The sequence below is a fragment of the Streptomyces sp. NPDC031474 genome (genome assembly GCF_055581185.1).
Map to the genome: position 1 here is coordinate 230687 of NZ_JBVIJX010000013.1, position 115343 is coordinate 346029.

Here is a 115343-nt window from a genome sequence, read left to right on the forward strand (position 1 = left end):
CCGACGGCACGGTCCGCGCGGTGCTCGACCGCGCCGACGGCACCCGCACGGAACTCGCCCGGCTCGGATACGGCGAGCTGCGCTACGTCGCCCTCGCACTGGTGCTGCTCACCGGGCCGGGAGTCCTCGATGTGGACCCGGCCGGCGAGGTGCCCGCCGCGATGCAGACCCTCACCCTCCTCGCCGACGGCCTCGACCGGGGCCTCGACGTGACGCAGCGCGCCGAACTGCTGCGGCTCGCGGTGCGGATGGCCGAACGCGGCCACATCCGCTGCGTCGGCGCGGTCAGCGACGGGTCCTGGGCCGCCCGGACGGAGGGAGTGACGGTGGTACACCTGGGTCCGTGACAGAACAACACCTGGACGTGGCGAAGCTGCAGCGCAGACTGGCCGAGTTCGCGGCCGCGCGGAACTGGCAGCCCTTCCACACCCCCAAGAACCTCGTCGCCGCGCTCAGCGTGGAGGCGTCCGAACTGGTCGAGATCTTCCAGTGGTTGACGCCGGAGGAGTCGGCACGCGTGATGGACGACCCGGACACCGCGCACCGCGTGACGGACGAGGTCGCCGACGTGCTCGCGTATCTGCTGCAACTGTGCGAAGTGCTGGGGATCGATCCGCTGACCGCCCTGGACGCGAAGATCGACCGCAACGAGCGCAGGTTCCCGGCGCCGTAACGGCCCCTCGCCGCCTCTCGCACGGGAGCCATCCGATCCGGTTTCACTCTCCGTGGTCATCGGGCGGACCGAAACCGATTTGTTGTCCACAGATTTCCCCCTTCCTCTGGCTTTTCGCCCCACAGACCCTCACTCTGGGTAGTGGGCACGGTATTCGGGCGGACGTGCGCAGAGCACGTCGGGGCAGACGGGGGCAGCGCATGGACGCGGTGCGGCTCATCCTCACGAGCAGGCGTGCGCTCGCGGGAAGCAGCGCAGGAGCGGAGATCCTCAGGGAGGTGTGGCAGGCGCAGGCCCTGGCGCAGGCGATCGGCAGCCGCCTCGCCGTCTCGGGCCCGCCCGAACTGCGCGGCGAGGCCCTGGGGCTGACGGAACTGGCCGGCCGAGGCTGCGGTGCGCTGGGGGCGCCGGACCTCGACACCGGGGACCTGCTCGCCGCCCGGCTCACCGCACTGGACGACGCCCGCCGGGCCCTGCTCGACCTGGGCGGCCTGCTCGGCGAGGTCGGCATCGCCCTGGTGGGCCTGGCGAGTTCGGCGGACGACCAGGGCACGTACTGGCAGTGCATGGAGGCCATCGACGCGGCGGACGAGTCCAGGGACCGGGTCCTGGAGATGCTGCGCAAGCTGGCGGCGAGAGAGGAACGCGAGGAGAGAGAGGGCGCCCTGCCGGAACGGTGAGCACGGTGACCGGGAAGGAAGAAGACCCGGCCGGCTGAGCGCGGGGAAGAAGACCCGGCGGGCTGGGCGCGGGACGGGAGGGGGGCTCAGTCCGCGCCGCCCTCCTCGCTCGCAGTCCGCCGCGCGCCCCCGGTCGACTGGAAGTCCGCGTCCAGTGCCGAAAGATCCGCGTTCAACGCCGCCATGAGCTCCTCCATCTGCTGCAACAACCCCTTCGGCCGGGCTGCGGCGGCGCCCCCGCCCTGCTGCGGCACGGTCTCTTCGGACATGACGGCCTCCTCGGCCCTGGCCCCCCTTGTGAGGAGGGCCGATGCGGGTGACGTCCCGGCGCTGACCAGCCGGGCGCGGGCGCCGGGCGGGCCGGCTCCGCCCACGCCAACGATCACTGTTGAGGCAGGTCACTGGGCCGGGCAACCCCCCACGCACGGCACGGGCGTTTTTCACCCGACAGGGGAGCGGCGGGGCCCGGGGGACCGGTGGGGTCGACGGGAAACCCTGCGTGCAGGATGGAGGCATGGATCTGCGTATCTTCACCGAGCCCCAGCAGGGCGCGACCTACGACACCCTCCTCACCGTGGCGAAGGCCACCGAAGACCTCGGGTTCGATGCCTTTTTCCGGTCTGACCACTATCTGAAGATGGGCGACGTGAGCGGCCTGCCGGGCCCCACGGACGCCTGGATCACCCTCGCCGGCCTCGCCCGCGAGACCAAGCGCATACGCCTCGGCACGCTGATGACCGCCGGCACCTTCCGGCTGCCCGGCGTCCTCGCCATCCAGGTCGCGCAGGTGGACCAGATGTCCGGCGGACGCGTCGAACTGGGCCTGGGCGCAGGCTGGTTCGAGGCGGAGCACACGGCGTACGGCATTCCCTTCCCGAAGGAGAAGATCGACCGCCTGGAGGAACAGCTGGAGATCGTCACGGGCCTGTGGGGCACGCAGCTGGGCAAGACCTTCGAATTCCACGGCACGTACTACGACCTCACCGACTCGCCCGCACTGCCCAAGCCCGCGCAGCCGAAGATCCCGGTGCTGATCGGCGGCACGGGAGCGACCCGCACCCCGCGGCTGGCCGCCCGGTTCGCCGACGAGTTCAACATGCCGTTCGGCACGATCGAGGACAGCGAGCGGCAGTTCGGCCGGGTACGGGCCGCCGCGGCGGAGATCGGCCGCGACGCCGACGCGATCACACTCTCCAACGCCCTCGTCGTCTGCGTCGGCAAGGACGAGGCGGAGCTCGCCCGGCGCGCCGCCGCGATCGGCCGAGAGGTCGACGAGCTGAAGACCAACGGTCTGGCCGGCTCCCCGGCCGAGGTCGTCGACAAGATCGGCCGCTACATGGAGGCCGGCTCCACGCGGATCTACCTCCAGGTCCTGGACCTGCACGACCTGGACCACCTGGAGCTGATCTCCGCCCAGGTGCAGGCCCAGCTCCCGTAAGCCGGCTCCCAAGACCGGGAGGTCAGCTGTGACACGGCTGTGACCGGAGGTGTGGCCTCCGTCACAGTCGGCCGGGCGCGACCCTGATGAGGTGGCCGGATGCGCAGACCCACCCCCCTCCTCCCGGCCACCCTCGCCGCCACACTGCTGCTCACGGCATGCGGATCGGAACGCGCCGGCACGCGGAACGGCGGTGCCGGCGCGGACGGATCAACACCGCGGACCCAGGTCACCCAGCCCGCCGTGGACGGGGTCCGGATCACCTCGGTGACCATCCCGTCCACCTCGGCCTCGGCCTCCCCCTCTCCCTCCGCGACCGCCACCTCACCCGACGGCATCGTCAGGGCCGAACGCCTCCCCACCGGACTCTCCGGCGACCGGGGTGTCTCCGCCGCCTACGAGGTCACCAATGACGGCAAGGAGTCGTACACGTACACCGTGCTCTTCTCCTTCACGGCGAGCGACGGCGGGGCCGTGAGCAACCGGCGCGAGACGGTGCGCGCGGTGGGAGCGGGCCGGACGGTGCGGGGAACCGTCCAGATGGACGCGCTGCCACCGGGCGCCCCCGGGGTGACGACGGTGAAGGTCGACCAGGTCACCAAGGTCCCCGCGAACGAGGCACCCGCCGAGGCGGGCGTCTGCCCGCCCTCCGGCATCCGGCTCACGGCCGACGACGGCGACGCCGCCATGGGGCTGCGGGTCGTCGGACTGCACCTGGAAAACTGCGGAAACAAGGACTACACCCTCAACGGCTACCCGGAACTGACCCTCCTGGACGAGGACCTCGAGCCGGTCGACGGAATCAGGATCCTGCACGGCGGCGACAGCATCTCCAGCGCAACCGGTTACGACGACCCGCCCCGCCCCCTCACCCTGAAACCCGGCGAAACCGCTCTCTCCGGTCTGATCTGGCGCAACACCACCGAAGCCGGTACCGCAGTGAACGTCCCGTACGTCCGCGTCCGAGCGAAGTCCGGTGCCGCACCCGTGACGGTGACCCCGCACCTCGACCTCGGGACCACCGGAAAACTGGGCGTCGGCGCCTGGAAACGGGCCGCACAGTAGCGCGGGGAAAATTTCGCGTGTTCCTCACCGGTTCTCTGTACGTTGGAGAGGCGCGTGAGCGCACGACCAGCGCTTTCGCTCCATCCGAACCCTTCCGAGGCACCCACCGTGTTCCTGACGATCAGCACCACCGGCACCCCCGAACGCCCCGCCACCGATCTGGGCTTCCTGCTGCACAAGCATCCCGACAAATCGCAGGCGTTCTCCACCTCCTACGGCAAGGCCCACGTCCTCTACCCCGAGGCGGACGCCGAGCGCTGCACGGCGGCGCTGCTGCTGGAGGTGGATGCCGTGGCGCTCGTGAGGCGCGGCAAGGGCAAGGGGCGCGGCGGCGCTCCCGACGCGGCCCTCGCCCAGTACGTCAACGACCGCCCGTACGCGGCCTCCTCGCTGCTCGCGGTGGCGCTGAGCGGGGTGTTCTCCAGCGCGATGCGCGGAGTGTGCGCCGCGAAGCCCGAACTGCCCGCGCAGGCACGGCCGTTGCGCGTGGAGGTACCCGCGCTGCCCGCCCGCGGCGGCCCCGGCCTCGTCCGTGGCCTCTTCGAGCCGCTCGGCTGGACGGTCGGCGTCGAACCGGTGGCCCTCGACCCGGAGTTCCCCGACTGGGGCGACTCGCGGTACGTGCGCCTCGTCCTGGAAGCGGAGACGCTCACGCTCGCCGAGGCCCTGCGCCACCTGTACGTCCTGCTGCCCGTCCTCGACGACGCCAAGCACTACTGGGTCGCCCCCGACGAGGTCGACAAGCTGCTGCGCGCCGGTGAGGGCTGGCTGGCCGACCACCCCCAGCAGAAACTGATCACCAGCCGTTACCTGTCCCGCCGCTGGTCGCTGACCCGGCAGGCGATGGAACGGCTGGAGCTGGTCAGGCTCGCCGAGGCCGACGACAGCGAGGTCGAGGAGATCGACAACGCCGTCGAGGCGGAGGCCGAGACGGAGGAGCGCCCGACGCCGCTGGCCGTGCTGCGCCGCGAGGCGATCATCACGGCGTTGACGGCGTCCGGGGCGGCCCGGGTCCTCGACCTCGGCTGCGGCCAGGGTCAGCTGGTGCAGGCGCTGCTGAAGGACCCGCGGTTCACCGAGATCGTCGGCGTCGACGTGTCGATGCGCGCGCTCACCATCGCCTCCCGCCGCCTGAAGCTGGAGCGCATGGGGGAGCGGCAGGCCGCGCGCGTCCGGCTCTTCCAGGGCTCGCTCGCCTATACCGACGCCCGTCTCAAGGGCTACGACGCGGCCGTGCTCAGCGAGGTGATCGAACACCTCGACCTGCCGAGGCTGCCCGCCCTGGAGTACGCCGTGTTCGGCTCGGCCCGCCCCAGGACCGTCCTCGTGACGACCCCGAACGTCGAGTACAACGTCCGCTGGGAGACCCTCCCGGCCGGCCATGTCCGGCACGGCGACCACCGCTTCGAGTGGACCCGCGAGGAGTTCCGCACCTGGGCGGCCACGGTCGCCGAACGGCACGGCTACGACGTCGAGTTCGTGCCCGTGGGCCCGGACGACCCGGAGGTCGGCCCGCCCACCCAGATGGCCGTCTTCGAACTGAGCACCGCAGGCGCCAAGAACGCGAACATGAACGAGAAGGAGGCGAAGGCAGCATGACCGAGACGCAGGTTTCCACGAAGCAGGGCCGAGTGCTGCCCGTCACCGACCTCTCCCTGGTCGTGCTGATCGGCGCGTCCGGGTCCGGCAAGTCCACCTTCGCCCGCCGCCACTTCAAGCCCACCGAGATCATCTCCTCCGACTTCTGCCGTGGCCTGGTCTCCGACGACGAGAACGACCAGAGCGCGACCCGCGACGCCTTCGACGTCCTGCACTACATCGCGGGCAAGCGGCTGGCGGCCGGCCGCCGCACGGTGGTCGACGCGACGAGCGTGCAGCAGGACGCCCGCCGTCAACTGATCGACCTGGCCAAGAGTTACGACGTGCTGCCCATCGCCATCGTCCTGGACGTCCCGGAAGAGGTGTGCGCCGAACGCAACGCGGCCCGCGTCGACCGCGCCGACATGCCCCGCCGGGTCATCCAGCGTCACACCCGCGAACTCCGCCGCTCCCTGCGCCACCTGGAGCGCGAGGGCTTCCGCAAGGTGCACGTCCTGCGGGGCGTCGAGGACGTCGAGAACGCCTCGGTCGTCACCGAAAAGCGTTTCAACGACCTGACCCACCTCACCGGGCCCTTCGACATCATCGGCGACATCCACGGCTGCGCCGCCGAACTGGAGTCGCTCCTGGGCAAGTTGGGCTACACCGACGGCGTCCACCCGGACGGACGTCAGGCCGTCTTCGTCGGCGACCTGGTCGACCGGGGCCCGGACAGCCCGGCGGTGCTGCGCCGCGTCATGTCGATGGTCACCTCGGGCAACGCCCTGTGTGTGCCCGGCAACCACGAGAACAAGTACGGCCGTTACCTGAAGGGCCGCAACGTCCAGCACACCCACGGACTCGCCGAGACCATCGAGCAGATGGAGACGGAGAGCGAGGAGTTCCGCGCCGAGGTACGGAAGTTCATCGACGCTCTGGTCAGCCACTACGTCCTCGACGGCGGCCGGCTGGTGGTCTGCCACGCCGGTCTGCCGGAGAAGTACCACGGCCGTACCTCCGGCCGTGTCCGCTCGCACGCCCTGTACGGCGACACCACCGGTGAGACCGACGAGTTCGGCCTGCCGGTGCGCTACCCGTGGGCGGAGGACTACCGGGGCCGGGCGGCCGTCGTCTACGGCCACACTCCCGTCCCGGAGGCCACCTGGCTGAACAACACCATCTGCCTGGACACCGGCGCCGTCTTCGGCGGCAAGCTCACCGCGCTGCGGTGGCCGGAGCGCGAGCTGGTCGACGTACCGGCGCAGCAGGTCTGGTACGAGCCGACGAAGCCGCTGCGGTCCCAGGCGCCCGGCGGACACGACGGCCGGCCCCTGGACCTGGCCGACGTCAACGGCCGGCGTATCGTCGAAACCCGTTACGACGGGCACAGCCGAGTCTCGATCCGTGAGGAGAACGCGGCCGCGGCCCTGGAGGTCATGAGCCGTTTCGCCGTCGACCCGCGCCTGTTGCCCTACCTTCCGCCGACGATGGCTCCCACGGCGACGTCGCACGTCGAGGGCTATCTGGAGCACCCGGCGGAGGCGTTCGCGCAGTATGCGCGGGACGGCGTCGCCCGGGTCGTGTGCGAGGAGAAGCACATGGGCTCCAGGGCGGTGGCCCTGGTGTGCCGCGACGCGGAGACAGCACGCAAGCGTTTCGGGGTGGACGGCCCCACCGGATCCCTCTACACCCGCACGGGCCGCCCGTTCTTCGACGACGGTGCGGTCACGGAGGAGATCCTCGGCCGGGTGCGCACCGCCGTGGACGAGGCGGGCCTGTGGTCGGAGCTGGCTGCACCCGATAGTGCCTCCGGCACGGTCGACTGGCTCCTGCTGGACGCCGAACTGATGCCGTGGTCGCTGAAGGCCACCGGCCTCCTGCGCTCGCAGTACGCGGCCGTGGGCGCCGCGTCCGGCGCCGTCTTCCCGGGTGCGCTGGCCGCCCTGGAAGGCGCGGCGACGCGAGGCGTCGACGTCACGGACCTCCTGTCCCGGCAGCGTGAACGCGCCTCGGACGCGGCCGCGTTCACGCAGGCGTACCGCCGCTACTGCTGGCCGACGGACGGCCTGGACGGCGTACGCCTCGCCCCGTTCCAGATCCTCGCGGTCCAGGGCCGCAGCCTCGCGGCCCTGGCTCACGACGAACAACTGTCGCTTCTCGACCGCCTGGTGGAACACGACACCACGGGTCTGCTCCAGACCACCCGCCGCCTGTACGTCGACCCGGCCGACCCCGAGTCGGTCCGGGCCGGCGTCGACTGGTGGCTGGAGATGACGGGCCGGGGCGGCGAGGGCATGGTCGTCAAGCCGCTCGCCGCGCTCACCCGCGACGAGGAGGGCCGGCTGGTCCAGCCGGGCATCAAGTGCCGTGGCCGCGAGTACCTCCGGATCATCTACGGCCCGGAGTACACCCGCCCCGACAACCTGACCCGGCTGCGCGGCCGGTTCCTCAACCACAAGCGGTCGCTGGCGATCCGTGAGTACGTCCTCGGCCTGGAGTCCCTCGACCGCCTGGCCGAGGGCGAGCCCCTGTGGCGCGTCCACGAGGCGGTGTTCGGGGTCCTGGCCCTGGAGTCGGAGCCGGTGGACCCCCGGTTGTGAGCGGGGCCCTCACCCCACCAACCGCAACCGCTCCCCGCCCACCCCGACCCGCACCTGCTGCCCCCACGTCAGCTCCACCGCGTCGCTCTCGATGCCGTCACCGAAGGCGATGAGGCGTTCTGATTCGACGGTGAGGATCAGCCGGCCGCCGGCCGCGAGTTCGCCGGCGACCAGGGAGGTGCCGGTCGCGGGGGACGGCCACGCCTCCCGTACGAACCACACCAGGCGGTCCTCCGCAGGGCCCGGCAGCCGTAGGCGACCGCCGCCGCCCCGTTCCTGCCACACCGACCGGATCCAGCCGGTCGCCCCCGTTCCCGTGCCCACCAGCACCCCGGAGGAGGCCTGGGCCTCGACGGCGCCGTCGTCGTCGAGGCCCAGGCGGTAGCGGGCGGTCTGGTGGCCTGCGGCGCCCAGGTAGATCTCGTTGAGGGCCAGCAGCCGTTGCGTGTCGTCGGCGACCGCCTCGACCATGGTCAGCTCGGCCGTGCCGGTGCCGGCCGCGAGCACGGAAGGCAGGAGCGTCCGGGAGTCCTCCGGGCGGTGACGGACCAGGACGCCCGGATTGCGGCCGGGGTCCGTGTCGATGCCCACCACCGGCTGCCCGGCGAGGTACTTGGCGACGTTCGCCACCAGACCGTCCTGTCCGACCACTACCACCACGTCCTCGGGGGCGAAGAGGAAGCGGTCCAAGTCGGCCCGCTCGACCCGTGTTTGACGCCACGTCAGAGGAATCGCGGCCGTCACCTCCGCCAGCGCGCGCCGGGTGCGGCGATGGCGTTCGGCGACCTCCTCGATCTCCCGGCCCCGCGAGGAGAGGAAGAAGGCGGCCTGGCCGTGCGTGCCATGGCGGGCCACCAACTCCTCGTACTCCGTGGTGCGGTGGACCAGCACGGCCCGCGGGGCGAGACTCATTCCCGTTCTCCCGCGCCGAGCCTCGACAGCAGCCCGGTCAGTACGTCCGGCGAGATCGTCACGCTGTCGATGTGCGGCAGGTTCTCCGCCAGCCGCGTCCCGGTGAGCGCGTGCAGGGTCGCCACATCGACGTCGCCGTGCACCCGCAGCCAGGCCGCCTGCGCCTGGGCCCGTGCCTCGCCGACCTCGCGCGCCGCCTCGGCCTCGGCGCGGGCCAACTGCACCGACCGGGCCGCCTCCGCCTCCGCGAGCCGCACCGTGCGCGTCGCCTCCGCCTGGCTCAGCCGCTCCGTGCGCTGCGCCTCCGCGTCCGCCAACCGCACCTGCTTCGCGGCCTCCGCGTCCGCCAGCTTCACCGACCGCGCGGCCTCCGCCTCCGCGAGCCGCACGGTGCGCGTCGCCTCCGCCTCCGCCCGTACCTTGTCCGCGGCCGCGTTCTCCTCCGCCTCCCGGCGGGTGTTCGTACCGCGCTGTTCGACCAACTGCTCCTCACGGCGGGCGAGTTCGATCCTGCTGGCCAGTTCGTTCTCGGCGATCGTCCGCTCCCGCTCGACGGCCACCGCCCGCCGCTCGTACGTCGCCCGGTCGGCCTCCTGCTGGATCAGCTCGCGCGCCGGGGTCCGCAGCGCCCGCTCCACCTCCGGCTCCGGACGCAGGGCGACGACCCGGACGGCCACGATCTCGATGCCCGTGGCCGGCAGCCGCGGCTCCGCCGCCAACCCCGCCGCGACCCGCTCCCGCACCGCCGTCACACCGTCCACCAGCGCCGACGACAGCGACGTACGCGCGAGGACGTCCAGCGCGTGCTGTTGCGCCGTCTCCGTCAGAAGCGTGCCGAGCTGCTCCAGGGGCGCGCCGCGCCACGCGCCGGTGTCCGGGTCGATGGAGAAGTCGAGACGGGCGGCGGCCACGGCCGGATCGCTTACCCGGTAGGTCACCGTCGCCTGCACCGCCACGTCCTGGAAGTCGACCGTACGTGCGTGGAAGGTCATGGCCAACTCCCGGTCGTCGACCGGCACTTCGGAGAGGGAGGCGCTCAGCGAGCGGAACCAGAAGCTGAGCCCCGGTCCGTCGTGCACCAGCTTGCCCGAGCGGTGGTGGCGGACGTGTGCCGTGGGGCCGCCGCGCAGATGCCGCCAGCCCAGCCGCCGGGTGATGTCGGCCATGGATGATCCCCCTCGCTCCCAATTTTCGTCACTGCGACGATAATCCGACGATAGTCGCGAGGGGAAGTTGTCGTCAAGGGGACGAAAACAAAGCGGATACGGAAACGGTCGGGCGGCGGGTGAAGACGGTCCCCGATGGTCAGGATGGAGACATGGGATTCCATGTCGACTCCGAGGCCGGGCGGCTGCGCCGCGTCATCCTGCACCGGCCGGATCTCGAGCTCAAAAGGCTCACCCCCAGCAACAAGGACACCCTGCTCTTCGACGACGTGCTCTGGGTGCGCCGGGCGCGCGCCGAACACGACGGCTTCGCCGATGTGCTGCGTGACCGCGGCGTCGCCGTGCACCTCTTCGGTGACCTGCTCACCGAGGCCCTGGGGATCCCGGCGGCCAGAGCGCTCGTCCTGGACCGCGTCTTCGACGAGAAGGAGTACGGGGTGCTCGCCACCGATCACCTCCGCGCCGCCTTCGACACCCTGCCCGCTCCGGAGTTGGCGGAGGCCCTCGTCGGCGGCATGACCAAGCGGGAGTTCCTGGAAGCGCATTCCGAACCGACGTCCGTGCGCTTCCATGTGATGGACCTCGACGACTTCCTCCTCGACCCCCTCCCCAACCACCTCTTCACCCGCGACACCTCCGCCTGGATCTACGACGGCGTCGCCATCAACGCCATGCGCTGGCCGGCCCGGCAACGCGAGACCGTCCACTTCGAGGCGATCTACCGGCACCATCCCCTCTTCCGTGGCGAAACGTTCCGCGTCTGGTCCGAGGGGCAGTCCGACTACCCGTCCACCATCGAGGGCGGCGACGTCCTCGTCATCGGCAACGGCGCCGTGCTGATCGGCATGAGCGAGCGCACCACCCCGCAGGCCGTCGAGATGCTCGCCCACAAGCTGTTCGCCGCGGGCTCGGCCGAGACCATCGTGGCCCTGGACATGCCGAAGCGGCGCGCTTTCATGCACCTCGACACGGTGATGACGATGGTCGACGGCGACATCTTCACCCAGTACGCGGGCCTCGGCATGCTCCGCTCGTACACCATCGAACCGGGCGTCGGCGAGAAGGAGTTGAAGGTCACCGACCACCCCCCGGAGCACATGCACCGCGCGATCGCCGCCGCCCTCGGCCTCAGCGAGATCCGGGTGCTCACCGCCACCCAGGACGTCCACGCAGCCGAACGTGAGCAGTGGGACGACGGCTGCAACGTCCTCGCCGTGGAACCGGGCGTGGTCATCGCCTACGAGCGCAACGTCACCACCAACACCCATCTGCGCAAACAGGGCATCGAAGTGATAGAGATCCCGGGCAGTGAGCTGGGCCGGGGGAGGGGCGGGCCGCGCTGTATGAGCTGTCCGGTCGAACGGGCGGCCGTATAGGACCGGGAGGCTGTATGGCCATAGGAACGGGAGGCTGTATGGCCATAGGAACGGGAGGCTGTATAGAAATGCTAATCATCGTATAGACTTCCACGGTCCTGTTCTCGTACCTCTGGAGCGCCCCCATGGCGACTGTCCCGACCGCCCTCGCCGGCCGCCACTTCCTCAAGGAGCTGGACTTCACGGCGCAGGAGTTCCGCGGCCTGATCGAGCTGGCCGCCGAGCTGAAGGCCGCCAAGAAGGCCGGGACCGAGCCGCAGCACCTGCGCGGGAAGAACATCGCGCTGATTTTCGAGAAGACGTCGACGCGGACCCGTTGCGCGTTCGAGGTCGCCGCCGCCGACCAGGGCGCGTCGACCACGTACCTCGACCCCGTCGGCTCGCAGATCGGACACAAGGAGTCGGTGAAGGACACCGCGCGCGTCCTGGGCCGGATGTACGACGGCATCGAGTACCGCGGCGACAGCCAGCAGAAGGTCGAGGAGCTCGCCGCCCACGCGGGCGTCCCCGTCTACAACGGCCTCACCGACGACTGGCACCCCACTCAGATGCTTGCCGACGTGCTCACCATGACCGAGCACAGCAGCAAGCCGCTGAACGGGATCGCCTTCGCCTACCTCGGTGACGCCCGCTTCAACATGGGCAACTCCTACCTGGTCACCGGGGCGCTGCTCGGCATGGACGTCCGTATCGTCGCGCCCAAGGCGTACTGGCCCGGTGACGAGGTCGTCGGCCGGGCCCGCGAGCTCGCCGAGGCCTCGGGCGCCACGATCCTGCTCACCGAGGACCTCGCCGAGGGTGTGGCGGGCGCCGACTTCGTCGCCACCGACGTATGGGTCTCCATGGGTGAGCCCAAGGAGGTCTGGGGCGAGCGGATCACCGCCCTCGCCCCGTACGCCGTGACCATGGACGTCCTGCGTGCCACCGGCAACCCGGACGTCAGGTTCCTGCACTGCCTGCCCGCCTTCCATGACCTGGGCACCAAGGTCGGCCAGGACATATACGACAGTCACGGCCTCGACTCGCTGGAAGTCACCGACGAGGTCTTCGAGTCGGAGTACTCGGTCGTCTTCGACGAGGCGGAGAACCGGCTGCACACCATCAAGGCCGTACTCGTGGCAACCCTGGCCTGACCTGGCCCTACGTCGTCCGGGGCGCCGGCGTCACGCCGGACGCGGACGCCACTGCTGCGGGACCGCGGCCAGCCTGAACCACACAGCCTTGCCCTGGTCCGTGGGCCGGTGCCCGCAGGACGAGCTGAGGGCGCGGATCAGCAGCAGCCCCCGCCCGTGCTCCTGCCAGGGGTCGGGCTCCTCGCCGGACGGCCGGGTGAGATCGCCGGGCGGAACCGGGTCGGGGTCGTGCACCTCGACCTGGCAGCCGGTCGGCTGCAGCTCCACCACCAGCTCGATCGGGGCGTCCCCGGCGGTGTGCTCCACGGCGTTCGCCACCAGCTCGGCGGTGAGCAGCTCCGCGGTGTCGCTGTCCGCCCCGTGCTTCAGCTCGGCCAGCGCCGTACGGACCAGTGCGCGGGCCACCGGCACGGCCGCGGCGGAGTGCGGCAGTGCGATTCGCCAGGAGGCGGCGGAGTCGGCGGGGCGTTCGTGCAAGGCGAGTCCGTTCATGGCGCAGGTTCCCGTGATCGACATCAGGCGGTCCTGCTTTCAACTTTATGAATGGTAACGGCGGCCTCCGGCAGAGGCGCTCGGTGGGTGCCGTACGGGACCCTCGGCCCCGCTACCGGCGACTTACCCGGGTCAACGGTCCCCCTCGCGCAGCTGATCCCGTTGTTACCGCGTTATTGACGACCGGTGACGTGTGTGACGGGAACATGTCGTGCGGTGACACGGCGATTCTGCCCGGACGGTCTATCGCGTACTCATGACGACAGTCACGAGAGAGTGATAACTTCGAGGGTGACTGTCGAGGAGGCCGCCTCATGAGTCCCTTCACCGGCTCCGCCGCCCGCACCTCCGACTGGCGTCACCTGCGCGTCGAGCTCACCGACGGCATCGCCACCGTCACCCTGGCCCGTCCCGAGAAACTCAACGCCCTCACCTTCGGCGCCTACGCCGACCTGCGCGACCTGCTCGCCGAACTGTCCCGGGAGCGGTCGGTCCGCGCCCTGGTCCTGGCCGGCGAGGGACGCGGCTTCTGCTCCGGCGGGGACGTCGACGAGATCATCGGCGCCACCCTCGGCATGGACACCGCCCAGCTCCTCGACTTCAACCGGATGACCGGCCACGTCGTGCGGGCCGTACGGGAGTGCCCGTTCCCGGTGATCGCTGCCGTGCACGGAGTGGCGGCGGGCGCCGGCGCGGTCCTCGCCCTGGCCGCGGACTTCCGCGTCGCCGACCCCAGCGCCCGCTTCGCGTTCCTCTTCACCCGGGTCGGACTCTCCGGCGGCGACATGGGCGCCGCCTACCTCCTGCCCCGCGTCGTCGGCCTCGGCCACGCCACCCGCCTGCTCATGCTCGGCGAACCGGTCCGCGCCCCCGAGGCCGAACGGATCGGCCTGATCAGCGAACTGACGGAGGAGGGCCGGGCCGACGAGGCCGCACAGACCCTGGCCCGCCGCCTGGCCGACGGCCCGGCCCTGGCGTACGCGCAGACGAAAGCCCTGCTGACGGCCGAGCTGGACATGCCGCTGGCGACGGCGGTGGAACTGGACGCGGCCACCCAGGCCCTCCTGATGAACGGTGAGGACTACACGGAGTTCCACGCCGCGTTCAAGGAGAAGCGGCCTCCGAAGTGGAAGGGCCGGTAGACATGGCAGCCGACGCGCGGGCAACGTCCCCGGCGACGCCGGGCCGCGGTGGAGCCGCGGCCGCCACCGCGAGGCCGCGACCAGCCACGAACGACCGGCAGCCGCCGTCGACCACCCGCCGCCCGCGACGCATCGCGGTCATCGGCGGCGGCCCCGGCGGTCTCTACGCCGCAGCGCTGCTGAAACGCCTGGATCCCACCCGGGAAGTAACCCTCTGGGAACGCAACGCCCCCGACGACACCTTCGGCTTCGGAGTGGTCCTCTCCGACGAAACCCTGGGCGGCATCGAACACGCCGACCCGCAGGTCTACACGGCCCTCCAGCGGGACTTCATCCGCTGGGACGACATCGACATCGTCCACCGAGGCATCCGCCACACCTCCCGAGGACACGGTTTCGCCGCCCTCGGCAGAAAACGCCTTCTGCAGATCCTGCACGAGCGCTGCCGTTTCCTCGGCGTGGACCTGCGTTTCCGTACGGAGGCGCCGCACCCCGCCCGGCTGACGCAGGAGTACGACCTCGTCATCGCCGCCGACGGGGTGCACAGCACCACCCGCGAGGCGTACGCCCACGTCTTCCGGCCCCAGGTGGCAGGCCACCGCTGCCGCTACATCTGGCTCGCCGCCGACTTCGCCTTCGACGCCTTCCGCTTCGAGACCGCCGAGACCGAGCACGGCGTGATGCAGTTGCACGGTTACCCGTATGCGGCCGACGCCTCGACCGTGATCGTCGAGATGCGCGAGGAAGTCTGGCGAGCAACCGGTTTCGACGAACTCGACGAGCGGGAAACGGTCGAACGCTGCGCCAAGATCTTCGCGGACGCGCTCGGCGGACGCCCCCTGAAATCCAACAACTCCACCTGGACCACGTTCCGTACGGTGGTCAACGAGCGCTGGTCGCACGGCAACCTCGTCCTGCTGGGCGACGCCGCCCACACCGCCCACTTCTCCATCGGCTCCGGCACCAAGCTCGCCGTCGAGGACGCCCTGGCGCTGGCGGCCTGTCTGGCGGAACACCCCGATCCGCCCTCGGCGCTGACCGCGTACGAGGAGGAGCGCAGGCCCGTCGTGGCCTCCACCCAGCGGGCCGCCCGCGCCAGCCTGGAGTGGTTCGAGAACCTCGGCCGCTACCTCGACCAGCCGCCCCGAAGGTTCGCCTTCAACCTCCTCACCCGCAGCCGTCGCGTCACCCACGACAACCTGCGGCTGCGCGACCCCCACTTCACACAGGCCGTGGAGCGGGAGTTCGGCTGCCCGCCCGGGACGCCCCCGATGTTCACCCCGTTCCGGCTGCGCGGCCTGACCCTGCGCAACCGGGTCGTCGTCTCACCCATGGACATGTACTCCGCCACCGACGGCGTCCCCGGTGACTTCCACCTCGTCCACCTCGGCGCCCGCGCCCTCGGCGGGGCCGCTCTGGTGATGACCGAGATGGTGTGCGTGTCCCCGCAGGGGCGCATCACCCCCGGCTGCACCGGCCTCTACACCGGCCGGCAGGCCGACGCCTGGCGGCGGATCACCGACTTCGTGCACACGCACGCGCCGGGCGCCGCGATCGGCGTCCAGCTCGGCCACAGCGGGCGCAAGGGCTCCACGAAGCTGATGTGGGAGGGCATGGACGAACCCCTGCCCGACGGCAACTGGCCGCTCGTGGCCGCCTCCCCGCTGCCCTACAAGCCGGACAGCCAAACGCCCCGCGCGCTCGGCCGGGCCCAACTCACCGATCTGCGCGAACAGTTCGCCGCCGCCGCCGGACGGGCCGCCCGCTCCGGCTTCGACCTGCTCGAACTGCACTGCGCCCACGGCTACTTGCTGTCCGGCTTCCTCTCCCCGCTGACCAACCGCCGCACGGACGCCTACGGAGGCTCGCTCGCCAAGCGCCTGCGCTTCCCGCTGGAGGTCTTCGACGCGGTCCGCGAGGTCTGGCCGGCGGACCGCCCGATGACCGTACGCATCTCCGCCACCGACTGGGCCGAGGGCGGCACTTCGGCCGACGACGCCGTCGAGATCGCCCGCGCCTTCGCCGCGCACGGGGTCGACGCGATCGACGTGTCGACCGGGCAGGTGGTGGCCGAGGAGCGGCCCGAGTTCGGACGCTCGTACCAGACACCGTTCGCCGACCGGATCCGGCACGAGACGGGCGTCCCGGTGATCGCGGTCGGCGCCATCTCCTCCTGGGACGACGTCAACTCCCTGATCCTGGCTGGCCGTACGGACCTCTGCGCCCTCGCCCGGCCCCACCTCTACGACCCCAACTGGACCCTGCACGCGGCCGCCGAGCAGGGCTACACCGGCCCCGGCACGGACTGGCCCGCCCCCTACCGCGCGGGCAGCCGGCCCCCGCGCACCGGACGCACGGACGCGGCCAAACCCCGCCTGACGCTCACGAGTTGAGGTCGCCGGGGGATCCGGGAGCCTGATGGTCCGCGCCGGGGACCCCGGCGAACTCCGCCCCCGCGTCCCGCAGCCGCTCGTGCAGCGCCTGGAACACCGCCGCCGAGCGGGTGCCCGGCCAGCCCTGCGGCAGCAGGCGCGCGGGGAGACCGGGATCCGTGTAGGGCAGGTGCCGCCAGGAGTCCAGGGCCAGGAGGTAGTCGTGGTAGGCCTCCTGCGGCGGGGTGTCCGGCCGCTGCTGCCAGGCCTCCAGCACGCGCGCGTGGCGGTCGAGGAACGTCTCGTGCTCCTTGGCGATGGCCGCCAGGTCCCACCAGCGGGCCACGGCCTCGACGGTCGGCGCGAAGCCGAGGTGCTCGCCGCGGAAGAGGTCGACATACGGGTCCAGGCGCAGCCGCCGGAGGGTGTGCCGGGTCTCCTCGTGCAGTCGCGCCGGGGCGATCCACACCCCCGGAGCCGCCGTGCCGAAGCCCAGACCCGCGAGCCGCGACCGCAGCACATGCCGCTTCTGCCGCTCCGGCTCCGGCACCGAGAACACCGCCAGCACCCACCCCTCGTCCACGGGGGGCGCCGTGGCGTAGATGCGCCGGTCGCCGTCGTCGAGCAACTGCCGTGCCTCGTCGGAGAGTTCATACCCGGCCGCGCCCTGTGCGGTACGGGCCGGCAGCAGCAGCCCGCGCCGTTTCAGCCGGGACACCGAGGAGCGTACGGAGGGCGCGTCGACACCGACCGCGGCGAGCAGCCGGATCAGCTCGGCGACGGGCACCGGGCCCGGTGCGAAGCGGCCGTACGCGCCGTAGAGCGTGACGATGAGAGACCGGGGTGCTGGCTGGTCGGACACGTTGATCATCTTAGGTCTTCGGTATCACTGCTGGTCACCATCGGTGTCCTCACCGGTGTGAGGTACGCCGTCACCTTCGGTGCCGCCTTCGGTGCTGTGTTCGTTGCTGTCTTCGGCGCGCAGTCTGAATCTCTGCAGTTTCCCGGTCGCGGTGCGCGGCAGCGCGTCCAGGAACACGAACTCGCGCGGGCACTTGTACGGCGCCAGCTCCTGTTCCACAAAGGCGCGCAGCGCCTCCGTGTCGCGTCGGGCGCCCTCCCGCAGCACGGCGAACGCGACGACCACCTGCCCCCGGCGCTCGTCGGGCCGCCCCACGACCGCCGTCTCGGCCACGTCCGGATGGCGCAGCAGCGCCTCCTCGACCTCGGGTCCCGCGATGTTGTACCCGGCCGAGATGATCATGTCGTCGGCGCGGGCGACATACCGGAAGTAGCCGTCGGCCTCGCGGACATACGTGTCGCCGGTGATGTTCCAGCCGTCGCGCACGTACTGCTGCTGCCGCGGGTCGGCGAGATAGCGGCAGCCGACCGGGCCGCGCACGGCGAGCAGACCGGGCTCGCCGTCGGGCACGGGCGCCCCGTCCGCGTCCTGCACGCGCGCGTGCCAGCCCGGCACGGGGACGCCGGTCGTGCCGGGCCGGATGCGCTCGTCGGCCGCCGAGATGAAGATGTGCAGCAGCTCGGTGGCACCGATGCCGTTGATCAGCCGCAGCCCCGTCCGCTCGTGCCAGGTCCGCCAGGTGGCGGCGGGCAGGTTCTCGCCGGCGGACACACAGCGCCGCAGCGACGAGACATCGTGCCCGTCGAGGTCGTCGAGCATCGCGCGGTAGGCGGTGGGCGCCGTGAACAGCACGCTCACCCGGTGCTCGGCGATCGCCGGCAACAGGTGCCGTGGGCTTGCCTGCTCCAGCAGCAGCGCACTGGCGCCGACCCGCAACGGGAAGACGACCAGCCCGCCGAGTCCGAAGGTGAAGCCGAGTGGGGGACTGCCGGCGAAGACATCGTCGGGAAGCGGTTTCAGCACATGTCGCGAGAAGGTGTCGGCGATCGCCAGCACATCCCGGTGGAAGTGCAGACAGCCCTTCGGACGGCCGGTGGTGCCGGAGGTGAACGCGATCAGCGCGACATCGTCGGAAGCGGTTTCGACGGCCCGGTACGGCTCGGTCGGCGCCGGCCGGTTCAACAGGTCGTCGGGGGCGTCACCGCCGTAGGCCGTGATCCGCAGCCCGGGTATCTCCGCCTTGACGAGGTCGTCGACCGCCCTGATGTCGCACAGCGCGTGCCTCACCCGGGCGATGTCGCACATGATGCGCAACTCCTGCGGCCGCTGCTGGGCCAGGACGGTGACCGCGATCGCGCCCGCCTTGAGCACCGCCAGCCAGCACGCGGCGAGCCACGGCGTGGTGGGCCCGCGCAGCAGGACGCGGTTTCCGGGAACGACCCCGAGGTCGCCGGTGAGCAGATGCGCGATCCGGTCGACCCGGGCGCGCAGCTCGCCGTACGTCCAGGACGGCCCGGCCGGGGTGTGGAAGGCGGGCCGCTCCGGGGCGGCGTGGTCGAGCAGTTCGGCGGCGCAGTTCACCCGGTCGGGGTAGCCCAGCTCGGGCAGCTCGAAGCGGAGCTCGGGCCAGTGGCCTGGCGGCGGGAGATGGTCGCGGGCGAAGGTGTCGACATGGGCCGAGACGTGCATGGGCGTGCGCCCCCCTTGCCTGGATGGACGGTCTGTCCGGCTGGGCCGCCCGGGCGGGCGTCGTCTTGGGCTCGCACATCGAGCGTATCGCCTTGGTGACGACAGTCAACGGTACGCGATATCGTCGGACACTGTCAGAGGAGACGCACGCGGCCGGGGTCGACGGATCGGACAGCACTCGTACAGCAGAGACGGCACTCGTACAGCAGAGGGGACAGGAGATGTCCGCATTCTCGCTCGAACCGACGCAAGCCGCCTGGTGTGCCGAGCTGCGTGCGCTGGCCGCCGACCGACTGCGCCCCCTTGCCGAGACGGGCGAGCCGGGCCGCGTCAACCGCCCGCTCGTCGCCGAACTCGGCCGACTCGGGCTGCTCTCCCGTCTGTTCACCTCCGGCGCCGTCGATCTCTGCCTGATGCGCGAGTCCCTCGCCTACGCCTGCACCGAGGCCGAGACCGCCCTCGCGCTGCAAGGACTCGGCGCGCACCCGGTCCACGCCCACGGCACCCCCGCCCAACGAGAACGCTGGCTGCCCCGGGTCGCCGACGGCCGCGCGGTGGCCGCGTTCGCCCTGAGCGAGCCGGGCGCGGGCTCGGACGCGGCGGCACTCGCCCTGGCCGCCGAGCGGGACGGCGCGGGCGGCTGGCGGCTCACCGGTGAGAAGTGCTGGATCTCCAACGCTCCCGAGGCCGACTTCTACACCGTCTTCGCCCGCACGACCCCAGGCGCCGGGGCCCGTGGCGTCACCGCCTTCCTCGTTTCCGCCGACCGTCCCGGCCTCACCGGCTCCGCCCTCGACATGCTCTCCCCGCACCCCATCGGCGCCCTCCGCTTCGACGCCGTCCCGGTCACGGCGGACGACGTGCTCGGCGAGCCCGACCGCGGGTTCCGGGTCGCCATGGGCACCCTCAACCTGTTCCGCCCCAGCGTCGGCGCCTTCGCCGTCGGCATGGCCCAGGCCGCCCTCGACGCCACCCTTTCCCACACGTCCCAACGGGACGCTTTCGGCGGGAAGTTGATGGACCTTCAGACGGTCGCTCACCAGGTCGCCGAGATGGCGCTGCGCACGGAGGCCGCCCGCCTGATGGTCCACTCGGCGGCGACGGCGTACGACGACGCGGCCCCGGACGTCCCCAAGCGGGCAGCGATGGCCAAGCTGCTCGCCACCGAGACCGCGCAGTACGTCGTCGACGCGGCCGTCCAACTCCACGGCGCACGGGCGCTGCGCCGCGGCCATCTGCTCGAACACCTCTACCGGGAGGTGCGCGCACCGCGGATCTACGAGGGCGCCAGCGAGGTCCAACGCGGCATCATCGCCCGGGAGTTGTACACAGAGCAGGCCGAACGGGCCGAACGGGCCGGACGCGCAGACCTGGAGGCCCGGTGACCGTCGAGCGCGTCAATCCGCCCGAACTCTCCCCGCCCACCGGCTTCTCCCATGCCGTCGTCGCCGTCGGCGGTCGGATCGTGTTCCTGGCCGGCCAGACCGCGCTCGACGCCGACGGGAAGGTCATGGGGGAGTCGCTGTCGGAACAGTTCGCGCGGGCGCTGACGAATCTGCTGGCCGCGTTGGCGGCGGCGGGCGGCACGGCGTCGGACCTGGCGCGCGTCACGGTCTACGTCACGGACGTCGCCGCGTATCGCGAGTGCGCGCCCGAACTGGGCCGTATCTGGCGGGAGTTGGCGGGCAGCGACTATCCGGCGATGGCGGTCGTCGGAATCGTACGACTCTGGGACGAGCAGGCGCTCGTCGAACTGGACGGGTTCGCCGTACTGGACCGGTGACCGGCACCCGCGGACCGCGATCGACGGGCCGGGGCGCTGATCAGGGTCAGGCGGCGACGACCAGCCGCTCTGCGGCCGACGGCACGGTCACGGTCATCCGGTGCGGGTCCACGACCCGGCCGTCGGGCAGCAGCTCGCCGGAGTCGTCGAAGACGATCGTGCCGTCGCAGAGCAGGTTCCAGCCCTGCTCGGGGTGGGCGGCGACGACGTGCACGGAATGGGTGTCGGCAGAAGCGCTGGGAAACAGGTGGGAACACATGGCGCACCTCCACGTCGGTGGGGTCGGCCGTCCGGTCGGCCCGCATAAACAGACCATGCGCCCGGCGCGAAGTCATCGCCAGAGGGTGCCCGAGAACGTGACAGCACCAGGACAACTCCACGACCGTTCGTCGACGACCGGCGCGGACTCGCCACCGAAGGAGTGACGATCACCGTCGCGGGCGCGCCCGCCCGGTACCAGTGGAGGCTCCCACAACAGGAGGTTCTTCCATGTCGCTGCGCCCCGCCCTGTCCGCGGCCACCGGTGCCGCCCTGCTTCTGCTGGCCGTTCCGGCTCTCGCCGCCACCGCCACCGCCGCCGCTGACGCTGCGTCGGAGTCCGTCACCGTCGACCCGGTCGGCCGTATCGCCGCCGACGGCACCGTCACCCTCTCGGGCACCTACCGCTGCGTCGGCACCACGGGACCCGTCTTCGTCAGCTCCTCCGTCGCCCGGAAATCCGCCGACGTCCGGCACGGCATCGGCGGCAGCCGTGCCGTGTGCGACGGCGCCGAGCACACCTGGAAGAACACCGGCAAGGCCACCCCGAAAGACCTCGAACCCGGCGCGGCCCACGTAGAGGCCACGCTGATGGAACTCCGCCCCGCGGGCGGCCTGCCCCTGCCCCGCTTCCACGCGACACGGGAAGAGGACATCACCCTGACGGAGGGCTGAGCGACGCGGCCGCGCCGCTGGACCGTCCAGCTCATGCTCGTTCCTCCGGCCGGACGGTCCCGCCAGTGCCGTGGGTCCGGGTCTCCAGCGCGTGCAGCACGGCTGCCATGTCCTCGCCGCCGTGGCCTTGGTCGACGGTCTCGCCGTAGAGGGTGTGGCAGACGTCGAGGAGCGGGGAGGCCAGGTCGGCCTTGCGGGCAGCCTCCGCGATCAGACGGTTGTTCTTCAGGACGTCCGCGGCGGCCGCCTGGACGGTGAAGTCGCGGGCCAGCAACTTGGCCGCCTTCACGCGGGAGACGGGGCTGGCCATAGGGCCCGCGTCCAGGACGTCCCGCAGCAGGCGCCGGTCGAGCCCGTGCCCGTCGGCGAAGTGGAACGCCTCGGTCAGCCCGGTGACCAGCGTGATCAGGAACAGGTTCACCGAGAACTTCATCAGCAGCGCGCCCGGGACCGGACCGCAGCCGAACGTCTCGCGGCAGACGGGGGCGAGCAGGGGCCGTACGGCCGCCACGGCATCGTCGTCGCCTGCCAGCATCCCCACCAACTCGCCCTGCTCGGCCGGCACGCGGGACCCGGAGACCGGAGCCTCGACGTATCTCCCGCCCGCCGCCCGGATGTCGTCCTGGAGGCTGCCCGAGTACTCGGCCGAGGTCGTGCCCATGTGGACGACGGTGTGTCCGGCGACGCGTGCCGCGAAGCCGGGGGCGCCGCGCCCCAGCACCGCGTCGATCGCGTTCTCGTCGGCCAGCATGAGGAGCACCGTCCCGGCCCGGTCGAAGACCTCGGCCGGGCTCTCCGCGATCCCGGCTCCGGCCGCGCGCAGGGGCTCGCACCGGCTGGGGGTGCGGTTCCACACGACGAGGGGCGTCCCGGCGCGGGCGAGGTTGAGGGCCATCGGCTGCCCCATGACCCCGAGCCCGACGAAGCCGAGCGAACGGACGAAGCCGAGGGGACCACCGGTGACACCGGAACCACCGGGACCACGGGAACCACCGGAATCTACGTGCACGATGCACCACCGCCTTGTCCGGCTCATGCCCGAGGCCGGGCCGTCGCCCTCGTCGCCCCCGTCGCGCTCGTCGCACTCACCATCGGCCGACCGACTATGACAGCGGTCATAGTAGTCCTCCTTATGACGGCGGTCATAGGGTGAGAGCCGGAGCACTCGTGACGTGGTGACGGAGGTCGGCAATGGCGGTGACCGAACGAGGGCCGCGGGAGCGGATGGTCTTCAGCGCGGCGCAGCTCATCCGGCGCGACGGAGTCGCCTCCACCGGCATGCGCGAGGTGGCCGTCCATGCCGGGGCGCCGCGCGGTTCGCTTCAGCACTACTTTCCCGGCGGCAAGGAACAGCTGGTCAACGAGGCGGTGGGCTGGGCGGGCCGGTACGCGGGAAACCGGGTGGCGCGCTTTCTCGCCGCGCTGCCCGAGCCGACGCCCGGCGCACTGTTCACCGAGATGGTGCGGCAGTGGACCGACGAGTACGAGGCCGCCGGGTTCGCGGGCGGCTGCCCTGTGGCCGCCGCGACGGTGGACTGCGCCGAGTCCACCGTCTCCACCCGGGAGGCCGCAGCGGCCGCGTTCGCCACCTGGACCGGGCCGGTGGCCCAGGCCCTGGCCGGCATGGGCGTGCCCGAGGAGCGGGCCGGTGCGCTCGCCACCCTCATGATCAGTGCCCTGGAGGGAGCCATCCTGATGGCCCGCGCCGAACGCGACGTCCGAGCCCTGACGACCGTGGTCCGCGAACTGGCCCCCCTCCTCGACGCGGCGGTGCGCCCGGCCGGCTGACGCACGGTTCCTCCGCTGCGGGCGTTCCACGAGGAGCAAGCCGGCTCGCGGAGTCGGCGACGATCGAATATTCCCCGCATTCCCGACCTTCGGGGAATAATCTTCTTCATGGATGACCTGGATCGGAAGATTCTTACCGAGCTGCAGGTGGACGGCCGGCTGACGGTGACCGAACTGGCCGCCCGCGTGAAGCTCAGCGTCTCGCCGTGCCACCGGCGTCTGCGCGACCTCGAACGGACCGGTGCGATCCGTGGCTACCGCGCGGTCGTGGACCCGGCCGCCGTGGGCCTGGACTTCGAGGCGTTGGTGTTCGCCACCCTGCGCTGGGAGGACGCCGAGACGGTCGTAGCGTTCGAGGAGGCCGTGGCGGCGAACCCGCATGTGGTGCAGGCACAACGCCTGTTCGGCTTAGCCGGACTACCTCCTGCGCGTGGTCACCGCCGATCTGACGGCCTTCCAACGGCTCTACGACCAGCGCCTGGCCACCTTGCCGGGGGTCCAGCGCCTGACCTCCACCCTGGTCATGAAGCAGGTCGTCAACGACCGCCCGCTGCCCGAGTAGTCATCGGTCCCCGTGTTCCGTCGTCGTCCCCCGGCGGAAGGCCGGGCCGACGCGGCGCCTCACATTCCGACGGGCTGCGTCGTCGTACCGGTGAGGACGACGACAAGACGGAGAGGGGACCTTCGATGAACGACTTCCAGGCCATCGCGGACCGCGTCGAGATCGGAGCCGGCGAGACCCTCCGGCTGGCCGGCATCGGCGAGGACATCAACGCCGGCGGCCGGTACGACGCCGTCAGGCCGCGCGTCCCGGCCATCGACCGTGTCACCGGCGCCGACGAGATCCGAAGGCGGGTCGCCGGCCCCGAATTCGTCGTCAACAGCGTTGCCGCGGTCACCGAGACCGGCTCGCTCGTCCTTGCCTCGGGCAGCGGCAGTCAGCTCCCCGCCGACGCGGGCGGCGCCGCCCGCGCGGTCTGGGTCGTCGGCGCGCAGAAAGTGGTGCCCGACCTGAACACGGCGCTGCGCCGCGTCGAGGAGCACGCCCTCCCGTTGGAGAACGCGCTACTGAGCCGGCCCAGGGTCGTGCCAACGGACAGGCGCAAGCGGAGGCAACGGCTTCATTTGGAGCGTTTGTTGCACCTGAGTCAAGAGTTAGCGAAATGCTGTAGTAACTAGTGCGGAAACTTTCACACCCCATATAGATAGTGCGCGTAAGTGGCCAATAAGTGACGTTGGGGTGGGGGAAGTTGAGCCATAGACATCGCGTCAGACATACGGCTACGGGATCGGGGCGGGGGCTGCTGGCCGCCGTCGTCGCCACGGCGACGGCCGTACTGACCGCACTGCCGTCCTTGACCGCGCCGGCGGCCGCGGCGGAACCGGCCGCAGGCCGCTCCGCAGGGCAGCAGGCGCTGGCCGAGGCCAAGGAGTCCGGCCACCGGGTGGAGGTGGTCGGTGAGCGCACGGAGCGTACGACCGTCTTCGCCAACCCCGACGGATACACCTTCACCCTCGAGGAATCCACGATTCCGGTACGGGTGGAGAAGCCGGGCGGCGGCTGGCAGCAGCCCGACGCGACCCTGGTACGGCACGCGGACGGATCCGTGGGCCCGAAGGCCACCGCGGTGCGCATGAACTTCTCCGGCGGCGGCAGCAGCAGCGACCCGCTCGTCTCCATCAGCGAGCACGGCAGGTCGCTCTCCCTCGACTGGCCCGGGAAGCTCCCCCGGCCCCGGCTCGACGGGTCGAGTGCGCTGTACGCCGATGTGCTCCCCGACGTGGACCTCAAGGTGACCGCCACCGCTGAGGGGTTCCAGCACGTCCTGGTCGTCAAGACCCCCAAGGCGGCGGCGAACAAGGCACTCAAGCAGCTCGACTTCGGCCTGCACAGCACCGGGCTGACGGTCCGCAGGACCCCGACCGGCGCGCTGGCCGCCGTCGACGAGGCCGGCCAGACCGTCTTCCGCGCGCCCACCGCGCAGATGTGGAACTCGGCGGGCCGCGCCGTCGCCGCCCAGCACCGCGTGGCCCAGCGGCCCGCGGGCTCCGCGCAGGCGCAGGCGCAGGCGCAGACGCCGGCACGGCCGCAGGCCCCGGCCGACCCGGCGGAGGCGGCCCCCTCGGGCTCCGGCCTCGAACCCGGCCAGGGTGACAAGGTCGCCCTGATGCCGGTGCGGGTCTCCAAGAACGCCGTCTCGGTCGTGCCGGACGCCTCCCTGCTCTCCACCACCCGAGCGGCCGACTTCCCGCTCTTCATCGACCCGACCGTCACCTGGGGAGAGTCGGAGCGCACCCTGCTGCGCAGCGACGGCTACGAGGACTACGCCTGGGGCAACGGCGACGACAACCTCGGCAAGGGCGCCGGACACTGCTCCTCCTGGGGCGGCTACTACTGCGGACCCGGCTACACCCAGAAGCTGTACTTCGAGTTCTCGCCGAGCAGCCTGAAGGGCAAGCAGGTCCTGGACGCCACCTTCCGGGTCACCGAGCCCTGGGCGTTCCAGTGCGACCCGCGCTGGGTCGACCTCGTACGGACGAACAACATCTCCTCGTCCACCACCTGGTCCTCACGGCCCAAGGAACTGGACTGGATGGGGGACCGGAACGTCTCGGCGGGCCGCGGCTCGCTGTGCGACCCCGACTCCCCGGACGCCCCGATCGAGTTCAACGACAACCCGGCGGAGACGAACGAGAACCTGACGCCGACGGTGAAGGACTTCGCCGCGGGCAAGTTCTCCCGGCTGACCCTGGAGATCCGGGCCCACGACGAGTCCGACACCGCCGCCTGGAAGCGGTTCCGCAACGACGCTGTGCTGGCCGTGGACTTCGTCGGACTGCCCGACACCCCGACCTCGGTCGGTCTGGTGACCGGCACCGGCACCGTGTGCGCGCGCACCGAGTCCGACCCGGCGGTCGTCTCCGATCCGACGCCCCTGCTTTCGGCGACCCCGCAGACCAAGCCGGGCGGCGAGAGCGGCGCCCAGCTGCGCGTCGCCTTCGACGTCGACCAGAAGAACACCGACGGCACCTGGACCGACACCGTCGCGGGCGGCGACGAGCGGCCCTCCACCGGCTATGTCGGGGACGGGGTGAAGCAGTCGATGTCCTGGCCGACGCTGGCCGAGGGCAAGCTGTACCGCTACCGGGCCTGGGTGCGCTCGTACTACAACAGCGGCAAGAGTCATCTCTCCGGCTCCTCGAACGCCTCGACGACCGGCTGGTGCTACTTCAAGGTCGACCCGACCGCGCCCAAGGCGCCCACGATCACCTTCGGCACCCCGTACAGCAGCTGCACCCCCAACGCCTGTGCGGCCGCCGGCGGCCCCGGCGTCAAGGGGACCTGGACCTTCGCCCCGGCCACCGGTGACACCAACAACGTCTCCTACCAGTACACCCTGTCCTCGTGGACCACCTGGCCCACCGCCACCGGCGCGAAACCGTCGGTGTCCATCACCCCCAACGCGTCCGGCACCTACACGCTGTTCGTACGGGCGAAGGACAACGTCGGCCGCTACGGGGCATGGAGCGCGGTGGACTTCCTGGTCGCCGCCGGCTCCGGACCGGTGGCCCGCTACCACTTCGACGAGAGCGGCGGGGCGGCGGCCGACACCGCCACGGAGGGCTCGGCCCGGCACCCCGCCACGCTCTCCGCCGCCGGAGCGGTACGCGACGACCGCGGACGCCGCGGCCTGATCACCCATGACGCCACCGGGCAGCCGCTGGCCACCCCGGTCACCGACAAGGGGCTGGCGCTCGACGGCAGTGCCGGCTCCGCGTCCACGACGGGCCCGGTCCTGGAGACCAGGTCCTCGTACACGGTGTCGGCCTGGGCCTGGGTGGACCCGTCCTCGACGAAGACGGTGTCCCTCCTCAGCCAGACCCCGTCCACGGCCAGCCCGTGGAGCCAGAAGTACAGCCCGTTCGTCATCTCCTACAGCGGCAAGTGGAGCGTGCGGGTCTTCTCCACGGAAGGCGCCTTCTCGCGGGAGGCCGTGTCGCCGGTCGCCTCGCCGAAGGGCGTCTGGACCCATGTGGCGGGCGTGTACGACGCCACCGCGAAGAAGGTCTACCTGTACGTGAACGGCCAGCAGGTGGCCTCGGTGGACGCCGGCACACCCTGGTCGGCCGACGGCAGTATGGAGATCGGCCGGGTGATGTACGGGGACAACTACCTGGACAACTTCAAGGGCTCCGTCGACGAAGTCACCGTGTGGCAGCGCGCCCTGACGCCCAAGGAGGTGGGCGACGAGTCACGGCTGCTGACCTCCGAGAGCTACGCGGGCCTGGAGCTCGTCGGCGACTGGGAGGCCGCCCAGGGCAGCGGCACCACGATCCCCGACGCCACGTCCGGCTACGGCAGGAGCCTGACGCTTCAGGGCGGGGCCGCCCTGGCCGACGGCGACATGGTCCTCGACGGCGTCGACGGCGCCGCCACCGTCAACGGGCCGCTGGTCGACGGCAGCGGCGCGTACACGGTGACCACGACCGTGGCCCTGGACGGTGCGAAGCTCGCGGCGAAGGACGTCGGCTACACCGGCGGGGTGCTCAGCCAGCAGAACTCCGACGGGGTGTCCTGGGGCTTCTGGTACGAGCTGACCGGCAAGGACACCGTGCTCGACGACACCACGCTCGAGGAGCACACGGTCCCGGTCGGCAAGTGGCACTTCGGCACCCTCAACAAGGACGGCACCTTCAGCTCCGTCGTCTCCGACGAGGTGGCCGCCATCGACAGCCCGGTGCGCCTGACCGGCGCCTACGATCCGCTGTCCGGGACCATCAGCCTCTATCTGGGACACAACCAGAACGGTGACGCGAAGGCGTTCACCGCGGTCGTCGGATCGGGAACCTTCGCCGTCGGCAAGGGATACGCGGACTCCGTCTGGGGCCACTATCTGCCGGCCCGGATCGCAGAGGTGCGCCTGTTCGCCGGAGCGGTCGCGAGCTCGGACCAGATCGACACCGTCATCGGGGACTAGACGGACAGGGCGGGCCCCGGCGTTCGCCGCGGCCCGCCCCTTGGCTCACTCACAAGCACACGGCCGGCCCCGTCGGGTGATCCGGCCCCTCGACTACGCAGGTGGGGAAGGACAGCCATGTCCTGGCGCAGAGTCAGAGCAAGATCGATGAGTGTGATGCGTTCCGTCGGGGACGGGATACGAAGACACCGCCTACGGTCCACGGTCACCGTGGTGTCACTGGCCATGGCCGTACCCGTGGGGCTGGCCCCGGTCGCGCACGCGGCGGGCGGCGGCCTCGGCCGGCCCGAGCTGCCGAAGCCGCGGGTCAGCAAGGTCAAGCAGGTCGAGGGCCTGGGCGCGGCGAAGGCGCGGTCCCAGGTCGCCAAGGACCGGAAGGAGAACGCGGGGCAGGCCGCCCGAGCGCTGAAGGAACAGCGTTCCGCCTGGCCGAAGCAGGGCTCCGCGACCGTCCGGATGAACGGCTCGGCTCCCGTCGCGGCGGCGCCCGGCGGCCTGCCCCTCACGATCCGCACCACCGGCGGCAAGGCCGCCGCCCCTGCCGGGACCCGGATGCGGTTAACGGTCCTGGACACCGCCGCCGCGGACGCGGCCGGCGTCACCGGCGTCCTGCTCAAGGCCGAGGCCGATGCGGCCGGGCGCGCGGAAGTCTCCGTGAACTACCGGGACCTGGCCGGCGCGATCGGCGGCGGCTGGGCGCAGCGGCTGCGGCTGGTCCAGCTGCCCGGCTGCGCAACCACCACCCCCGCCAAGGCCGCGTGCCGCAAGCAGACCCCGTTGCCCTCCCGCAACAGCACCCGCGAGCAGACGGTCACCGCCCCGCTCGCCCTGGCCGCGAGCCGTACCCCCGCTGCGGCCGCGGCCGGCGCCACCACGGCGACCGTCCTCGCCCTCACCGCCACCACGACGGGCACGGGCCAGGCCCCCAACGGCCATGGCAACTATTCGGCCACCGCCCTGTCCCCGTCGGCGTCCTGGGAGGCGGGCGGCAGCTCCGGCTCCTTCACCTGGAAGTACGACTTCAGCGTGCCGCCCGCGGCCGCGGGGCCGGCCCCGCAGCTCTCCCTCGCGTACAGCTCAGGGAGCGTCGACGGCCAGAACGCGACCACCAACAACCAGGGGACCTCGGTCGGTGAGGGCTTCGCGCTCAGCGAGTCCTACATCGAACGCACCTACGGCAGTTGCGACCAGGACGGCCACGACGGCGTCCACGACGAGTGCTGGAAGTACGACAACGCCCGGCTGGTCCTCAACGGCGCATCGTCCCGGCTGGTCAAGGACGGCACGACCGGCAAGTGGCGGCTGGAGAACGACGACGCCTCCACGGTGACCCGCTCCACCGGCGCCGACAACGGGGACGACAACGGCGAGTACTGGACCGTCACCACCGGCGACGGCACCAAGTACGTCTTCGGCCTCGACAAGCTCGACGGCGCCACCACCGAGCGCACCAACTCCACCTGGACCGTCCCGGTCTTCGGCGACGACGAGGGCGAACCCGGCTACTCCGCGGGCACCGACTTCGCGGGCCGCTCGCTGACCCAGGCCTGGCGCTGGAACCTCGACTACGTCGAGGACACGTCCGGTAACGCGGCCACCTACTGGTACGCCAAGGAGGGCGACTACTACAAGAAGAACAAGGCGTCCTCCGCCAACGCCGCCTACACGCGCGGCGGTTACCTCAAGGAGATCAAGTACGGGCTGCGCAAGGGCGCCCTCTTCACGGACGACGCCGACGCCAAGGTCACCTTCGGATACGCCGAGCGGTGCACCGCCGCCGACTGCTCCTCGCTGACCAAGGACACCGCCGACAACTGGCCCGACGTGCCCTTCGACGCGATCTGCTCCAGCGGCGACACGGACTGTCTGGCCGTGGGCCCCTCGTTCTTCTCCCGCAAGCGGATGACCTCCATCGACACCTCCTCCTGGAACGCCTCGACGAGCACCTACGATCCCGTGGACTCCTGGGCGCTGGAGCAGCAGTACCTGGACGGCGGGGACATCGGCGACACCTCCGACCAGGTGCTCACCCTGAAGTCCATCAAGCGGACCGGCAAGGCCGGTACCGACATCACGATGAACCCGGTCACCTTCACCTACCAGATGCGTCCCAACCGGGTGGACGGCACCGACGACATCCTGCCGCTGACCCGCCCGCGCATCTCCACCGTCACCTCGGAGACCGGCGCGATCACCACGGTGACCCTGTCCTCCCCGGAATGCGCGCGCGGTGAGGTCCTCGGCGCGGCCGAGGACACCAACACCCGCTCCTGCTACCCCCTGTACTGGCACATCAACGGCGCCGCGGACGCATCCGTGGACTGGTTCCAGAAGTACCGGGTCCTCGCCGTCACGGTGTCCGACCCGGCGGGCCAGAACGAATCCGTCGAGCACGCCTACAGCTACAGCGGCGCCGCCTGGAACTACGGCGACGACCCCTTCGTACCGAAGGACGAGCGGACCTGGTCCGACTGGCGCGGCTACCGCGAGGTCACCGAGTACAAGGGCGCGCTGGACACCACCCGCTCCAAGACCGTCTCCGAGTACATGCAGGGCATGGACGGCGCCAGACTCAAGGACGGCACCGCCCGCTCGGTGAACCTCGCCCCGCTCCCCGCGCCCGACCTGGGCCTCGCCACCCTGAAGGACAGCGACCAGTACGCCGGCCATCTGCGGGAGAAGGTCACCTACAGCGGCTCCACCGCCGTCAGCGCCACCTCCAGCGAGCCCTGGTCGGCGGAGACCGCCCGGCAGACGGTGCCCGGAGCCGGGGACGCCGTCGCCTACTTCGTACAGCCCAAGAAGGAGATCACCCACACCTATCGCACGGTGCCCGGCACCTGGCGCTCCCGCACGGTCCAGAAGAGCTACGACAGCTACGGCATGGTCTACCAGGCCGACGACAGCGGAGACGACGCCAAGACCGGCGACGAGACCTGCACCCGCACCTGGTACGCCCGCGACGACAGCCTCGGCCTGATCAGCCAGGTCTCCCGCGAGCGCGTGGTCGCCAAACCCTGCTCGGTGGCCGACACCAGCCTGAACCTGCCCACCACCACGGCCACCCGCGGCGATGTGCTGTCCGACACCGCCACCGCCTACGACGGCGCCGCCTGGTCCACGACCATGAAGCCGACGAAGGGCCTGAAGACCTGGAAGGGCAGGGCCAAGAGCTACAGCTCCACCGTCCCGAGCTGGCAGAAGACCGAGAGCACCGGCTACGACACCCTCGGCCGCGTCACCTCCGTGACGGACGCGCTGGACAAGACCACCACCACCGCCTACACGCCCACCGCGGCCGGCCCGTTGACCAAGAAGGTCGTCACCAACCCCAAGACGCAGGCCACCACCTCCTTCATCGACCCGCGCCGCGGCCTCGACCTGCGCATCTACGATGCGAATCTGAAGAAGACCGAGCTCGCCTACGACGCCCTCGGCCGGCTCACCGACGTATGGCGGCCCAACCGCAACCGGGCCGGCGGCTACAGCCCGACCCAGAAGTTCGGCTACGACCTCAGCGCCGCCAAGCAGTCCTGGACGTCCTCCGCATCGCTCAAGGCGGACGGCGAAACGTACAACACCTCCTACACCCTCTACGACTCACTGCTGCGCCCCCTCCAGGAACAGTCACCCAGCCCCAAGGGCGGACGGGTCCTCACCGACACCCGCTACGACACCCGGGGCCTGGCCTACGAGAAGTACGAGCAGATCTTCGACACCACGTCCGCGCCGAACTCCACCTACACCAGGGCCGAGTACGGCGAGGCGCCCAAACAGACCGAGACGGTCTACGACGGCGCCGAGCGCGCCGTCTCCAGCGAACTCCTCGTCTACGGCGTGCACAAGTGGACCACCACCACCTCCTACACCGGTGATTCCACCGCGGTCACCGCTCAGCAGGGCGGCACCGCGACCCGGACCCTCACCGACGCCCGGGGACGGGACGTGGAAAAACGCGAGTACGCGGGCCCGGACCCGGCCGACAGCCAGTTCGGCGACGGCGTCGGCGCCGTCTACAGCGCCACGAAATACCAGTACACGCTGGACGACAAGCAGAGCGGCGTCACCGGACCCGACGGAGCCCAGTGGACCTACGGGTTCGACCTCCTCGGCCGGCAGACCAGCGTCAGCGACCCCGACAAGGGCACGTCCACGATGGGCTACGACGACCTCGACCGCGTCATCAAGAGCACGGACTCGCGGGGCAAGACCGTCCTGACCGCGTATGACGAGATCGGACGGACGACCGGCACCTGGGACGGCGTCCAGGACGACACCCACCAGCTCACCGAATACACCTACGACACCGTGCTCAAGGGGCAGCCGGCCTCCAACACCCGCTTCGTGGGCGGCCGGGCCGGAAAGGCGTACACCAAGACGGTCACCGGCTACGACACTCTCGACCGCCCGACGGCCACCACCCTCACCCTGCCCTCCAGCGATCCGCTGGTCGCCGCGGGCGCGCCGGCCACGATCTCCTTCTCCAGCGCGTACCGCCTCGACGGCACGCTCGGCAACAACCAGGAGCCCGCGCTGGGCGGGCTGACGGCCGAGAGCATCGACTACGGCTACACCCCGCTCGGCCAGGTCACCTCGATCACCGGCAGCACCGGCTATCTGCTGGCCGCCGACTACTCGGCGATCGGCCTCGCCCAGCAGTACACGCTGGGCACGCAGAACACCGAAGCCGCCAAGAAGGTCTATGTCACCAACACCTTCGAGGAGGGCACCGACCGGCTCACCGACACGCATGTCACGGACCAGACCCACCCGTACATGCTGATGGACCTCAACTACACCTTCGACCAGGCCGGCAACATCACGGCCATCTCCGACCCGACCACCCTCGGGGGCACGACCGCGGCCGAGACACAGTGCCTCAGCTACGACGGGAACCGCCGGCTGAAGAGCGCCTGGACGCCCTCCTCGCAGAAGTGCTCCGACGCGCCCAGCGCATCGAGCCTCTCCGGCCCCGCCCCCTACTGGACCGACTACCAGTACAGCCAGGGCGGGCAGCGCACCGCCGAGATCCAGCACAGGGCGACCGCCGACACGACGAAGACGTACTGCTACAAGGAGGGGAGGCCGCACGTCCTGTCGGGCACCAGCAAGACGGCGAACTGCACCGCACCCGACACCGCATACGGCTACGACACCTCGGGCAACACCACCTCCCGGCCCGGCCCCACGGCCAAGCAGGACCTTCTCTGGTCCCCGGAGGGGCGGCTCTCCCAGCTCACCGAGAACGGCAAGAAGACCGACTACGTCTACGACGCCGACGGCAAGCTCCTGATCCGCAGCGCGGAGGGCGGCGAACGCGTCCTGTACACGGGCAACACCGAACTCCACCTGAGGGCGAACGGCACCACCTGGGCCCAGCGCACCTACTCCTCGGGCAGCCTGACCATCGCGATCCGCAGCAACGAGTCCGGGACCAACAAGCTCAGCTATCTCGCCGGAGACCATCAGGGCACCCAGAGCGTCGCGGTGTCCGCGGACAGCGCCCAGACGGTCACCAAACGCCGGATGACCCCGTTCGGCGAGGACCGCGGCGCGACCACCGGCGGCGCCTGGCCGAACGACAAGGGCTTCCTGGGCAAGACCAACGACGCCACCACGGGCCTGACCCATGTCGATGCCCGGGAGTACGACCCCACCATCGGCCAGTTCATCAGCGTCGACCCGAAACTCAGCACCGATCAGGGCCAGTCCCTGAACGGCTACGCCTACTCCAACAACAATCCCGCCACGTTCGCCGACCCGACCGGCGAAGGCGTCCCCGAATGCCGGGACGGCAGCATCCCCTGCCGCAACGGCATCCCCATCAGCACCGGCGGGAACCAGCCGGCGCCCTGCCCCAGCCTGACCAATCCGCAGTGCCCGGAATACCCGGGCAACGGCGGCGGCGGCGGTGGCGGTGGCGGCGGTGGCGGCGGTGGCGGTGGCGGCAACGGGGGCGGCGGCACGGGCGGTGGCGGGGTCTACGGCCCGCCCACCTGCGGAGCGCCCCCGATGGCGGCCTGCAGCGGCCCCGTGTACGGGCCGCCGTCCCAGCCGCCGCTGCTCACCGGCCCCGACCCGGTTCCGCTCCTGTCCTTCTCGGCCAACTGCGGAATCGCCTCCAAGGTGCAGAACTACGTCTGCAACGCCGGCAACGGACTCATGACCTCGGGCTCCTACGTCCAGTCGGCCTTCACCCAGGCCGGAAGCCTGACCACCGACGCCAAGGCCGCGATGCGCTCCACCAGGCAGTCCTCCCAGATCCTGCAGGCGATGCGGGACAACCCCGGTCTTGCGCGTGTGGGAGCCATCGGGAGCAGCAAGTGGATGGGCATGGCCAGCAAGGGACTGCTGGTGGGCGGCGTCGCGTTCACCGCCTATTCCAACTACCAGTCCACCGGCGGTGACATCCCCCTCACGGCAGCAGAGACCGCGGTCGACACGGCCGTGGTCCTGGGTACGACCAAGGTGGGGGCCACGCTCGGGGCGGCGATCGGCACTGCTGTCGCGGGCCCCGTGGGCACGGTCATCGGCGGCGCCATCGGGGCCGGCGCGGGAGCCGTCACCGGCATCCTGGCGTCGGGCCCGATCAACAACGCCATGTCGAAGGGCTGGAAGGGCGTGAAGGGCTGGTTCAGCTGACCGCCCGATCTCAGTGAGCAGGCGTCGGACGGGCTCCGCAGGACGAGGACGTACCTCGGAGCCCGCCCGGCCGCTCCCTCCCGGCAGGGGAGCCGAGCATCAGCGACACATGGAAGGATCGCGCAATGCAGTACGTCATCGGACTCCTCTTCGTGGCCGGCTCCGCGTTCATGACCTGGAAGGTCACCCAACTGTGGCGCGACGCCGACCTGGTCGAGCCCTTCATGGCGACCTTCTCCTTCATGCCGTTCGGCAAGGAGGTCAAACGAGGAGAGATACGGTCCCTCGCCCTCACCGTCCTCTCCCTCTGGGGCGCCACGGTCCTTCTCCTCCTGGGCCTCTGGGACGTCGACATCACCGGCCCACTGACCGTCCTCTTCGCCGTGGCGCTGGTCACCGTGCTGCTCTGCCTGCTGTGCGAAGTGAGCGTCGTCCTGTTCAACGCCCCGAAGTTCGTCGTACCGCCGCACATGCGCGCCGACCTCGGAGTGCTGGCGGCCCGCCGGGCCAACCGAACAGGGGGCGCACGGCGCAGATGACGCGGGCGCCCGCCCGAACGCTGACCGGTGAGCGGCCAATGGATCTCCAGCATGCCGAAGACCCCCGACCGCTCACCGCCTTCCGCACGGAGCTCGCGTGATCAGATGTCCCGGAAGATCTCGATCTGCGCCCCGATGGAGTTCAGGCGCTCGGCCAGGTCCTCGTAGCCGCGGTTGATGACGTACACGTTGCGCAGCACCGATGTACCCTCCGCCGCCATCATCGCCAGCAGGACGACCACCGCCGGACGCAGGGCCGGCGGGCACATCATCTCCGCGGCCCGCCAGCGCGTCGGGCCCTCGACCAACACCCGGTGCGGGTCGAGGAGTTGGAGCCGGCCACCGAGCCGGTTCAGGTCCGTCAGGTAGATCGCGCGGTTGTCGTAGACCCAGTCGTGGATGAGGGTCTTGCCCTGCGCGACGGCCGCGATGGCCGCGAAGAACGGGACGTTGTCGATGTTCAGGCCGGGGAACGGCATCGGGTGGATCTTGTCGATCGGCGCCTCCAGCTTGGAGGGCCGGACCGTGAGGTCCACCAGCCGGGTGCGGCCGTTGTCGGCCGGGTACTCCGGCGTACGGTCGTGGTCGAGCCCCATCTCCTCCAGGACCGCCAGCTCGATCTCCAGGAACTCGATGGGCACCCGGCGCACCGTGAGCTCCGACTCCGTGACGACGGCGGCGGCCAGCAGGCTCATCGCCTCGACCGGGTCCTCGGACGGCGAGTAGTCCACGTCGACGTCGATGTCCGGCACGCCGTGCACGGTGAGCGTGGTGGTGCCGATGCCCTCGACCCGCACGCCGAGCGCCTCCAGGAAGAAACACAGATCCTGGACCATGTAGTTGGAAGACGCGTTGCGGATGACGGTCACCCCGTCGTACCGGGCGGCCGCGAGCAGCGCGTTCTCGGTCACCGTGTCCCCGCGCTCGGTCAGCACGATCGGCCGGTCCGGGCGGACCGCACGGTCGACCACGGCGTGGTACTGCCCCTCCGTCGCCGCCACCTCCAGCCCGAACCGGCGCAGCGCGATCATGTGCGGCTCGATGGTCCGCGTCCCGAGGTCGCAGCCGCCGGCGTACGGCAGCTTGAAGTGGTCCATGCGGTGCAGCAGCGGGCCGAGGAACATGATGATGGAACGGGTGCGTACGGCGGCCTCGGCGTCGATCGCCGCCATGTCCAGCCGGGCCGGCGGCACGATCTCCAGGTCCACGCCGTCGTTGATCCAACGCGTCCGCACCCCGATGGAGTTGAGGACCTCGAGCAGGCGGTAGACCTCCTCGATCCGGGCGACCCGGCGCAGCACCGTGCGCCCCTGGTTGAGCAGCGAGGCGCACAGCAACGCCACGCAAGCGTTCTTGCTGGTTTTCACGTCGATCGCGCCGGACAGTCGACGGCCGCCCACGACGCGCAGGTGCATCGGTCCCGCGTAGCCCAGAGAGACGATTTCGCTGTCCAGTGCTTCACCGATTCGAGCGATCATCTCAAGGCTGATGTTTTGGTTGCCTCGCTCGATGCGGTTGACCGCACTCTGGCTGGTTCCGAGCGCCTCGGCCAGCTGCGCCTGTGTCCAGCCCCGGTGCTGCCGGGCGTCACGGATGAGCTTGCCGATGCGTACGAGGTAGTCGTCTGCCATGAGGTTGAGGTTATCTCAGATATGAGATGGCGCCTCTTGAGGGGTCCATTCGGGTGACGTCCCGTCAACGGCGCTTGGCGGTCCGCGTGCGACGCCACCCGAAAGGTCCGGGCAAATCAATCGATGTCGTACGACGTCCCGTACTGCTGTGCGTATGCCGCGGACCGTGCCGCCCGCCGCCCGTGGTGAGAGACCACGACCGTCGGTTGAGGTTCAGACGCACGCCGGGAAGGATGCGGAAACTCTTGCGGAAAGTGAGGGCCATCGGACCTCCTCCGTCGGGAAGTGCCTGTCCGCTCCCGTCTACCCCGGCTCGGCGCACCCATGACGCCCGTTCAGCCGTCGCGGGACGGTGTCGACGCCCCCCGCCCTCCCGCTGCGGTCCCGTACTGCGAAGCTGGGCGGGTGAAAGAGGGGAAGTACGCGAGGGTCGAGCGGGAGAGACGGTTTCTGATGGCGGGGCCTCCGGCGCCTTCGACGGTCACCGTCACCCGGCTGATCCGGGACCGGTACCTGGAGGGCACGCGCCTGCGGCTCAGGCGGACCGATTACCCCGACCTCGGCTCTCGTGAGTTCAAGCTCACCCAGAAGGTGCCCGTGGACCGGCCGGGCGCCGTGCAGGGGCTGATCACCAACACCAGTCTGTCACGGGCCGAGTACGACCTCCTGGCCTCACTGCCGGCGGCGGTGCTGTCCAAGACCCGGTCGAGTGTGCCGCCGCTGGGCGTCGACGTCTTCGAGGGGCGCCTTGAGGGGCTGGTCCTGGCGGAGGCGGAGTTCGACGACGACGCGGAGGCGCTGGCCTTCGTGCCGCCCGCGGAGTGCCTGGCCGAGGTCACGGACGACGCGCGCTTCACGGGCGGGCGGCTCGTCCGGGCGTCCCGCCGGGAACTGTCGGAGTGGCTGGCCGAGTACGGACTCCGCCTTTGACGCCGAGTACGGACTCCGTCCTGCGCGGGGGCGGAATGCCGTCACCCCGCGCGACGCGGTTTCCGCCAGGTCATGATCTCGGTCGGCGGAAGATGCTCCGCGAAACGGTCGTCGGGTGCTGCCTGCCGGAGCAGGGCACGCAGGTCCCGGTCGAACCGCGCCAGCCTGTCGCCGAACAGATGAGGGGCGGAGTCGGACCGGGAGTACGCCCACGCCACGATGTCGTCGGCGGTGCGCACCACCACGTCCCCGGCCGGCACGACGAGTCGTTCGAAGTTCTCGAACCCGGCCCCCGCCAGGACGAGGTCCTCCCGGTTCGGCGTGCCGTGGACGAGCATTCCCTGCCCGGCGCGGCGGACCGGGCCCAGGTACTGCCGCACCAGGTCGCCGATCTGCGCGTAGGGCGGAGCGGGCAGCGGCAGCGGCGTCGACGGGGCCGGCGGGTCCTTGTGGTCGCTGATGTGGACGAACGCGCCTCCCGGCTCCAGCATCTCCAGCACGGTGGCGGCGACCCGGTCGCGATCCGTCCAGTGGAAGGACTGGGCGAACGCCACGACCCGGAACTCGCCCAGGCCCGCCGGCAGGTCCTCGGCGCGGGCGGCGACCCATCGCGCGTTGTTCACCCCGTGGCGCCCGGCTCGACGCTCCGCCTCGGCCAGCATGTCCTCGTCCGGGTCGACTCCGACCGCCTCGGCGAAGAACCCGGCCAGGGGGAGTGTCACGATGCCGGGCCCGCAGCCGACGTCGAGGAGGCGGCCGCGGCCGTCCAGTCCGAGAGCCGTCGCCAGCGCTCCGGCGAAGCCCGGCGCGTACGGCAGCCGGCCCTGCTCGTAGTGGGCCGCGCTTCCCTGGAACAGGGTCCTGTCCCACTGCCATCCCTCAGGCATCCCGACTCCCTCCCGAGCCCTCCAGCGCCCCTCCCCCGCCCCTCCCGAGAGGGGCGGCCGAGGGAGGTCCGAGGGAGAAGCGTAGGGGGTGTGGCGAGCCCGGGCATGACCATTCAGGCCCCATGTACTAGAGTTATCTCGACATCGAGATATCTGCCGAGGCGCACCGCAGCCGCCACCCTGGTAAGGGTTACCTAACTTAGCCTGACCTTAGCGGATAGGCCAAGCCCGCGTGACGGCAGGATGCGGTGGTACGCGCACATCAATGAAGGAGACTGTCGTGTCGGCGAACAGCTTCGACGCCCGCAGCACGCTGCAGGTGGGCGACGAGTCGTACGAGATCTTCCGGCTGGACAAGGTGGAAGGCTCGGCTCGCCTTCCGTACAGCCTGAAGGTGCTGCTGGAGAACCTGCTCCGTACCGAGGACGGCGCGAACATCACCGCCGACCACATCCGTGCCCTCGGCAACTGGGACTCGCAGGCCCAGCCCAGCCAGGAGATCCAGTTCACGCCGGCCCGCGTGATCATGCAGGACTTCACCGGCGTGCCCTGTGTCGTCGACCTCGCCACCATGCGTGAGGCCGTCAAGGAGCTCGGCGGCGACCCGGCGAAGGTCAACCCGCTCTCCCCGGCCGAGCTGGTCATCGACCACTCCGTCATCGCCGACAAGTTCGGCACGAACGAGGCCTTCGCGCAGAACGTCGAGCTGGAGTACGGCCGTAACAAGGAGCGCTACCAGTTCCTGCGCTGGGGCCAGACCGCGTTCGACGACTTCAAGGTCGTCCCGCCGGGCACCGGCATCGTCCACCAGGTGAACATCGAGCACCTCGCGCGCACGGTCATGGTCCGTAACGGGCAGGCCTACCCCGACACCCTCGTCGGCACCGACTCGCACACCACCATGGTCAACGGCCTCGGCGTCCTCGGCTGGGGCGTCGGCGGCATCGAGGCCGAGGCCGCGATGCTCGGCCAGCCGGTCTCCATGCTGATCCCGCGCGTCGTCGGCTTCAAGCTCACCGGCGAGCTGCCCGCCGGCACCACCGCCACGGACCTCGTCCTCACGATCACCGAGATGCTGCGCAAGCACGGCGTCGTCGGCAAGTTCGTCGAGTTCTACGGTGAGGGCGTCGCCGCCACCTCCCTCGCGAACCGCGCCACCATCGGCAACATGTCTCCGGAGTTCGGCTCCACCGCCGCGATCTTCCCGATCGACGACGAGACCCTGAAGTACCTCAAGCTGACCGGCCGCTCCGAGCAGCAGGTCGCGCTCGTCGAGGCGTACGCCAAGCAGCAGGGCCTGTGGCTGGACCCGAAGGCCGAGCCGGACTTCTCCGAGAAGCTCGAGCTGGACCTGTCCAGCGTCGTCCCCTCGATCGCCGGCCCGAAGCGCCCGCAGGACCGCATCGTCCTCGCGAACGCCGCCGAGCAGTTCAAGAGCGACGTCCTCAACTACGTCGACACGGCCGACGAGGCGGGCAAGGAGTCCTTCCCGGCCTCCGACTCCCCGGCCAACCACCCCAACGGCGCCCCGTCCAACCCGGTCACCGTGACCGCCCCCGACGGCTCGACGTACGAGATCGACCACGGTGCGGTGACGGTCGCGGCCATCACCTCCTGCACCAACACCTCCAACCCGTACGTCATGGTCGCCGCCGCGCTCGTCGCGAAGAAGGCCGTGGAGAAGGGTCTGACCCGCAAGCCGTGGGTCAAGACCACCCTCGCCCCGGGTTCGAAGGTCGTCACCGACTACTTCGACAAGGCGGGCCTCACCCCGTACCTCGACAAGGTCGGCTTCAACCTCGTCGGCTACGGCTGCACCACCTGCATCGGCAACTCCGGCCCGCTGCCGGAAGAGGTCTCCAAGGCCGTCAACGACCACGACCTCGCGGTCACCTCGGTCCTCTCCGGCAACCGGAACTTCGAGGGCCGGATCAACCCCGACGTCAAGATGAACTACCTGGCCTCCCCGCCGCTGGTCGTCGCGTACGCCATCGCCGGCTCCATGAAGGTGGACATCACGCGCGACGCCCTGGGCATCGACCAGGACGGCAACCCGGTCTTCCTCAAGGACATCTGGCCCTCCGAGGCCGAGGTCAACGACGTCGTGGCGAACGCCATCGGCGAGGACATGTTCAACAAGTCCTACCAGGACGTCTTCGCGGGCGACGCCCAGTGGCAGGCGCTCCCCATCCCGACCGGCAACACCTTCGAGTGGGACGCCGAGTCGACCTATGTCCGCAAGCCCCCGTACTTCGAGGGCATGACGATGGAGACCACCCCGGTCTCCGACATCACGGGCGCCCGCGTGCTCGCCAAGCTGGGCGACTCGGTGACGACGGACCACATCTCGCCCGCCGGCGCCATCAAGGCCGACACCCCGGCCGGCAAGTACCTCACCGAGCACGGTGTGGAGCGTCGTGACTTCAACTCCTACGGCTCCCGCCGAGGCAACCACGAGGTCATGATCCGCGGCACGTTCGCCAACATCCGCCTGCGCAACCAGATCGCGCCGGGCACCGAGGGCGGCTACACCCGCGACTTCACCCAGGCCGACGCGCCGGTGTCGTTCATCTACGACGCCTCCCGCAACTACATCGAGCAGGGCGTCCCGCTGGCCATCCTGGCCGGCAAGGAGTACGGCTCCGGCTCGTCCCGCGACTGGGCCGCCAAGGGCACCGCGCTCCTCGGCGTCAAGGCCGTCATCGCCGAGTCGTACGAGCGCATCCACCGCTCGAACCTCATCGGCATGGGCGTGCTCCCGCTGCAGTTCCCGGAGGGCGCCAACGCCGAGTCCCTCGGCCTGACCGGCGAGGAGACCTTCTCCTTCACCGGCGTCGAGGAGCTCAACAACGGCACCACTCCGCGCACGGTCAAGGTCACCACCGACACGGGCGTCGAGTTCGACGCGGTCGTCCGCATCGACACCCCCGGTGAGGCGGACTACTACCGCAACGGCGGCATCATGCAGTACGTGCTTCGCCAACTTGTCGGTTCTTGAGCTGATCGGCTCGGATACCAGAGGATCTGGTCGCTGACTCGCTGCTACCGGCGGTCACACTAGAGTCTCGCACAAGCGCCCCGTCAGGCTTCGGCCTGGCGGGGCGCTTGCTGTTTCATGCTGATCGAGTAGTGGCCGGTACGTGTCCCGCCGATGCTGATCCTCCCTTTGCCCTGAGATTGTGGGTGCCGATTGATCATCCGGGCTGGTCAAGCGGCATATTGGTACTCGTGTAGAGTTCCGCCGAGTCGGTCGCGTCGAGGGATCTGCAGGTTCGCGATCCCCCCTGGTTCGCTGATCGGTTGGGGCAGCGGGCGGAGCGGGGCGGCCTGATTCAGGGCCCGGTGGGGCCGATGCCCGTTGTAGAAGGATTCGAACTCGCGCAGCGCGTGGAGCAGGTGACGCTGGTCCCAGATGAGGGTGCGGTCCAGTAACTCGCGCCGGCAGGTTTGTATCCAGCGCTCCATGATGGAGTTCATCCGCGGCATCCGGATGCCGCTGGTGACAACCGTGATCCCGGCGTCGGCCAGGACCGCGTCGAAGGACTGGGTGAACTTCGAGTCACGGTCACGGATCAGGAACCTCGACCCGCTGCTCGTGTCCTCCAGGTCCATGACGAGATTGTGCCCGAGCTGCACCGCCCACTGCGCGGTGGGGTGCGCGGTGACACCCAGGATCCGGATACGGCGGGTTGCGTGCTCGATGACCGCGAAGACGTACAGGCGCGCACCGGTCAGCGTACGGGTCTCGAAGAAGTCGCAGGCCAGCAGTGCATCCGCCTGGCCGCGCAGGAAGGCGGCCCAGGTCGTGCCCTGGCGTTCGGGTGCGGGCGGGATGCCGTGCTCCTTGAGGATCTCCCAGACGGTAGAGGCAGCGACCTTGATGCCCAGCGCCGCAAGCTCGCCATGGATCCGGCGATACCCCCACGAGCTGTTCTCACGCGCCAGACGCAGCACCAGAGCGCGAATCGAACGGACGGTCGGCGGGCGCCCGCGACGCTTCGGCACACAGGTCGCGGCATGCCGCCGCCTCAGCAGATCGCGATGCCAGCGCAAGATCGTGTCCGGACGAACCAGCAGCAGGAGGCGCCGCAACCTCTTTCTCGGCAGATGGTGGAGCAGGCCGGCAAGGATCACGCGGTCAGTATCGGTGAACGCGGGCTTGCCGCCCTGGCGTTGCAGGACCAGCAACTGGTGCCGCAGCGCGAGAATCTCAACTTCCTTCTCGCGATCGCTCATCGGCAGCAGGCGCAGGAGCGCGAAGGTGTTCGTGACCGTGAGGTAGGTCAGACGCAGCAGCACGAGAGGTCATGATGCCGCCCGTGCCCTGCCCGGGTGAGGACCGGGGGACCAGCGGTCGGCACGTTCCAAGATCGATGATCAAGACCGTCACCTGGGCGGATGATTTATCGGCACCCGCAGTCTTGTACCCGTCACGTAGCGTCACGACGGTACTGGGCAGACCTGGGCTTTGTGGGCGGCCGGCCTTTGTTCAGGCGTCGTACGCGTAGAAGCCGCGGCCGTTCTTACGGCCGAGGTGGCCTGCGGCGACCATGCGGCGCAGTAGTGCCGGCGGGGCGTACAGCGGTTCCTTGAACTCCTCGTACATCGACTCGGCGACGGCTTGGGCGGTGTCCAGGCCGATCAGGTCGAGCAGGCGGAGCGGGCCCATGGGGTGGGCGCAGCCGAGTTCCATGCCTTGGTCGATGTCCTGGGGCCGGGCGCCGCCGGACTCCGCCATCCGGACCGCGCTGAGCAGGTAGGGCACGAGGAGGGCGTTGACGACGAAGCCGGAGCGGTCGGGTGCCTGGATGGGCTGCTTGCCGAGTTGCGTGGCCAGGTCGCGGGTGCGCTGCACGGTGTCCGGGCTGGTGGTGAGGGCGGGAACGAGCTCGACCAACTTCTGTACCGGAACGGGGTTGAAGAAGTGCATGCCGATGACCTGGCCGGGCCGCTCGGTGGCGACGGCGAGATCGACGACGGGGATGGAGGAGGTGTTGGTGGCCAGGATCGCCGCGGGGTCTTCGACCGCTTTGTCCAGGGAGCGCAGGACGTCGGTCTTGATCTCGCGGTTCTCGGCGACGGCCTCGACGACGAACTGACGGTCGGACAGGTCACTGAGGTCGTGGGTGAACGAGAGCCGGGCGAGGGCCTGGCCGCGCTGTTCCTCGGTGATCTTGCCGCGCTGCACGCCTCGGTCGAGGGAGGCGGTGACTCGACGGCGGCCTGCCTCGACGGCGTCGGGGGTGGCTTCGGCGACACGGACGTCGAGGCCGCCCAGGGCGGCGACTTCGGCGATGCCGGAGCCCATGAGGCCGCAGCCGACGACGCCGAGACGGGTGACGGGGTCCATGTGATGTCCTATCCGGTCAGTGGTGGTCAGACGTTGCGGCGGTATTGACCGCCGACCTCGAAGAAGGCGTCGGTGATCTGCTGGAGCGAGCAGACGCGGGCGGCGTCCATGAGGACGGCGAAGACGTTGTCGCCGCCCACCGCCGCGTCCTTGAGGGCAGCCAGGGCGGCGTGGGCCGGCTCCTGGTGTCGGGCCTGGAAGTCCTGTACGCGCGCCAGTTGGGAGTGCTTCTCCTCCTCGGTGGCGCGGGCGAGTTCGATGACGCCGGGCCCGGCGATGTCGGCGTGCGGGTTGCGGAAGGTGTTGACGCCGATGAGGGGCAGGGTGCCGTCGTGCTTGCGCTGTTCGTAGAGCATCGACTCGTCCTGGATACGGCCGCGCTGGTAGCCGGTCTCCATCGCGCCGAGCACACCGCCGCGTTCGCTGATCCGCTCGAACTCCTGCAGGACGGCCTCCTCGACCAGGTCGGTGAGTTCGTCGATGATGAACGACCCCTGCAGAGGGTTCTCGTTCATCGCCAGGCCCCACTCCCGGTTGATGATCAGCTGGATGGCCAGGGCGCGGCGGACGGACTCCTCGGTGGGGGTGGTGACGGCCTCGTCGTAGGCGTTGGTGTGCAGGCTGTTGCAGTTGTCGTAGATCGCGATGAGGGCCTGCAGGGTGGTGCGGATGTCGTTGAAGTCCATCTCCTGGGCGTGCAGCGAGCGGCCCGAGGTCTGGACGTGGTACTTCAGCTTCTGGCTGCGCTCGCCCGCGCCGTACTTCTCCTTCATCGCGACCGCCCAGATACGGCGGGCCACGCGGCCGAGCACGGAGTACTCGGGGTCCATGCCGTTGGAGAAGAAGAACGACAGGTTCGGGGCGAAGTCGTCGATGTGCATGCCCCGGGCGAGATAGGCCTCGACGTAGGTGAAGCCGTTGGTCAGGGTGAAGGCCAGCTGGCTGATGGGGTTCGCGCCGGCCTCGGCGATGTGGTAGCCGGAGATGGACACCGAGTAGAAGTTGCGGACCTTCTGCTCGATGAACCACTCCTGGATGTCGGCCATCATCCACAAGGAGAACTCGGTGGAGAACAGGCAGGTGTTCTGGCCCTGGTCCTCCTTGAGGATGTCGGCCTGCACCGTGCCGCGCACGTTCGCCAGCGCGTGCGCCCGCAGCTCGGCCGCCTCCTCGGGCGACGGGTCGCGGCCCTCGGCGGCCCGGAAGCGGTCGAGTTGCTGGTCGACGGCGGTGTTGAGGAAGAAGGCCAGGATGGTCGGCGCGGGCCCGTTGATCGTCATCGACACCGACGTCGTTGGCGCGACCAGGTCGAAGCCGTCGTAGAGCGCCTTCATGTCCTCCAGCGTGGCCACCGAGACGCCGGAGGTGCCGACCTTGCCGTAGATGTCGGGGCGTTCGTCGGGGTCGCGGCCGTAGAGGGTGACCGAGTCGAAGGCGGTGGACAGGCGGGTGGCGGGCTGGCCCTCGGAGAGCAGCTTGAAGCGCCGGTTGGTACGGAACGGGTCGCCCTCGCCGGCGAACATCCGCGCCGGGTCCTCACCGTCACGCTTGAAGGGGAACACCCCGGCGGTGAAGGGGAAGTGGCCGGGCAGGTTCTCCCCGCGCCAGAACCGCACCAGCTCCCCGTGGTCGGTGAAGCGGGGCAGGGCGACGCGGGGGATCTTGTTGCCGGAGAGTGACTCGCGGGTCAGCTTGGTGCGGATCTCCTTGTCACGGACCTTCACGACCTGCTCGTCGCCGGAGTACGACGCCACCACGGCGGGCCAGTTCTCGATCTGCTCGCTGATGTCGTGCGGCAGCTGCCTGCGCGCCTTGTCGAGCAGCGACTGCACGTTCTCGGCGTCGGAGCCGGCCTCGACGAGCTCGCCCCGGACCGTGTCGAGGCGCTGCACCCGCCGTGCCGCCTCAGCCAGTTGGGCGGTCTCGCCGTGGTAGGCGCGGACGGTGTCGGTGATCTCGGCGAGGTAGCGCACCCGGTCCGCGGGAACCACCTGCCGGATGCCGGAGGAGTGGCGAATGCCGACCGGCGCCAACGCGCCCTCCGACAGCGGCAGTCCCTTCTCGGCCAGGTTGGCCTTCAGGTGCTGATACAGCGCGGTGACGCCGTCGTCGTTGAAGGTCGCGGCCGAGGTGCCGTACACCGGCATGTCCTCGGGCCGCATGCCGAACGCCTCGCGGTTACGGACCAGTTGGCGGCCCACGTCGCGCAGCGCGTCCTTGGCGCCGCGCCGCTCGAACTTGTTGATCGCCACCACGTCGGCGAAGTCGAGCATGTCGATCTTCTCCAGCTGCGAGGCGGCGCCGAACTCCGGCGTCATCACGTACACCGAGGTGTCGACGAACGGCACGATCGCCGCGTCGCCCTGGCCGATGCCCGGCGTCTCCACGATCACCAGGTCGAAGCCGGCGGCCTTCACGACGTCGATCACGTCCGCGAGGTGCTCGGGCAGTTCACGGCTGCCGCGGGTGGCCAGGCTGCGGAAGAAGACCCGGCTGCCGTCCAGGGAGTTCATCCGGATCCGGTCACCGAGCAGGGCGCCACCGCCGCGGCGACGGGTCGGGTCGACCGCGATCACCGCGATCCGCAGCTTGTCCTGCTGGTCGACTCGGAACCGGCGCACCAACTCGTCGGTCAGCGACGACTTCCCCGAACCACCGGTGCCGGTGATGCCGAGCACCGGCACCGATCCGGCGGCAGCCGTGGCCCGCAGCTGTACGAGGAACTCCGGGGGCAGTTTGCCGAGTTCCGCACCGGTGACGGCACGGGCGATCGCGAACCGGTCACCGGCCAGTACGGCGGCCGCGTCGGTCGGCTTGCCGTCCCAGAGGTCGAAGTCGCAGTCGCGCACCACCGAGTTGACCATCCCGGCCAGGCCCATCCGCTGGCCGTCCTCCGGGGAGAAGATGGTCACCCCGCTGTTGCGCAGACGGGCTATCTCCTCGGGAACGATGACGCCCCCTCCGCCGCCCACCACGCGGATGTGGCCGGCGCCCTGCGCACGCAGCGACTCGACCAGGTACTCGAAGTACTCGACGTGCCCGCCCTGGTAGGACGAGACGGCCACGCCGTGCGCGTCCTCCTCCAGCGCCGCGTCCACGACCTCCCGCACCGAGCGGTTGTGGCCCAGGTGGATCACCTCGGCACCCTGGGACTGGAAGATCCGCCGCATGATGTTGATCGACGCGTCGTGCCCGTCGAACAGAGCTGAAGCGGTGACCAGGCGAACAGGGTGCACGGGCCGGTGCAGATCGCTCATGAGGGCCTTCCCGGACGGAGCGGGGGTATTGCTGACGTCAGAGATACTAGGACGTCCTAGTAAATTGCTGGAGGTGATCGCTGTCACAGGTCGAGGACCAGGCGAGGCCCGCACGAGCGGGAGACGCAGATGAGCATGGTGTCGCCGGCGGCCCGCTCGTCCTCGCTCAGCAGCGAGTCGCGATGGTCGGGTTTGCCGTCCAGTACGTCCGTCTCACAGGTGCCGCACGTGCCTTCCCGGCACGAGAAGTCCACCGCGACGCCTGCCTCCTCGACGGTTTCGAGTACCGAGCGGTCCGACGGGACGGTGAGGGTGAGCCCGGAACGAGCGAGCTCCAGCTCGAAGGCCTCGGCCGGGCCGGACCCGGTTGGCCGCGTCGCGGCGAACCGCTCGACGCCCAACGTGCCGGGGGGCCAGCTCGCGCACTGCTCCTGCACCGCCAGCAGCAGGGGTTCGGGCCCGCAGGCGTGCACCAGGGTGCCCTCCTCGGGTACGCCGAGGTGGGCGGCGAGGTCCAGCAGGCCGTACTCGTCCTGCGGACGGATGAGGACGCGGTCCCCGTGCGCGGCGAGGCGGTCGAGGAACGCCATGGAGCTGCGGGTGCGGCCGCCGTACAGCAGAAGCCAGTCGTCTCCCGCGGCCTCGGCGGCCTCGACCATGGGAAGTATGGGTGTGATGCCGACGCCGCCGGCGATGAACAGATGGCGTGCGGCGGGCCGCAACGGGAAGTTGTTGCGCGGCCCGCGGACCCGCACGGTGGTGCCTTCGCGCAGATGGTCGTGGACGTATGCGGAGCCGCCACGACCCCGCGGCTCGCGCAGCACGGCGATCTGCCAGGCCGCACGCTCGGCCGGGTGGCCGCACAGGGAGTACTGACGGATCAGGCCGCCCTCTTCACCGTCGTCGCCGTCCAGGAGTACGTCGATGTGGGCGCCCGGCGTCCAGGCGGGAAGCACACCGCCGTCGGGGCGGCGCAGGGTGAGGGAGACGACGCCGTCGGCGGCGGGGGTGCGGGTCGTCACGGTGAGGGGCGTCCAGGCGGGCAGTTGGTCGTTCATGGTGGGTCAGCTCCGGGGTTCAGGCCTGCGTCGGCACATGAAGCAGCAGCGCGTCGCCCTGGCCGCCGCCCCCGCACAGGGCCGCCGCTCCGCTGCCGCCTCCGCGCCGTCGCAGTTCGGTCGCGAGGGTCAGCACCAGCCGGGCTCCGGTCATGCCGACCGGGTGCCCGAGCGCGATCGCGCCGCCGTTGACGTTCACCTTGTCCAGGGGGATGTCCAGCTCCCGTACGGAAGCCAGGGCCACCGAGGCGAACGCCTCGTTGATCTCGAACAGATCCAGATCGGCGCACTTCAGCCGGCCGTCCCGGGACAGGGCGTCGCGGACCGCGCCGGCCGGCTGGACGAGCAGTGAGGGGTCGGGGCCCGCGACCGTGCCGTAGGCCCCGATCTCGGCGAGCGGGGTCAGGCCCTCCCGGCGGGCACGCTCCGCGCTCATCACGACGACGGCTGCGGCGCCGTCGGAAAGCTGCGACGAGTTGCCCGCGGTGATCGTGCCCGCCCCCGAGAAGGCCGGCTTGAGCCGCCCCAGGCTCTCTGCGGTGCTCCCCGGCCGCACGCCCTCGTCGGTGTCGACCACCGTCTCGCCTCGGCGTCCGGCCACGGTGACGGGGATGATCTCCTCGCGCAGCGCACCCGACTCCTGCGCCTGGGCGGCCCGTTGATGGGACAGCGCGCTGTACTCGTCCTGCGCCTCGCGCGTCAGGGCGTACGGCTGCTGATACCGCTCGGTGGCCGCTCCCATGGAGACGTCGTCGAAGGCGCAGACGAGGGCGTCACGGTCGAGGGCGTCCTCCACCGCGGTCGAGCCGTACTTCCAGCCGGTGCGTGATCCGCGCAGCAGGTGCGGGGCGCCCGACATGGACTCCATGCCACCGGCGACGACGACCTCGTGCCGGCCGGAGGCGATCATGAGGTCGGCCAGGGCGATGGCGTGCAGACCGGACAGACAGAGCTTGTTGACGGTGCTCGCGGGGACGGAGAACGGAATGCCGGCGCGGATCGCGGCCTGCCGTGCCGGGTTGGGGCCGGCCCCGGCCTGCACGACATGGCCCATGACGACGGCTTCCACGGCTGCCGGGTCCAGGTGCACGGCGGCCAGCGCCGCGCCGATGGCGTGGGCGCCGAGGTCGACGGCGGACACCGTGCTCAGGGCGCCCATGAGTCTGCCGATGGGCGTCCTTGCTCCGGCGACGATGACGGATCCTGGCATGGCCGGGACCTCCTGGGGAGTGGGACGGGGTCAGGCGGCCGCGTCTACGGCACGTCGGGCGATCATGTGGGCGGTTTCGTTCACCGAGTGCAGAACGATCCGGCCGCCGGGCATGCGCCGCACCCGGCTGACGGACGTGTAGCCGGGATGGAACCAGAACATCGTCGGCAGGCCGAGCACGGTCGCCAGGTAGGTGTTGGTGATCCCGCCGTGGCACACGACCGCGACCCGCCCGCCGGGATGGGCGTCGAGGATGGTGTCCATGGCCCGTACGGCTCGCGCACGGAAGGCGTCCCAGTCCAGATCCGGTACGAAGTCCTCGTAGCGTCCCTCGGCGAGCGCCGCCCCGCGGGGGTCCTCCGCGCCGATCTGCTCCGGTGGCATGTAGGGGTGGGAGACGTCGGTGTCCCACTCGCGCAGGTCGTCGAGGACGGTGGCGGTCATGCCGGTGACCCGTTCCAGGGGAGCCACCGTCTCGCGGGCACGCAGGAACGGGCTGGTGTACAGGGCGTCGACGTCCTCGTGCACGAGCCAGGCGGCGAGACGCTCTGCCTGGGCGCTGCCCTCCGGCGACAGCCCCGGGTCGAACACGCCCGCCAGGGGGAGGCCGTGCCGGACGAGGAGGAGTTCGGTCATGGGTGATCCTTCGTACGCGTGAGGGACGGGCGGGTCGGCTCAGCCGGCGATGGTCCGTTCCGAGCTCCAATAGGGACGGCGCATCGCACGCTTGTCGAGCTTGCCCATCGCGTTGCGCAGCAGCTCGGGGACGAACTCGTACGACTTCGGGCACTTGTAGGCGGCGAGGCGGTCGCGGCAGAACCGGTCCAGGTCCTCGGTCGGCGGCTCGTCGGCCGCGGCCACGACCAGCGCCCGCAGCGACTCGCCGAAGTCCGCATCGGGCACGCCGATGACCGCGACCTCGGCGATCGCCGGGTGCTGCCGCAGGACCGCCTCGCTCTCGGCCGGGTACAGGTTCACGCCGCCGGAGACCACGACGTCCGCGGCCCGGTCGGTGATGAAGATGTAGCCGTTCGCGTCGACGTAGCCGATGTCGCCGAGCGTGAAGACGCCGGGGGAGAGGTAGGCGGACCTGGTCTTGTCCGGGTCCGCGTGGTAGCGGACGCCCTGGTCCTCCGGGGCCCGGAAGGCCAGCAGTCCTTGTTCGCCGGGCGGCAGTTGCCGCCCGGCGTCGTCGGTGACCAGGACCTCGAACGGGGGCCGGACACGCCCGACCGAGCCCGGGTGCGCCAGCCACTCGGTGCTGTTGATGCGGGCGACGGTTCCCGCCTCGCTGGCGCCGTACGACTCGGTCAGCACCGGGCCGAACCACTCGATCATGGCTCGCTTCACGTCCGGCGGGCACGCGGAGCCGGTGTGCGAGACCTGCCGCAGGCTGGAGACGTCGTAGCGGCCGCGGACCTCTTCCGGGAGGGCGAGCAGCCGTTGGAAGTGGGTGGGCACCATCACCGTCGAGGAGACCTGCCACCTCTGCACACGGCTGAGGAACGTCTCCGCGTCGTACCTGCCGAGGACGATGACCGGCTGCCCGGCCGTCAGATGCCGCAGCGAGGTCAGCGGCGCGTTGTGCTGCAGCGGGCCGCACACCAGGTGCGGTCCCGGCGGGAATCCCGGCCGGGCGGCCATCGCGGCGAGGTAGGCGGAGCTGTCGGAGACCGGGTCGCTCACCCAGCGCACCTCGGTGCCGCGCGCCCGTCCGGTGGTTCCCGAGGTGTAGACGAGCGGAGGCCGGGCGGGCCGGTCCGTCGGGGCCGTGCGCCCGGCGGGCGCGGCCGCGAGCCATGCGTCCCAGGCAAAGGCGTGCCCCACTGCCGGGGTTCCGTGCATCACGACCGGAAGGCCCAGTTCCCGGGCCGCGTCGAGGGCGGCACCCGCGCCGACCGGTCCGGCGATGATTCCGGTCACACCCGCGTCGATGATCTGGTCGACGAGTTCGCCCGATGTGAGGTTCCGGGATGTGGCCACGGTCCCCACTCCGGCACGCAGGCCCGCCAGATGGGCCACCAGCGTCGGGATCGCGTTGTCGCCGAGGACGGCGACCCGGTCGTCGGGGCCGGGCGCGAGCTCCAGCAGCCGTGCCGTCGCCCGCGCCACCTGGTCGGTGAGGCCCGACCAGGACAGCACCCCCAGGTCGTCCGCCAGGGCGGGCTCGTCGGGTGTCTCCTGGGCGCGACGGTCGAGTGGCAGCAGCGACATGGCTCCTCCGGCGGCTCCTGGGCCTCTCCCGATTCGAAGGGAGAGGAGATGCGGAGACTGTAGCGTTTATCAAGAAAGTACGGAACACTCTGGTTCCGGGCAGAGTCATTTCCCCAAGTTTCAGAGGTTGGGGCGGTGTACTCCCGGTCACCGTTACTCAAGCTGCCGTCTGGTAAGTATCCGAGGAGGAGCCATGTCCCAGCCCGATCCGGACGCATGGCGCACACAGGTCCGGCAGTGGCTGGCCGGCGTGCTCGAACCGGCGCGGGCGCCGCAGTCCGCCACAGGGGCGGCCGACCTGGCCGTGTTCCATAACCTCCCGGAGGACGAGGAGCGCCTGCTGCTGGAGCGCTGCCGCGTCTACCAGCGCGCCCGCTTCGACGCCGGGTACCAGGCACTGACCCTCCCCGAGGACAAGGGCGGCGCGGGCCTGACCGCCGCCCATGTGGCGGCCTTCGCCGAGGAGGAGTCGGCCTTCGAGGTGCCGCCGTCGACCGAGCTGATCAGCGTCACGGTGCGCCTTGTCGGCATGGCGGTCTCCCTGTTCGGGACGGCCGAGCAGCGTGACACGTACGCGCGCGCGTTCCTGCGCACCGACCTGCTGGCCTGCCAGCTCTTCAGCGAACCCGGTGCCGGATCGGACCTCGCGGCCCTGCGCACCCGTGCCCGCCAAGAAGGCGACGAGTGGGTGATCGACGGTCAGAAGGTGTGGACCTCGGGCGCCCACTTCGCCGACTACGGTCTGCTGCTCGCCCGCACCGACCCGGACGTGGTCAAACAGGCCGGAATCACCGCCTTCCTGGTCCCGATGGACGCCACCGGCGTGGAGGTGCGCCCCATCCGTCAGATGAGCGGCGGCGCCTCCTTCAACGAGGTCTTCCTCAGTGGCGTCCGTGTTCCGGACCGGCTGCGGATCGGGCGACCGGGCCAGGGCTGGGAGGTCGCCACCACCACCCTCGCCTTCGAGCGGACCGCCTCCGGCGGCGGCAACCGCCGCAAGGGCGGCACGTTCGCGGACGTCCTCGCGCTCGCCCGCTCCCTCGGCCGCACCGAAGACGTGCTGGTCCGCCAGCGCCTCGCCGACCTGTACGTACGCGCCGCCCTGCGCGCGGCCACCGTGGACCGTGTCGCCAGGACGAGCGCCGCCGGCGGCCGGCCGGGCCCGGAGGCGTCGCTGACCAAACTCATGGCCTCCGACCTGCTCACCCGCACAGGACAGGTCGCCGCCGAGCTGATGGGCGCGCGGATCAGCGCCGACACCGGGGAGGCGGGCACCTTCGCCTGGGCGCAGCACCTGCTCGGCGCCCCCGGCTACCGGCTGGCCGGAGGCACCGACCAGATCCAGCGCAACCTGATCGGCGAACGGGTGCTGAAGCTGCCGCCGGAGCCGCGGGTGGACCGCCTGCCGTTCTCACAGCTTCCCGGCAACTGAGGCGCCGGGTCCTTTTCAGCAGCAGCATTCGGCAGTCACATTCGGCAGTCGCATTCGGCAATCACAAAGGAGTGACATCGATGGATCTGGGACTGACAGGCGCGAAGGCGCTGGTGACCGGCGCGAGCCGGGGCATCGGCCGGGCGATCGCCACCACCCTGGCGGCCGAGGGCTGCGCGCTGGCGCTGTGCGCCCGCGGCGAGGAAGGCCTGGCCAAGACCGCCGCCGAACTGCGCGGCGAGGGCGCCACGGTGTTCGCGGAACCGGTCGACGTCACCGACCCGGCCGCGCTCGTGGGCTTCGTGGAGCGGGCGGCCGGTGAACTCGGCGGCCTGGACCTGCTGGTGTCCAACGTGTCGGCGGGCAACGTGAAGGGCCCCGAGTCCTGGGAGGCCAGCCTGCGCGGCGACCTGATCCCGTTCGCGGGACTCGTCGAGGCGGCCCTGCCCCACCTGGAGGCCTCCGACCGGGCCGCCGTCGTCGCCATCGGCACCACCAACGCCTCCGACACCGCGCGCCCGGCCGGAGCGAACTCGTACTCCGCGCTCAAGGCAGCCGTGGTCCAGCACGCGTCGGCCCTCGCGCACGCCCTCGCGCCGAAGGGCATCCGCGTCAACACCGTCTCGCCCGGCCCGATCGACTTCCCCGGCGGCGCATGGGAGACCATCCGCGCCAGCCGCCCGGAGGTGTACGAGGAGGTGCTGGCCAAGCTTCCGATCGGCCGTTACGGCACCGCGGAGGATGTGGCAGCGGCGGTGGCGTTCCTGCTCGGGCGGACCGGCTCCTTCTGCGTCGGGGTCAACCTCGTGGTGGACGGCGGGCTGCTCACCCGCGTCCAGTACTGAGCCGTGGCGGGCCCGGCCGGCCGCCTGGACGCCGTGTTGGTCTGCGGCGGCCGCTGGCACGACTTCGACTACGCGCGGCTCCGGCTGCTGGAGCTGCTCGGTGAACATCCACGGGTGCGCACGAGCGTGTATCAGGACTACGACTGCGTGGCTGCGCTCGAGAAGGCCGACCTGGTGGTCACTTACACCTGTGACGTCCGGCCCCGCCCGGCACAGCGGGCCGCGCTGGCACGGTTCGTCGAGCGGGGCGGGCGCTGGCTCGCCCTGCACGGCACCAACTCGGTGATCGAGCCGTCGGCGAGTGACGGACCGCGGGTGTTCACGACCCCGCGGCTCCTGGGGGAACTGGCGCCGGTGCTCGGCAGCCAGTTCCTGGCCCATCCGCCGATCGAGCCGTACGAGGTGCGCGTCACCCGGCCCGACCATCCACTGGTCGCCGGGGTCGGCCCGTTCACGGTCACCGACGAGCTGTACGTGTGCGAGCTGCACGGGGAGTTGGAGGTGCTGCTGCACGCCGAGTACACGGGATCGTGCCGCGGTTTCGCCGAGGGTGACACGGCGGCCCTCGACGCCGCGCCCCGACCGGTGCTGTATCTCAAGCGGCACGGTCTCGGCGAGGTCTGCTACTTCACCCTCGGGCACTGCAGGGGCCGTTACGACGTACAGGACCTGGGCGTGGACGACACCGGTCGGGTGGATCGCGGGCCGTGGGAAACGCCGGAGTTCATGACGGTGCTGCGGCGGTGTGTGGCGCGGACGGTGAACGGGCGAAATCCGGCAGAGGAGCGGGCCGGCACCTGAGCGCGGCTCGGGCGCCGGCCCTGCACGGGTCGCGGCTCAACCGTGCGGCAGTACCACCGCGCGGCCGTTGATGTCGCCGGCGTGCAGACGCTCGTAGGCCGTCGGCGCCTCGTCGAGTGTGAAGGTCTCGACGTGGGAGGAGACCAGCCCCTGTCGCGCCAGCTCGACGACCTCCATGAGCTCCGGGCGGCTGCCCCAGTAGGGGAACGAGGCGGACACCTCGAACGGCAGCCCGCCGCCGAAGCCGACCGCCAGGGTGCCGCCGCCGAGCCCGACGATCGTCACGTCGCCTTCCACCGCCACCGACGCCGCGGCCACCGCGAGCGTCGCCTCTGTTCCCACGAAGTCCAGCACCACGTCCGCTCCCGTCCCGCCGGTGAGTTCCCGCACCCGTGCGGCCGCCGCGCCGTCGGAGAGGAGCGTCTCGTGAGCGCCGACGGTGTGTGCCAGCTCGAGTTTCTCCTTGCTCACGTCGAGGGCGACCACCCTGGCCGGTGTCAGGGCGCGGAGCAGCTGTACGGCGAGGTGGCCCAGGCCGCCGACCCCGATCACCACCGCCGTGCTGCCCGGGACCAGCTTGGGCAGTGACTTCCTGATCGCGTGATAGGGCGTCAGTCCCGCGTCGGTGAGCGGGGCGGCCTGCACCGGGTCCAGTCCGTTCAGCGGCACCAGGTGGCGGGGCGAGTCCACCACCATGTACTCGGCGAGCGCACCGGGGGAGCCGAGTCCCGGCGGCAGGATGCCGAGCCCGGCAGCACGCGGGCAGCAGTTCTCCTTGCCCTGGGCGCAGTTGTGGCAGTGCCCGCAGCCCCATGGGCCGTACACCGCCACGTCGTCGCCTTCCACCACCGCCGTGACACCGCTGCCCACGGCCGCGACTGTGCCGACACCCTCGTGGCCGAGCGTCATCGGCAGCGGGTAGGGGAACTGCTCCTCGGGCCAGCCCATGACCGCCAGGTCGGAGTGGCACAGCCCCGCCGCCGTCACCTTCAACAGCACCTGGCCCGGGCCCGGTTCGGGCACGGGAACCTCGACGACCTCGGGGGCGTGTCCCACCCTCCGGTACTGCACAGCCTTCATTGTCCTGTCTCCTTGCTGGTGGCAGGCAGGACGCCGCTCTCCGTGGGAGTCCCGGCGCCGGCGTTCGAGGGGATTCCCTTCCGGCGGCGCAGCACGGCAGGCAGGGTGATCCGGCCACCCGTGAGGACCAGTGCCACGATGAGGACCGAGCCGGTGAACAGGCTCGTGGCCCACTGCGCGCTGGTGGCGAGCCCCAGTCCCGTGATACCCGTGCCGAGCAGGAGGACCGCGAGCACCGTCCCCCAGGCGTTGAAGCGGCCCGCGCGCAACTGGGTCGCCCCGACGAAGGCGGCGGCGTAGGCCGACAGCAGATACGGGGTGCCCGCGGTCGGCGAGCCGGATCCGACCGAGGACGCGAAGACGATGCCGGCGAAACCGGAGAGCAGCGCGGAGGCCACCAGGGTCAGAAAGCGCAGCCGGTCGGTGCGCACGCCCTGCAGCCGGGCCGCGTCGGCGTTGAAGCCGGTCGCGTACAACCGGCGCCCGGTGGCGGTGTGTTCCAGCAGGAACCAGATGGTGACCGCGGCGAGCAGCAGATACAGCACCGGCAGGGTGATGCCGCCCATGTCCAGCTGGGCGATGCTCGCGAACGGTTTGGCGAGCAGCTGCACACCGGTGATGGAACTGTCGTTGGTGACCATGGTGATCAGTGACTGGATCAGCGCGCCGGTGGCCAGGGTGGCGATGAACGAGTCGACGCGCAGGACCACCACCACGATTCCGTTGACGACTCCGATCAGCAGCGCGGCGGCCATCGCCAGCGTGATCGCCGCGCCGGGACCGAGCCCGGCGGAGACCAGGAAGTGAGCGGTCAGCACGCTGGTGAGCGACATGGTGTAGGCGACCGAGAGGTCGAAGACGCGTGCGGCCAGTGGCGGTACGACGCTCAGGGCCACCAGGCCGGCCACGGCGTTGCCGTTCAACACCTGCTTGACCGTGATGATGGTCGGGAACGTGTCCGGCGCCCAGACGGAGAAGAGCACGACGATGACCAGCCACACGTATACGGCGCCGATGTTCCGGAAGGACAGGGCGGCCACCGCCCGTCGGCCGAGCGTCCCCGGGACGAACACCGCGGATCTTCGCGGCGTGGACGGCGGTAGTTCCGCCGCTCGGGTCGGTGTGGATGTCATGTCACTCGGTTCCTTCCAAGGCTCATGTCACTCGGTTCCTTCCATGGCGTGCACGAGCGCGGGCTCGGTGATGTCCCGGCCACTGATCTCCCGTGCGATCCGGCCGTCGCGCACCACCAGGACACGGGTGCACAGCGCGAGCAGGTCCTGCGTGTCGGAGGAGCACACGAGGACGCCCATGCCCTCGTCTGCCTGACGCTCTATCAGGTCGTACAGCTGCAGGCGGGTGGCGATGTCCACGCCCGCCGTGGGTTCGCACAGCGCCAGCACCGGCGGCTGCTGTGCCAGACAGCGGGCCATGACGACCTTCTGCTGGTTGCCGCCGCTCAGGGTGGTGATCCGCGCCCCGGGGCCGGCCGTGCGCACCCCTACCCGCCTGATCCAGTCCTCCGCCAGGGCGGACTCGCGGCGCCGGTGCAGCCGCCCCGCCCGGGCGCGCAGTCGGTGCAGGAGCGGGAGGGTGAGGTTCTCGCCGACCGAGAAGTCGCCGATCACTCCCTCGCCAGCCCGGTCCGCCGGGACCAGGGGTAGGCCCAGGGCGCCGGCGTCACGCGCCTCGGTCCACCGCTCGGAGCGCTCCGGCAGCCGCAGCCTGCCGCTCACCGGCCCGGTATGAGCCCCGCACACGACGTACGGCACGACCTCGTGGCCGGAACCGACCAGACCGGTGATGCCCAGACGCTCACCCCTGCCCAGGTCGAGGTCGACCCCCCGCAGGGGCCCGGCCCACAGGTCACGGACCTCCAGGGCGGGGTCGGCGGGACCGGCGGAGGGCGCCGGGTGGTGGTCGGTCTCCGTCTCCTCGCCCGCCATCAGTTCCGCCAGCGAGCGCGGAGTGAGCTCGGCGACCCGGCGCGTGGCGATCCGGCGTCCGCCGCGGATGACGGTGACCCGGTCGGCGAGCGCGAAGATCTCGTCCATCCGGTGCGAGACGTACAGGACGCCGGCGCCGGCGTCGCGGACCTCCCGCACGATGTCGAAGAGGCGGGCCACCTCGCCGGGCGGCAGTACGGCGGTGGGCTCGTCGAGCACCAGGACACCGCGGCCGCCGTCCCAGCCCTGCAGCGCGGCGGCGATGGCCACCACCGCGCGCTGCACGGGGGTCGCCGTCACCAGGGGACGGCGTACGTCGATGCCGAGACCGAACCGTTCGACGAGGGCGGTCGTGCGTCTCTCCATCTCGGGCCAGCGGATGTTGCCGAAGGCCGTGCGGGCGAAGCCGTGGCTGAGCGCCAGGTTGTCGATGGCGCTCAACTCTCCCACCAGCCCCAGCTCCTGGTGGACGAAGCGGAGCCGGTCGTGGCGGGAGGCCGTGACATGGCCGAGGTCGAAGGGCTCGCCGTCGAGTTCGGCCACCGCCCCCGGCTCCGCGTGGTGGAAGCCGGCGAGGATCTTGATGAGGGTGGACTTGCCGGAGCCGTTGGGCCCGATGAGGGCGTGGATCTCGCCGGGTGCGACCTCGAGGTCCACGTCCCTCAGTGCCTGGGTGCCGCCGAATCGCTTCGACAGGGCGGCCACCCGCAGTACCGGCCCGGTCAACTCAGGCCCCAGAGCGCCTTGAACTGCTTCTGGTAGCTCTCGACGATCGGGAAGTCACCGTCGGCGGAAGGCAGGTTGTCCTTGGTGACGAGCATGTTGGGCAGCGCCGCCTTCTGGTCCACGGCCATGGACTGACCGGTGAAGTGCCGGGCCAGCGCGTCGACCTGGAGCCAGGCCGTCTCATGGGAGTTCAGCGTCATCGCGCCGTCGGTGAGACCGCTCTGGATGTACTGGTAGTTCTGCGCGTCACCGACGTTGACCACGATGTGCTTGCCGGTGAGGCCGGCCGTCTTCAGAGCGGCGGGCACGCCCACGTTGAGCAGGCCCAGGGAGAAGACGACATGGGTCACCTTCGGGTGTGAGCGGAGATACGACACCACGCGGTCCGGCATGTCCTTGCCCACCGCGGTGATCGGGACGTCGACGTTGTCCAGCGCGCAACCGGCGCACCACTTCTTGTAGTTGGCCGCGAAGGAGTCCTTGACGGGCTTGAGGATCGTGTACGCCGGCAGATCGAAGTACACGGTGTTCGCCTGGGCGCCGCTGTTCGACACCACCCACGAGGCGAGCATCCGGCCCTGGATGCCGACGTCCTTCGGCCCGTTCTTCAGCAGGGAGATGCCGTCGCCCACCACGTCGTCGGCGTTGGACTGGATGACGGGGATACCGGCCGCCTTCAGCTGTGCCAGCTGCTTGGTGTAGACGGCACGCGGGAAACCGGAGGCGACGACGGCGTCCGGCTTGTCGCGTACGGCCTGTTCGTAGGCGGCCTGGACGGACTCCGGCGTGCCCTGGGTGGCGATCTGCTTCACCTTCCAGCCGAGTTGTCCCGCGGCGCCGGTGAAGAAGTCGGCGAGGTCCTTGCAGGACTGGACGCCGCACAGGATGAAGTCGATCTTCTTGCCCGTGGGGATCTGCTTGCCGACCGGCTGGGTGACGGAGATCGCGGCCGGGCGCTGCGCGTACGTCTTCAGAGCCGCGCGGGCCGCCGTCAGGCCGGGCGATCCGGGCGCCGCCGCCTGCGAGGAGTCGGCGGCCGGGGTCGTGCCGCCGGCGCACGCCGTCAGGGTGAGCAGGGCAGTGACGGGGACGATCGCGGTGAGGGCGCGGCGGACCGCGCGACCGGGTCTGGAACTCATCGTTGAGTACTCCCGTGGTGTGGCGCACGCAAGAGGTGCTGGGGAATGCAGGGCTGCGTCGATCGCCGACGTGGGGTACGGCGGGGCACCCAGGGTGAGAGCCCCGGGGCGCTGGGGGCCGGGACGGGCAAAGACCGTTCCGGAACGGAGAAACTTATGAGGCACTACAGCCTCAAGTGGGTCGGAGTGTGACATGCCCCGGCGTGCTTGGGGAGAGGGTCGCCGCAAGAAAATCCAGGATCTCAAGCTGATTACGCGATGACCTCGGCAGATGCGGGCGCGTTCACTGTCGCGAGTGTTGCTCTCGACCGCAGCCCGTAACTACACTCAATCTAAAGTTTCTGCCGGAGGAGAGATGATGGACGAAATATCGGAGCTGGGCACGGCGCGGTGCCCCGGGCCCAGCGTCCAGGACTACCTCGACCAGGACAGCCGCCCGGTTCCCCCCGCCCTGAGGTACGAGCGGAACGACCACCTCGGCAGCGAGGACATCGACACCGCCCGCTTCACCTCCCGCGAATGGGCCGAACGAGAGATGCGGCAGGTGTGGCGCCGTGTCTGGCAGTTCGCCTGCCTGGAGAGCGAGATTCCCGAGGTCGGCGACCACGAGGTCTACGAGATCGGCGACGACTCGCTCATCGTCGTGCGCACGGCCCCCGACGAGATCCGCGCCTTCGTCAACGTCTGCCTGCACCGCGGACGCAAACTGCGCACCGGCGGCGGCAACGTCAGCGAGTTCCGCTGCTCGTTCCACGGCTTCGCCTGGAACCTCGACGGCACGATGCAGACCCCGCCCTGTGCCTGGGACTTCCCGCACGTCACCCCGGAGAAGTTCGCCCTTCCCGAGGCCCAGGTGGCCACCTGGCGCGGCTTCGTCTTCATCAACATGGACCCGTACGCGGAGTCCTTCGACTCCTACCGCGGCACCTTCGACGACTACTACATCTGGCCACTGGAGAACCGCTACAAGTCGCTGCACATCGCCAAGGTGCTGCCCTGCAACTGGAAGATCGCACAGGACGCCTTCATCGAGTCCTTCCACGTGATCGCCACCCACCCGCAGATGCTGCCGTGGCTCGCCGACGCCAACTCCCAGTACGACGTCATGGCGGACCAGCCGAACTGGAACCGGATGATCAACATCCAGGGCGCGCCCAGCCCGCACGTGGCGGAGTCCGTCACGGAGGAGGACGTCCTCGAGACGTTCTACGACTCGCGCGCGTTCTACGCCGCGGCCCAGGGCCGTGACCTGGTGATGCAGGAGGGCGACGAACTGCCGGCGATCCCGCCGGGCGGCACCGCCCGCCAGGTCCTCGCCGAGCGGATGCGCGCGCAACTGGCGGCCACCTCGCAGCAGGACTTCTCGCAGACCGCCGACACCGAACTGCTGGACGCCATCAACTACTTGCTGTTCCCCAACTTCAACCCCTGGGGCGGCGCCAAGTCCAACATCATCTACCGGTTCCGGCCCAACGGCCTCGACCCGGACTCCTGCACCGCGGAGATCATCTTCATGTCGTCCCCGAAGCAGCCCGGCGAGATGCCGCCCCCGGTGAAGATCCGCTGGGTGCCGGAGGACATGCTGTTCGCCGACATCCCCGAACTCGGCGTGCTCGGCCCCGTCTTCGACCAGGACTGCGAAAACCTCCCCTACGTCCAGCAGGGCCTCAAGGCGATGCGCAAGCCGGGCATCACCCTGGCCAACTACCAGGAGAGCCGCATCCGCCACTTCAACCGGACGCTCGACCAGTGGATGGACAGGTGACCCACCGCGTGGCGGTCCGACCCCTGGGCGTCGAGCTCGAAGTCCTCGACGGCGAGGACCTGTTCACCGCCGCCGGACGGCTCGGCTACCGCTGGCCCACCGTCTGCGGCGGCAAGGGCACCTGCCGTACCTGCTTCGTCCAGGTGGAGGACGGAGCCGAGAACTGTTCCCCCGTGGGCCCGTTGGAGCGCGAGGGCATCGAGGCCCTGCGCAGGCCGGTGGACGGCCTGACCCGGCTCGCCTGCCGGCTCCGGGTCGAGGGCCCGGTGACCGTGACCAAGCGCGGAGTGCGCCGCCGAGTGCAGGAGTGAGGCCCCATGTCCAAGCAAGTGATCCACCCCCTGACCGGGCATGTGTACCGGCTCACCGAGGAAGGACTCGTCGAGGTGACCGACCCCAGGACCGGGGCACAGGGCGTCTTCGACTTCCAGGCCCGGTGGCAGTCGGGCGAACTGCGCCACGCCGACCTTCAGATGGCCGGCTGGGTCGGCCGCCTCGCACAGCGGCGCACCCCGCCTCGACCGGAGGGGTGACGCCGTGTCCCCGCGCACCACCCGGGTGGTCTGTCTGGTATGCCGCCCCGAAAACGAGCCGACCCCCGGTGACTTCGCCGTCCAGGTACGCCCCCTGCCACCCCTCGGTGAGGGCCAACTCCTCGTCCGCAACCTCTACATGAGCGTCGACCCGTCCATGCGCGGGCGGCTGGAGAGCACCGAGAAGCACTACACGCACAACTTCACCCCCGGATCACCGCTCGACGGCCGGGCCCTGGGTGTCGTGGAGGAGAGCCGCTGTCCCGGCGTGCCGCCCGGTGCCTACGTCCGCCACCAACTCGGCTGGCGGGAGCGGGCCGTGCTGGACGCGGCGGACACCGACGGAGCGGATCGCATCGACCCGCAACTCGCCCCGCTGCCCACCTGGTTGGGGCTGCTCGGCCAGACCGGATTCACCGCGTACGTGGGCCTGACCCGGGTCGCGGCGCTGCGCCCCGGCGACACCGTCTTCGTGTCGGCGGCGGCCGGGGCCGTCGGCACAGCCGCCGGCCAGTTCGCGCGCCTGCTGGGCGCGGACCGAGTCGTCGGCACCGCCGGCGGGCCGGACAAGTGCGCCCTGCTGGTCAAGGAGTTCGGCTACGACGCCGCCGCGGACTACCGTGCCGAGCCGGTGCGCGACGCCCTGGCCCGGATGGCACCCGACGGCATCGACGTGTATTTCGACAACGTCGGCGGAGAACAGCTCGCCGCCGCCCTGCACGCGCTGCGGACCGGTGGCCGGGTCGCCCTGTGCGGCATGATGTCGCAGTTCGGCGGCGCCCGACGGACCGTGGACATCAACCATTTGATGCAGGCGGTCCTCAAGCGGCTGACGCTGTGCGGTTTCATCGTCCGCGACCACGACGACCTGCGGCCGGAGTTCGAGCAGCGGGTCGCGGGCTGGCTCGCCGAGGGTCGGATCACCGCGCGCGAGACGGTGGTGGACGGCCTGGAGAACGCCCCGGGGGCGCTGCTGTCCCTGCTCGGCGGCGGAAACGTCGGCAAGATGCTGGTCAGCCTGGGCGATTCCGGCTGAAACGGCACCCTTTTCGGCAGGCTGAAACGGCGCCCCCGCCCGGGGGCGCCCTTTCAGCGCATGGGGTGTGACGCGGCGACGGTGTGGGCCGTCAGGGAGACCCCGACCCGGGTCAGCCCCGCCACGGCCGCCCGGAAGTCCTTGATGTGCGCGGTGGAGAAGTGCTCGTCCAGGGCCTGCCGGGAGGTCCAGTGCTCGTACACCCGGATACGCCGCTCGTCGGCGGGATCGGCGGTCATGGCGTAGTCCAGACAGCCGGGTTCCTGCTCGCGGGTATGCCGGCCCAGCTCGACGAGGGCCTTCAGCATGGCGTCGCGGTCGGCGGGCTCGTAGTCCATCCAGCCGGCGACGATGATTTCCTCGGCCACGGGATTCCTTTCGCGGTCGTGCCCGTGGGCCCGTCGCCCCGGTGCAGGGGAGCGACGGGCCCGCGGTGCTTCAGATGCCGAGCGGCGCCGGGACGCTGTCCACGGTGACCGTGCCCTGGTCACCGTCGACCGTGATCACCATCCCGTCCCGCAGGCGCTGTGTCCCGCCCTCGACGGAGATGACGGCCGGGATGCCCAGCTCGCGGCAGACCACCACGGCGTGGCTGTTGAGCGCGCCCACGTCCACCACCGCCGCTCCGGCGACCAGGAACAGCGGGGTCCAGGCCGCGTCCGTGATCGGTGCGACCAGCACCTCCCCGGGCTCCAGCGCCTCGCACGAGGCCGGGTCGGTGACCACCCGCACCCTGCCGGTGTACGTGCCGTGGCTGCCGCCGACACCGCCGAGGACATCACCCTCGACGGCCGCCTGCGTCCGCTCCTCGGCGCGCCGCGGCCAGGTGCCGATGTCGGTCTGCGCGTCGTCCGCGACGAAGAACGGCGGTTCCAGATCGTGCAGGGCGGCGTACTCCTCCAGCCGGCGCGCGATGACGGGACCGAAGGACTCCGGGGCGGCTACATAGTCGTCGAGCTCGGTGTCCAGCACCATCATCACGTCCTCGGGCCGGGCGAAGAGCCCCGCCTCGACACCGCGGCGACCGAGCTCCCGCACGGCCATGCGGATCTCGTTGACGACGGTGACGCAGTTCGCCTTGGTGCGTTCGCGGGCCGGGATCCACACCTGGGAGGCGTGCATGCCGGCGTCGAACATGGGCTGTGTCTCCTCGGGCAGCACGGCCCGGATCTCCTGCGCCGTCCGCTCGCGCCGTTCGGTCAGCCGTGTCCGGCGGGCGGCCGGGGAGTCGTCGTCGGGACTGTGACGGATCCGGTCGACCAGGGCCAGCGCCTGGACGGGCGCCGCCTCCCAGGACAGGGCGTGGATGTCCCACTCGTTGGGGCCGCGGTCGCCGGACTCGGCCAGGAACTCCTCGAAGGCGTCGCGGAACGTCTTCACGTCGCCGGTCGCCCCGTCGAGGGCCTGCTCCACGGCGGCCGGACCCCGGTCGAACAGCGCGCTCAGCTCGGCCGAGGCCGCCACCTGCCGTGACAGCGTCCACAGTCCGGTCGAGGGGGAGGCGGAGTCGACGTCGCCGAGACCGCCGATGAGGTCGAGCATGGCGCCGGGGCGGTCCACGCTCGCGCACAGCGGGCCGAGGATCGCCGGTCCGACGGACGCGGGCAGCGAGGACTCGACGTGCCGCTGGAAGGTCGTCTCCACCTCGTCCAGCAACGACCGTGCGTACGCCACCAGTTCGGCCTCCGACAGCCGCGTCAGGTCGGGCCGGGAGCGGCGCAGTGCGCGCAGACGCTGCCGGTCGGCGTCGGCCTCCGGGAAGCCGCTCTGGCCGAGCATCCGCTGAAGCGTTCCGCCCGCCTTTGCGGTCAGCTCCTCGTCCTGGTCGTCCGGGTGCGCCACGTACACCGGCGTGTCGGAGCGCTGTCCGACGAAGGCCGCGTCGATCTGGTCCGCCGTCTGGCCCATACGGATGCCGAACAGCCGCATGTGGGACAGGTTCAGGTAGAAGTGGCCGCCGAACATGCCGACGAACGGCGGTCGGGGGCCGGCCACCTCCTCCTCGCGGTAGATGCCGAAGCCGACGAAGCCGCGACGCCAGCCCTGCAGACCGCGCCCCCAGACAAGGGTCCAGCCCAGCGGGCTGGCGGGTTCCGGCAGGGTCTCGCCCGCGTTGGCGCGGGTGTAGTGCGGCAGCCGCTCACTGCGCTGCCAGTCCGTGATCCAGCTCTTCATGACCGAGGTCTCCCGCTGTCCGTACCCGCGCCTACCACTGCGCCGTTCCGCCGTCGACACTGATCAGTGCGCCGGTGATTCCCGCCCCCGCCTCGCTCGCGAGCAGCGAGGCGACCGCCGCGATCTGCTCCACCGTGGTGATCTTCTTGGTGGCGGCGTGCTCGGCGAAGCGGCTCAGCCACTCCTCGTAACTGATGCCCTCGGCCTCGGCAGCGGCGGGCCCCGCGGCGCGCATCAGGTCGGTGTCGACGGCGCCGGGACAGATGGCGTTGCAGGTGATGCCCTGGGTGCCGTACTCGAAGGCGGTCGCCTTGGTGAGGCCGTGGATCGCGTGCTTGTTGGTGATGTAGTGGCTGATCCCCGGCTTGTTGGCCTGCTTGCCCTCGACGGAGGAGATGTTGATGAGGCGGCCCCAGCCGTGCTCCAGCATCTTCGGCAGCGCCCGGCGGGTGCCGTAGAAGTAGCCGTTGACGTTCAGCTTGAGGGCGTCGTGCCACGCCTCGTCGCTGAGCTGGTGGATGGGGGCGAAGCCGGAGCTGCCGCCGACGTTGTTGACCCAGATGTCGAGCCGGCCGAAGCGTTCGGCGGCGAAGTCGGCGAGGCCCTCGATGTCCCCCTGGCTGTTGGCGTCGCAGGGGTGGAAGACGGCCCGGTCCCCGGCGCCCATCTCCTCCAGGGCCTGCTTGCCCTTGATCTCGGAACGGCCGCTGATGACGACCGTGGCGCCGTCGGCCACGAAGGCCTCGGCGATGGCGCGGCCGATGCTGCGCGTGCTGCCCGTGATCACCGCGACACGTCCGTCGAGGCTGCCCGTAGCCACCATGCTGTTCTCCCGCGAGTGTTGTTGGTTCGTCACCTGGTGGCTCTGGCGGCTTGGGCGCCGTCTTCCAGGTGTTGGTGGATGGTGCGGTGGAAGTGGTGGAGTCCGGGCTCGTTGCGTCCGAAGACGAAATCGGTTCCGTCGAGGGCCTTCAGACCCTGCTGCACTCCGTAGGTGGTCGCGTAGTCCTCGTCGCGGACCACCTCGTGGAACCACTCGCCGAATTGGTCGGCGGCCTGGCGCTCCTCCTCGGTGACCGCCGGCTCCCGCAGCAGGATGATCTGCTGGGTCACCGATTCGGTGGCCGTCCGGGGGAGCACCAGGGAGACGGCGATCTTCTGGCGCCAGCCGCCGGCGATGGCCAGCCCGGGGAAGAGCCAGTAGATGGGGCCTACACAGTCGCCCGGATCGCGCTGGTCCGGAGGCAGCTCGACCGCCTGCGCGATGGGGCGCAGGGCCGGTGCCAGGCGCTGGTGGGGGCCCCAGGTGTCGTGGGCCATCATGTTGGAGAGGTTCGTCTCGAACACCGTCTTCGGGTGCAGCGAGGCGAAGTGGTACGTCTCCAGGTATCCGTCGAGGGTGACCTTCCAGTTGGGACTGGTCAGCTCGCTGGTGGCGTAGTGGTGGCACTCCGCCAGCCGCATACCCTCGAGGAGCGGCTGCAGATCGCCCAGCCAGGCGTCCAGGTCGGGCTCGGCCGCCGGGTCCAGCGAGACGAAGACGATCCCCGCCCGCTCCCCGGCCGGAAGCCTGACCAGGCTGCGCCCCTCGCGTGGAACGTCGCCGAAGGTCTTCTCGGCGTAGACCCCCCGCAGTTCGCCGGACAGGTCGTACGACCACGAGTGGTACGGGCAGGTGAGCCGCCTCGACACCCCGCAGCCGGGCTCGAGGAGCTTGGCCCCCCGGTGCCGGCAGGCGTTGATCATCGCGTGCACGGCGCCCTGGCGGTCCCGGGTGATCAGCACGGGGATGCCGAGCACGTCGATCGCCTTGTAGGTGTTCGGACCGGGCAGCTCGCAGGACATGGCGAGCGGCAGCGGGACGCTCCGGTGGACGGCGTCCGTCTCGCGTTGCCAGCGGTCGGCGTCGAGGTAGTTGGCGACGGGTTCCGTCCACTGGCCGTCCGCCTCGTGCGTCGTGTTGGCGCGGTAGTGCGCCATCACGCGCTCGACGAGTTCGGCGGCCTCCCGCCGCATCGTCAGGGATGCGGCGTCGGTGGACCGGTCCTGGCTGATCCACGAGGAGTATGCGGGGGCCGAGGGCGGGTTGCGGTCGGCGTCTGTCTCCCGGATCTCCGGCGAACTGGTCTGGACCACGATGTCCTCACAATCCTCCCAGCCGCGAGCCGGTGACCGGCTTCGGAATGCGACAGCTGGGTTGTGTCCGAAACTGCAACAGGACTTAGTGTTGTCTGTCAATAGAAAGTGGCGAAGTTGCGGTTCGATCTCCCGTAGGGGTGGGTGCGATGGTCATGGTCCGACCGTTCGAGGTGGGCCTGGTGGTACGGGACTTGGGGCCGATGGAGCGCTTCTACTGTGACGTGATCGGTTGTCGCCCCGTGCGCCGCTCGCGCGTACTGGTGGCCGTCGGGGGCCCGGCCGGACTGGGCGGCGAGCTGGACGTCGTCTGGCTGCAGGTGCCCTCCGGAGGGTGCGTCAAGCTGATTCTTCCCTCGTCGCCCGCGGTGCCGGCCCTCGTGGCGCATCCGCTGGCCGGACGTGCGGGGCTGTCGTATCTCACCTTCTACGTCGACAACGTGGACCCCGTGGTGGCCGCACTGGGGGCCGCGGGCGCCAAGCCCCTGTCGGACCCGGTGGTCGTCCGTGCGCACGGTCGGCGGATCACCTTCTGGGCGGATCCGGAGGGCAATGCGGTGGAGGTGGTGGACGACCGGGGCGAGGAGTCGGGTCCGGGGCGTAGTAATTAGAGAACCTGTTCAGTAAGGTGCGTGGGGCTGGTTACTGTAGAGCGACACTAGAAAGTCCACTTCCGTGGCACACCTCCCTCGGGCGAAGGGGCGGACGATGGCTCAGAAGAAGTCGGCCGATGCGGCCACACACCAGGTATCCGCGCAGGTCATCAGGGATCTGCACGAGCGCATGGTGCGCATCCGGCTGTTCGAGACCGAGGCGGGCAAACTCATGGAGGCCGGCAAGCTGCCCGGCTTCCTGCATTTGTATGTCGGCCAGGAAGCCGTGGCCGCCGGCGTGATGGCGGCCCTGCGCGACGACGACCAGATCACCTCCACCCACCGGGGCCACGGGCACGCCGTGGCCAAGGGCGTCGGCCTCCGCGAGATGTACGCCGAGCTGTACGGACGCGTCACCGGCGCCTGCCTCGGCCGCGGCGGCAGCATGCACATCAACGACCTCACCCGCGGCATGCTCGGCGCCAACGGCATCGTCGGGGCGGGCGTCCCGATCGCCGTGGGTGCCGCCTTCGCCGCCCGGTACAAGGGCGAGGACAGCGTCGCCGTCACCTTCTTCGGCGACGGCGCCACCAACATCGGCGCCTTCCACGAGGGCGCCAACATGGCCGCGATCCTCGGCCTGCCCGTCGTCTTCGTGTGCGAGAACAACGGCTACGCCGAATTCACGCCACAGTCGAAGCACATGTTGATCAACGACGTGGCCGAGCGGGCCGCCGCCTACGGCATGCCCAGCGTGATCGTCGACGGCATGGACGCGCTCGCCGTCCATCGCGCCGCCGCCGACGCCGTCGAACGGGCCCGGGCCGGCGAGGGCCCGATGATGATCGAGGCCAAGACCTACCGCTTCTTCGACCACCAGGGGGTCAAGGGCCTGCGGCACCCCTACCGCTCGGACGAGGAGGTCGCCGAGTGGAAGGCCCGCGACCCCATCGACCTGCTGGAGACCCGGGCCGTCGCCGACGGCGCCGCGACCCGCGCGGAGCTGGACGACGTATGGCAGCGCACCCGCGAGGAGATCGCCGAGGCCATCGCGTACGCCGAGATCAGCCCGCTGCCCGACCCCGCCGACCTGCTGCTCAACGTCTACTCGGGATGACCGCCATGACCACCACCACCGAAGCGCCGGCCGTCGCCCCGAACGCCGCGGCCCGCAAACTGACCTACGTCAAGGCCTTCAACGAGGGACTCGCCCAGGCCATGCGCGAGGACGAGAACGTCTTCGTCGCCGGCGAGGACGTGGCCGGATACGGCGGCGTCTTCCGCATGTTCGACAACCTGCTCGACGAGTTCGGCCCCCGCCGCATGATCGACACCCCGATCTCCGAAGCCGCCCTCGTCGGCCTCGGCGTGGGCGCCGCCGCCCGCGGCCTGCGCCCCGTCGTCGACCTCATGTTCATGGACTTCATCGGCGTCTGCCTCGACCAGATCGTCAACCAGGCAGCGAAGATGAAGTACATGTTCGGCGGCGGGCTGTCCGTGCCGCTCACCATCACCACCGCTTCCGGCGCGGGCCTCGGCGCCGCGGCCCAGCACAGTCAGAGCCTCGAGGCCTGGCTGGCCCACGTGCCCGGCCTCAAGGTGGTGATGCCGTGCGACGCGTACACCGCCAAGGGCCTGACCGTCTCCGCCATCCGCGACGACAACCCGGTCGTCGTCATGCTCAACAAGGTCCTGCTCGGCAGCAAGAGCGAGGTGCCCGAGGAGATCTACGGCATCCCGCTGGGCCAGGCGCACACCGCGCGCCAGGGCTCCGACGTCACGGTGATAGCCCTCGGCCGCATGGTGGGCGAGGCCCTCGCGGCGGCCGACGAACTCGCCGCCGAGGGCGTGGAGATCGAGGTGATCGACCCCCGCACCGTGCAGCCGCTGGACACCGAGACGATGTTCGCCTCCGTCCGCCGCACCAACCGGGTGCTCGTGGTGCACGAGGCCGTCACCTTCGGCGGGCTCGGCGCGGAGATCGCCGCCCAGATCCAGGACGCCGCCTTCGACCACCTGGACGCGCCGGTGCTGCGCATCGGCGCCCCCTTCTCCCCGGTGCCCTTCTCGCCCGTCCTGGAGAAGGCCTACGTCCCCGATCGCACCCGGATCGCCCAGGGCTGCCGGCGTCTCCTCGAAAGGTCGTGACCGACGTGGCGGTCGAGGTTCTGCTGCCGAAGATCGGCCTGACCATGCAGGAAGGCACGATCGACGAATGGCTCGTGCCCACCGGCGCCGCCGTCGCGGAGGGCGACGCCCTGCTGCGGCTGGCCACCGACAAGGTCGACGTGGACGTCGAGGCGGAGGCCGGGGGACTGTTCCACCCGGTGGTCGCGGCCGGGGCCACCGTGCCGGCCGGGGCCCTCATCGGCTGGCTGCTGGCCGAGGGCGAACAGCCACCGGACCTGGCGGGCACGCCCACGCCGGTCGGGTCGGGGACCACTGCGCCCGCCCCCGACGCCGGCGCGGCGCCCTCCGTGAACGGCACGGGTGAGAAGGGCATCGGTGACCGGCTTCTGTCCTCACCGAACGCCCGGAGGGTCGCCGCGGCTGCCGACGTCGACCTCACCGCCGTACGGGGCACCGGTCCCGGCGGACGGATCGTCTCCGAGGACGTGGAGGACTTCCTTGCGGCCGTGCCCGGCGACCTCGTCACCCTCGTCCCGTCGGGCGACACCCCCGCCTCACCCCTGGTCCGCAAGCTGGCGAAGGAGCGGGGCATCGATCTCTCCGAGGTGAACGGCACCGGTCCCGGCGGCCGCATCCGCAGAGCGGATCTGGAGGGCGTCACTCCGGCACCCGAAGCCACTCCCGCTCGTCCCAGTGAGGTCATCCCGCTCACCGGGATGCGCGGCACCATCGCCCGCAGGATGCACGCCAGCCTCCAGGAGATGGCGCAGCTGACGCACGGCTACGAGGTGCGGATGGACGCCGTGGTGTCCCTGCGGGACCGGCTCAAGGAGGAGTGGACCGACAGCGATCTGCCGGTCCCCAGCATCAACGACTTCCTGCTGAAGGCCGCGGTCCTGGCCCTGCGCGAGCACCCGCTGCTCAACGCGACGGTGCGGGAGAACGCCATTCATCTGCTCGACGAGATCCACCTGGGCTTCGCGGTGGCCGTTCCGGGCGGCCTGATGGTCCCCGTGATCGAGGACGCGGTGGCGCTGCCGCTGCCCGAGATCGCCCACCGGTCGAGGTCCCTGGCCCAGGCCGCACGCGAAGGGCGGATCTCGCCCGCGCAGCTGGAAGGGGCCACCTTCACGGTCACCTCGCTCGGCGGATACGGCGTCGACTTCTTCACCCCCGTGATCAACCCCGGCAACGTCGCGATCCTCGGCGTGGGCAGGCTCAGGGACGGCGTCGAGTGGGTGGACGACCGGCCGCTGCGCACGCGGGTGCTCACCCTCAGCCTCACCTTCGACCATCGTGCCGTCGACGGGGCACCCGCCGCCGAATATCTGCGCACCGTAGGTGAGTTGCTGAGCAAGCCCCTTCGCCTGCTGGTGTGATCCGTGGCCTATGTGGCCGGGTCGGCGATCCGCTCCGCGAGGTTGCCGACCTCGCGGACGAAGGAGCGGTGCCCCAGCGACCGGTAGACGTCGTCGCCGCGGACCTGCGAGATCGCCGCGGTCTCCAGCAGCGCCAGCAGGCCCAGGCCGATCACCGCCGCCTCGGCGTCGGAGACCGGCCTGCGGGCCGTGCGGATCAGCCGCACCAGTTCTTCCAGCAGTTCGGTACGGCTCTCCTGGCGCAGTGCCTCCGCGTCCTGGCTCATGCCGGCCGACGACACGAAGAAGACGGTGGCGGCGGACCGGTGTTCGCCCAGCCAGGCCAGCAGCGAGGTGATCGCCGCGCCGATGTCCGAGCCGGGTTCGTAGGTCTGAGTGAGTGCCTGCAACTGCTCGCGCAGCGCGGCGGCGAACACCCGCATCCCCTCCGCCAGGACCTGGTCCTTGGAGGAGAAGTGGTAGTACACCGCTGCCGAGGTCATCTCCGCACGCGCGGCGATGTCGGCCACCGTCACCTCGTCCGGGGGCTGGGTGGCGAACAGCTCCGTGGCTGCGTCGATCACCCACTGCTTGCGCGACGGACGATGAGCGGCGCGGGTTCCGGAGGTAGTCATGGTGTCAAGTATGCCGGGAGCCCGGTGCTCCGGAGGCACACGCGCAGCAGGAATTATGCCGTCGGGTGGGAGGAGTTACTGGATACAATGGTCAGTACGCAGGGCCCACGGACGCGGGTTCACGGCAGTCGGCAGGGAGCATGATGGCCACCACGAAGAGCGGCAAGCAGCCAGCCCACCGGCCCTCGCGGCGGCAGCACATCATCTCCGCCGCCGTGCGGGTGTTCGGCCGCAACGGATTCGCGGAGACCAGCATCCAGGACATCGCCGACGAGGCACAGGTGGTGCCCACCGCCGTCTACTACCACTTCGACGGCAAAGAGGAGTTGCTCGAACTTGCGATGCGACGGGTCTTCGACCAGCTGAACGCGGTCGTGGAGGCGGCGCGTCCGGAGTCCGAGCCGGGTGATGCGGAGGGCCTGGTCCGCGTCATCGACGCGGTGTGGGACTGGGTGGAGCAGAACCCGGACGAAGCCCGTCTGTACCAGGTCCAGGTGGCCTCCGCCAACGGCAGCGTCAAGGTGCTGCGGGACGAGTTCGAGCAGCGGCATGTCCAGCGTGGCTACGACTATCTGCCCGAGGGCACCACTCGCAGCCCCCGGGCGGCGAAGGCCCGGCACGCGGGGCAGGCGCTCGCGGTCCGCACACTGATCAGCACGACCATGCTCGTCACGGCGCTGCGGGCGGAGGGAGGACCGTTGTCCCAGCTGCCCTCCCCGTCCGTGCTGGAGGCGGTCAGGGCGTTGGCGCTGCGCATCGTCGGCGCCGAGGAGAAGCCGGCCCCGTCCGGGACCTGAGGCGGTTCACCAGGGCAGCGGCCTGCGGTCGGCGAACAGCCCGCCCGTCGTCTCGTCGCCCTCGGGAAGGGTCGCCAGCCAGACCGGGGTGTCCGCCCCTTCCTCCGGGCCGCGCGGAGCGGACGGCCCGCCCATGCCGCTGCGGGTCCAGCCGGGGTCGGCGGCGTTGACCAGCACGCCCGTGCCGGACAGCTCGGCGGCGAGCATACGGGTCAGGGCGTTGAGCGCCGCCTTGGAGATCCGGTAGGCGGGGTGTCGCCCGGAGTCCATCAGGGTCAGTGAACCGTAGGAGCTGGTGACGTTCACGACCCGTCCGTAGCCGGCTTCCACCATGCCGGGGACGACGGCCTCCGCCACCCGCCAGGCGCCGGTGAGGTTCGTGTCCAGGGTCGCCCGCAGGATGTCCTCATCGACATACGGGGGCCGCAGTTCCCGGTCCAGGGACACGCCCGCGTTGTTCACCAGCACGTCGATCCCACCGGTCAGCCCCGTCGCTTCCCGGACCGCTTCCGTGACGCTCTTCGCGGACGTCACGTCCAGGGCCAGCGGCAGTGCCGCCGGGCCGATGACGCGGCACGCCTCTTCGGCGGCCTCCCGTCCTCGCGCCCCGACCAGGACCCGCAGCCCCTGGTCCGCGAGCTGTCGGCACATCTCCAGGCCGATCCCACGTGCCCCGCCGGTCACCAGCGCTGTTCTCCCGCCGTGCCGCATGCTTCGCCCGCCGCCTCTCACACCGTCAGGACCGAGCAGGCGCTGATCCCGGGGGCCCCGTACACATGGGTGAAGCCCACCCGGGGAGCCCCCGGCACCTGCACACCGGGCGCCCGGCCCTGCAACTGCCGTACGACTTCGTGGAACTGCCGCAGACCCGAGGCGCCGACGGGCTCTCCGCCGGCCAGGCAGCCGCCGTCGGTGTTGACCGGTATCCGGCCCGTCGGATCGGTCTCCCCGGCGGACAGCAGCTCCTCCTGCTCGCCGTGACCGCACAGCCCGGTCTCCGCCAGGTGGATCAGCTCCGAGCCGCTGTCGGTGTCCTGCAACTGGGCGACCTGTACGTCCGCGGGCGCCACGCCTGCCGCGCGGAAGACCGCCTCCGCCGCATCGACGCTGGGGCTGTGGTGGGGTCCCGGCGGCAGCCAGGGCGAGAACACCTCGAACGAACCGAACCGCCGGGTCCGAAAGGCCGACGACGCCAGTTTCACCGGCCGTTCGCACAGGTCGAAGGCGCGGTCGCCGCGCGCCAGAACCAGCGCCGCCGCCCCCTGTCCGGGGGAACAGAACATGTACTGGGTGAGCGGCGGACTGACCTCGGCCGAGTCCAGGATCTCCTGCTCCGTCAGCGGCTTGCGCCGCCAGGCCAGTGGGTGGTGCGAGCCGTTGCGGAAGGCCCGCGCGGCGACCATCGCCAGCGCCCGCTCCGAGATCCCGTGCTCGTACAGGTACCGCTGGGTCTTGAGGGCGAAGAACTGGGTGGTGAGCATCATGCCGGTTTCGGCGTACCAGTCGCCCAGACCGTAGCGCGCCGCGGAGACGTGGAACGCGCCCCGCTCGTGCTTGTCGAACCCGACCGCCAGTCCGAGCGAGGCCTCGCCCGCGCGCAGCGCGTTGGCCACCGCGAGCACGGTGGAGGCGCCGGTCGCGCAGCCGTTCTGCACATTGACGAAGGGCACGCCGGTCAGACCCAGGCGGCCCACCAGCGTGTCGGGCTTGCCGGACACGTCGGAGCCGCCGGCCGCGTAGCCGATGTCCTCCCAGGCGACACCGGCGTCGGCCAGCGCCTCGCGTATCGCACGCTCGGCCATGTCCATGCCGGTGACGCTCTCGTCGCGGCCGAAGGGATGCATCCCGCACCCGACCACGTACACCTCGTCGGACCGGCTCATCGCTCCCCGTCCAGGTCCGGACGGAACGCGAAGGTCACGACCTCGGTTCCGTCCTCGTCCCGGTACGCGGGCAGCGTGGTGAGCCGGACCGGCAGACCGATCCGTATCTCCGCGCGGGGAACCGCCAGCAGCGCCTCGACCAGCACCTCACCGAGGTCCACATAGCCCACGTGGTAGGGCCGGTGGCCGCCGGACGGCGGGCGGTACGGCGGCTTCGGCGCAAAGGCCTGGAGCGTCCACGACCACACGCGCCCGCTCACCGGCAGCACATGCGCGGACATGGCCCCGTGCGAACACTTGGGGCACGAGTCCTGCCGGGGGAAGACCACGGTGGTGCACGCGGGGCAGCGCGCGCCCGCGAGACGCGGTGGATTCCCTCCGTCGAACAACACCTCGTCGATGAGTCTGGTGGTCATGCCGTTCCGCCTTCCACGTCACCAGCCCAGCAGCCCGGCCAGCCGTTCCCGATGGTGTGCGGCGCCGCCCAGCAGGACGGCGTCGGACTGGGCGCGCCGGAAGTACAGGTGTGCGTCGTGCTCCCAGGTGAAGCCCATGCCGCCGTGGAGCTGGACGCACTCGGCGGCGACGGACACGAACGCCTCGCCGCACCACGCCTGTGCCACCGCTGCCGCCTCGGCCAGCGCCTCGGGCGAGCCGGCCGCCCGCACCGCGCGCACCACGGCCGACCGTGCGGCCTCGACCTGGAGCAGCATGTCGGCACAGGTGTGCTTGACCGCCTGGAAGCCGCCGATCGCCCTGCCGAACTGGGTGCGGTCGCGCACATGGGCCACCGTCATGTCCAACGCGGCCTGCGCTCCTCCCAGTTGCTCGGCGGCCAGAGCCACCAGCGCCACGTCCAGGGCGCGGGAGACGACGTCCGCCCCCTCGCCTCCGGCGGTCAGCGCCCGGGCCCGGGCACCGGAGAAGGCGACCACCGCCTGGCCCCGGCTCAGGTCCAGGGTCGGCACCCGGCGCACCGCGACCCCCGGCTCGCGCGGGTCTACGAGGTAGAGGTCCACGCCGTCGGCGCCCGCCGCGGCCACCACCAGCGTTTCGGCGTCGGCGCCGTCGAGGACGAACGGCGCGGTGCCGTCGAGCAGCGGCACGCTGCCCTGCCAGGAGACGGCCACCGGCACGGCGTCGGACCGCCATGCTCCGTCGGGGGCCGCCACCGCCAGGGCGTGCACCGTGCCCTCGGCCAATTCGGCCAGTGCCCTGTCGGCGGTACCGCAGCCGGCCAGCACCTGGCCGGCCAGCACGGTGGAGGACAGCAGCGGTACCGGCGCCAGCGTCCTGCCCAACTCCTCGCAGGCCACGGCGATCTCGGCGAGCCCGCCGATGCCGCCGGCGGACTCGGGCAGCCCGAGGGCCGCGAGGCCGACCTGCCGACCGAGGGTGTCCCACAACTCGGCTTCGACGCCGGGGGAGTGCTCGGACATGCGGCGTACCGCTGCGGTCCCGCCGACGTCCGCGCACACCGACCGAACGGTCTCGCGCAGGTCGTCCAGTTCGGTGTCCGACAGGGCGGCGCCGTCCGTCACAGTGCTCGTCATCGTGTGCTCTCGCTCTCGTCGCGCCGCTCCCGCAGGGCACTGTGCGCGGCTGCCATCCGGGCCACCGGCACACGGTGCGCGGAACACGAGACATAGTCGAGGCCCAGGTCGTCGCAGAACGCGATCGACTCCGCGTCACCGCCGTGCTCACCGCACACGCCCAGCTTGATGCCGGGCCGTACGCTCCGCGCCCGCTGTGCCGCCAGGTCGATCAGGGTGCCCACCCCGTGCGGGTCGAGCCGGGCGAACGGGCTGGCGGTCAGGAACCCGCGCTCCTGGTAGTTGGCGAGCACCTGGCGCTCGACGTCGTCCCGCGAGAATCCGTAGGTGAGCTGAGTGAGGTCGTTGGTGCCGAAGGAGAAGAACTCGGCGTGCTCGGCGAGTTCGCCGGCCAGCAGCGCGGCCCGCGGGGTCTCGATCATCGTGCCGAGCCGGTACGGGACCTCCACTCCGGTGCGGGCGGCGACCGCGTCGGCGGCACCGCGCACGTACGCGGCCGCGGCGGCCAGTTCCTCCGGCAGGCTGACGAGCGGGATCATCACCTCCAGCTCCGGGCGGACTCCGGTGGCGGCGACATCGGCCCAGGCGGTGAACAGCGCCTCGGCCTGCGCCGGGTAGAGGCGCTCGTGCAGCAGCGCCAGCCGCACTCCACGCAGCCCGAGCATCGGGTTCGCCTCGCGCAGCGCGGCGGCCCGCTGCTCCTCGGCGGCGTCCAGGGCCTCTCCGGGGGCGGGCAGGAACTCGTGCAGCGGGGCGTCCAGCAGGCGCACGGTCACCGGGCGGTTTCCGACCGCCGCCAGGAGAGCCCTGAAGTCCTCGTGCTGGGCGTGCTCCAGCGCCAGCAGCGCCTCGTCGCGGGCCGTCGGGTCGGCGGCCAGGATCACCCGGCGGATCAGCGGCAGCCGCTCGCCGAGGAACTGGTGTTCTGTACGGCACAGCCCGACACCCTCCGCGCCCAGGGCAACGGCGGTACTCACCTCCGCGGCCGTGTCGGCGTTGACCCGCACACCCAGCCGGCGCATGCCGTCCGCCCACTCCAGCAGGGTGGACAGTTCGGGCGGTGGTCCGGCGACACTGACGCTCAGCGTCCCCGCGTAGACGGCGCCGGTGCGGCCGTCCAGAGAGACGGGGTCGCCCTCGCGCAGCACCCGGTCCCCGATCCGCACCGTCCCGGCGGACCGGTCCACGCGCAGCCCCTCGGCGCCGCACACCGCGGGCTTGCCGGCACCCCGCGCCACCACGGCGGCGTGCGAGGCGATGCCGCCGCTGCCGGTCAGCACGGCGACGGAGGCCAGCATCCCGGGGACATCCGCCGGGTTCGTGTCGGCAGCCACGAGCACGACCCGAGTACCGTCCGCGGCCAGTTCGAGGGCACGCTCGCTGGACAGCGCGACCGCTCCGGTCGCCGCCCCCGGGGATGCGGGCAGCCCCCTCACCAGGAGCTCCTCCCCGCCGGTCAGCCGGAGCTGGGGGTGCAGCAGTTCCTGCACCTGCGCGGGGGTGATGCGCCGTACGGCCTCCTCGCGGCCGAGCGCCCCGTCCCGGGCCAGCTCCGCTGCCAGACACACCGACGCCCGAAGCGGCGGGCGCAGTTGCGCCGAGGCGGCGAGCAGGGAGATCTCGTCGTCGCGTACCTCGAAGTCGACGGATACCGGCGCGTGCAGATGGCGTTCCAGGGTGAGCAGGGAGTGCTCCAGCAGGGCGGTTCCCCCCGCGAGCCGCTCCAGGGGTTCAGCGGTGTGGGGCGGCGGGGCGCTGCGACGCACCCCACGGAAGAAGGAGCCGTGCGGGGAGAGGCGGCCGGTCTCGGGGTGGCGGCTGACCGCCGTGCCGTGACCCGAGTGGTCCGCAGGGCCGATGCGCAGTGCCTGCACGTGCAGGGCGACGGCGAGATCGGCGGGCAGGCGCTGGGCCCGGCGGGACCTTCTCGCGCGCGGCGAGTCCCATCGGCCGAGAAGGGCGCGGGCGGCCAGTGCGAGCTGCTCTGCCGGGTCGTCGGGGAAGGGCCCGGAACCGTGCTGCGCCACCAGCGCCAGCAGTGCTTCGACCTGTGCCCGCGGCTCGGGTGTGTCGAGGAGGGCGTCGTCGAGCACGTCACCCGGGACGTCGAGGGCGTACTCGGCGATCATCCGCACGGTGGCGGCCCACACCTCGTGCAGTGCCTCCGCGCGACCGATGACGGCGCACAGGTCGTCCGCATTGCCGGGCGTCACGCCGAGACATGCAAGGTCGGGTGGCAGCCCGGCGATCTCGGTCGGCGCGCTCGCCGACAGGCGCAGCAGCAGCGGCCGGGTCGGGTCACCGATCCGCCGTCCCGAGAGCTGTTCGACCAGATCGACGGCGGATCTCGCGGTGTCGTGTTCGCACAGGGACGCGGAGGCGTCGGCGGGCACGGTGAGGCCCGGCACGACCGGCAGCCCGAGGGCCACCAGCCGGTCCATCGCCGCGCCGTGCGCGCCCAGTTCAGCGGCGTCGAGGCCCCGGATCCGACCCTGCCCGTAGGGCACCAGGCTCCGGCTGGGGGCCTCGGAGGGTGTGCGAGAGGCCTCGGACTGTGCGAGTGGGCCCGCCTCGCGGTCGGTGACGCTCAACCTCGGCTCCTTGTGACCAGCTCTTCTTCGCGGGCCTCGTCCTGGGCCCGGCTGATGCCGAGCACCAGCAGCAGTTCCTGGTGCAGCCGCATCCACACGGTGTGGTACGAGTCGCACAGCGGCGAGGCGAGCCACTCGAGCGCGCCTTCGTCGAAGCGGTCGAGGGCCTCCTCCAGGGCTGTCAGGTACCGCCCGCTGCCCGCGAGCACCCGCTCCAGCCTGCGCAGCACGGGCTGGATGGCCTCGTGCACGTCTTCCAGCGACTCGCGCACCTCGGCGTCGTAGCCGCTGTCGGAGTGGTCGTTGGCGGTGCCGTCGGGGCGGCACTGCCAGGCCGTGCACACGTCGCGGATCTTCCGGTTGACCGGCAGGAAGGCCTCGTACGCCGCGGTGATCCGCTCCTCCTGCTCGGATCCCGCGGCAACCCGCAGGATCCGCGAGGCGGCGGCCTTGGCACGCTCGGTCGGCAGCACCACCGGCCCCTTCACCATCGCCAGCCCCGCGTCGACCAGGAGGCGGTGCTCGGACTCGGGCCGGCCGCGCCACATGCCACGCAGAACGAGGTCGACGACGGCTTCGGTGAGGCTCTCGTCGGGAGCGTCCGGAAGGTCCACGGCAGCAGATTGCATCCCCACACCTTTTCCCCGGTTCAGTGGTGACCGGTCCCTCGGTTCTGTGTTGCCCGGAGGTTACGCTCCGGGCGTGGTGTTAGTGAAGAGGGATTCAAGAAACACTTTCGGGTTCCCTGGCCCCGGTCCCACTGTCACCCGCCTTCGAGCGGCCCCGGGCGGCGAGGAACGACACCATGCGGTCCTGTGCCTCCCCGCCGTCCGCCAGGGAGGCGATCAGCCGCGCCTCTTCGGCGAGGTGACGGCGCAGCTCTTCGCCGGCGTCGGCGCGCAGCAGACCCTTCGCGGCGCGCAGCGCGCCACCGGCCCCGGCGGCCAGAGCGGCGGCGGTCCGGTGCGCCGCGTCGTCCAGTTCCACCTCGTCCACGGACCGGGAGGCCAGGCCCAACCGCTCGGCGTCGTCGCCGGTCAGGACCCGGTTGGTGAGGATCAGGTCCGCCGCCAGGCGGGGACCCGCCAGGCGCGGCAGGAACCACGAGGCCCCGCAGTCCGGCGTGAGGCCGATCGCCGTGTACGCCAGCCGGAAGCGCGCGGTCCGCGCCGCCAGGACGATGTCACCCACCAGGGCGAGGCCGATCCCGCCGCCCGCGGCCGCGCCGCGCACGGCGGTCACGAGGGGCACCGGCAGGTCGTGCAGAGCCTGTATCGCGGCGTGCGCGGCGGTCGCCACGGCGTGCACATAGGCGCCGGTCTCCGTGCCGCGACCCGCGAAGGCGCGCAGGTCACCGCCCACGCAGAAGCTGCCGCCCGCTGCCCGCAGCAGCACCGCCCCACCCGGGTCCGCCGCCACCGCGGCGGTCGTGTCCCGCAGTGCCTCCGCGGTCCTGAGGTCCAGGGCGTTGCCCCGCCCGGGATCGTCCAGTCTCACCTCGACGACACCGTCGGGGTGGCGCACGATCCGGACCGGCTCGGCGCTCGCGGGGAGGCTCATGGCTTTCTCCTGTCGTCTTCCCGTCACCGGGTTCCTCCCGGCAAGATACTGAAGACGCTGTACAGTTTCTAGGACGCGACGGGCGCCGATGCCCGTACGCCTGTCGGCGGGAGGTCCCGTGCCCATCCAGTTCGATGTAGATCCGCCTGTCGCCCAACTCGCCGCGTCCACCGCCGAGTTCGTACGCGAGGTGGTGATCCCGGCCGAGCGCGAGTGCGGCGGGTCCGTGCACGACGCTCCCGAGGCCCTGCGGGAAGCCCTGCAGAAAGGTGCGCGTGAGGCGGGTGTGTTCGCTCCCCATGTGCCGACGCGGTGGGGCGGGCACGGGCTCGACCTGCGCGGACAGGCCGTGGTGTTCGAAGCGGCGGGCTACTCGCTGCTCGGACCACTGGCGCTGAACTGCGCGGCCCCGGACGAGGGCAACATGCACCTGCTGGAGAAGGTGGCCACCGAAGAGCAGAAGCAGAAGTACCTGCGGCCGCTCGCCGCAGGCGAGACACGGTCTTGCTTCGCCATGACCGAACCGGCGCCCGGGGCGGGTGCCGATCCCCGCTCCTTGCGGACCACCGCGACCCGGGTTCCCGGTGGCTGGCGCATCGACGGCCGCAAGTGGTTCATCACCGGGGCCGACGGGGCCGGCTTCGCCATCGTCATGGCCCGCACCTCCGGCAGTCCCGGCGACCCGGGCGGCGCCACCATGTTCCTGGTCGACGCCGACGCCCCCGGCATGCGCATCGTCCGGACCATCGAGACGCTGGACGAGTCGCTCTTCGCGGGGCACAGCGAGATCGTCTTCGAGGGGTGCGTGGTGGGGGAGGAGCAGGTGCTCGGCGCGGTGGACCGCGGTTTCGACGGCGCCCAGGTCCGGCTCGGTCCCGCCCGGCTGACCCACTGCATGCGCTGGCTGGGAGCCGCGCGCCGCGCCCAGGACGTCGCACTGGAGCGGGCGGGCAGCCGGACGGCGTTCGGCTCGGTGCTGGGCGACCTCGGCATGGTCCAGCAGATGCTGGCCGACTCCGAGATCGACATCGAGGCGAGCCGCGCGCTGATCCTGCGTACCGCCTGGGAGCTGGACACCGGCTCCGCCGCCGCCTCGCAACTGACCTCCGTGTCCAAGACCTTCGTGGCGGAGGCGGTGAACCGGGTGGTGGACCGGGCGGTGCAGATCTGCGGAGCGCTCGGCATCTCGGCAGCCGACGCCCCGCTGGCCCGACTGTTCAGGGAGGTGCGGCCGTTCCGGATCTACGACGGCCCTTCGGAGACGCACCGATTCGCCATTGCGCGCCGCGCGGTGCGGCCCTACCGACAGCCGCGAACCGGTGCCGTCGACGGCTCATGACGGCGTCGCCGTGGGAGGCGTTTCGGGCCCGCGTCGCCCGGGATCCGCGGGTCAGGCGATGGCCCGCCGCGCAGCCCGGACGTATACCGCGTCGTTCTGTGCGCCGGACGGGCCGTCGACTGCTCGCGACTGCGTCGACTGTGAAGCCGTGAGTCGGCGCGGTTCGGTGCTGGTGCTGGTCCGGTGCTGACCTTCAGGCTGCCCGGGAGGCAATCCGCAGGTCCTGGCTCCGATCGGATGAGTCGTCGTACCACTCGATGGTGGTGCCGGTGAGGCTGGCGGCGACGATGCGCTTGAGGCTGGCGGGGGCCGACCGGGAGTCCTGCGCGCAGGACCTCGTCGATGCGGCGCGCGCGTCGTTTTCCACCGACCAGCCGCACCTCGCGATCGCAGAGCTGACCTCCTGGAAGGAGACGGCCACCGCCGTCGCGGCCGGGCTCAGCAGCGGCAGCGCCGGTCTGGAGTGGCTCGACGACGATGAGACCGTGGAGCGTCCGTAGCCGTGGCGGCCGCCAGGAAGGGCGAGCTGGTTCCTCGCCCTCCGAAGAAGATCGAGTACGAGATCCGCTTCGCCACAGCCGACGCGTAGAAGGGATGGCGCGACCTCGTCGCAACGATCCGCAATCCCATGACGGAGACCTGGGACTTCCTCACGCGGACGCCACTGTCCACGACGCCGACGAACTATCGGCTCAAGGGTGAGCTCGGCGTCATCGAGCGTGGCGGTGCGACCCATGAGCGGTGGCAGCACAAACCGACTGCGAAGGGCACCGCGCGCATCTGGTTCTACGTCCACGAGCGCACGGTCTTCCTGGAGCAGGTGCACACGAGCCACCCGAACGAGACGAAGTAGGCGGGCTTCGCAGCGTCGCACCACATCGTCGGTGAGCGCGCATCCGATGGGGATGATCGCCGTGTGGCTGCCGCGACCGGGGACTTTGGCTTCACTCGAGGGCGGCGCGGCCTTGGGAAAGGGCGACTCGATCTCCCCGATCACTCCGCGAGGGGAAGTCTCTGCCCGAAGCCGAGGGCGATCACCAGCATCGCCGGTGCCATCCCGGTCCAGTGGTCCGTCTCGGTCGCGTTCAGGGAGGACCAGACCAGCGGGCTCGCGCTGCGGCACTGGGTGAGCGCGAACGCGGGAGGAGCGTGACCGCACCCTGTGCCGCCGGTGCCGGGTGTCGCTCCCACGGCCCCCAGCCGTCCGGTATGGCGCTCCGCGTCCGCGACGTGCACTGGCCTGAGAGCCTGCCCGGCGCAGGATGGCGACGATCCGGTCGACTTGCGCCTGTAACAGAGGGGCGCGCCGTCGGCCTTGGCGGCTCCCGCCTTCCGGAGGTCCTCGAGTACGACCGGAGAGGCCGGGTGGCGCGGCCGTCGTGTTCGCGAGGCGCTCTGATGGTCGGCGTGCTCTGCGCTGATGCTCGGCTCCCCTCGCGTCGCCGGTTCAGCGCCCGGTCGACGGCCTGGCCGATGTCGTCGGTGGTGGTCTGGGCACGCTGTGGGTAGTCCTCGTACTTCGCCTGCCGTCAGACCAGCTCGATGTCGTTCAGCTCCGGGCTGTAGGGCGGCAGGTAGAACAACTCCACGCCGATCTTCGCGAGTTGCCGACGGCGGCCCTTGAACTCCTTGGCCACGTGCGCGGAGGCGTTGTCGAGGACGACGGTGCACGGGCGCCTGCGGCACCAGACCGGGATGGCGTCGACACCGACGCCGTCGACGGCCAGGTCCAGCACGCCCGCGCCGCCGCCCAGGCCCGCCAGGCGGACGCAGACGAACTCCAGCGGCACATGCCCGTCATTCACGACGACCGCATCCACCACGTCCCCGCAGACCTGCTCCAACGCCATTTCCCGACCGTCCCTTCGTGCATGGCGCGATCGTCCATCGGGCCGCGTCCGAGCCGGTCTCCTATCCGAGGTGGGGCGGTTCACGCGGTACGGACGCACTGTGACGGGTCGAGGGGTCTGTACCTGTGACGGCTGCCGCGCATTGGGTGCGTTTCATGCGGTTCCGGCCACACTTCAGGGGGCATTCTCAGCCTGGGCATCACGTGGAACACGGCACCTCACGCAAGCGGAGGAGACGCGTGGACCGGCCGCGATCGACGGCGGTACGGAGCGCGAGCATCGACACCATCGGAATTCGCAAGGGCGGCGTGCACGATGAGCGTGACCGGAATCAGCAACAACATCACCGGCGGAGTGTTCTTCTCCACCGTCGTCCAAGGCCGCCACATCACCCTCGAGTTACCGCCGCAGATATCGCCCGCGCTGCACGGACTGCCGTCCGCGTCCCCCGTGTTCGTCGGCCGCGACGCCCATCTCGGCGTCCTGATGGGCCGGTTGGACCCGGCCGTCGGAACACCGGGCGGTATCGCGGGCGGTGCGGTCGTGATCGTCACCGCGGTCGGCGGCCTGGCCGGCGTCGGCAAGACCGAACTGGCGCTCCAGTCGGCACGCGCCGCACGGGCCAGGGGCTGGTTCCCGGGCGGCGTGCTGTTCGTCGACATGTTCGGCTACGACGACGCCCGCCGCGTCGAGCCCGCACAGGCGCTGGAGGGATTCCTGAGGGCGCTCGGTGTGCCCGGTGAGCACATCCCGCACGGCGTGCAGGACCGGCAGCGGCTGTACACCTCGATCCTAGCCTCGTACGCGCGGGAGGGCCGCCGCATCCTCGTGGTGATCGACAACGCGGCCACCCACGACCAGGCCAGGGCGCTGCTGCCCACGGACGGCGCGACGGGCGCGATCGTGACGTCCCGTCACACCCTCGGTATGCTGGACGCCCGTCTGCTCGACCTGGATATTCTTCCCATGAATGACGGCGTCAGGCTCCTCGACAGCACCCTGCGTCTGGCGCGTCCGCACGACACCCGTGTCACGGACTCGCCCGAAGACGCCCTCCGTATCGCCGACTTGTGCGCGGGACTGCCGCTGGCGCTGCGCATCATCGGCGCCGTGCTGATCAGCAGACCGGAGCAGCCGCTCGTGCGGATGGCGGACGAACTCCGCGACGAAAAGGCGCGGTTGGACGCGATGCGGTACGACGACAGCGCCGTCGCCGCCGCGTTCGAGCTGTCGTACCGCCAACTCTCCTACGAACACGCTCGGTTGTTCCGGCTGCTGTCGCTGAACCCGGGACCGGACGCGTCCACGGACGCAGTCGCCGTGCTCGCCGGTACGAGCGGCTCCGCGGCCCGTATGGACCTCCAGGCCCTGGCCCGCGCTCACTTGGTGGAAGCCGGTACACCGTATGGGCGGTGGCGCATGCACGACCTGGTCCGTTCCTTCAGTGACAGGCTCGCGGCCGAGGACGAGGAGCGGCACCCGGTGCTGACGAACCTCTTCGGCTGGTACACGCACTCCGTGAACGTGGCCGACGAGGTCATGCGGCCCGGACGGATCCGACCCGATCTCGGAGACCCGCCCGGACCGGCGCCCGCCGCGTTCTCCGACCGGAACAAGGCCCTGTCCTGGTGCGAGGCCGAACAGTCCAACCTCGTGGCGGTCGTGCACAACGGCGTGTCCGAGGGGCTGGGCCACCTCGTGTGGACGATCCCGCTCAGCATGTGGGGCTTCCTGACCCAGACGCTGTCCTGGGATCAGTGGATCGAGGCGCACCACGTCGCCGCCGACGCCGCCGCGCAGTGCGGCGCACACTCGGGCCAGGGCTGGCTGCTGAACAACCTCGGCACCGGCTACCGCGCCCTCGGCCGCCCGGAGCTGTCCCGTGCCGCGTTCGCCGCCGGCCTGGACGTCCGCCGCGGCTTGGGCGACCTGCACGGACAGGCGGACTCGCTCAAGGACATGGCCATGACCGCCCGGGTCGGGGAGGACTGGGAGGAGGCACTCCGGCTGTCTTACGAGGCGCTTGACGTCATGGCCCGCCTCACGGTGCCCGACCGCTCCGGCAACGCCTCGGCCCTCGACACCATCGCCGTCTCTCTGGCCCAACTCGACCGGCTCGGCGAGGCCGCCGAAGCGGCCGCCGGCGCCCTGGCGATCTGGGAGGACCTCGACGGCAGGCGCGACGACCGGGCCTGGGCCCGGTGCAAGCTCGTGCACGCGGGCATCGCGCGGCAGCGGGCGGAGTACGGGCAGTCGATCGGACACTGCCTGGAGGCACGCGAGGTCTTCAAGCGCATCAACGACACCCGCGACGAGGCCGAAGTCCTGTGCACCCTCGGCGAGTTGTACGTCGCGACGGACGACCCCACGTCCGCGCGCGTCCACTGGCAGCGGGCGGTCGAGCTGTTCGAGCGACTGGGCGACACCACCGCCGTCGAGGCGCTGACCCGCGACCTCGCGAGCCTCCCCGGACCCGCCGCCGACGGGGAACCCGACGGTGCGCCGGACGCCGAGGACTGACAGAGACCACCGCCCGCCCCGCGTCTCGACCATGTGGATGTGCCCATGAAGATCCTGGTCACCGGTGCGGCCGGCTACGTCGGCCGGGCAGTGGTCAACGACCTCCTCACCCACGGCGAACAGGTCGTGGCGCTCGTGCACGAGCAGATGCCTGACTTCCCGGACGGCGTCGACACACTGCGCGCCGACCTCTTAGACGGCAGGGCCCTGGCTGCCGCAGTACGCGACACGGACGGCATCTGCCACCTCGCGGGACTGGCCAGGGCCCGGCTCGGCAACCGCCCGCCCGCGCACTACCACGCCGTGAACGTGACGGGGACAGCCCATGTCCTCGACTCGATGGCCGCCGAGACCGAACGCACAGGACGGCCCGGCAGCCTCGTGTTCGCCTCGACGAGCACGGTCTACGGCCATCCCGCCCGCCAACCGGTCGACGAGGCGTCCGCACGTGACCTCATCAACCCCTACGCAACGTCGAAGGCCGCGGCCGAAGACCTCATCGGCCAACAGACCGACACCGGCGCCCTCGGCGCCACCACTCTGCGGATCTTCAACGCGGCCGGAGCATCGGCCGGCCGCGCTGACCAGGACCAGTCGCGGATCATCCCCCGCGCCGTGGCCGCGGCGACCCGGCCCACGTCCCCGCTGGAGATCAACGGCGACGGCACTGCCGTACGGGACTTCGTTCACGTCAGGGATGTGGCGGCGGCCTTCACACGGGCGCTGCGCGCCAACTCGCCGGGCAGACAGGCCGTTTACAACCTCGGCGCGCACCCGGCGAGCGTACGGGAGGTAGTCGAGTCGGTCGTACGGCTGACCGGGCGTCCGCTGCCGCTCCAGCACCGGCCCGCCGTCGAGCAGGAAGCCCGGGTGCTGATCGCCGACACCACGGCGATCAGTACGGAACTGGACTGGACCCCGACGACGGAAGGCCTGGACGACCTGGTCCGGGACCAGTGGCGGGCCGTGCTCCGAGCCGAAGCCACCCGATGACCGGCGACGAGCCGGTCGACAACCAGCCTGTGGAAAGCGCCATTTCGGGCGGCCTGTTCCTGTCCCGGGTGGTACAGGGGCGCGACCTCACCATTCGGCTGTCGTACGAACTCCCGCCTGCCCTCGCCGCGTTGCGCGCGCCGACCCCGGCCTTCGCCGGCCGCAAGGGCGAACTGGCCGACCTGACCGCTCTCCTAACACGCGACACACGGCAGGGCAACCCCGTGGTGATCGTCGGCGGCCCGATCGGCGGCGGCAAGACCGAACTGGTCCTGACGGCCACTCACCAGGCCTTGGCACAGGGTATGTTCCCCGGCGGTGTGCTGTTCGCCGACGTGCCACGGGTGCACGGCTCCGCCCTGCTCGGCGGCTTCCTGCGGGCGATGGGGCTGCCCGCCGAGCGCGTCCCACCCGCCCGGGCGGCACGGTCCGCCCTCTACGCCCTGATCCTCACCGAACTCGCCCGCGTCGGACGGCCGTTGCTCATCGTCCTCGACGGTATAACGCATCCCGACCAGCTGGCCGGACTGTTGCCCGCCAGAGCACCGGCGACCACGATCGTCACAACACCGGTGCATCTCGGCGGGCTTGGCACCCACCGCATGGTCCTGCCCTCACTGGCCACGGCCGACGCGATACAACTCCTCCACGGTGTCGTGACGATGGCCCACCCCGACGACACCAGGATCCTCGACCGCCCCGAGGACGCCGCACGCGTCGCCGACCTCTGCGACGGCCTGCCGCTCGCCCTGCGTATCGCGGCGGTACTGCTCGCCGAGAACGCTCACCGCCCGCTCGCGGCACTGGCCGACGACCTCGCGGACCCGCGCACACGCCTCGACGAACTCACCCACCCCGACCGGGACTTGCGCACCCGACTCGAAGCCTGCCACGCCCGCCTGGACCCGGCGCAGGCCCGACTGCTGAGACTGCTCGCCCTCAGCGACGAACCTGAGACGACCACACGGACACTCGCCGCGCTCTGCGCGGACCCCGAGGACACGGTCCGCGACCGGCTCACGTCGCTCCTGCATCTGGTCGAAACCGGTACGGTGCCGGAGAGTTGGCGTATGGGCCAGTTGGTTCGCCTCTATGTACGAGCCAGACCCGACACTTCCTGACCGGAGGGAACCGGGACACCCCGCCAAGCGTTCCCCACTGACACGGGAGCGGTGACGCTCCGTCAAGGAGGCTGCCAGATGGACCCGGTGTCGGTAGGACTGCTCGCGTCGCTGGCCGGTGGCGCGGGCGGCGAAGTGGGACGACAGGTGTGGACGTCCCTCACTGCTCTCGTACGGCGCCCGTTCCGTCACGGAGAGGACAGCGCGGGTGGCCCGGCTACGGGCGAGGACGAACTGATGCGCCTCCAGCAGACCCCCGGCGACGGCAGCCGGGCCCACGCGTTGAGCACGGCCCTGGCCGTACGCGCGGCACTGGACCCCGACTTCGCCACCGCCCTCACCGCCTGGCACGAACAGGCCAAGCTCGTCCGCACCGGCGACGGCACGGTCAACAACTCGATCAGCGGCGGCAGTTACTACGCCCCGGTCATCCAGGGCCGCGACATCTCGCACACCACCTTCACCTCGCCCCCACCGCCACGACCCGACGAGCCGGCTGCGGGGGAGTGACCCCCCTGAACGGTTCCCCGGGTTGGGGCGACGCCGATTCCTTGGCGCCGTGCGGGGTGTCGTAAGGCTCGACGACGTCGTCGAGGTCGAGCAGGCCGTAGCGCGCGGAGAGGATCAGCAGCCGGTCGGGTCGTAGCGCCTCAGCTGCCGTGCGGCAGGCGCGGAGGTACAAGCCGGTGTACAGGTCCGCCGCCCGGGCGGAGTGGTCCAGTTCGCGGCCGGACAGGTCGTTGGAGATCCGGCGGGCACCCCACCGGGATGCCGGCGGCGCAGCTCGCAGATCTCGGCCTCAACCTCGGCGGACAGGCGCGTGGGACTGTTCCGCGGCCGGCGGGAGCGATCCAGCAGACCGGGCATGCCCTCCTGCTCGAACCGCCGCCGCCAGCTGTGCAGGGTCTGGCGCGAGGTTCCCTACCGCTCAGTCAGGTGCGCTCTCCCACGCCCGGAATCCATGGTCATTGCGGCGACCTGATGCGAGGATCACTGCCAAGACGCCATCATCCTCGAAATCCTGCCGAACTACCGGGCAGCGGCAGCATGTCTCAGCACGTGCTGCGCAGCCTGATCCGCAAGTAAAGATCAGGCAAGCGGTTCCGCAGGCGATTCGCAAGCGTCACGGCACGGCTTTCGAGGGCCGCATCCCCGGTTACGGGGGTGCGGCCCTTTGCCGATCCCGCACCACTCGCAGGAGTGCCGTGCGCGCCGGTTTACAACTGGGCCGTACGGCGCTATCTTCCGCCACAGGTGAAGTGGGAGCGCTCCCATATGGGCTCGCGCCCGGCGGACCGGAACCTGTCGGGCCGGGGTTCGGGAGGCTCCCACTTCGCACCCCTGCACCCACCTGCACTCTTGCACTCAGTGCCCGCATCCGCAGTGCTCCCTTGCGCGCGCGGTCCGTACACGGAAGGCGGACTCATTTGCCATGCAATCTGTCATGATCACGTCAGAAACGAAATCGCGGTTACGTACCCGAGCCCTCCTCCTCGTCCTCCTGGCCCTGCTGGCCACCGTCCCCGCCCTTGGTCTGATCGTCACGGCCGGCGGGAAGGCCGAGGCCCACGGCACCCCCATGAAACCCGGCAGCCGCACCTTCCTGTGCTGGCAGGACGGGCTGACCGACACCGGTGAGATCAAGCCGATCAACCCGGCCTGCCGGAACGCACAACAGGTGAGCGGCACCACGCCGTTCTACAACTGGTTCTCGGTGCTGCGCTCCGACGGGGCCGGCCGCACCCGCGGCTTCGTGCCGGACGGCCAGCTGTGCAGCGGTGGCAACGCCAACTTCACCGGTTTCAACGCGCCCCGCAACGACTGGCCGCTCACCCACCTCACCTCGGGTGCGACCGTCGACTTCTCCTACAACGCCTGGGCAGCACACCCGGGTTGGTTCTACGTCTACGTCACCAAGGACGGCTTCGACCCCACCAAGCCCCTCACCTGGGACGCCATGGAGGACCAGCCGTTCCTCTCCGTCGACCACCCGCCGCTCAACGGCAGCCCCGGCACGGTCGAGGCCAACTACTCCTGGACCGGCCGACTCCCCGCCAACAAGTCCGGGCGCCACATCATCTACATGGTCTGGCAGCGCTCGGACAGCGCCGAGACCTTCTACTCCTGCTCCGACGTCGTCTTCGACGGTGGAAACGGCGAAGTGACCGGCATTCACGAACCGGGCAACCCCAGCGAGCCCGTCCCCGGTACCTGCACCGCGACGCGCAGGACCACCAACAGCTGGAGCGGCGGCTACCAGTCCGAGGTGACCGTCACCAACTCCGGCGATGTCCCGATGCTCGGCTGGATGGTCGACTGGACGCTGCCCGGCGGTCAGTCGGTGGTCAGCCTCTGGAGCGGCAACGCGACGTACAACGGGCAGGCGGTGATGGTCCACAACGCCGACTGGAACGGCTCGTTGAGTCCCGGCCAGAGTGCGACGTTCGGATACGTCGTGTCCGGCTCGGGCGGTGACAGCGCCACAAGCCTTCCCTGTAGGGTCGGTTGAGCCACAGCGACTCCGGGCGGACCCGGTGAGCAGCGAGCCGCGTGCCACCGGGTCCGCGCCCCGGACCTGCCGCACCGGGGATCGGGGTGGCCCGGGGCGCCCCGCCCGGACGGCGCCCTGAGCAGGCGACAGGTTCGAGGCTTGGGGGAGCGGGATGCTGACCTCGATCGTGATCGACGCGCTGGATGTCGCGCGTATGAACCGCTTCTGGTCGGACGCCACGCGGGGCCTGACGGGCGGCCTGCACCTGCGGTTCGTGCCGGCCGCGAAATCGAAGACGGCGCACAAGAACCGACTCCACCTCGACCTGGCCGGGGGGCCGGACTGGGCGGCCGAGGTGGCGCGCCTGCTCACACTCGGTGCGCGGCGGGTCGACATCGGCCAGGGGGACGTCCCGTGGGACGTGCTGGCGGATCCCGAGGGCAACGAGTTCTGCGTGCTGCGTCCCGGTCACCCCGGTGTGCTCGCCGACTCCGGCCTCGTCGCGATCTGCCTCGACGTCGCGGAGGAGGATCGTTACGCGCAGTCGGCCTTCTGGCAGTCCCAGGCCGACTGGCACGCGGTCGAGTCCCACGACTGGGGCGTCCGGCTGCGCCGCACTCCCGTCAGCACGGTCTCGCTGGTGATGGGGCCGCCCGCGGCTCCGAAGGAGGCGAGGAACAGGCTGCGGCTGGAGGTCACCCACCGCGACTGGGAACCCGGCGAGTTCCTCGACGCCGGCGGGAACGAGTTCCACGTCACGCGGTGATTTCGCCGCTTTCGTCGAGTACGAGGCAGCGGTGGTGGGCCTTGCCGCTGTCCATTCCGGCTCGGATCCGGTTCATCGCGCTCCAGACGCCGTGCGGGCTGTCGACGCCACAGACCGGCAGCCGGCCGAAAAAGCCTTGCCCGGCATGCGGACGCACGCGTACGTTTTCGGCATGGGAACTCTGTGATCGCCCCCCATCCGACCGCGTAGAGCACTGCTCGGCCGTACCGCACGGTTTCTGCCGTGGCGTACGGCTTCGGCAGCGGCACACCGTGCTGCTGCAGAGCCCCGCTCCGTCGTCGTGGCGTGCTGATTCCTCATCGAATCCGTTCCTTCGGTCTTCCCGCACGGCCGAGAAACAGGGGCTTTCACATGCGTGCGTCAACATCCTCGCCCTCCTCACCGCATTCCCAGTCCACCCAGTCCACCCAGTCCTCCCAGCTCTCCCTGCACGGCGTCACCAAGCGCTATGACGACCACACGGTGCTCGATCAGATCTCCTTCAACCTCGCCCCCGGCGAGAAGGCCGGAGTCATCGGCGACAACGGGGCGGGGAAGTCCACGCTGCTCCGTCTCCTCGCCCACGACGAGCGCCCCGACCTGGGGGAGATCACCGTGGTGGCACCCGGCGGAACCGGTTACCTCGCCCAGACCCTCGGCCTGCCCGCAGAGGCCACCGTCCAGCATGCCGTCGACCTGGCGCTGTCGGAGCTGCGCGCGCTGGAGTCGGAACTGCGGCGCACCGAGGCGGAATTGGCCAAGGCGGCCGAGGGCGCGGAACTGGATGCCGCCCTTTCCGCGTACGCCCGGCTGACCGGACAGTACGAAGCACGCGACGGCTACGGCGCCGACACCCGCGTCGACGCCGCGCTGCACGGGCTCGGTCTGCCCGGACTTTCCCGGGACCGCAGGCTCGGCACGCTCTCCGGCGGCGAGCGGTCACGGCTGGCCCTGGCCGCGACGCTGGCGCCCCGGCCCGAGCTGTTGTTGCTCGACGAACCGACCAATGACCTCGACGACCGTGCCGTCGGCTGGCTCGAGGATCATCTGCGGGCCCACCGGGGCACCGTCATTGCGGTCACCCACGACCGGGTGTTTCTGGAACGGCTTACGACCACCGTTCTGGAAGTGGACGGCGGCCGAGTCACCCGCCACGGAAACGGTTACGCCGGTTATCTCGCCGCCAAGGCCGCCGAACGCCGTCGGCGGCAGCAGCAGTACGACGAGTGGCGAGCCGAGCTCGAGCGCAGCCGTCGGCTGGCCGAATCCAACACGGTTCGTCTGGACGGCATCCCGCGCAAGATGGCCAAGGCGGGGTTCGGTCATGGCGCTTTCCGTGCCCGGGGTCGCGCGCACGGTGCGATGAGCCGGATCCGTAACGCCAAGGAACGGACCGAGCGGCTCACCGCGAACCCGGTGTCGCCGCCGCCGGACCCGCTGACCTTCGCCGCCCGCATCGACACCGCGGGCAGGACGGACGACGGGCCGGCCGCCCGGCTCGACGACGTGGTCGTGCAGGGCCGGTTGACCGTGCCGGAGCTGCGCCTCGACCCCACCGAACGGCTGCTGGTCACCGGCCCCAACGGAGCAGGCAAGAGCACCTTGCTGCGCGTCCTGGCCGGCGAACTGCGACCGGACGCCGGAACAGTGAAGGTTTCCGGCCGGGTGGGGCACCTGCGGCAGGAGGAGGTGCCGTGGCCGCCCGAGCTGACCGTGCTGGCGGCGTTCGCCCACGGCCGCCCCGGCGACCGGGACGAACACGCCGACCGGCTGCTGTCGCTCGGACTCTTCGAGCCCCGCCAACTCGGTTTGCGAATCGGTGAGTTGTCATACGGGCAGCGAAGGCGGATCGAGCTCGCCCGGCTGGTGGGCGAACCGGTGGACCTGCTTCTGCTGGACGAGCCCACCAACCATCTGTCGCCCTCCCTGGTGGAGGAGTTGGAGGAGGCGCTGACCGGTTACGCGGGCGCGCTGGTGCTGGTCACGCACGACCGCCGGATGCGGGCGCGGTTCACCGGTTCCCGGCTGGAACTCGACGAGGGTGCCGTAGCGGGCAGGCGGTGACGACCGGCGGGCCTCACTCGGCCAACTGATCTGCCAGCCAGTGCAGTTGGCGTCGCACCTGCTCGGCCTCGCCCCCCTCGTGTCCGTTGTACGGGTAGGGGTGGATCTCCCGCCGCGGATCCGCGCCGTCGCTCAGCTCCCCGTACCGGTTGAAGGCGGCGTACGCCCCGCTCGGCGGACAGACCGTGTCGCGCAGGCCCGTGCCGAAGTGGGCGGGTGCATGGGCACGGCGGGCGAAGGAAACGCCTTCCACGTAGGAAAGCGTTCGGTAGGCGGTTTCTTCGCTGCCGCGGTGAACGGAGAGGTAGGCGGCGATCTCGCCGTACGGCCCCGCGTCGGTGAGGTCCAGGGCGCGCCGGATGCCGCACAGGAGGGGTGCCGTGACAAGGACGGCGGCCAGGTCGGAAACCAGCCCCGCGACGGCCAGGGCGAGTCCGCCGCCCTGGCTGTTGCCGGCGGCGACCGTGCGGGCGGGGTCCACGCCCGGCAGCGCCCGGACCGCCGTCACCGCACGCACCGCGTCCGTGATCAGCCGCCGGTAGTGGTAGTCCCGCGGGGAGAGCAGGCCGCGAACGGCCGGGCCCGGACCGCCCGGCGCAAAGGCGTGCGGGTCGGGGGTGGCGCCCCCGTTGCCGTACTGGTCGCCCTGGCCGCGGTTGTCCATCAGCAGGTGGGCAAAGCCGGCGTTCACCCAGGTCAGACGCTCGTGGGGGAGACCGCGGCCGCGCCCGTAGCCGACGTACTCGACGACCGCGGGAAGCGGTTCCCGCGCGCCGGAGGGACGGCTGAACCAGGCCCGCACCGGGTCTCCCGCGAAACCCCGGAACGTCACGTCCCAGGTCTGCGTCAGACGGAGACCGGTTTCGACGGGATCCACCGACACAAGGGGCTCATGCTGCTCGGCCTCCTTCAGCGCCTCACTCCAGAACGCGTCGAAGTCGGCCGGTTCGTCGGGCTCGGGTCGGTGGCGTTCCAGTTCCGGCAGCGGCAGGTCGAACGCGGGCACGGGGGCACCTCGCAGGGGTTGTGGGCGATCGATCGTTGCGTTGCACATACAGAAATTTGCGGAGGACGGTAGCACCCGACTCTCCGGTTCTACCCCGCCCGTGAGGGATTCCAACGCCACCCGACGTCCCACCAGCCCACGGTGCAGCACCCATTGACAGCGCTTTCCGTAACCCCTTACGTTGCCGCAGAGTTACCGGTAAGGGCACGAAAGTTTCGAGATCACGCGCTGCGAGTCGAGCGTTTCGAACACGCCCCGGGAGGCCCGAGCATGAGCACCTCCACCACATCGGCCCCACCCCCAGGAACCCAGGACCCACCGCCCGAGACCCGGCACGGTCCCACACCGCCCACCGCGCGCCGCGGCTGGCGGCGGGCACTGCGACGGGACTGGCAGCTGTACTCGCTGGCCGTGCTGCCGCTGCTGTTCTTCCTGGTCTTCCGCTATCTGCCGATGATCGGCAACGTGATCGCCTTCCGCCGCTACGAACCGGGCGGTTCGATCCTGGGGGAGCAGTGGGTGGGGCTGCGCTATGTGCGGATGTTCCTGACCGACCCGACCTTCTGGCAGGTCTTCCGCAACACGCTGTGGCTCGGCGGGCTGACGCTGGTGTTCTGCTTTCCCATCCCGATCGTCCTGGCACTGCTGCTCAACGAGGTGCGCCGGCGCTCTCTGAAGCGGTTCGTGCAGTCGATTTCGTATCTTCCGCACTTCCTGTCGATCGTGATCGTCGCGGGTATCACGATGCAGATGCTGGCCACGGAGGGCCCGGTCAACCATGTGCTGGGCTGGTTCGGTCACGACCCGGTCCGGTTCATCCAGGAACCCGGATGGTTCCGCACGATCTACGTGGGCTCGGAGATCTGGCAGACGGCCGGCTGGGGCACGATCCTCTACCTCGCGGCCCTCACCACGATCGACGAGGACCTCTACGAGGCCGCCCGCATCGACGGCGCGAACCGCTGGCGGCAGATCTGGCACGTCACCCTGCCCGGAATCCGGCCCACCATGATCACGTTGCTGATCCTCAACATCGGCACGTTCATGGCGGTCGGCTTCGAGAAGGTCCTGCTGCTGTACAACCCGCTGACCTATCCGACGGCCGACGTGGTCTCCACCTACCTCTACCGTGCCGGGGTCGAGTCCAACAGCTTCAGCTACGCCGCCGCCATCGGCCTGTTCGAAGCGATCATCGGCCTGGTGCTGATCACCGGCGCGAACCAGGTGTCGCGACGCACGGTGGGGACGAGCCTGTGGTGAGCCTCCTGACCCCCCGGACCCCGCGTCCGCGCACCTCCGTGAACCAGCCCACGCGCGGTTACCGCGTTTTCCAGGGCGTCAACGGGGTGGTCCTCACCCTCGTCGTGCTCGTGACGCTCTATCCCTTCGTCAACATCATCGCCCGCTCGTTCAGCGGCGAACGGCAGATCCGCGCCGGTGAGGTGAGTCTGTGGCCCAAGGGGTTCAACCTCACCACGTACAGAATCGTCTTCCAGGACTCGATGTTCTGGCGAAACTACGGAAACACCGTGTTCTACACGGTCGTCTCCACCGTCGTCGCCATGGTCCTGACGACCTGTTACGCCTATGTCCTGTCGAAGAGAAACCTCAAAGGCCGTGGTTTTCTCGTCGGTGTCGCCGTGTTCACCATGTTCTTCACCGGCGGGCTGATCCCCAACTACGTCCTGGTCACCAGCATGGGCCTGAAGAACTCGGTCTGGGCGATCGCCCTGCCGAACGCGATCAGCGTCTTCAATCTGCTGGTGATGAAGGCATTCTTCGAGAGCCTGCCGACCGAACTGGAGGAGGCCGCGGAGATCGACGGGCTGAGCACCTACGGCGTGCTGTTCAGGATCGTGCTGCCGCTGTCCAAAGCCGTCATCGCGACGATGGTGCTCTTCTACTCCGTGTCGTTCTGGAACTCCTGGTTCTCGGCGTACCTGTACCTGGACCGGGCGGAACTCATGCCGGCCACCGTCTATCTGCGCAATCTCATCTCCGGCGCCACCACGGGCGGCAACGCCGGTGCCGGCACGGAGCAGCTCAGCCAGGTCGGGGCGAACATCCAGGCGGTCACGATCGTGCTGACGTCGCTGCCGATCCTCTGCGTGTATCCGTTCGTCCAGCGCTACTTCGTCTCGGGCGTGATGCTCGGCGCGGTCAAGGGCTGAGCCGCATACCCAGCCCCCGGTCTCCGTCAGAGGCCTGTAACAACGGAGCTGGTCAGCCGTCGTACCAGGAGGTTCTGAGTGATGAATGGCAAACAGTTGTCCAGGCGTCAGATCATGGCCGCGGCGGGCTTCATCGGCCTCGCCACCCTCACCGGCTGTGGCAGCGGTGAGGACGGAGGGGATTCGAAGGACCTCTCCAAGAAACAGAACGGCGCGATGAAGGAGTATCGGGCCGGTCAGCAGTTCAAGGCCTCGAAACCGCTGTCCTTCTCGATTCTGCACAACAACAACCCGAGCTACCCCATGAAGAACAGCTGGCTGTTCTGGAAGGAACTCACCAGGCGCACCGGTATCACCCTGAAACCGATCGCTGTCCCGCTCAGTGACTATGAGAAGAAACGCAGCGTGCTGATCGGCGCGGGCGACGCCCCGTTCCTGATCCCCAAGACGTACCATCCGTCGGAGGCCGCCTTCGTCTCGTCGGGCGCGATCCTCCCGGTCAGCGACTACGTGCACCTGATGCCCCACTTCCAGGACAAGGTCAGAAAGTGGAAGCTGGAGCCCGAGCTCGACTCCATTCGGCAGTCCGACGGCAAGTACTACCTCCTCCCCGGCCTGCACGAGAAAGTCAAGTCCGGCTATTCACTGTCCTTGCGCACGGACGTCCTCGACAAGCTCGGTCTGAGCCTGCCCACCACCTGGGACCAGGTGTACGAGGTCTTCAAGGCGATCAAGGCCGCATACCCGGACCGATATCCCTTCTCCGACCGTTGGAGCACCAACACCCCGTTCCCGGCGGCGGCGTTGCTCAGCTACCTCGGCCAGGCGCACGGAGTGAAGGCCGGCTGGACCTACGACAACATCAGTTTTGACTCGAAGGCGGGGGAGTTCGTCTTCACCGGCGCCACGGACGGCTACCGCCAGGTGGTCGAATACCTGAGAAAGCTGGTCGCCGAGAAACTGATGGACCCGGAGAGCTTCACGCAGCCCGATGACGACGCCGTGCAGAAACTGCTGGGCGAGAAATCCTTTGCCATCAGCGCCAACCCGCAGGAGCTGGTCCAGAACTACCGCTACAACCTGGAGAGACAGGTCAAGGGAGCGGAGATCGAGATGGTGCCGGTGCCACTCGGCCCGGCCGGCCCGGTGGTGATCGGCGGCGCCCGGCTGGAGAACGGCGTCATGATCTCCACCAAGGCCGTCAAGAGCGACACGTTCGTGGCGATGATGCAGTTCGTCGACTGGCTGTGGTACTCCGACGAGGGCCAGCGTCTCTCCAAGTGGGGCGTCCAGGGCGTCACTTACACACAGGCCGGCAGCCAGTACAAGCTTGAGCCCGGCATCTCGCTCATGGGCGCGAACCCGGACGCCCCGAAGGACCTCCAGAAGGACTACGGCTTCTTCAACGGCGTCTTCACCTACGGCGGCAGCTGGGAGCTCGTCTCCTCGTCCTTCGGCCCGGACGAGAAGAAGTTCCAGGACGCCATGGCCCAGTACAGACAACTGCCCATCGACCCGGCCCACCCGCTGCAGTCCGTGGAGCAGGAACAGGCCTCGCTCTGGGACACCCCGCTCAGGGACCACGTCACCCAGAACATGCTCAAATTCGCCCTCGGCAAGCGCCCGCTGTCCGAATGGGACGACTACGTCACCGAGTTGAAGGCCAAGAACATGGATCAGCTCGTCGGTCTGCACAACAAGGCGCGCGAACGCTTCAACAAGGAGAAGGGGTGATCAGCGTCCCCGCCGAACCGGCGGGCCCGCTCTCGGACGCCTGGCGGCTCTGCGTCGGAACGGGGCGAGCCGACCTCGCCCTGCGCCGCGACTACCAGGACTCCCTCGCCCTGCTCCAGCGGGACATCGGGTTCCGGCACATCCGCGGTCATGGCCTGCTCAGCGACGGCATGGGTGTGTACCGCCCCTACGACCACGAGGGCGACCGCCACGTCCACCACTCCTTCACCTACGTCGACCAGGTCGTCGACGCATATCTGGCCGCCGGCATCCGCCCCTTCCTGGAACTCGGCTTCATGCCCGAGGAGTTGGCCGTCGGAACACAGACGGTCTTCTGGTGGCGAGGCAATGTCACCCCGCCCCGCTCGTACCGTGAATGGGCCGACCTGGTCCGCGCGACCCTGGCCCATCTCGTCGACCGCTACGGCCTCGACGAGGTCCGCACCTGGCCCATCGAGGTGTGGAACGAGCCCAACCTGCCCGACTTCTGGCAGGACGCGGACGAAAAGGCGTACCACCGGCTGTACGAGGTCACCGCGCGCACCGTGAAGGAGGTGGACGCCGGTCTCCAGGTCGGGGGCCCCGCGATCTCTCCGGGCGCCGACGACTGGCTGGAGCGTTTCGCGGAGTTCGCGGAAGGCCGGGACGTGCCCGTCGACTTCGTGTCGAAGCACGCCTACACCTCGGGCCCCGCCCACCACGTACCGTTCGGTGTCCACCAGACGCTGGCCCCGGCGTCCTCTCTGCTCGACCAGTTCGCCACACCCCGCGAACGCCTCAAGGGCACCCGACTGGCCGGACTCCCGGTCCACATCACGGAGTTCAATTCCTCCTACTGTCCGGTCAACCCGATCCACGACACCGCCTTCCATGCCGCTTACCTGGCGCCCGTTCTCGCACACGGCGGCGACTTCGCCGACTCCTTCTCCTACTGGACGTTCAGCGACGTGTTCGAGGAGTCCGGCGTCCCCACGGCCCTCTTCCACGGCGGCTTCGGACTGCTCACCCACCGGCAGGTGAGGAAACCGACCTACCACCTGTACGCGTTCATGGCCCGGATGGGGCCCGACCTGCTGGCGCGCGGCGACGACCACCTAGTCAGCCGCCACCCCGACGGCCGGGTCACGGTGTTGGCCTGGGCGCCCGTCGACCCGACCGGCGAGACCCCCGGACCCGACCGGCATGTACTGCGTCTTTCCCTCCCGGTCGCGGCGCGAGAGGTCTTCGTCCGCCGGTCCACCGTCGACGAGGAGCACGGGAACGCCTACACCGCCTGGCGGCACATGGGCAGCCCGCGCTCGCCGAAGCCGGGGCAGCTGGACGTCCTGCACGAGGCCGCCGAGCCCGCCCGCAGCCACCGGCGGCTGCCCGCGCCGGAGGGGCGCGCCGAGCTGGACCTCAGCCTGGCCCGCCACGAGATCACTCTCGTCGAGCTCACCCCGGTCGCCGACGAGACCCCGCCCTGGTGGGACGAACGGCGGCTCTTCGGCGGGCCGGCGACATGATCCCGGTAAGCGCTTCGAGACCGCTTCCCTCCCGGGTGGGCACCGGGCCCCTCTCCCGCGCCGCCGCCCTGGTGCACACCCTGCTCACCGTCGAGGCCCTGTTCCTCGCGGCGAACGCTCCAGGCCTGGCCGGCCTGTTCTTCCTGGGCCCCGACCCGGCCAACCTGCCCCTCGCCGCCGTCTGTCTGCTGCCGCTCGGCCCGGCCGTCTCCGCCGCGTTGTACGCCCTGCACCACCGCAGCCGTGACCTCACCGACCTGCACCCGGCCCGCGTCTACACCCGCGGCTGGCGGCTCAACGCCCTTGCCGCGCTGAAGCTCTGGGCGCCCCTGCTGGCCTGGCTGACCGTGATCGCGTTCAGCCTCACCCACTTCGCCGCCACCGGGCTGCCCGGCTGGTGGGCGGTGCTCCTCGGGGGCATCGGCGTGGCGTCCCTGCTGTGGGGCGCGCACGCCGTCGTCCTCACCTCCTTGTTCACGTTCCGCGCCCGCGACACCGCCCGCCTGGCCGCGTACTTCCTGTTCCGGCGGGGGCGCGTCACCCTCGCCGCGGCCTCTCTGCTCGTCCTGACCGGCGGCCTGACCGCCCTGCTCACGGAGGCCCTGCCCGTCCTGCTGGCCGCACCGCTGCTGCTCTCGCTGGTGCAGTCGAGCCGCCCGGTGATCGTGGAGACCCAGGAGGACTTCACCGCATGACCGCTCCCGACCGCGCACACAACAGCCGACTCCCGCGCACCGGCAAGATCCCGTACGGCGGCGACTACAACCCGGAGCAGTGGCCGCGGCAGGTCTGGGAAGAGGACCACCGCCTGTTCACGCAGGCCGGCATCGACACCCTCACGGTCGGCGTCTTCAGCTGGTCACTCACCCAACCGGCCGAGAACACCTACGACTTCACGACCCTCGACGGCATCCTCGATCGCGCCGCCGCCGACGGCCGCCATGTCTGCCTCGCCACGGGAACCGCCGCTCTCCCGCCCTGGCTCGCCAAGAAACACCCCGACGTCAACCGCACCGACTTCGAAGGCCGACGACATCGATACGGCCAACGGCACAACTTCTGCCCCAGCTCGCCCAATTACCGCCGACTGGTCACGGCCGTGGCCGACCGCCTCGCCGAACGCTACGCGCGCCACCCGGCGTTGCTGGCCTGGCACATCAACAACGAGTACGGCGGCGTCTGTTACTGCGATCTGTGCGCCGAGAACTTCCGTGACTGGCTGCGCGCCCGGCACGGCACCCTCGACGCCCTCAACGACGCCTGGTGGACCACCTTCTGGTCGCACCGCTACACCGACTGGGACGAGATCGAGCCGCCGAGCGCCCTCACCGAGCACTGGCGCGGCCCCGACCACACCGCCTTCCAGGGCATCACCCTCGACTACCAGCGCTTCATGACCGACGCCCTGCTCGGCTGCTTCACCGCGGAGAAGGAAGCCATCCGCGCCCACGACCCCGACACGCCCGTCACCACCAACTTCATGGGCGCCTACCGCCCACTCGACTACCACCGTTGGGCGCCCCATCTCGACTTCGCCTCCTGGGACAACTACCCGCCCCTCGACGCCCCGCCCTCCCGTCCGGCCCTCGCCCACGACCTGATGCGCGGCCTCAAGGACGGCGCCCCCTTCTGGCTGATGGAGCAGACCCCTTCCACAACCGCCTGCCGCGACGTCAACCCGCTGCGCCGCCCCGGCGAACTCCGCCTCGCCACCTGGCAGGCCGTCGCCCACGGCGCGGACGCCGCCCTCTACTTCCAGCTGCGCGCCTCACGCGGCGCCTGCGAGAAATACCACGGCGCGGTCATCGGACACTCGGGTCGGGACGACACGCGCGTCTTCGGCGAAGTCGCCTTCCTGGGAGGGGAGCTGACCGAGGTCGGAGCGGTCACCCTCGGCGCCCGGACCCCTGCCCGGACCGCTCTCCTCTTCGACTGGGACAGCTGGTGGGCCCTGGAGATCTCCGACGGCCCTTCCCGACTCGTCCGCTACACGGATGTCGTACACGCCTACTACCGGGCCGCCCGCGAGGCCGGCGCCGACGTGGACGTCGTGGCGGTGACCGCCGACCTCACCCCGTACGACGTGGTCCTCGCCCCGGTGCTGCACCTCGTCAAGCAAGACCTGCCACAGCGCCTGGAGGCCGTGGCCCGGCGCGGCGGCACCGTCCTCGCCACGTTCCTCACCGCCCGCTCGGACGAACACGACCGCGCCTTCCTCGCCGACGTCCCCGGCCCACTGGCCCCCCTCATGGGCATCCGCGTCGACGAGTGGGACGCCCGGCCCGAAGACGTCGTACAGCCCATCCAGCTGGGAGAGCTCACGACGCAGGCCCGTCTGGTCTTCGAGATCGTCCAGCTGCGCGGCGCCGAACCGGTCGCCACCTACGGCGCCGACTTCTACGCGGGCACCCCGGCCGTGACCCGCAACGCCTTCGACGCCGGCGAGGCCTGGTACGTGGCGACCGCCCTCGACCAGCCCGGCGTCGACCACATAGTCCGCCGGATCCTGGCCCGCCACGACCTGATCGGCCCCTACGCCGACCACCGCACCGTGGAGACCGCCACCCGGGTCGCCCCCGACGGCACGCGCCTGCTCTTCCTGCTCAACCATGCGAGGGAACCAGCCCACCTGACCGCGCACACCTCCGCCACCGATCTCCTCACCGGCAAAAGACTCGGCCAGGGCGAGGCCCTGACCCTGGACCCGCTGGGCGTGGCGATCCTGCGGTCCCAGTGAGTGTTCCCGGCCCACCGCTTCAGTGGATCGTGCGGCCCCGCTCGTCAGGGACTCCGGACTTGCGCAGGAAATAGCTGTTCACCTGGTCCCGCCACTCCCGTGCGCAGCGCACCTGCTCCTCGTACCGTTCCGCTGCGCGCGTGTGCCGTGCCGGTTCCACCAGGTCCGCGAGGCCCGCCCACACCCGGCGGGCCTCCTCTGCCTCCTCGACGCCCTCGAAATGGGTGTCGTAGATATGCTGGACAACCGTTTTCCCGCTTTTCAGCACATGCCCGTACGGCACATGGTGGAAGAACAGCAACAGCTCATCGGGACAGGAAACGACCGACTCGTACAGCTTGGCCCACGGCTTGGCGTACTGCGCCGCGTAGCCCGTGCCGGTCGCCGCGCTCCGGTCGACGCCGATCCCGTCCCGGTCCGCGAAGTGGTAGGTGCCCCAGGGGCTGTACTCGTAGCCGTCGACGCCGGGCCCGTAATGGTGCCCGGGCTGCACCATGAAACCGACGGCGAGCGGCGCGGTGTACTTCTCGTACGTCCGCCAGGAGCCGTGCAGCACCGCGCGAAGCCCGGCGGCCAGCCGCTCGTGGGCAGCCGGGTCGGACACGGGCGGGAAGGTGAGCGCGATCCACTCGTCCAGGAGGTCGTGCGGGTCGGCGTCCGGTTGCCAGGCGAGCCGGCCGAAGGTGTAGAGGTTCGCCTGAGCCAGCGGATGCCCGGTCCAGAACGGATCGTCGCCGGCATTGGACACCGCCACCAACCCGCCCCGCGTCAATTCCCCGACAGCCGGGCCCTGTTCACCGTCCGGCCGGAAGCGCAGCACCTCGCTCCACATCGGCCCGAGCCAACACACGTGCTGCTGCTGTCCGGTGTACTCCTGCGTGGCCTGCACCTCCACGGCGACCCGTGTGCGCGGCAGCGCGCCGAGCACGGGTGAGACGGGCTCACGCACCTGGAAGTCCATCGGCCCGTGCTTCACCTGGAGGACGGCGTTGTCGGCGAACTCCCCGTCGAGCGGGGCGAAATGGTCGTAAGCGGCCCGCGCACGGTCGGTCGAGCGGTCCCGCCAGTCCTGCCGGTGGTTGTACACGAACGCCCGCCAATGGACCGTGCCGCCGAACGGTGCGAGAGCCGCGGCCAGCATGTTCGCGCCGTCCGCGTGCGAGCGGCCGTACGTGAACGGGCCCGGCTGACCCTCCGAGTCGGCCTTCACCACGAACCCGCCGAAGTCCCAGATCGCCGAGTACACCCCGCGCACGGCCTCCGCCCACCACTCGCGCACCGCCCCCTCGAACGGGTCCGCGGTGGACAGCCCGCCGAGCACGACGGGCGCGGCGAAGGTCACCGACAGATGCGTCCGGATCCCGTACGGCCGCAACTCCTCCGCGATCCGGGCGACTTGGTCGATCCGGTCGGTGAGGAGGTGCGCCTCGGCCTCGTGCACATTGACGTTGTTGACCGAGACGGCGTTGACCCCGCAGGCCGCCAGCAGCCTGCCGTACGCCCGTACACGCTCCCACTCCCCACGGGCCTTTCCGTCCCGCCAGAACAGCGAGCCGCCCGCGTACCCGCGCTCCACCTGGCCCATGACCGGGTGGACGGCCACATTGTCCCAGTGGTCCAGCATCCGCAGCGCCGACGCGGGGCGGTGCACCTGGCGTACCCGGGAGCCCCGGAAGGCGTTTTCCCCGAGCCTTACGACGTGGAACAGGCCGTACAGCAGCCCGCGTTGGCCGACCGCCGTGACCGTGGCCGTTGCGTCGGCACGCTCGTAGGCGAACCCCTCGTCACCGAGATCCCCGATGTTCCCGAGGACACCCGCCTCAGCTGCTGTCGGCCGCGCCAGGCGCAGCACCAGGTCGTAGGAGTCACCCGACTCCTCATCCGAGGAGTTCCGTACGACCGCGCCGCCGAACCGCCCACACGCGTACGCCACTTCACCGTGCACGGTATCCACCAGCGGTCCCGTGCCGTGGACCAGTGTCCGCCTGGTCCCCAGCGGTCGGAACGCCTCCGGTGGCAGCCAGGCGGGGTCGATGCCGTCGGGCAGGACGGGCACGGTCGGTGGCATGGTCCCTCCGAGGCGCTGCGGGCCGGCGATGGGGGATGGGCGGTGCGGACCGGGTGACGCGGCCTGCCTAGGCGATGGCCGCGCCGGCGCCCCGCGCGGCGCCGATGAGGTCGGTGAGCGCGGCGTCGTCGTAGACGGAAATGTCGACGTAAGCGCCTTCGGGGAGGTCGAAGTCCTCGACCTCGTAGTCCAGCACCGCCGTGGTCCCGGGCGGGCTGAAGGTGCCCAGGTTGTGGGTGGTGCCGCCGGACGTGTAGCTGACCTTGACGTAGTACGTGTCACCGTCGTTCGCGGTGTCGTACAGCCAGAGCTTCTCGTCGTTCGGGTGGAACTCCACCTTGCCGACGAACGCCCCCGAGTTGATCATTTCCATCTTCACGGCGTAGCCGCCGGCGTCTTGCGCGAACGTCGTGTTGTCGAACGGGTCGGTGAGGTTGCCGCCGCTGCACGGGCAGGTGTCGGTGTCGTAGTAGTAGGCGTGGAACTGCGGGTTCGGGCTGTACGCCTGTGCCGGCGCCGCCGTTGCGAACAAGGCCCCCGCCCCCAGAGCCGCGCCGGCGAGCAGCCCCGTGAACCGTCCGATGATGCCCATGACCGCTTCCCCCTCCATGACCGACCGCCCGGCGCTCGCGGGCGGCCCGGTCATTCTGGAACACGGGTGACGCCCGGTACAGCCGGTGATCGCCGGCAGGTACCGGATCAAGACAACAACTCGACCTCCGCCAGGCGCATTTGGCTTACCGAGGTCCCTCCGCCTCCTCTGCTTGCCCCGCTTGTTTCGCCGGCGAACACCAGCCGGTAGTGCCCGTATGCGCCCGGTCGGGCGATCGTGAAGGCCCGGGTCTGCCGGTCCCAGGGGAACGTCTCGGCGGAGCGCCGGTCCAGATCGGTCCACGTCCGTCCGTCGGCGGAGCCCTGAAGGGTCCAACTCCCGGGCGCCTGCGTGTGATCGGCGGAGGTCAGGGTGTACTGCACGGCTTTGGCGCCCGCTGTCATCGGCAGGGTGAGCGTTCCCGACACCGTTTCCTGTGTCGCCGACGTGTCGTCGAACAGTGCGCCGGCGCCCTTCAGCACGTCCGTGCGCGGTGTGGGCGTCTTGTCGTCCCGGGTGATCGAAACCGGTGCCGCGTTCTTTCCGGCCCCCCACGTCGAGGGCCGCGGCCCCATGTCGAACTCCAGGACCCCGCCCTTCGCGAGAAGCGAGTGGGCGAGCGAAGTGGACGTCCAGGCACGGCCGTTGACCTTCAGGCCCTGCACGTACACGTTCTTCGCGCTGTTCTTCGGGGCCTTGACCACGAGATCTCTGCCGTTCTCCAGATGCAGGGTCGCCTTGGTGAACAGGGGGGAGCCGACGGCGTATTCGCCGCTGCCCATCACCAGCGGGTAGAAACCGAGCGCGGAGAACAGGTACCAGGCCGACTGCTCGCCGTTGTCCTCGTCGCCGTGGTAGCCCTGACCGATGGCACTGCCGGTGTAGAGCCGCGCGAGTACCTCGCGGGCCTTGGCCTGTGCCTTCCAGGGCTGCCCGGCCGCGTCGTACATGTAGATCGCATGATGCGCGACCTGGTTGGAGTGCCCGTACATGCCCATCCGCACGTCCCGCGCCTCGGTCATCTCGTGGATGACCCCGCCGTAGGAGCCGGCAAACTCGGGGGAAGCGGTTTCCGGGGTCGCGAAGTAGGCGTCGAGTTTCTTTGCCAGCCCGTCGCGGCCGCCGTACAGATTGGCCAGACCCCGGCTGTCCTGCGGGGCGGTGAAGGCATAGCCCCAGCCGTTGGTCTCGGTGTAGTCGTAGCCCCACACCCGTGGGTCGTAGCTCTGCGACGCCACCCGCCAGTCGCCCTTGTCGTCCTTCCCCTGGAAGAACCCCGCCTTGGTGTCGAAGAGGTGCACGTAGCCCTGCGCCCGGTTGAGGAAGTAGTCGGCCTCCTCCTGATAGCGCTTCTCCCCGGTCTTCCGGTACAGGGCCTGGCCCATGCGGGCGATGCCGTAGTCGTTGAGGTAGCCCTCCAGCGCCCACGACAGGCCCTCGTGCGTGGCCGTGCTGGTGTAGCCGAGGAAGGGGGACGTCGCCATGCCCTTGCGGCCCACCCCTGACGCCGGGGGCACGACCGTGGCGTTCTTCAGGGCCGCCTCGTACGCCGCCTTGGCGTCGAAGCCGACGCCCTTCACGAACGCGTCCGCGAAGGCGACGTCCGACGACGTGCCGGTCATCAGGTCGGCGTACCCGGGAGAGGACCAGCGTGAGGTCCAGCCGCCGTCCTTGTACTGCTGCACGAACCCGTCCGTCAGCGCCCCCGCCTGAGTGGGCGTCAGCAGCGCATACGCGGGCCAGGTCGTCCGGTAGGTGTCCCAGAAACCGTTGTTGACGTACACCTTCCCGTCCACGATCTTCGCGCCGGTGTGCGTCGGGGTGTCCTGGCCGGGCATCGGCGAGAAGGGTGACGCGTACCGGTACGTGGCCCCGACCTTCTCGAAACCGGAGTTGGGATACAGGTACAGCCGGTACAGGCTGGAGTACAGCGTCGTCAGCTGGTCCTGGCTCGCACCCTCGACCTCCACCCTGCCGAGGAGCTCGTCCCACTGCTGTTGGGCCCGCGACTTGACCGTCTCGAAATCGGTGTCCTCGGGGATTTCCTGGCGGAGGTTGTCGCGGGCCTGGTCGACGCTGATGAGGGAGGTCGCCAGCCGCAGGGTGACGGTGCGGTCGGAGCCCGCGTCGAAACGCAGGTAACCCTTTACCCCGCTCGATGCCCCGTCCGTCACGGGCGCGTCGAACTCGCCGTACACGAAGAGTCGCGTGGCCCCCGTGGACAGGTCCGACTTCACGTCCGAGTAACCGGTGACGACCCCGGTCTCCTTGTCGAGCGTCAGCCCCGCCTGGTCGGTGACGTTGTCGAAGACGACGCTCGCGTCCGCACCGGGATAGGTGAAGCGCAGGGCGGCCGCGTGGTCGGTCGGCGCCATCTCCGCTGTGAGACCGTTCTCGAAACGCACCCCGTAGTAGTACGGGCGGGCGGTCTCGTCGCTGTGCCGGAACGCCAGTGCCCGGGCCGTCCGCCCGGTGTCCGGGACCCCTGGCGCGGCCGACGGCATCACCTGGAACGTCTGCCGGTCACCCATCCACGGACTCGGCTCGTGACTCGCGCCGAACGCCTGGATCGTGGGCCGGTTGTCCGGGTTGTTGGCCCGCGCGTAGTCGTAGAGCCAGCCCAGCGAGGATGCGTTCGTCACCGGGGTCCAGAAGTTGAAGCCGTGCGGCACGGCCGTCGCGGGAAACGTGTTTCCGCGCGAGAAGCTCCCGCTGGAGTTGGTGCCGCGCGTGGTCACCGCGTAGTCCGACAGATGCGCCTTCACCGCCTGTGGGGCGGCCGTGCGCAACGCGATGTCGTCCACCCAGCCCCGGAACCGCGCAGGCCCGCCGGGGGAGTCGTAGGCGACGAGGATCCGGTCGACCGTCTTTCCGGCCGCCACCGCCCCGATCCCCGACTCGACGTCGTTCCACTGGTTGACGTACAGCACCTTCGCCGTGCCCTGCCCGCGCGGCGACAACGGGAAACCGTACTGATCGCTCGCCCCGAGGCCGCTCAGATACGTTCCGTCCGTGAAAGCGAGGTCCACGGAAACGTTTGTCGCGGCATAGTCCAGGTCGCCGCCCGCCATCGACGGGAAGATCCGGTACGCCAGCTGGGTGCGCGAACCGACCCGGACGTTCACGTCGAACACCTTGTTGTACGAGTACGCCCGGCCGGCAGCGGTGTGCCGACCCGCGTAGCGCAGTGCCCGCCGCCCGGTGAAACCGGCGCCCGCCTTCGCGGTCGGCGAGCCGCTCGGGCCCCGGTCGACGACGGTGAGCATGTCCGGCGGGACGGGCGCGTCGCCCCCGCCCGTGCCGAACCGCACGTCGGCGAGCTGCACGAGCCCGGCGCCGTGGTTCCTGGTGATCTCCAGCCGGAAGTGCCGGTACTCGGCGGGGGCCGCGAGGCTGTATGCACGGGTCTGGAAACGCTCCGCGAAGGCTTCCCCGGAGCGGGTGTCGAGGGGCGTCCAGGAGACGCCGTCCGCCGAGCCCGAGAGGGTCCAGTCGGCGGGGTCGCGTTCGGCGAAGTCATTGGCGGAAGTGAGCGCGTAAGCGGTGACCCGCGCAGGCTCGTCGAGGTCGAACTCGACCCAGCCGGTGGCGGCGAAGGCCAGCCACTTGGTGCTCTCCTCGCCGTCGACGAGGTTCTCCTTCACCTCGCCGCCGGCCGAGTTCTCGGCACTCGCCCGGACCTGCGTCACCCGGTCGGTCACCTCACCGGGGAGCCCGCCGCCGTAGCCGCCGTCGACCCCCGAGGCCCGCTTGCCGCCGTCCGGTGCGCTGTCGACGGTGCTCTGCCAGTCGGGGGCGCGGTCACCCGCCTCGAAGGACGAGGCGAACCCCCGGGCGGGGAACGGGACCGGCGACGGCAGCGCGACCGCCGTCCCCTGCGCACCGACCGTCATGACCAGAGCGGCCGTGACCACGACCGCCCGTAACCGTCCGAACCGCTGCATGCGTGAGCACCCTCCCCGCGCCGGACAACGCCCCGGACAACGTTGTCCTCGTGGTTGTGCAGGAATCAGTAGTGGGCCAAGTGGACGGTGATGTCAAGGATGTTGATTGCGCCAGCGGGGGCTGATGTCATGCGTTTTTCCGGCATGGCACCCGCAGGCCGTTCATATGTCCGGGAGGTCTCAACTCGGAAAAGACCGATGGTCAACCTTGCATTCGATCTTGCCCCGTCGGTGCGAAGTGGACTATACCTGTCGGCGATTCACCGTCGACGCAGCCGTTACGGTCGTTACCGTCGACGCCGTGAAACCACGAGATCCGCACGACCCTGCTTGACCTGACCGCGGTGCCGGGAAGGATCCGGTGCACCGCCTGAGTCCTGGAGAAGGCGAGGACTTGAGCATGGGATCCCACTCCGAGAACAGCGGCTCCGACCACAGCGGTTCCGACTACAGCGGTTCCGGCCACAAAGGCTCCGAGATCAACGGCTCCGAGATCAACGGCTCGGCGAGCAACGGTTCGGTGGGCGTCGGCCGTCGAGATCTGATCAAGAGGTCGGCGGCACTCGGGCTGATCTCCGTCCCCACGATGAGCTTTCTGTCCGCATGCGCCAGCAGCGGTGGCGGTGACGAGGAGAAGGCGAAGGCCGGAAAGAAGACCGCGAAGAACCCTCTCGCGGTCAACGAAACCGCCCCGATGGAATTCGTCCTGTTCGACGGCGGTTTCGGCAAGGCCTACGCCGAGGACGCCGTCAAGATCTACACCAAGGACTTCCCCGGTGCGAAGGTGAAGTTCTCGGCCACGCAGAAGATCCAGACGACTCTCCAGCCCCGTTTCAACCAGGGCGCCCCGCCCGACCTGATCGACAACTCCGGCGCCGAGCAGATGGACATGGGCGTCCTGGTCGGCAAGAACCAGCTCGCCGACCTCACTCCGCTCCTCGATGCCGCGTCCTACGACGACCCGAACAAGAAGGTCCGCGACACCCTGCGGCCCGGCATCGTCGAGATGGGCCAGTTCGACGGCGCCCCGGTCTGGATCATGTACTACGCCTACACCGTGTACGGCGTCTGGTACTCGCAGAAAGCCCTGGACTCGCTCGACGCCACCTACCCCGAGACCTGGGACCAGATGCTCGCGGTCTGCGAGAAGGCCAAGAAGAAGGGCATGGCAGGCTGGACGTATGCGGGCAAATACCCGTACTACCTCCCCTTCTCGCTGTACCCGATGATCGGCAAGGTGGGCGGCCGGGAAGTCCTCGACGCCATCGACAACCTGGAGCCGAACGCCTGGAAACACCCTGCGGTGAAGGCCTGTTTCGACGCTTACTACGAGCTCTACAAAAAGGGTTACATCCTTCAGGGCACCCCCGGGCTGGACCACATCCAGTCGCAGACCGCGTGGGCGAAGGGCAAGGCCCTGTTCATCCCCAACGGCTCCTGGGTGGAGAACGAGTCGGCGGACGTCATCCCGAAGGACTTCGATCTGGCCGTTTCCGCGCCCACCGGCATCGACTCCTCCGACAAGATGCCGTTCGGCACCATCTGGGCCTCCGGCGGTGAGCCGTTCATCGTGCCGGCCAAGGCGAAGAACACGGCGGGCGGCATGGAACAACTGCGCATCATGCTCAGCGAGGCGTCGTCCAAGAACTTCACCGCCAAGGTCAAGTCGCTGACCGCGTACAACGGCGGCACCGAGGGAATCACGCTCACGCCGGGTCTCAAGTCGGGTGTCGCGGCACTGCAGAAGGCCGGGGACAACGTGGTGAATCCGCGGATGCAGGACTGGTATGTCCAGTTGCAGAAGGAGAAGATCGGCGTGTCCGGTCTCGGTGAGATGATGGCCGGCCGGCTCACCCCCGCCGAGACGATCAAGAAGATCCAGGGATACGCCGACGCAACCGCCAAGGACACGACGGTCAAGCATTACAAGCACCAGTGACGGCGAGAATCACGGCAAAGCATCCATAAAAGCACCGGAGTGGCGATGCAGCACGGCAAGTACCGGTTCATCGTGGGGTTCCTGGCGCTGCCCCTGGGACTGTACGGGCTCTTCGTGGTGTGGCCGTTCATCCAGTCCATCTACTACTCGTTCACGGACTGGACCGGCCTGAGCCCCGAATTCAAGATGGTCGGCCTGGACAATTACCGGAGGATGCTGGACGACGAGATCTTCTGGAAGTCCTTGCAGCACAGCTTGCTGTTCGCGATCGTGCTGCCGGTGGTGACGATCGGCCTGGCGCTGTTCTTCGCCTTCATGATCAATGTCGGCGGCCGCAGAAGGAAGGGCGGTCCGGTGATCTCCGGCGTCCGGGGCTCTTCCTTCTATAAGATCGTTTACTTTTTTCCGCAGGTGCTGTCGATCGCCATCGTGGCGCTGCTGTTCGCCTTCGCGTACAACCCGGACAGCGGCGCGATCAACTCGTTTCTGCGCGGGATCGGACTGGACGGCGTCCAGCCTCTCTGGCTGGGCGATCCGGACCTCGCGCTGTGGTGTGTGATGGCGGTGCTCCTCTGGTCCACGGTCGGTTTCTTCGTCGTCCTGTTCTCGGCGGGCATGGCCTCCATCCCGGCGGACCTGTACGAGGCCGCGCTGCTGGACGGCGCGAGCCGGTCGGCGACGTTCTTCCGGATCACCCTGCCGCTGCTCTGGGACACGGTGCAGTCGGGCTGGGTCTACATGGGCATCCTCGCGCTCGGCGCCGAGTCGTTCGCGGTCGTGCAGATCATGACGACCGGCCCCGGCGGCCCCGACTACTCGACCACCGTCATGGTCCTGTACGTGTACCAGAAGGCGTTCCGGGACGGTCAGGCCGCCTACGCCACCACCATCGGCGTCGCATTGCTCATCGTGACGCTGGCCTTCGCCGCGGTCGTGATGCGGCTGGGGCGGCGCGAGCGGCTGGAGTACTGAATTGAAGACGACAGAACCCCCCGCGCCCCGGCCGGCCGAGCCGGGCTCCGGCGTCCGGGTCACGAAGGTCGACCCGGCGTTCGGGAAGCCGCCCGCGGAGAAGAAAACGGAGGGAAAAGTCCTCAACGTCTTTTCCCACGGCATCCTGGTCCTCTGGGCGATCATGGTCGTGCTGCCGTTGCTGTGGGCCGTGATGACCTCCTTCAAGGACGACGGCTCCATCTTCGGCTCGCCCTGGTCGCTGCCGGACAAGCTGCACTTCGACAACTGGTCGCGGGCCTGGACCGAGGCCAACATGAGCGACTACTTCCTCAACACCGTGCTGGTGGTGGGCGGTTCACTCATCGGAACCCTGGTCCTCGGCTCCATGGCGGCCTACGTCCTCGCGCGCTTCGACTTCCCCGGAAACCGTTTCATCTACTACCTCTTCGTCGGCGGCATGAGCTTCCCGATCATGCTGGCCCTGGTCCCGCTGTTCTACGTCGTGAACAACATGGGCCTGCTGAACTCCCTCCACGGCCTGATCCTCGTCTACATCGCCTACTCGCTGCCGTTCACGGTGTTCTTCCTGACGGCGTTCTTCCGCACCCTGCCGACGTCGGTGGCGGAGGCGGCCTTCGTGGACGGCGCCTCACACAGCCGCACGTTCTTCCAGATCATGCTGCCCATGGCCAAGCCAGGTCTGATCAGCGTCGGCATCTTCAACTTCCTGGGCCAGTGGAACCAGTACATGCTGCCCACGGTCCTCAACACCGACCCCGACAAGCACGTCCTCACCCAGGGACTGGTCCAACTGGCCGTCAGCCAGGGCTACAAGGGCGACTGGTCGGGCCTCTTCGCAGGTCTGGTGATGGCGATGCTGCCCGTGCTGGCCGCGTACATCGTCTTCCAGCGGCAGGTGGTGCAGGGGTTGACCGCGGGGGCGCTGAAGTAGTCGCGGGACCTGAGCACGGGCACCGCCCCCGACCGTCCACAGGTTCCTCGGGCCTGCGCGGACATCCCTGTCACGGGACTGCCGCGCAGGCCCGCCTCCGTTCCGCGCCGTCCGCTCGACCGCGCCGTCAGTGCCGTACCTGCGGCCACGCCGTCAGCGCCGTCAGCGCCGACCACGCCGTACATACCGTCCGATGTCGCCCGACGCACCGGCGCACGGCGCCGCCGCCGGGGAACATGCGGCAACCGACCGCGCCTTGATCACCCGACCCCGCCCGACCCCGCCCGCCACGCCCCGCACCCGGCTCCACACGCCCCGCCACCCCCGGTCCCGCCACCCTCCGTGTCCCTCCGCAAGCGCACGGATACTGTTCAACCTCTTGACGGGAGGGGACCCGAACAGCTCAGCTTAGAGTTCACTAGTTGGACATAGACGGGGTCTCATCGAAGCGGCCCCGTGCGCAGGAGGTCGTCGTGGAGACTCCGGGGTCGCAGTCGTCGCTGCACCGAGCCAACCTGGAGCGAGTCGTACGCGCCGTGCGTCTGGCCGGGTCCCTCACGCAGGCGGAGATCGCCCGTACGACCGGTCTGTCCGCCGCGACCGTCTCCAACATCGTGCGCGAGTTGAAGGAAGGCGGCACCGTCGAGGTGACGCCCACCTCGGCCGGCGGACGCAGGGCCCGCAGTGTCAGTCTGAGCGGCGACGCGGGCATCGTCATCGGGGTCGATTTCGGCCATACCCACCTGCGCGTCGCCGTGGGCAACCTGGCCCACCAGGTCCTCGCCGAGGAGTCCGAGCCGCTGGATGTGGACGCCTCCTCGACCCAGGGCTTCGACCGGGCGGAACAGCTGGTCACCCGGCTGATCGAGGCTACCGGGGTGGACCGTACGAAGGTCGCGGGAGTCGGTCTCGGCGTGCCCGGGCCGATCGATCTGGAGTCCGGCACACTCGGTTCCTCCGCCATCCTGCCCGGCTGGATCGGCACCAGGCCCGCCGAGGAGATGCGAGGCCGGCTCGGGGTCCCGGTGCACGTGGACAACGACGCCAACCTGGGCGCCCTCGGCGAGATGGTCTGGGGCAGCGGCAGAGGCGTACGTGATCTTGCTTACATCAAGGTCGCGAGCGGTGTCGGCGCAGGTCTGGTGATCGACGGGAAGATCTACCGGGGCCCCGGCGGAACGGCGGGGGAAATCGGACATATTACTCTGGATGAATCCGGCCCGGTCTGCCGCTGCGGAAACCGGGGCTGCCTGGAGACCTTCGCGGCCGCGCGCTATGTGCTGCCGCTGCTCCAGTCCAGTCACGGCACGGACCTGACGATGGAAGGCGTCGTGCGGCTGGCCAGGGACGGAGACCCGGGCTGCCGTCGGGTGATCGCCGACGTCGGCCGCCATGTCGGCAGTGGAGTCGCCAATCTCTGCAACCTGCTGAACCCGAGCCGGGTGGTCCTGGGCGGTGATCTCGCCGAGGCCGGTGAGCTGGTGCTCGGGCCGATAAGGGAGTC

The 115343-nt window shown here is 70.3% G+C and carries 95 protein-coding genes and 2 pseudogenes (2 of these 97 running past the window's edge); 54 read left to right on the forward strand and 43 right to left on the reverse strand.

Features of this window, described 5'->3' with window-relative positions; translation table 11 throughout:
* The 3 genes from ACZ5SK_RS28065 to ACZ5SK_RS28075 form a co-directional block, all read left to right on the forward strand.
* On the forward strand, positions 1–347 hold the end of the coding sequence (locus tag ACZ5SK_RS28065) for an AAA family ATPase (protein WP_468576671.1). The gene continues 928 nt to the left of window position 1, outside the view; the window shows 347 of its 1275 coding nt (coding positions 929–1275); its start codon lies beyond the left edge, outside the window; its stop codon occupies positions 345–347.
* Positions 344–673 carry a nucleotide pyrophosphohydrolase gene (locus ACZ5SK_RS28070; protein WP_334576460.1) on the forward strand — a complete coding sequence of 110 codons (330 nt, stop codon included), beginning with the start codon at positions 344–346 and terminating at the stop codon, positions 671–673. Before ACZ5SK_RS28065 ends, ACZ5SK_RS28070 begins: the two co-directional genes overlap by 4 nt.
* A gap of 200 nt (positions 674–873) precedes the next feature.
* Complete coding sequence (locus tag ACZ5SK_RS28075) at positions 874–1353, forward strand: DUF6099 family protein (protein ID WP_334576458.1); 480 nt, start codon at positions 874–876, stop codon at positions 1351–1353.
* Between the two features lie 86 nt (positions 1354–1439).
* Here ACZ5SK_RS28075 and ACZ5SK_RS28080 read toward each other — a convergent pair whose 3' ends face one another.
* Positions 1440–1622: a hypothetical protein gene (locus tag ACZ5SK_RS28080; protein ID WP_334576457.1), complete on the reverse strand. Its 183-nt coding sequence runs from the start codon at positions 1620–1622 to the stop codon at positions 1440–1442.
* A 245-nt stretch (positions 1623–1867) separates the two neighbouring features.
* On the opposite strand from ACZ5SK_RS28080, the gene ACZ5SK_RS28085 reads away from it, so the two are divergent.
* The 4 genes from ACZ5SK_RS28085 (at position 1868) to ACZ5SK_RS28100 (ending at position 8034) form a co-directional block, all read left to right on the forward strand.
* Positions 1868–2791 (forward strand): LLM class F420-dependent oxidoreductase, encoded by a 924-nt coding sequence (locus ACZ5SK_RS28085; RefSeq protein WP_334576455.1) that lies wholly within the window; start codon positions 1868–1870, stop codon positions 2789–2791.
* A gap of 99 nt (positions 2792–2890) precedes the next feature.
* On the forward strand, positions 2891–3856 hold the full coding sequence (locus ACZ5SK_RS28090) for a DUF4232 domain-containing protein (protein ID WP_334576453.1): 966 nt from the start codon (positions 2891–2893) through the stop codon (positions 3854–3856).
* Between the two features lie 108 nt (positions 3857–3964).
* On the forward strand, positions 3965–5455 hold the full coding sequence (locus ACZ5SK_RS28095; RefSeq protein WP_361705751.1) for a 3' terminal RNA ribose 2'-O-methyltransferase Hen1: 1491 nt from the start codon (positions 3965–3967) through the stop codon (positions 5453–5455).
* Entirely contained in the window at positions 5452–8034 is a 2583-nt protein-coding gene (locus ACZ5SK_RS28100) for a polynucleotide kinase-phosphatase (protein ID WP_334576451.1), read from the forward strand. Before ACZ5SK_RS28095 ends, ACZ5SK_RS28100 begins: the two co-directional genes overlap by 4 nt.
* Positions 8035–8043: 9 nt before the next feature.
* Here the strand turns inward: ACZ5SK_RS28100 and ACZ5SK_RS28105 are convergent, their stop codons facing one another.
* Positions 8044–8946, reverse strand: a complete 903-nt coding sequence (locus ACZ5SK_RS28105) for an NAD(+)/NADH kinase (RefSeq protein WP_468576672.1) — start codon at positions 8944–8946, stop codon at positions 8044–8046.
* The gene (locus ACZ5SK_RS28110) at positions 8943–10112 is read right to left on the reverse strand and encodes an SPFH domain-containing protein (protein WP_334576448.1); all 1170 of its coding nucleotides are present in this window, start codon (positions 10110–10112) and stop codon (positions 8943–8945) included. The genes ACZ5SK_RS28105 and ACZ5SK_RS28110 overlap by 4 nt, the downstream gene beginning before the upstream one ends.
* Positions 10113–10264: 152 nt before the next feature.
* Between ACZ5SK_RS28110 and ACZ5SK_RS28115 the strand changes: the two genes are divergently transcribed.
* Positions 10265–11488: an arginine deiminase gene (locus ACZ5SK_RS28115; RefSeq protein WP_319343287.1), complete on the forward strand. Its 1224-nt coding sequence runs from the start codon at positions 10265–10267 to the stop codon at positions 11486–11488.
* Between the two features lie 125 nt (positions 11489–11613).
* The gene (argF, locus tag ACZ5SK_RS28120) at positions 11614–12621 is read left to right on the forward strand and encodes an ornithine carbamoyltransferase (protein ID WP_361705713.1); all 1008 of its coding nucleotides are present in this window, start codon (positions 11614–11616) and stop codon (positions 12619–12621) included.
* Positions 12622–12651: 30 nt separating this feature from the next.
* Here the strand turns inward: argF and ACZ5SK_RS28125 are convergent, their stop codons facing one another.
* The gene (locus ACZ5SK_RS28125) at positions 12652–13113 is read right to left on the reverse strand and encodes an ATP-binding protein (protein WP_079664717.1); all 462 of its coding nucleotides are present in this window, start codon (positions 13111–13113) and stop codon (positions 12652–12654) included.
* 314 nt (positions 13114–13427) lie between these two features.
* Here ACZ5SK_RS28125 and ACZ5SK_RS28130 point away from each other — a divergent pair, with 314 nt between their 5' ends.
* Positions 13428–14255, forward strand: coding sequence for an enoyl-CoA hydratase family protein (locus tag ACZ5SK_RS28130; protein ID WP_361705715.1), 828 nt, complete (start codon positions 13428–13430; stop codon positions 14253–14255).
* A gap of 2 nt (positions 14256–14257) precedes the next feature.
* Positions 14258–16648, forward strand: coding sequence for a bifunctional salicylyl-CoA 5-hydroxylase/oxidoreductase (locus ACZ5SK_RS28135; protein WP_468576673.1), 2391 nt, complete (start codon positions 14258–14260; stop codon positions 16646–16648).
* Here ACZ5SK_RS28135 and ACZ5SK_RS28140 read toward each other — a convergent pair.
* Both ACZ5SK_RS28140 and ACZ5SK_RS28145 read right to left on the reverse strand, forming a co-directional pair.
* Positions 16638–17498, reverse strand: a complete 861-nt coding sequence (locus tag ACZ5SK_RS28140) for a PaaX family transcriptional regulator (RefSeq protein ID WP_334576438.1) — start codon at positions 17496–17498, stop codon at positions 16638–16640. The two genes, ACZ5SK_RS28135 and ACZ5SK_RS28140, sit on opposite strands and share 11 nt — an antisense overlap.
* A 15-nt stretch (positions 17499–17513) precedes the next feature.
* On the reverse strand, positions 17514–19178 hold the full coding sequence (locus ACZ5SK_RS28145; RefSeq protein ID WP_334576437.1) for an AMP-binding protein: 1665 nt from the start codon (positions 19176–19178) through the stop codon (positions 17514–17516).
* 221 nt (positions 19179–19399) lie between these two features.
* On the opposite strand from ACZ5SK_RS28145, the gene ACZ5SK_RS28150 reads away from it, so the two are divergent.
* Together ACZ5SK_RS28150 and ACZ5SK_RS28155 are read left to right on the forward strand one after the other, a co-directional pair.
* Positions 19400–20563, forward strand: coding sequence for an acyl-CoA dehydrogenase family protein (locus ACZ5SK_RS28150; protein WP_334576435.1), 1164 nt, complete (start codon positions 19400–19402; stop codon positions 20561–20563).
* Positions 20560–20961, forward strand: coding sequence for a RidA family protein (locus ACZ5SK_RS28155; RefSeq protein WP_334576433.1), 402 nt, complete (start codon positions 20560–20562; stop codon positions 20959–20961). The genes ACZ5SK_RS28150 and ACZ5SK_RS28155 overlap by 4 nt, the downstream gene beginning before the upstream one ends.
* 46 nt (positions 20962–21007) lie before the next feature.
* Here ACZ5SK_RS28155 and ACZ5SK_RS28160 read toward each other — a convergent pair whose 3' ends face one another.
* Positions 21008–21220, reverse strand: a complete 213-nt coding sequence (locus ACZ5SK_RS28160; RefSeq protein WP_334576431.1) for a DUF5999 family protein — start codon at positions 21218–21220, stop codon at positions 21008–21010.
* 230 nt (positions 21221–21450) lie between these two features.
* On the opposite strand from ACZ5SK_RS28160, the gene ACZ5SK_RS28165 reads away from it, so the two are divergent.
* Positions 21451–21894 carry a DUF6299 family protein gene (locus ACZ5SK_RS28165; RefSeq protein WP_361705730.1) on the forward strand — a complete coding sequence of 148 codons (444 nt, stop codon included), beginning with the start codon at positions 21451–21453 and terminating at the stop codon, positions 21892–21894.
* Positions 21895–21925: 31 nt separating this feature from the next.
* Here the strand turns inward: ACZ5SK_RS28165 and ACZ5SK_RS28170 are convergent, their stop codons facing one another.
* Complete coding sequence (locus ACZ5SK_RS28170; protein WP_334576427.1) at positions 21926–22903, reverse strand: NAD(P)-dependent oxidoreductase; 978 nt, start codon at positions 22901–22903, stop codon at positions 21926–21928.
* A 182-nt stretch (positions 22904–23085) separates the two neighbouring features.
* Here ACZ5SK_RS28170 and ACZ5SK_RS28175 point away from each other — a divergent pair, with 182 nt between their 5' ends.
* The 6 genes and pseudogenes from ACZ5SK_RS28175 to ACZ5SK_RS28200 all read left to right on the forward strand — a co-directional run bounded on the left by ACZ5SK_RS28175 (position 23086) and on the right by ACZ5SK_RS28200 (position 35842).
* Positions 23086–23682, forward strand: a complete 597-nt coding sequence (locus tag ACZ5SK_RS28175; protein WP_334576425.1) for a TetR/AcrR family transcriptional regulator — start codon at positions 23086–23088, stop codon at positions 23680–23682.
* Between the two features lie 108 nt (positions 23683–23790).
* Positions 23791–24244 (forward strand): annotated as a pseudogene (locus ACZ5SK_RS28180) (Lrp/AsnC family transcriptional regulator).
* A 125-nt stretch (positions 24245–24369) separates the two neighbouring features.
* Positions 24370–24861, forward strand: a complete 492-nt coding sequence (locus ACZ5SK_RS28185) for an LUD domain-containing protein (protein ID WP_334576421.1) — start codon at positions 24370–24372, stop codon at positions 24859–24861.
* A gap of 71 nt (positions 24862–24932) precedes the next feature.
* Entirely contained in the window at positions 24933–28661 is a 3729-nt protein-coding gene (locus tag ACZ5SK_RS28190; RefSeq protein ID WP_468576674.1) for a LamG-like jellyroll fold domain-containing protein, read from the forward strand.
* A 225-nt stretch (positions 28662–28886) separates the two neighbouring features.
* Positions 28887–35303 (forward strand): RHS repeat domain-containing protein, encoded by a 6417-nt coding sequence (locus ACZ5SK_RS28195; protein ID WP_468576675.1) that lies wholly within the window; start codon positions 28887–28889, stop codon positions 35301–35303.
* 125 nt (positions 35304–35428) lie between these two features.
* Positions 35429–35842, forward strand: a complete 414-nt coding sequence (locus tag ACZ5SK_RS28200) for a hypothetical protein (protein ID WP_334576415.1) — start codon at positions 35429–35431, stop codon at positions 35840–35842.
* A 101-nt stretch (positions 35843–35943) separates the two neighbouring features.
* On the opposite strand, the gene ACZ5SK_RS28205 is transcribed toward ACZ5SK_RS28200, so the two are convergent.
* A complete protein-coding gene (locus ACZ5SK_RS28205; protein ID WP_334576413.1) occupies positions 35944–37473 on the reverse strand; it encodes a helix-turn-helix domain-containing protein in 1530 nt (509 codons plus the stop codon).
* A gap of 64 nt (positions 37474–37537) precedes the next feature.
* The gene (locus tag ACZ5SK_RS28210) at positions 37538–37738 is read right to left on the reverse strand and encodes a DUF4236 domain-containing protein (RefSeq protein ID WP_334576411.1); all 201 of its coding nucleotides are present in this window, start codon (positions 37736–37738) and stop codon (positions 37538–37540) included.
* Positions 37739–37926: 188 nt separating this feature from the next.
* Between ACZ5SK_RS28210 and ACZ5SK_RS28215 the strand changes: the two genes are divergently transcribed.
* Positions 37927–38403, forward strand: coding sequence for a CYTH domain-containing protein (locus ACZ5SK_RS28215; protein ID WP_457494454.1), 477 nt, complete (start codon positions 37927–37929; stop codon positions 38401–38403).
* Positions 38404–38444: 41 nt separating this feature from the next.
* On the opposite strand, the gene ACZ5SK_RS28220 is transcribed toward ACZ5SK_RS28215, so the two are convergent.
* Complete coding sequence (locus ACZ5SK_RS28220; RefSeq protein ID WP_457494455.1) at positions 38445–39290, reverse strand: class I SAM-dependent methyltransferase; 846 nt, start codon at positions 39288–39290, stop codon at positions 38445–38447.
* A 280-nt stretch (positions 39291–39570) separates the two neighbouring features.
* On the opposite strand from ACZ5SK_RS28220, the gene acnA reads away from it, so the two are divergent.
* A complete protein-coding gene (acnA, locus tag ACZ5SK_RS28225) occupies positions 39571–42288 on the forward strand; it encodes an aconitate hydratase AcnA (protein ID WP_468157425.1) in 2718 nt (905 codons plus the stop codon).
* Positions 42289–42497: 209 nt separating this feature from the next.
* On the opposite strand, the gene ACZ5SK_RS28230 is transcribed toward acnA, so the two are convergent.
* The 7 genes from ACZ5SK_RS28230 to ACZ5SK_RS28260 all read right to left on the reverse strand — a co-directional run bounded on the left by ACZ5SK_RS28230 (position 42498) and on the right by ACZ5SK_RS28260 (position 52379).
* Positions 42498–43589, reverse strand: coding sequence for an integrase core domain-containing protein (locus ACZ5SK_RS28230; protein ID WP_468576676.1), 1092 nt, complete (start codon positions 43587–43589; stop codon positions 42498–42500).
* Between the two features lie 190 nt (positions 43590–43779).
* Positions 43780–44640: a 3-hydroxybutyryl-CoA dehydrogenase gene (locus tag ACZ5SK_RS28235; protein ID WP_457493691.1), complete on the reverse strand. Its 861-nt coding sequence runs from the start codon at positions 44638–44640 to the stop codon at positions 43780–43782.
* 26 nt (positions 44641–44666) lie between these two features.
* Entirely contained in the window at positions 44667–47897 is a 3231-nt protein-coding gene (gene icmF / locus ACZ5SK_RS28240; protein ID WP_468576677.1) for a fused isobutyryl-CoA mutase/GTPase IcmF, read from the reverse strand.
* A gap of 83 nt (positions 47898–47980) precedes the next feature.
* Entirely contained in the window at positions 47981–48955 is a 975-nt protein-coding gene (locus tag ACZ5SK_RS28245; RefSeq protein WP_361705246.1) for a PDR/VanB family oxidoreductase, read from the reverse strand.
* 19 nt (positions 48956–48974) lie between these two features.
* On the reverse strand, positions 48975–50165 hold the full coding sequence (locus ACZ5SK_RS28250; protein WP_319670083.1) for an acetyl-CoA C-acyltransferase: 1191 nt from the start codon (positions 50163–50165) through the stop codon (positions 48975–48977).
* A gap of 30 nt (positions 50166–50195) precedes the next feature.
* A complete protein-coding gene (locus ACZ5SK_RS28255) occupies positions 50196–50801 on the reverse strand; it encodes a histidine phosphatase family protein (protein ID WP_361705248.1) in 606 nt (201 codons plus the stop codon).
* 39 nt (positions 50802–50840) lie between these two features.
* Positions 50841–52379 (reverse strand): AMP-binding protein, encoded by a 1539-nt coding sequence (locus tag ACZ5SK_RS28260; protein WP_334576393.1) that lies wholly within the window; start codon positions 52377–52379, stop codon positions 50841–50843.
* 193 nt (positions 52380–52572) lie between these two features.
* On the opposite strand from ACZ5SK_RS28260, the gene ACZ5SK_RS28265 reads away from it, so the two are divergent.
* The 3 genes from ACZ5SK_RS28265 to ACZ5SK_RS28275 all read left to right on the forward strand — a co-directional run bounded on the left by ACZ5SK_RS28265 (position 52573) and on the right by ACZ5SK_RS28275 (position 55457).
* A complete protein-coding gene (locus ACZ5SK_RS28265; RefSeq protein ID WP_361705251.1) occupies positions 52573–53811 on the forward strand; it encodes an acyl-CoA dehydrogenase family protein in 1239 nt (412 codons plus the stop codon).
* A gap of 80 nt (positions 53812–53891) precedes the next feature.
* Positions 53892–54656 (forward strand): SDR family NAD(P)-dependent oxidoreductase, encoded by a 765-nt coding sequence (locus tag ACZ5SK_RS28270; protein ID WP_319670079.1) that lies wholly within the window; start codon positions 53892–53894, stop codon positions 54654–54656.
* A gap of 3 nt (positions 54657–54659) precedes the next feature.
* Entirely contained in the window at positions 54660–55457 is a 798-nt protein-coding gene (locus ACZ5SK_RS28275; RefSeq protein WP_468156473.1) for a ThuA domain-containing protein, read from the forward strand.
* Positions 55458–55493: 36 nt separating this feature from the next.
* Here ACZ5SK_RS28275 and ACZ5SK_RS28280 read toward each other — a convergent pair whose 3' ends face one another.
* Genes ACZ5SK_RS28280 through ACZ5SK_RS28295 form a run of 4 tightly spaced genes read right to left on the reverse strand, consistent with a single transcriptional unit; the run spans position 55494 to position 60348 of the window.
* Complete coding sequence (locus ACZ5SK_RS28280) at positions 55494–56537, reverse strand: NAD(P)-dependent alcohol dehydrogenase (protein ID WP_334576390.1); 1044 nt, start codon at positions 56535–56537, stop codon at positions 55494–55496.
* Positions 56534–57670 carry an ABC transporter permease gene (locus ACZ5SK_RS28285; protein WP_334576388.1) on the reverse strand — a complete coding sequence of 379 codons (1137 nt, stop codon included), beginning with the start codon at positions 57668–57670 and terminating at the stop codon, positions 56534–56536. Before ACZ5SK_RS28285 ends, ACZ5SK_RS28280 begins: the two co-directional genes overlap by 4 nt.
* A gap of 27 nt (positions 57671–57697) precedes the next feature.
* The gene (locus ACZ5SK_RS28290) at positions 57698–59209 is read right to left on the reverse strand and encodes a sugar ABC transporter ATP-binding protein (protein WP_334576386.1); all 1512 of its coding nucleotides are present in this window, start codon (positions 59207–59209) and stop codon (positions 57698–57700) included.
* The gene (locus ACZ5SK_RS28295) at positions 59206–60348 is read right to left on the reverse strand and encodes a sugar ABC transporter substrate-binding protein (RefSeq protein ID WP_334576385.1); all 1143 of its coding nucleotides are present in this window, start codon (positions 60346–60348) and stop codon (positions 59206–59208) included. Before ACZ5SK_RS28295 ends, ACZ5SK_RS28290 begins: the two co-directional genes overlap by 4 nt.
* 358 nt (positions 60349–60706) lie before the next feature.
* Here ACZ5SK_RS28295 and ACZ5SK_RS28300 point away from each other — a divergent pair, with 358 nt between their 5' ends.
* The 4 genes from ACZ5SK_RS28300 to ACZ5SK_RS28315 are packed head-to-tail and all read left to right on the forward strand — an operon-like array spanning position 60707 to position 63682.
* Complete coding sequence (locus ACZ5SK_RS28300; RefSeq protein WP_334576384.1) at positions 60707–62113, forward strand: aromatic ring-hydroxylating oxygenase subunit alpha; 1407 nt, start codon at positions 60707–60709, stop codon at positions 62111–62113.
* Between the two features lie 8 nt (positions 62114–62121).
* Entirely contained in the window at positions 62122–62424 is a 303-nt protein-coding gene (locus ACZ5SK_RS28305) for a 2Fe-2S iron-sulfur cluster-binding protein (RefSeq protein WP_334576383.1), read from the forward strand.
* Positions 62425–62430: 6 nt separating this feature from the next.
* Complete coding sequence (locus ACZ5SK_RS28310; protein WP_319670073.1) at positions 62431–62646, forward strand: transposase; 216 nt, start codon at positions 62431–62433, stop codon at positions 62644–62646.
* Between the two features lie 4 nt (positions 62647–62650).
* Positions 62651–63682, forward strand: coding sequence for an NADP-dependent oxidoreductase (locus ACZ5SK_RS28315; protein WP_334576382.1), 1032 nt, complete (start codon positions 62651–62653; stop codon positions 63680–63682).
* A 53-nt stretch (positions 63683–63735) separates the two neighbouring features.
* Here the strand turns inward: ACZ5SK_RS28315 and ACZ5SK_RS28320 are convergent, their stop codons facing one another.
* From ACZ5SK_RS28320 to ACZ5SK_RS28335, 4 genes are all read right to left on the reverse strand, one after another.
* Positions 63736–64050 carry a putative quinol monooxygenase gene (locus ACZ5SK_RS28320; RefSeq protein WP_334576381.1) on the reverse strand — a complete coding sequence of 105 codons (315 nt, stop codon included), beginning with the start codon at positions 64048–64050 and terminating at the stop codon, positions 63736–63738.
* Between the two features lie 70 nt (positions 64051–64120).
* Positions 64121–65857 (reverse strand): PEP-utilizing enzyme, encoded by a 1737-nt coding sequence (locus ACZ5SK_RS28325; protein WP_334576380.1) that lies wholly within the window; start codon positions 65855–65857, stop codon positions 64121–64123.
* A gap of 31 nt (positions 65858–65888) precedes the next feature.
* Entirely contained in the window at positions 65889–66713 is an 825-nt protein-coding gene (locus ACZ5SK_RS28330) for an SDR family NAD(P)-dependent oxidoreductase (RefSeq protein WP_457493695.1), read from the reverse strand.
* Positions 66710–67993 (reverse strand): aromatic ring-hydroxylating oxygenase subunit alpha, encoded by a 1284-nt coding sequence (locus tag ACZ5SK_RS28335; protein WP_334576377.1) that lies wholly within the window; start codon positions 67991–67993, stop codon positions 66710–66712. The genes ACZ5SK_RS28330 and ACZ5SK_RS28335 overlap by 4 nt, the downstream gene beginning before the upstream one ends.
* 155 nt (positions 67994–68148) lie before the next feature.
* Here ACZ5SK_RS28335 and ACZ5SK_RS28340 point away from each other — a divergent pair, with 155 nt between their 5' ends.
* The 4 genes from ACZ5SK_RS28340 to ACZ5SK_RS28355 all read left to right on the forward strand — a co-directional run bounded on the left by ACZ5SK_RS28340 (position 68149) and on the right by ACZ5SK_RS28355 (position 72095).
* Positions 68149–68604 (forward strand): VOC family protein, encoded by a 456-nt coding sequence (locus ACZ5SK_RS28340; RefSeq protein WP_468576678.1) that lies wholly within the window; start codon positions 68149–68151, stop codon positions 68602–68604.
* A gap of 97 nt (positions 68605–68701) precedes the next feature.
* Positions 68702–69703 carry a thiamine pyrophosphate-dependent dehydrogenase E1 component subunit alpha gene (locus tag ACZ5SK_RS28345; protein ID WP_334576374.1) on the forward strand — a complete coding sequence of 334 codons (1002 nt, stop codon included), beginning with the start codon at positions 68702–68704 and terminating at the stop codon, positions 69701–69703.
* 5 nt (positions 69704–69708) lie between these two features.
* Positions 69709–70734: an alpha-ketoacid dehydrogenase subunit beta gene (locus tag ACZ5SK_RS28350; protein WP_334576373.1), complete on the forward strand. Its 1026-nt coding sequence runs from the start codon at positions 69709–69711 to the stop codon at positions 70732–70734.
* A 5-nt stretch (positions 70735–70739) separates the two neighbouring features.
* A complete protein-coding gene (locus tag ACZ5SK_RS28355) occupies positions 70740–72095 on the forward strand; it encodes a 2-oxo acid dehydrogenase subunit E2 (RefSeq protein ID WP_361705265.1) in 1356 nt (451 codons plus the stop codon).
* 8 nt (positions 72096–72103) lie between these two features.
* Here ACZ5SK_RS28355 and ACZ5SK_RS28360 read toward each other — a convergent pair whose 3' ends face one another.
* On the reverse strand, positions 72104–72709 hold the full coding sequence (locus ACZ5SK_RS28360; RefSeq protein WP_334576370.1) for a TetR/AcrR family transcriptional regulator: 606 nt from the start codon (positions 72707–72709) through the stop codon (positions 72104–72106).
* Positions 72710–72852: 143 nt separating this feature from the next.
* On the opposite strand from ACZ5SK_RS28360, the gene ACZ5SK_RS28365 reads away from it, so the two are divergent.
* A complete protein-coding gene (locus tag ACZ5SK_RS28365) occupies positions 72853–73506 on the forward strand; it encodes a TetR/AcrR family transcriptional regulator (protein WP_334576369.1) in 654 nt (217 codons plus the stop codon).
* Between the two features lie 6 nt (positions 73507–73512).
* Here the strand turns inward: ACZ5SK_RS28365 and ACZ5SK_RS28370 are convergent, their stop codons facing one another.
* From ACZ5SK_RS28370 to ACZ5SK_RS28400, 7 genes are all read right to left on the reverse strand, one after another.
* The gene (locus ACZ5SK_RS28370) at positions 73513–74190 is read right to left on the reverse strand and encodes an SDR family NAD(P)-dependent oxidoreductase (RefSeq protein ID WP_334576368.1); all 678 of its coding nucleotides are present in this window, start codon (positions 74188–74190) and stop codon (positions 73513–73515) included.
* A 44-nt stretch (positions 74191–74234) separates the two neighbouring features.
* Positions 74235–75389, reverse strand: coding sequence for a thiolase family protein (locus ACZ5SK_RS28375; RefSeq protein WP_334576367.1), 1155 nt, complete (start codon positions 75387–75389; stop codon positions 74235–74237).
* Positions 75386–75805, reverse strand: a complete 420-nt coding sequence (locus ACZ5SK_RS28380) for a Zn-ribbon domain-containing OB-fold protein (protein ID WP_457493699.1) — start codon at positions 75803–75805, stop codon at positions 75386–75388. Before ACZ5SK_RS28380 ends, ACZ5SK_RS28375 begins: the two co-directional genes overlap by 4 nt.
* Positions 75806–75823: 18 nt before the next feature.
* A complete protein-coding gene (locus ACZ5SK_RS28385) occupies positions 75824–76942 on the reverse strand; it encodes an acyl-CoA dehydrogenase family protein (protein ID WP_334576364.1) in 1119 nt (372 codons plus the stop codon).
* Complete coding sequence (locus ACZ5SK_RS28390) at positions 76939–79533, reverse strand: putative PEP-binding protein (protein WP_457493700.1); 2595 nt, start codon at positions 79531–79533, stop codon at positions 76939–76941. Before ACZ5SK_RS28390 ends, ACZ5SK_RS28385 begins: the two co-directional genes overlap by 4 nt.
* Positions 79530–80162 carry a hypothetical protein gene (locus tag ACZ5SK_RS28395; RefSeq protein WP_334576361.1) on the reverse strand — a complete coding sequence of 211 codons (633 nt, stop codon included), beginning with the start codon at positions 80160–80162 and terminating at the stop codon, positions 79530–79532. Before ACZ5SK_RS28395 ends, ACZ5SK_RS28390 begins: the two co-directional genes overlap by 4 nt.
* Positions 80163–80256: 94 nt before the next feature.
* Positions 80257–81093: an enoyl-CoA hydratase/isomerase family protein gene (locus ACZ5SK_RS28400; protein ID WP_334576360.1), complete on the reverse strand. Its 837-nt coding sequence runs from the start codon at positions 81091–81093 to the stop codon at positions 80257–80259.
* Positions 81094–81211: 118 nt separating this feature from the next.
* On the opposite strand from ACZ5SK_RS28400, the gene ACZ5SK_RS28405 reads away from it, so the two are divergent.
* The 3 genes from ACZ5SK_RS28405 (at position 81212) to ACZ5SK_RS28415 (ending at position 83285) form a co-directional block, all read left to right on the forward strand.
* Complete coding sequence (locus ACZ5SK_RS28405; RefSeq protein WP_334576359.1) at positions 81212–82432, forward strand: acyl-CoA dehydrogenase family protein; 1221 nt, start codon at positions 81212–81214, stop codon at positions 82430–82432.
* Between the two features lie 287 nt (positions 82433–82719).
* Complete coding sequence (locus ACZ5SK_RS28410) at positions 82720–82932, forward strand: hypothetical protein (RefSeq protein WP_334576358.1); 213 nt, start codon at positions 82720–82722, stop codon at positions 82930–82932.
* Positions 82933–83060: 128 nt separating this feature from the next.
* Positions 83061–83285 (forward strand): hypothetical protein, encoded by a 225-nt coding sequence (locus ACZ5SK_RS28415; protein ID WP_334576356.1) that lies wholly within the window; start codon positions 83061–83063, stop codon positions 83283–83285.
* A gap of 140 nt (positions 83286–83425) precedes the next feature.
* On the opposite strand, the gene ACZ5SK_RS28420 is transcribed toward ACZ5SK_RS28415, so the two are convergent.
* Positions 83426–83623, reverse strand: coding sequence for a hypothetical protein (locus ACZ5SK_RS28420; protein WP_334576355.1), 198 nt, complete (start codon positions 83621–83623; stop codon positions 83426–83428).
* Positions 83624–83961: 338 nt separating this feature from the next.
* Positions 83962–84282, reverse strand: coding sequence for a transposase (locus ACZ5SK_RS28425; RefSeq protein WP_334576354.1), 321 nt, complete (start codon positions 84280–84282; stop codon positions 83962–83964).
* Between the two features lie 315 nt (positions 84283–84597).
* Here ACZ5SK_RS28425 and ACZ5SK_RS28430 point away from each other — a divergent pair, with 315 nt between their 5' ends.
* The 4 genes from ACZ5SK_RS28430 (at position 84598) to ACZ5SK_RS28445 (ending at position 89426) form a co-directional block, all read left to right on the forward strand.
* Positions 84598–86802, forward strand: a complete 2205-nt coding sequence (locus tag ACZ5SK_RS28430) for an ATP-binding protein (protein ID WP_334576352.1) — start codon at positions 84598–84600, stop codon at positions 86800–86802.
* 45 nt (positions 86803–86847) lie between these two features.
* On the forward strand, positions 86848–87795 hold the full coding sequence (locus tag ACZ5SK_RS28435) for an NAD-dependent epimerase/dehydratase family protein (RefSeq protein ID WP_334581136.1): 948 nt from the start codon (positions 86848–86850) through the stop codon (positions 87793–87795).
* Positions 87792–88916 carry an AAA family ATPase gene (locus tag ACZ5SK_RS28440; RefSeq protein ID WP_334576351.1) on the forward strand — a complete coding sequence of 375 codons (1125 nt, stop codon included), beginning with the start codon at positions 87792–87794 and terminating at the stop codon, positions 88914–88916. The genes ACZ5SK_RS28435 and ACZ5SK_RS28440 overlap by 4 nt, the downstream gene beginning before the upstream one ends.
* Before the next feature lie 78 nt (positions 88917–88994).
* Positions 88995–89426, forward strand: a complete 432-nt coding sequence (locus ACZ5SK_RS28445) for a hypothetical protein (RefSeq protein WP_334576350.1) — start codon at positions 88995–88997, stop codon at positions 89424–89426.
* Here ACZ5SK_RS28445 and ACZ5SK_RS28450 read toward each other — a convergent pair.
* Positions 89377–89598: a DUF6884 domain-containing protein gene (locus ACZ5SK_RS28450; RefSeq protein WP_443041321.1), complete on the reverse strand. Its 222-nt coding sequence runs from the start codon at positions 89596–89598 to the stop codon at positions 89377–89379. The two genes, ACZ5SK_RS28445 and ACZ5SK_RS28450, sit on opposite strands and share 50 nt — an antisense overlap.
* Positions 89599–89639: 41 nt before the next feature.
* Positions 89640–89837: pseudogene (locus ACZ5SK_RS28455) on the reverse strand (helix-turn-helix domain-containing protein); the annotation flags it as partial.
* A gap of 523 nt (positions 89838–90360) precedes the next feature.
* On the opposite strand from ACZ5SK_RS28455, the gene ACZ5SK_RS28460 reads away from it, so the two are divergent.
* Both ACZ5SK_RS28460 and ACZ5SK_RS28465 read left to right on the forward strand, forming a co-directional pair.
* Positions 90361–91425, forward strand: a complete 1065-nt coding sequence (locus ACZ5SK_RS28460; protein WP_334576348.1) for a lytic polysaccharide monooxygenase auxiliary activity family 9 protein — start codon at positions 90361–90363, stop codon at positions 91423–91425.
* 154 nt (positions 91426–91579) lie between these two features.
* Positions 91580–92173 (forward strand): VOC family protein, encoded by a 594-nt coding sequence (locus tag ACZ5SK_RS28465; RefSeq protein WP_361705282.1) that lies wholly within the window; start codon positions 91580–91582, stop codon positions 92171–92173.
* On the opposite strand, the gene ACZ5SK_RS28470 is transcribed toward ACZ5SK_RS28465, so the two are convergent.
* Positions 92163–92330, reverse strand: a complete 168-nt coding sequence (locus ACZ5SK_RS28470; RefSeq protein ID WP_334576346.1) for a hypothetical protein — start codon at positions 92328–92330, stop codon at positions 92163–92165. The genes ACZ5SK_RS28465 and ACZ5SK_RS28470 overlap by 11 nt on opposite strands.
* Positions 92331–92545: 215 nt before the next feature.
* On the opposite strand from ACZ5SK_RS28470, the gene ACZ5SK_RS28475 reads away from it, so the two are divergent.
* Entirely contained in the window at positions 92546–94237 is a 1692-nt protein-coding gene (locus tag ACZ5SK_RS28475; RefSeq protein WP_334576345.1) for a TlrC/CarA/OleB/SrmB family ABC-F type ribosomal protection protein, read from the forward strand.
* Between the two features lie 13 nt (positions 94238–94250).
* Here ACZ5SK_RS28475 and ACZ5SK_RS28480 read toward each other — a convergent pair whose 3' ends face one another.
* The gene (locus ACZ5SK_RS28480) at positions 94251–95243 is read right to left on the reverse strand and encodes an acetylxylan esterase (protein WP_468576679.1); all 993 of its coding nucleotides are present in this window, start codon (positions 95241–95243) and stop codon (positions 94251–94253) included.
* Positions 95244–95513: 270 nt separating this feature from the next.
* On the opposite strand from ACZ5SK_RS28480, the gene ACZ5SK_RS28485 reads away from it, so the two are divergent.
* From ACZ5SK_RS28485 to ACZ5SK_RS28510, 6 genes are all read left to right on the forward strand, one after another.
* A complete protein-coding gene (locus tag ACZ5SK_RS28485; protein ID WP_334576342.1) occupies positions 95514–96503 on the forward strand; it encodes an ABC transporter permease in 990 nt (329 codons plus the stop codon).
* Positions 96500–97414 (forward strand): carbohydrate ABC transporter permease, encoded by a 915-nt coding sequence (locus ACZ5SK_RS28490; RefSeq protein WP_443041216.1) that lies wholly within the window; start codon positions 96500–96502, stop codon positions 97412–97414. The genes ACZ5SK_RS28485 and ACZ5SK_RS28490 overlap by 4 nt, the downstream gene beginning before the upstream one ends.
* Positions 97415–97495: 81 nt before the next feature.
* Entirely contained in the window at positions 97496–99148 is a 1653-nt protein-coding gene (locus ACZ5SK_RS28495; RefSeq protein ID WP_468576683.1) for an ABC transporter substrate-binding protein, read from the forward strand.
* Positions 99145–100653, forward strand: coding sequence for a GH39 family glycosyl hydrolase (locus ACZ5SK_RS28500; RefSeq protein ID WP_334576340.1), 1509 nt, complete (start codon positions 99145–99147; stop codon positions 100651–100653). Before ACZ5SK_RS28495 ends, ACZ5SK_RS28500 begins: the two co-directional genes overlap by 4 nt.
* The gene (locus ACZ5SK_RS28505; protein ID WP_334576339.1) at positions 100650–101348 is read left to right on the forward strand and encodes a hypothetical protein; all 699 of its coding nucleotides are present in this window, start codon (positions 100650–100652) and stop codon (positions 101346–101348) included. Before ACZ5SK_RS28500 ends, ACZ5SK_RS28505 begins: the two co-directional genes overlap by 4 nt.
* Positions 101345–103390, forward strand: coding sequence for a beta-galactosidase (locus tag ACZ5SK_RS28510; protein ID WP_334576337.1), 2046 nt, complete (start codon positions 101345–101347; stop codon positions 103388–103390). Before ACZ5SK_RS28505 ends, ACZ5SK_RS28510 begins: the two co-directional genes overlap by 4 nt.
* A gap of 19 nt (positions 103391–103409) precedes the next feature.
* Here ACZ5SK_RS28510 and ACZ5SK_RS28515 read toward each other — a convergent pair whose 3' ends face one another.
* The 3 genes from ACZ5SK_RS28515 to ACZ5SK_RS28525 form a co-directional block, all read right to left on the reverse strand.
* Positions 103410–105458: an alpha-glucuronidase gene (locus tag ACZ5SK_RS28515; RefSeq protein ID WP_457493702.1), complete on the reverse strand. Its 2049-nt coding sequence runs from the start codon at positions 105456–105458 to the stop codon at positions 103410–103412.
* Between the two features lie 67 nt (positions 105459–105525).
* Positions 105526–106050 (reverse strand): hypothetical protein, encoded by a 525-nt coding sequence (locus tag ACZ5SK_RS28520; protein ID WP_334576335.1) that lies wholly within the window; start codon positions 106048–106050, stop codon positions 105526–105528.
* A 107-nt stretch (positions 106051–106157) separates the two neighbouring features.
* On the reverse strand, positions 106158–109994 hold the full coding sequence (locus tag ACZ5SK_RS28525) for a GH92 family glycosyl hydrolase (protein ID WP_457493703.1): 3837 nt from the start codon (positions 109992–109994) through the stop codon (positions 106158–106160).
* A gap of 400 nt (positions 109995–110394) precedes the next feature.
* Here ACZ5SK_RS28525 and ngcE point away from each other — a divergent pair, with 400 nt between their 5' ends.
* From ngcE to ACZ5SK_RS28545, 4 genes are all read left to right on the forward strand, one after another.
* Positions 110395–111933 carry an N-acetylglucosamine/diacetylchitobiose ABC transporter substrate-binding protein gene (gene ngcE / locus ACZ5SK_RS28530; RefSeq protein WP_468576680.1) on the forward strand — a complete coding sequence of 513 codons (1539 nt, stop codon included), beginning with the start codon at positions 110395–110397 and terminating at the stop codon, positions 111931–111933.
* 45 nt (positions 111934–111978) lie between these two features.
* Positions 111979–112905 (forward strand): carbohydrate ABC transporter permease, encoded by a 927-nt coding sequence (locus tag ACZ5SK_RS28535; protein ID WP_334581131.1) that lies wholly within the window; start codon positions 111979–111981, stop codon positions 112903–112905.
* Position 112906: 1 nt separating this feature from the next.
* Positions 112907–113839 carry a carbohydrate ABC transporter permease gene (locus ACZ5SK_RS28540; protein ID WP_457493704.1) on the forward strand — a complete coding sequence of 311 codons (933 nt, stop codon included), beginning with the start codon at positions 112907–112909 and terminating at the stop codon, positions 113837–113839.
* Positions 113840–114312: 473 nt separating this feature from the next.
* Positions 114313–115343 carry the 5' portion of an ROK family transcriptional regulator gene (locus ACZ5SK_RS28545; RefSeq protein WP_319674440.1) on the forward strand. It continues 169 nt past the right edge of the window, so only the first 1031 of its 1200 coding nucleotides appear in the window; it begins with the start codon at positions 114313–114315; its stop codon lies beyond the right edge, outside the window.

Excerpts from the sequence above, each read along its gene's own strand:
- ACZ5SK_RS28075 (WP_334576458.1), top strand. The coding sequence starts at position 874 with ATGGACGCGGTGCGGCTCATCCTCACGAGCAGGCGTGCGCTCGCGGGA.
- ACZ5SK_RS28080 (WP_334576457.1), bottom strand. The coding sequence starts at position 1,622 with ATGTCCGAAGAGACCGTGCCGCAGCAGGGCGGGGGCGCCGCCGCAGCC.
- ACZ5SK_RS28085 (WP_334576455.1), top strand. The coding sequence starts at position 1,868 with ATGGATCTGCGTATCTTCACCGAGCCCCAGCAGGGCGCGACCTACGAC.
- ACZ5SK_RS28090 (WP_334576453.1), top strand. The coding sequence starts at position 2,891 with ATGCGCAGACCCACCCCCCTCCTCCCGGCCACCCTCGCCGCCACACTG.
- ACZ5SK_RS28100 (WP_334576451.1), top strand. The coding sequence starts at position 5,452 with ATGACCGAGACGCAGGTTTCCACGAAGCAGGGCCGAGTGCTGCCCGTC.
- ACZ5SK_RS28105 (WP_468576672.1), bottom strand. The coding sequence starts at position 8,946 with ATGAGTCTCGCCCCGCGGGCCGTGCTGGTCCACCGCACCACGGAGTAC.
- ACZ5SK_RS28110 (WP_334576448.1), bottom strand. The coding sequence starts at position 10,112 with ATGGCCGACATCACCCGGCGGCTGGGCTGGCGGCATCTGCGCGGCGGC.
- ACZ5SK_RS28115 (WP_319343287.1), top strand. The coding sequence starts at position 10,265 with ATGGGATTCCATGTCGACTCCGAGGCCGGGCGGCTGCGCCGCGTCATC.
- argF (WP_361705713.1), top strand. The coding sequence starts at position 11,614 with ATGGCGACTGTCCCGACCGCCCTCGCCGGCCGCCACTTCCTCAAGGAG.
- ACZ5SK_RS28125 (WP_079664717.1), bottom strand. The coding sequence starts at position 13,113 with ATGAACGGACTCGCCTTGCACGAACGCCCCGCCGACTCCGCCGCCTCC.
- ACZ5SK_RS28130 (WP_361705715.1), top strand. The coding sequence starts at position 13,428 with ATGAGTCCCTTCACCGGCTCCGCCGCCCGCACCTCCGACTGGCGTCAC.
- ACZ5SK_RS28135 (WP_468576673.1), top strand. The coding sequence starts at position 14,258 with ATGGCAGCCGACGCGCGGGCAACGTCCCCGGCGACGCCGGGCCGCGGT.
- ACZ5SK_RS28140 (WP_334576438.1), bottom strand. The coding sequence starts at position 17,498 with ATGATCAACGTGTCCGACCAGCCAGCACCCCGGTCTCTCATCGTCACG.
- ACZ5SK_RS28145 (WP_334576437.1), bottom strand. The coding sequence starts at position 19,178 with ATGCACGTCTCGGCCCATGTCGACACCTTCGCCCGCGACCATCTCCCG.
- ACZ5SK_RS28150 (WP_334576435.1), top strand. The coding sequence starts at position 19,400 with ATGTCCGCATTCTCGCTCGAACCGACGCAAGCCGCCTGGTGTGCCGAG.
- ACZ5SK_RS28160 (WP_334576431.1), bottom strand. The coding sequence starts at position 21,220 with ATGTGTTCCCACCTGTTTCCCAGCGCTTCTGCCGACACCCATTCCGTG.
- ACZ5SK_RS28165 (WP_361705730.1), top strand. The coding sequence starts at position 21,451 with ATGTCGCTGCGCCCCGCCCTGTCCGCGGCCACCGGTGCCGCCCTGCTT.
- ACZ5SK_RS28175 (WP_334576425.1), top strand. The coding sequence starts at position 23,086 with ATGGCGGTGACCGAACGAGGGCCGCGGGAGCGGATGGTCTTCAGCGCG.
- ACZ5SK_RS28185 (WP_334576421.1), top strand. The coding sequence starts at position 24,370 with ATGAACGACTTCCAGGCCATCGCGGACCGCGTCGAGATCGGAGCCGGC.
- ACZ5SK_RS28195 (WP_468576675.1), top strand. The coding sequence starts at position 28,887 with ATGGCCGTACCCGTGGGGCTGGCCCCGGTCGCGCACGCGGCGGGCGGC.
- ACZ5SK_RS28200 (WP_334576415.1), top strand. The coding sequence starts at position 35,429 with ATGCAGTACGTCATCGGACTCCTCTTCGTGGCCGGCTCCGCGTTCATG.
- ACZ5SK_RS28205 (WP_334576413.1), bottom strand. The coding sequence starts at position 37,473 with ATGGCAGACGACTACCTCGTACGCATCGGCAAGCTCATCCGTGACGCC.
- ACZ5SK_RS28210 (WP_334576411.1), bottom strand. The coding sequence starts at position 37,738 with ATGGCCCTCACTTTCCGCAAGAGTTTCCGCATCCTTCCCGGCGTGCGT.
- ACZ5SK_RS28215 (WP_457494454.1), top strand. The coding sequence starts at position 37,927 with ATGGCGGGGCCTCCGGCGCCTTCGACGGTCACCGTCACCCGGCTGATC.
- ACZ5SK_RS28220 (WP_457494455.1), bottom strand. The coding sequence starts at position 39,290 with ATGCCTGAGGGATGGCAGTGGGACAGGACCCTGTTCCAGGGAAGCGCG.
- ACZ5SK_RS28235 (WP_457493691.1), bottom strand. The coding sequence starts at position 44,640 with ATGGACCCCGTCACCCGTCTCGGCGTCGTCGGCTGCGGCCTCATGGGC.
- icmF (WP_468576677.1), bottom strand. The coding sequence starts at position 47,897 with ATGAGCGATCTGCACCGGCCCGTGCACCCTGTTCGCCTGGTCACCGCT.
- ACZ5SK_RS28245 (WP_361705246.1), bottom strand. The coding sequence starts at position 48,955 with ATGAACGACCAACTGCCCGCCTGGACGCCCCTCACCGTGACGACCCGC.
- ACZ5SK_RS28250 (WP_319670083.1), bottom strand. The coding sequence starts at position 50,165 with ATGCCAGGATCCGTCATCGTCGCCGGAGCAAGGACGCCCATCGGCAGA.
- ACZ5SK_RS28255 (WP_361705248.1), bottom strand. The coding sequence starts at position 50,801 with ATGACCGAACTCCTCCTCGTCCGGCACGGCCTCCCCCTGGCGGGCGTG.
- ACZ5SK_RS28260 (WP_334576393.1), bottom strand. The coding sequence starts at position 52,379 with ATGTCGCTGCTGCCACTCGACCGTCGCGCCCAGGAGACACCCGACGAG.
- ACZ5SK_RS28265 (WP_361705251.1), top strand. The coding sequence starts at position 52,573 with ATGTCCCAGCCCGATCCGGACGCATGGCGCACACAGGTCCGGCAGTGG.
- ACZ5SK_RS28270 (WP_319670079.1), top strand. The coding sequence starts at position 53,892 with ATGGATCTGGGACTGACAGGCGCGAAGGCGCTGGTGACCGGCGCGAGC.
- ACZ5SK_RS28280 (WP_334576390.1), bottom strand. The coding sequence starts at position 56,537 with ATGAAGGCTGTGCAGTACCGGAGGGTGGGACACGCCCCCGAGGTCGTC.
- ACZ5SK_RS28285 (WP_334576388.1), bottom strand. The coding sequence starts at position 57,670 with ATGACATCCACACCGACCCGAGCGGCGGAACTACCGCCGTCCACGCCG.
- ACZ5SK_RS28295 (WP_334576385.1), bottom strand. The coding sequence starts at position 60,348 with ATGAGTTCCAGACCCGGTCGCGCGGTCCGCCGCGCCCTCACCGCGATC.
- ACZ5SK_RS28300 (WP_334576384.1), top strand. The coding sequence starts at position 60,707 with ATGGACGAAATATCGGAGCTGGGCACGGCGCGGTGCCCCGGGCCCAGC.
- ACZ5SK_RS28310 (WP_319670073.1), top strand. The coding sequence starts at position 62,431 with ATGTCCAAGCAAGTGATCCACCCCCTGACCGGGCATGTGTACCGGCTC.
- ACZ5SK_RS28325 (WP_334576380.1), bottom strand. The coding sequence starts at position 65,857 with ATGAAGAGCTGGATCACGGACTGGCAGCGCAGTGAGCGGCTGCCGCAC.
- ACZ5SK_RS28340 (WP_468576678.1), top strand. The coding sequence starts at position 68,149 with ATGGTCCGACCGTTCGAGGTGGGCCTGGTGGTACGGGACTTGGGGCCG.
- ACZ5SK_RS28345 (WP_334576374.1), top strand. The coding sequence starts at position 68,702 with ATGGCTCAGAAGAAGTCGGCCGATGCGGCCACACACCAGGTATCCGCG.
- ACZ5SK_RS28350 (WP_334576373.1), top strand. The coding sequence starts at position 69,709 with ATGACCACCACCACCGAAGCGCCGGCCGTCGCCCCGAACGCCGCGGCC.
- ACZ5SK_RS28360 (WP_334576370.1), bottom strand. The coding sequence starts at position 72,709 with ATGACTACCTCCGGAACCCGCGCCGCTCATCGTCCGTCGCGCAAGCAG.
- ACZ5SK_RS28365 (WP_334576369.1), top strand. The coding sequence starts at position 72,853 with ATGGCCACCACGAAGAGCGGCAAGCAGCCAGCCCACCGGCCCTCGCGG.
- ACZ5SK_RS28375 (WP_334576367.1), bottom strand. The coding sequence starts at position 75,389 with ATGAGCCGGTCCGACGAGGTGTACGTGGTCGGGTGCGGGATGCATCCC.
- ACZ5SK_RS28380 (WP_457493699.1), bottom strand. The coding sequence starts at position 75,805 with ATGACCACCAGACTCATCGACGAGGTGTTGTTCGACGGAGGGAATCCA.
- ACZ5SK_RS28385 (WP_334576364.1), bottom strand. The coding sequence starts at position 76,942 with ATGACGAGCACTGTGACGGACGGCGCCGCCCTGTCGGACACCGAACTG.
- ACZ5SK_RS28395 (WP_334576361.1), bottom strand. The coding sequence starts at position 80,162 with ATGCAATCTGCTGCCGTGGACCTTCCGGACGCTCCCGACGAGAGCCTC.
- ACZ5SK_RS28400 (WP_334576360.1), bottom strand. The coding sequence starts at position 81,093 with ATGAGCCTCCCCGCGAGCGCCGAGCCGGTCCGGATCGTGCGCCACCCC.
- ACZ5SK_RS28410 (WP_334576358.1), top strand. The coding sequence starts at position 82,720 with ATGCGCTTGAGGCTGGCGGGGGCCGACCGGGAGTCCTGCGCGCAGGAC.
- ACZ5SK_RS28415 (WP_334576356.1), top strand. The coding sequence starts at position 83,061 with ATGACGGAGACCTGGGACTTCCTCACGCGGACGCCACTGTCCACGACG.
- ACZ5SK_RS28425 (WP_334576354.1), bottom strand. The coding sequence starts at position 84,282 with ATGGCGTTGGAGCAGGTCTGCGGGGACGTGGTGGATGCGGTCGTCGTG.
- ACZ5SK_RS28430 (WP_334576352.1), top strand. The coding sequence starts at position 84,598 with ATGAGCGTGACCGGAATCAGCAACAACATCACCGGCGGAGTGTTCTTC.
- ACZ5SK_RS28435 (WP_334581136.1), top strand. The coding sequence starts at position 86,848 with ATGAAGATCCTGGTCACCGGTGCGGCCGGCTACGTCGGCCGGGCAGTG.
- ACZ5SK_RS28440 (WP_334576351.1), top strand. The coding sequence starts at position 87,792 with ATGACCGGCGACGAGCCGGTCGACAACCAGCCTGTGGAAAGCGCCATT.
- ACZ5SK_RS28445 (WP_334576350.1), top strand. The coding sequence starts at position 88,995 with ATGGACCCGGTGTCGGTAGGACTGCTCGCGTCGCTGGCCGGTGGCGCG.
- ACZ5SK_RS28460 (WP_334576348.1), top strand. The coding sequence starts at position 90,361 with ATGATCACGTCAGAAACGAAATCGCGGTTACGTACCCGAGCCCTCCTC.
- ACZ5SK_RS28465 (WP_361705282.1), top strand. The coding sequence starts at position 91,580 with ATGCTGACCTCGATCGTGATCGACGCGCTGGATGTCGCGCGTATGAAC.
- ACZ5SK_RS28475 (WP_334576345.1), top strand. The coding sequence starts at position 92,546 with ATGCGTGCGTCAACATCCTCGCCCTCCTCACCGCATTCCCAGTCCACC.
- ACZ5SK_RS28485 (WP_334576342.1), top strand. The coding sequence starts at position 95,514 with ATGAGCACCTCCACCACATCGGCCCCACCCCCAGGAACCCAGGACCCA.
- ACZ5SK_RS28495 (WP_468576683.1), top strand. The coding sequence starts at position 97,496 with ATGAATGGCAAACAGTTGTCCAGGCGTCAGATCATGGCCGCGGCGGGC.
- ACZ5SK_RS28505 (WP_334576339.1), top strand. The coding sequence starts at position 100,650 with ATGATCCCGGTAAGCGCTTCGAGACCGCTTCCCTCCCGGGTGGGCACC.
- ACZ5SK_RS28510 (WP_334576337.1), top strand. The coding sequence starts at position 101,345 with ATGACCGCTCCCGACCGCGCACACAACAGCCGACTCCCGCGCACCGGC.
- ACZ5SK_RS28515 (WP_457493702.1), bottom strand. The coding sequence starts at position 105,458 with ATGCCACCGACCGTGCCCGTCCTGCCCGACGGCATCGACCCCGCCTGG.
- ACZ5SK_RS28520 (WP_334576335.1), bottom strand. The coding sequence starts at position 106,050 with ATGGGCATCATCGGACGGTTCACGGGGCTGCTCGCCGGCGCGGCTCTG.
- ACZ5SK_RS28525 (WP_457493703.1), bottom strand. The coding sequence starts at position 109,994 with ATGCAGCGGTTCGGACGGTTACGGGCGGTCGTGGTCACGGCCGCTCTG.
- ngcE (WP_468576680.1), top strand. The coding sequence starts at position 110,395 with ATGGGATCCCACTCCGAGAACAGCGGCTCCGACCACAGCGGTTCCGAC.
- ACZ5SK_RS28535 (WP_334581131.1), top strand. The coding sequence starts at position 111,979 with ATGCAGCACGGCAAGTACCGGTTCATCGTGGGGTTCCTGGCGCTGCCC.